The organism is Sphingomonas sp. URJC2 (assembly GCF_059803575.1).
Genome location: NZ_JAPFGX010000001.1, coordinates 170,279 through 283,186 on the forward strand (window position 1 = coordinate 170,279; position 112,908 = coordinate 283,186).

Below are 112,908 nucleotides of genomic sequence, written 5' to 3' on the forward strand. Positions count from 1 at the left end.
GCAAGCGAGGCGACCGCACGGCCATCGACCAGCCGAATGACGTCGCCCTCACGCACATCGACGCCGGGGCGGCGCAGCGGGGGTCGCAGCGACACCAGATCGTCCTCCGACCGCAGAATGCGATCGATGCGGAGGCCCTGCGCGACCGGGGTATAGCTCGCCCCGAGAAACGCCATGGCGGGGTTCTCGCTGTCGCCCGGCAGATCGCCGGCGCGCACCTGGCTGTGGAGGATGCCGAGCTGCGACGCCATCAGGCCAAGGATCGTGTTGAGTTCGGCGCGGTGGCCGATCCGCTCGAGCATCGGCTCATGTGCGGCGCGCACCGCACTCCAGTCGACCCCGCGCAACGCCGGATCATAGGCGAAGTCGCGGTGCATCCGCCAGGCATCGACGAACATCTGCCGCCATTCCGCCCTCGGATCGACGATCAGCCGCCAATCGTCGAGCCGCAACAGGAACGGCGCAGGCTTTTCCGGCATCTTCGCCTCGGCCGGAACCAGCGCCAGCACGGGCTTGGCCGGCGCACCGGTGACGACCATCGCGGTTTTGCCGTTGGCGGCCAGCGCAAAGTCGAGCGCGCCCCTGGCGAAGACCTCCTCTTTGGGATCGCTCTTGTCGATGGCGATGGCGACCACGTCGCCGGCCCCGCCCCCGCCCCCGCCGCCGTCTGCGTCGCGACGGGTGTAGAGGAACTTCTCGCTGGCCAGCAGCTGCCCGCCGACACCCGGCTTGGCAGGCACCTTGTAAAGGCGCTCGGCAAGACCGGAGAGCACGATGCTGGCGGGTTTTTGCGCCTTTTCTGCCCCGGCCTTGGCTGTGTCCTTGCCCCGCTCGCCCGTGGCTGCGGCAGCCTCGGCCTCGCGCTTCTCGCGATCCTCCTTGCTCACCGTAAGCTCATTGTCCTCGCGGAAGCGGAACCTGGCCGCGGGGTCGAGCTGGAGAGCGTAAATCTCGCCACGCTTGGGAAAGGCGACGCCCATGTTGCGGTCGCCCCACGGGCTGCCCGGCGTCGGATCGAAATTGCGGTCGGACAGGAAATACAGCCATGCCCCGTCATGCGCGAAGGCGGGCGCATAGTCGTTATACTTGCCCGATGTCGCCTTGACCCGCTCACCGGTTGCAAGGATCTGCACGTAGAGATCAGAGGTATTGCCGCCATTTGCCGGCGAGGCCTCCGCATAGGCGATCATCTTGCCATCAGGCGAGAAGACAAGGTCGCGGAACGGGCTATCGTCGCCGGTGGCGTTCTTCGCCAGCAGCGTGACGCGCCCGGTTGCGACATCGACCTTCTGGAGCCGCGCCGCCTTGTCCCAGACCACCAATGTCTTGCCATCAGGGGCCACGGCGAAGGACCAGATATGGGCGTCATACCCCTTGGTCACCGCCGTCGGTGCGCCCGTGCCGTCCGCCGGCATTGCGAAGATGTCACCGCGATCCCCCTGATCGAGGATCATGAACGCCTTGCCGCCCGCGCCCCCCAGCACGGCCTGCCGCGCGCGCGCCGCCACCGGCACAGCAAACTCGACGCGCCGCAACTGCTTGGGCGCTGCAAGCGCGACCCGCCCCCGCGCCGTGATCGCGACCGTCTCCCCCGACGGCGAAATGCGCGCCGCCTCAAGCTGCCCAAGCGGCTCGCCAAGCGCGCGGATACGGGTCTGTTCCCGATCGGTCACAAGGTCGATGGAAAGCTTGCTCAGGCGGCCGCTCGCCAACGACACGGCGTAAAGATCAGCTCCGTTCTGGAGGAAGGCGGTATCGCCGTCGATGCTCGCATGCAGCACCGGAAAGGGCAGGTCGGGCGACACCTGCCGAAGGTCGCTCCCATCCTCCGCGACCGACCATAATGCGTCCTTGCCGCTCTTGTCGGACAGGAACCAGATGCGCCCGGCTGCCGACATCGGGTGCCGGATCGGCGCACCGAAATCGGCGAGCAGGCGCACGGCCTCGGCGTCAGACCCCATCGTCCAGCGCCACAATTGCTCCATCCCGCCGCCACGATAGAGCACCGCATTGTCACGCGCGCGGGCGAACAGGCCGCGACGGGAGAAAAACAGCGTGCGGCCATCGCTGCCAAAGGTCGCATCGGTGGCCCGCCACAGCGGGACAGGTGTCGCCTCCCCGCCTTGCGGAGAGACAGTGTAGAGCACCTCGCCCTGACCGCCGCCAGCAAGCCGGGACGAGAACATCACGCGGCCATCCGGCGTCCAGCCGATCACCTGGATAAAGCCACCCTCGAAGGTGAGGCGGCGCGGCGTGCCGCCCGCCACTGGCATGACATAGACATCGCGCTCGCTGTCATAAGCGGCGCTGAATGCGACGAGCCTGCCGTCGGGAGAGACATGGGCCTCCCGCTCTTCGGCCGGATGGTTGGTGAGTCGCACGGCTGTCCCGCCTCCGCGGCCGGTCCGCCAAAGGTCGCCTTCGCTTGCAAACACCAGCACATCACCGCGCGCGCTCGGGAACTGGTAAAAGCCCTCCTCGGCGGCCACAGGCGTCACGGCGAACGCACAAACGCCTGCGATCAATCTCCCGAACAGTCTCATGATATCCCCCCTGTCGCCTCGCCCATGCTGGCCGGCATATCGCATTTCGCGCCGGCAAAGCGCCGACCGACCTTGTGCGACGGATCGTCGGGCGGCACGCGAGATACACCCGATTTTCTGTAAAGGGTCCATCCCAGCCGATGAGCGGCATGTGATCGCGTGACGCGTTGAGCCGCGCAGATCCGTCCCGGCGGCGCGGGCGGGCTGCACTCAGCCGTGATACTTTGCGTAGCTCAGATCGAAGCGGTCGGCGTTCATCACCTTGGTCCAGGCGGCGATGAAGTCGTGCACGAACTTCTCCTCATTGCCCGCCTCGGCATAGACCTCCGCCTGCGCGCGAAGCATGGAGTTTGCGCCGAACACCAGATCGGTGCGGGTCGCGCGCCATTTTTCGGCCCCCGTCGCCCGGTCGCGGCCGACATATTCCTCGTCCCCGCTGTCATCGACCGGCTGCCACACCGTGCCCATGTCGAGCAGATTGCGGAAGAAATCGGGCGTCAGCGTCCCCACCCGGTCGGTCAGCACGCCAATCGCATTGCCGTGACGGGCATGGCGGCTCACAGCCCCCAGCGCGCGCATCCCGCCGACCAGCACCGTCATTTCCGGGATCGACAGCCCCAGCAGATGCGCCCGGTCGACCAGCATCTCTTCGGTACGGACCTGCGCCTTGGTCTTCAGATAATTGCGGAAGCCATCGGCAAAAGGTTCGAGCGGCGCAAAGCTGGCGGCGTCGGTCTGCGCCGCGCTGGCATCCCCGCGCCCGCCGAGGAACGGCACGCCGACATCGAAGCCGGCGGCCTTTGCGGCCTGTTCGACCGCCGCCGACCCGGCGAGTACGATCGCATCGGCCATGCTCAGCTGCCCGCGATGCCGTTCGATGATGGCCAGCACATGCTCAAGCTCGTCGGGATCATTGACTGCCCAGCCGCGCTGCGGCTCAAGCCGCACCCGCGCGCCATTGGCGCCGCCGCGATGGTCCGAGTTGCGATAGGTCGATGCCGACGCCCAGGCCGCCTTGACCAGCGCGCTGACGGTCAGCCCGCTGCCCAGGATCGCGGCCTTGAACCGTGCGATTTCGGCGTCAGCCGGCATCGTGCCCGCCGGCACCGGATCCTGCCAGATCAGCGTTTCGGCCGGAACCTCCGGCCCGAGATAGCGGATCTTCGGACCCATATCGCGGTGGCACAGCTTGAACCACGCCCGCGCAAACGCATCGTCGAGCGCCGCCTGATCGTCGCGGAACCGCTCCGAAATCCGGCGATACTCCGGGTCGAGCTTCAGCGCCATGTCAGCGGTCGTCATGATCGTCGGCACGCGCTTCGCCGGGTCGCGCGCGTCCGGGGCAAGGTCTTCCGGGTCGGGGTTGATCGGCGTCCACTGCCATGCCCCCGCCGGGGACTGCACCAGCTCATAGTCATATTTGAACAGCAGCCGGAAATAGTCCCCGCCCCAGCGGATCGGGTTGTTCGACCAGCTGCCTTCGATCCCGGAGGTGGTGATGTGCCCAGCGGCGATCTCGTCCGCATCGACCAGCCAGCCAAAGCCCATGCGGTGCAGATCTTCGCTCTCGGGCGCGCCGGCAAAGCTGTCCGCCGGCTTTGCGCCATGCGCCTTGCCGAACGCATGGCCGCCGGCGGTGAGCGCCACGGTTTCCTCGTCGTTCATCGCCATCCGGGCAAAGGTTTCGCGCATGTCGCGCGCCATGCCTTCGGGATCATGCGGATCGCCCTGCGGCCCTTCGGGGTTGACGTAGATCAGCCCCATCTGGATCGCCGCCAGCGGATTTTCGAGCGCGCGTCCCTCGGCAGGGTGGATGCGCGTGGCGACGCCTTCATTCACCCACTGCTCTTCCGTGCCCCAATAGACGCTTTCGGGCTCGAACACGTCGGCGCGGCCGCCGCCAAAGCCGAACACCGGCCCGCCCATGCTCTCGATCGCGACATTGCCGGCCAGGATGAACAGGTCCGCCCAGCTGATGTGGCGGCCATATTTCTGCTTGATCGGCCACAACAGCCGGCGCGCCTTGTCGAGATTGCCATTGTCCGGCCAGGAATTGAGCGGCGCAAACCGCTGCTGCCCGGAATTGGCGCCGCCACGCCCGTCGCCGGTGCGGTAGGTGCCGGCCGCGTGCCACGCCATGCGGATGAAGAACGGGCCATAATGGCCGTAATCGGCCGGCCACCAAGGCTGGCTGTCGGTCATCAACGCAGCCAGATCGGCCTTGAGTGCCGGATAATCGAGCTTCGTGAACGCCTCGGCATAGTCGAACGACGCGCCATAGGGATTGGCGCTCCGGCCCTGCTCGGTCAGGATGTCGAGCTGGAGCGCCTGCGGCCACCAGTCGCGGTTGGTGCGCCCGAGCAGGCTGCGCATCTGCGCGCTGCCATGAACCGGGCAGCCGCCGCCAATCTCTCCCGTTTTCGCATCCATACCGCTTCTCCTTGCAGAGCGCATAGGTGGCCGGTCGCACCCGTGTGCGATACTCGGGAGAATAACTGATCGCGGGTGCCGCCGCCAGCAATGACCGGCCGCATGCCACGATGATGAAGCGGCTTCTCGGCGCGGGCGGGGCGGCCGGACATGGCGGCTTGACGGCTTTGCCGGGAACATCACCTAGTTACCGGACCATAATGATCGGCACTATTCTGCCCGACCGTCCATCGGCCGGTGCCAGCCCGGAACAGGAGAGGAGCATGATCGTCCTGAAACAATGGATCATGTTGGCGAACAATCTCGCCCTGCGTCAGGCCGGGGGGCTGGCGTTTGCGGCAATGTTCACGCTGGGCGCGCACACAGCGGCCCTCGCCGCCGACCGTTCCTTCGGCATCTGGAGAAACCCGCAGAACAGCGTCCATGTCCGGGCGCAGCCCTGCGGCCCGCGGATGTGCGGGATCGTGATCTGGGCCAGCGCCAAGGCCCAGGCCGATGCCCGCAAAGGCGGCACGGATCCCCTGATCGGCACCCGTCTCTTCCAGGATTTCGAACAGGAACGGGCGGGCATCTGGCGGGGCAAAGTGTTCGTGCCCGATATCGGCAAAAGCTTCTCGGGCACGATCAGCGTGATCGACGACAACACCTTGCTCGGCAAGGGCTGCCTGATCGGGCGCGTCGGATGCCGATCTCAGCAATGGACCAGGCTGGGCAACTGATCGCCTGCGCTGCCATTGCCGCCACGCAGTTGGCTGCCCTGCCCCCGCAAGCGCCGATCCCGACATGTTTCCCCTTTGCGGCGGCGGCGCGCAGCGATAAGCGGCAATCGGAACGGACAGGTGGCCGAGTGGTTTAAGGCAGCGGTCTTGAAAACCGCCGTGGGTGCAAGCCCACCGTGGGTTCGAATCCCACCCTGTCCGCCAATTGCCATTGATTTTGTTGATACTTTTTCAATAGATCGGCCTAGTTCCCACAACCGCTCCCCGATAGATCGGGCGCTAGGCGCTTAGGCTCACAATGCCGCTAAAATGGGATTGCAGATCGGGCAGGCCAAATCAGGGTAGTTTCCCGGCTGGCGCGGGTGCAGTTCGATACACACTCTACGCGACAAATCGCGGCTGGAAATGCAGGGAATCCGCGCCCTCGCGGAAATGGTAGCTTCCCCGTCAAAAATGACGGACAAAGTGCAATCGACTGAAAGCGCCGAAAAGCGCGGCATTGGAGCCGATCAATTTCCCGTCACTCCCGCATTCGCCTCGCGCGCGGCATGCGCCAAAACGAAAACGGCCCCGAAACCAAATGGTCTCGGGGCCGGAACGGACCCCCTGCTTGTTATCGCCGAGGGCCATGCCAAGTTTCCTTGGACTTAAGCCTGATGCCTTTCGGCAGCGCAGGAACGCAGCGTATATAATCCGAGAATGCTTAACCCGCAATGACGATGCCAAGCGCGCTGGCGACGGCACGTCGCAATTCGGCGACAAGCTCGGCAGAAAGTTCATGCTGCCAATATTGCCTTGTGCCGGTAACGTGGTGACGGAAGTGCGGCAAATCCAGCCGATCATATCCAACCGTCGCCACCATGTCGCACTTTGCCCATCGAGGCACGTCGCCCCACGGGTCCGGCACAGCAATCGCTAGCGCGACGTGCCACGCCTCCACGGGCGAAGGTCGAGTGACCGAAAGCGGAACCACAGTTACAAGGTCATTCCGACGCTTCAGTTTTGGCGACACTGTGACCGCAAGCCTGCGTTTGGCCATTTCCGGCGGCCGAAAACCGCCCTTGGCATAATCACAGACGACGATAGTTCCGGGTCGAGGATGATAGGGTAACGACATATTGAACGACGCCTAACGCGCTGCCGCTAATCTGCCAATCACCCTGTCTCTATTGATCGAACATGGTGCCGTTTTCCTGCACCAGCCGCGCAATCTCCCTCATGTATCGAGCGGCTGCCAAGGTGTCGCCAGATCGCCCGCCGTGCTTCCAAGCATTGCGGTTGCCCTCAGGTGCGCCGCTGCCCTTGCCGCCGTGCATCCGGCATCGCTTCGCGCCGTTGACCGCCGGTGACTGGCAAGCCGTTCCCTGCCTCGTCATGGCCAAGCATCGCGGGGCCGCTGCCAGCCGCGCCGGTTCCGGCTGCATGGGGTTGTTCGGCGGATTCTGCATTGCGGTGCGCCCCGGCGTAATGGTGGAATTGATCGGCAATAACGGCCTGCGCGCCCTCGTTCACATACACATGGCGCACGGTTTGCTCGCGCGGCTTGTGGAGCCTCGCCAGCGCCTCCAGCGTGGAACGGCAGGCAGCTTGAGCCTTGAGCGCCAGCCGCATGTATCTCTCCGCCGCGTCGGGATATTGGGCCATGTTGTTGCCTGAGCGCCGGGCCATGTCGGTAAAGAGCGCGTCCAGCGAGATCGCTTGCGATGTGAATATGCGGCTGGCCAGCGACAAATCGCCCTTCGAGGCCCGCTGAATTTCCTCCGCCAGCGCCGCGCTGCTTTCGGCAATATCGGGCTTGAGCTGGTCGCCAAACATTTGCGAGCCGAACGACATTGCCAAATTGGCATTGCGGATTTGCGGGTCCAGCGTGATCCGGGCCAGCGTCCGCCCGATGTTTTCGTCTGTCCGCTTTTCGACTTCGAGCTTGCCGGTTTCGCCCGGTGCCACCAGTCCATCGCCGGGATTGGCTTTTGCCTTTTTCGCCATTGTCAGTCCTTTGCCTTGCGCGCCTTCGCGCCGATGTTTTGAGAGTTGCCGCAACGCTTGCCGATCACGCGCCCGCCCGGTTCCAGCCGCTCCAGGCCGAATTGTGACGCGGCCTCAGGGCTTGCCCCCTTCAGGACATAGGCAAGCGCTGCCTCCAGATTGACGGCGTGGAGATCGGGATTGCCTGCCTCCAGCCCCAGCCGCCCGCCTATCGGTTTGCTGTGGATCACGCGCGCCCGGTAAGGCTGCCCGGTGATGCGGCGAAGCCAGCCCCGTTGCAGGGCCGTAATTACGGGCACGAGATCGGCAGACACGTGCGCGAGCAAGTGACAGTGCCCGCCTTTGTCATGGCCGTTGCCGGGGACGTTTTCATGCGTCCAAAGCCATGCCGTGCGGCTGCCATGCCGGGCCAGTGCCTTTGTCAGCAGATCGGTAAAGCGATAGGTCGCGTTCGCCATGCCCGCCAACGGCACTCCAGCCGCCTGCCAGTGAATCGAGATCATGCGGGTAAAGGGCAGCCCGATTTTTTCGGCATGGCGCTCAGCGGCCTTGAGATTGCCAATCTGAGCGGCTGTCAGTGCATGGCTTTCCCGATCGGCACGGTTGCGCGCGCCGCCCCTGCCGGTGCCTCCAGCGGAAAGGGCTGCCCCACCAGAGGTAACGTAACTATTCGCAAGCGCCGTGCCAGTTCGGGCAATCGGCGGATTTATGGGCGATTGCGGCTGGAGCGGTGCAATTGAAACTCCACCGAAACCGCAATCCCGGTGGAGTTTCAAAGCGCCGCCATGCCGGGCGCTATTGTGCGGCTTGGGCATGGCGGCAGCGATCATGCGGCAATCCAGACAATGGCCAGCTTGCCGGTGCTATTCGGCCTGCGCTGCCCGCTATCACGGATAAGCCCCTTGCGCCTCAGTTCGCTGGTGCGCGGCTGGATTGACCAGCGGTCCATATCGAGTCGCGCTGCCAGTTCATCGGCGGTAAGGCCGTGCGCGCCAGCATCGCGGATTGCGCCCTCTGCCATGCGCTGGAGCCGCCCCAGCTTAGGCGCAAGGGCATCGGCAGCGGCAATCGAGGTTTCCACGTTCCGGTGCCCCGGTGCGTCGGGATAGGTGCCCATTACGCGCCCCCCTCTGCCATCGGCGGCAAGCCCGCGCGGTCCAGTAGCTTCGCCAGCCAATCGGCCTGCGCTTCGCTCATGGGCGTGGAATCGACCGCAAGCTGGCCAAGGAATTGCCCGGCCTTGCGGCTGAGCCGGTGATTGCCGGCAAGCAGCGCAAGCGCGGCTGCCCGGTGATCGGAAAAGGGCCGCTCAGTCATTGCAACGGCCCTCCCCAAAGCAGAGCCGCGCCATATCCCGCGCCATCCAAGGCGACAGGCAGAAACGGAAGGAAAGCGTTTGAGCCTGCCAGTCCGATGCGGTAGAGGGGGAATGCAACCAGCGGCCAAGTTGATTGCGCGAAGCCCCGGCGATGCAACCGCCGGGGTTTTGCATATGTGCCGCCATCGCTCATGCTCCCGCCTGATAGGTCGGGAGGCTGGCCAGATAGGCTTCGAGATCGGCAAACGAGATCAACGTGCGCCGCCCGGCCTTTCGAGCGGTGATCTTGTTTTGCTGGAGCAATTCATAAAGTCGCGTGCGCGACATGCCCGTGAATTGCTGAGCTTCGGGCAAAGTGCCGTATGCTTTCATTTAGACGTGTCCCGCAAGGTCCGTGCGGGATCGCCCGAACGTTGCGGGGCAACATCTATTTGCTGAGGGGGTTGCCCCTCTAGGAAGCTATTCGCTGAAATTTTCGGGGAGAGTAGCTTCCTGCCCGGCCAGCCATTGTTTCATCGCCTCCACATGCGGCAGTTGACGCGCCGCCTCTTGCAGCACTTCGGGAAGATTTAGCCGCTCTGCGCCCGGAAACAGCTCGACATAGATACGTCGGTAAAATTCGGGCCAAGGGTGTTCGTTGCCATATTCCGCGCTCCAATTGTTCGCACGCGCTGGCGTGTCGAATGCGCTCTGGAACACTGGTGTTAGTGCCATTGCGAAGTTAACCCGCCTCTCGTAGCCTTGCCTTTTCCGCCACTTGGGCGGTTGGCCCGGCTGGGTTCCAACTTGAGACGCGGCCCGCGCAAGAATGTTAGCGATGGTTTCCAAGGGTTTGTGCATTAAGCCCAAGTAGTCGTTTTCGTAATCCGCGCCATCAGGGTTCTGCGGCCCTTCCAAGTATCGAAACACCTCCCAGAACGCTGCCGCCTCCGCTGTGTCGCCGAGGCGCGCAATGGCTTGGTGAAGTGCCTTAGCCTTCTTTGCCAAGCCGCTCAGTTGCTTGATGGCTTCGGCATTACTCTGCGGGCGATCACCCCTTGCAAAATCGGCGACATCTTGAATCGCGCGGGCTAAGCGCCGAAAATGCCATCCAGCTGCTAGCTGCAAGGTGAACCCGTCAAGGGCGCTCGCTATCCTCTCTGGCGTGATTGCCGCAATCCAAGGGTCAGTGAGATGCAGCGTGCTTACGAAGTCCTCCTTTTCGCTCATTTCTGCCCCCGAAACGGAATGATTGTCGCCGTGCGGCTGGCATCCGCCTCAGCCGTTAGGTATCTGGAGATTGCGAATCTCAGGGTTGCGTAAACCGCGCGCCGGGCAGCAGCGTAAATCGCCGTTCCGTCATTCGCGGCCTCCAGTAAAATGCTAACGGCATCGTCCAGTTCGGCCAACTCCAGCGGACTGTAAGCTGCCAATTCCAGTTCGAGGGGGGAAAGTGCTTCGTTCATGCCGCCGCTCCCCGGATTGGCGAAACCTTGGCACCAGTCGCGCCGTTGCTGGCGCAATAGGTGGCCCAATCGGCCATGAGCCGCCGCCGCTTGTCGAATAGATCACCGCGCCGGTAAGCCGCTTCGGACTTGTTGCCGATCACATGGGCCAGCGCCATTTCGCAGACTTCATGCGCATAGCCGGTGCATTCGGCTGCCCAATCGCGGAAGCCCGAACGGAAGCCGTGAACAGTGCATTCCAGCTTCATGCGGCGAAGCAGCATCGACATGGCCATTGTGGACAGCTTGCCGCCCTTGTCGGCTGGAAACAGGGTGGCCTTGCCTAGCGGTTTCAAGGCCTCCAGAATCTCGACAGCGCGCGGGGACAGGGGAATGCGATGTTCCTTGCCCGCCTTCATGCGAGACGCTGGCACGGTCCAGATTGCCTTGTCCAAATCGACTTCGGCCCAAGTCGCCCCTAGCACTTCGCTAGTGCGCGTGGCGGTCAGAATGACAAACTCCAGCGCCAGCGCCGCCATTGCCTCCCGCTCGCGCAGCTTCGCCATGAATGCCGGAATTGCCTCATACGGCATGGCCTTATGGTGCCCGCGCGTGAGCCGGGAACGGGCAGGCAGGATTTGCGCGATATGGCCGCGCCAACGGGCAGGGTTTTCGCCCTCCCGATACCCGCGCGCCTTGGCGGCATCGAGCACGGTTTCAATCCGGCCACGGATGCGGCTGGCGGTTTCGGGCTTGTCCTGCCAGATCGGTTCAAGGATTTTCAGCACATGCGCCGTGCCAATTTCGGCAACCGGCAAGTCGCCCATGACGGGATAGACGTAGCTGGCCAGCGTGTTGCGCCATTGCTGCCGGTGCTTGTCATTGCGCCAGCTTGCCTCATTCGCGGCGATATAGGCCTCTGCCACGGCCTTGAACGTCATTCCGGCAATTGCAGCCGCCTGAGCTGCCGCAAGCGCCTCTGTGGCCTCCCGCTGGCGTTCCTCCAGTGGATCAATCCCCGCCTTCACCTTGAGCCGCAAGGCATCACGGGCCGTGCGGGCATCGGCAAGGGAAATGCCGCCTTGTCCAGCCGCGCCCAATCCAATGTCGCGCGACTTGCCCTTGAGCATGAAGCGATAGACCCATGACCGCGCGCCGGTTTCTTTCACCAGCAAGTGCAGCCCGCCCCCGTCCGCGTGGCGTCCGGGCTTCGCGTTCTTGACCGCCAATGGCGTTAGGGCGTTGCTGAGCTTGCGGGGCATGGCTGGCGTCTCCGTTCCCAAATCCGTTCCCCGATAATACGCCGGATTTATGGGAACGCAACCGAATGGAACGGGACGGGAACAGAGTTGGATTGGCCGGATTATCTTCGGTTTTCTGCATTTTTCTAAATGCCAGCGGATGTATCGGGACGACAGTTTTGGGGACACCCTGTCCGCCATGATGCCACTGCGCCAACCGGCCGTAGTCCGGTGGCACTTTGTCAGGGACCAGCGCCGCCGGCCGCGACATGCGCTATTCGGCCGGGGCTTCTCTCGCGAGACAGTCAAAGTGGCCGACAAGGCAACTGGGACACGACCGGCATCGAGGGCGTGGCCGGCACGTCGCGGATCGGGGCCTTTGTCTGGCCCCGATCCGCGCGCCGTTCAGGCGAAGCCGAGGCTGACACGGCGACGCCGCACCGCCGCGCCGGCAAGGCCGAAGCCGCCGATCATCATTGCCCAGCTGGCCGGCTCAGGGACGGCTGCGAACTGATAATTGGACTGCCAGAAGCCGCCCGCACTCTGGGAACTCGAAAACCTGATCTGCCCGACCGTCGCGGTGCCGCGAAACACGTTGTCGATGGTGAAAAACACGTCGTTAGCGTTCTGGTCGATATCCTCGCCCGCGGCCGCGCCGAACACCGTCATCCGGTCGAGCGCCGTGCTGTAGCTGAGCGTGATATTGTCGACGCCCCCGCCGCTGCCCAGCGCCGGAGTGACGTTGTTCAGGGTAAAATCGGCGCTCGGGTCGAAAGCGGGCAAGCGCGCCCGGTTGAAGGTCAGCAGCCATGCGCGGAGAATGCCGCCGCTGAAAAAGATGTTCTGGTCGCTCGGCGTGCCGATGCGTGTGAAGCTGTCGGACACAGCCCCGAACGTCAGCGGATCGACATCCGCCGCCTGCGCGGGCACCGCCACAAGCGCGGCCGCAGCCGCGATCAACCCCTTGATCATATCAAACTCCCCTTTGACGCGCGGAGTGTTAATGGCCGTCAACCTTTTGTCGAGCGGGTCAACAGACAAGCCGCGTCCAGATTTGTGACCATTTCGGATCAGTTGCCGCCTGGCCGGCGCTCGGCCCGCCAGTGATCAATCGCGGCGACATGTGCCGCCAGAGCTTTCCGGTCGCCGCGCGCGCTCTGCCTGATCCCCTGTTCGACATTGGGCAGCGGGGGTAGATTCTGAACGCCGCCGCCACCCACCTGTCCGCCATCTATCGACCAGCAGCGAGAGGCGCAGATGGGCGGCCGCGCCGCACCGACTCTTTGCCGGGCCTCAGAAGTCGGCCGACAGGGACAGGTTGAGCCGCCGCGACGCAATGTATTGAAAGCCGCCCCCGCCCGTCACGTTCCAGCCAAAGACGTTGGTCAGATTGGCGATCTGCGTGCGCAACACCGTTGGGGTGCGGCCCAGCCTGAAACGATAGCGCGCGCCCAGATCGAGGGTCGCGCGCTGGGGGATGAACAGCGCGTTGTCGATCCTTGCCGCGCGCCTGCCGGTGTAGTTGATGCCCAGATCGACCGACAGGGCATCGAAGGCGGGCGGCTGATAGTCGATCCGGAGGTCGAGGGTGGTGCCCACCCGGCCGAGCGGTCTTTCGCCGAGCCGCCCCTGCTGCACCGCCTCACCGGTGACACGCGGGCGCATCAGCACCGCACCCGCCACCAGGTTCAGCCCCGCAAGCGGCCGGGCCGTCAGCGAAACCTCCGCCCCCTGATGTTTCACATCGCCCAGCACACGAAAGACATTGTCGCCGTCAAGCTCGAAATAGGGGCGCCGCACGTCGAACAGTCCCGCAATCAGCTTGACGTTTTTCGACAGCGTCCAGCGCATCCCGGCCTCGACCTGGCGGGTGCGCAGTGCCGGCAGGGTCAGATTGGCGTTCGCCGCAAAGGCCGGGGCGGTGCCGCTTTCCTCAAGCCCGCGCGTGGTGGCGGCATATACGGCCAGCCCCTCGATCGCGGTGATCGCTGCCGACGCATTCCACAGGATCGGGCTGTCTTCGTTGGCCGTCGGGACACGCCCCGGCGCGCGCACTTCCTTGCGGTAGCGGGTTTTCTGCACGCCAAGGTTGATCTCGCCCAGCCCTTGCCAGAGCATCGCATAGCCGAGCGCGCCGGTCTCCTGCCGGATTTCGTCGCGGGTCAGCGCGCCAAAGGCGACATCGGGTTCGGGCAGTGCAACGGCTGCATCGATCATGCCGGGGCCAAGGCTGCGGAAGGCGAAGCCGCCGAGATCGTCATCCACCCGCCGAAACCGCGCCGAGGCGATGAGGCGGTGGCTGCGCGGGCCTTCGGTGAAACCGCGTTCGACCAGCAGCTCGCCCGAATAGGATTGCGACACCTGATCGCGGCCCAGCAGCACCTGCCGTTCAGCGCTGCCGTCTGCCCGGGTGTTGGCGAAGAAATTCGCCCCGAATTGATCGATGGTGAAGCGCGACGAGAACAGGCCCAGCCCGATCCGCCACGGTCCGCGGTTGACCTTCGCCATGCCGCCGAAGTTTTGCGAATGGCCCGCCCAGTCGGCCCAGTCCTGCCCGAAAAAGCGATTGCGCGCGATGCGCCGCGGCAGAAACGCGCCGGCGGTGAAGATCACCGGCGTCGTCTCTTCGTCGAAATAGTCATACCGGCTGTAAAAGCCGGTCAGTTCCACGCCCTTGGCAGGCCGCCAGCGGGCAACCCCGCCATAGCGCACGAACCAGAAGTCGGCGCCATCGGGATAGACGAACTCTTCCACCCCGGCGCCGATGTTGAGATCGAGGTCGCCGGTCAGCGGCAGTGCGGCATCGACCGTGGCAAAGGCGGCAAAGAAATCGCCAAAGCCGGTGCGCGCGCTCACAACCGGCTTGTCGCCCACGCGGCGCAGGGAAAAGTCGACAATGCCGGTGGGGGCCGGGAACGGATAGCCAAGCGCGGACACGCCGACCTGGATGGTCGATCCTGCCCGCACCGCGTCGCTGAAGGCACCCTGGGAATCGAAATAAAGCCCTTCGATCCGCACATTCTGCGCGGCGAAGGCTGAAAACCCCCGGACATTGCCGCCGTTATACAGCCCGATGCTTTCATCCCCCACGCTGGTCCCGAACGCATCCGAGGCCTGCGTGATGACGTTCTCTTCAGAGCGGTTGACCAGCGCGATCGCCGGTGTCGTGGCAGAGCCTTGCGGCGTCTCCCCGTCGGGCGCGTCTTCGGCCGGCGGCGCAGGCGCTTGCGCAGCGGCGGAATGCACCGGGGCAAGATATGCCGGTGCCGCCAGCACCGCCCATGCCAGGCCATTGCGCATCGGCATCAGGCCAGTTTCAGGCGCGCAAAGCGACGGGCTGCAAGCAAGATCAGGCCGCCGGCAAGTCCGATCAGCAGCGCGATTTCAGGCCAGGGAGCACCCCGTCCGGGCGACCATGTGAAGCGCGGCATCAACGCGGCGTCCCCGCTCCGCATGATCGCGCCGCGCGCGACAAAGCCGCCGCCATAGGCGCGAAAGACGGCGAGATAGGCATTGCCCGCCGCGCGAAAGCCCTGCCCGGTCGCCGCGTCCGTCCCGGCAGACCGCTCAAGCGCGCGCCTCGCCACCAGCGCGGGAGAAACCCATGACAGGGTTTCGGCAACGCGTTGCTGCGCGGCAAGCTGCACCGCAAAGCGGCGATCGATCGGTGCGGTCGCCGCTTCGACCTTCTGCGCCACGTCCCATGTCTTGCGGATCGACGCGAGACGGCCCGCAAACGCGCCCGATGCGATTTCGGGGTGATCATTCTCATAGGCTTCGGTCGAAGCGACCTCGGCGGCACGCGCGGCAGCGATCTGTTCAAAACGCGAAGGCGGCGGATAGCTTGCCTGCACAAGGGCGGAACATGCGGCTGGGGCCACCAGCGTCAGCAGCGCCCAGAGGGCGACGAGCATGAAGGCCGCCGCCTCGGCACTGACGGCGAGGCTGTTGACCCAGGCAGCGCAGGTGGCCCAGAATATCAGGAACAGCGCCGCCACCAGCAGCCACACCCCCGCCGCCGGCCAGCGCCCCGCCACATCCGGCCCGGTTGCCAGCATCGTCAGCATCGCCGCCACGATCGGCGCCAGCACCAGCACCAGCCGCGGGATGACGCGCGCGCCGATCAGCTTGAGCGGGCTGCCCGCCTGCGCCAGGATCAGCCGCGCGACACCGCTGTCGCGGTCGGCCGCGAACAGGCCGTAGCACAGCCCGATCAGCACCAGCGGCGCCAGCACCACGACCACGAAGCCCAGGTCGATCCCGCCGCGGACCAGCAGTTCGGGGTTGTCCAGCCCGGTGCGCTGGAACAGCGTATCCCTGGTCGCCCGCATCGACACCGTCGCGGTATAGGGATCAACCGGCGCCCGTCCCGCGCTGGCATCGACCAGCACCGGCAGCGGCGCGATCAGCACCTGGCGCAGGCGATAGGGGGTGAGAATGGCCTCCTCCGGCGGCATCCCGGCATCGGCAAGCCGGTCGCGCAGCTGGGTGGTTGCTTCGTTCTGCCGCGCCTGCGCGGCGGCGCGGCCATCGACCTGGCTCTGCATCAACGCGCGCCCCGACAGGCAGGCCAATGCCAGCGCCCCCAGCAGCACTGCCAGCAGGCACAGCGCCGCGCGGTCGCGCAGGACGATCCGCAGTTCGAGCGCGATCAGCCGCAGCATGTCAGCGCTCCAATCCGGTCAGGCCGCGCGCCGCGCGCAGCGCGATCGCGAAAGCCACGATCAGCCACACCAGCAGGATCAGCGCCTCGCGCCACACCCCCGCCAGCGTTGCGCCCAGCGTGGGAGGGACAAAGCGGAAATCCTCGACCTTCGCCCAAAGCTGCGGATCGGCGACATAGTCGAAATCGGCACCTGCGCCGTTTTTGATGAGGTCGGTGTTGAGCTGCGTCACCAGCGAACGGCGGCGGCGTTCCGCCTGCTGCTGGAACGCGATCTGATGCGGCATGTCGGTGCCGCTCAGCGCCATCGAGATGTTCTGCAGTGCCGGGAGCGGGGATAACAGACCGGCCCAGCGCAGCCAGTCTCGCTGGGCTTGATACACACCGAAAAGCGCGCCGAACTTCTCGTCATGGACACGGTTGCCGAGCCGCTCGTCCTCCTCCAGCTGCAGCCCGCCGAAGCTGACCGGCAGGTCTTCGAGCCGGGTGACGCCATATTGTGCCATCACCCTCGCCTCGAATGCCTTCGCCCCGTCCGCAAACGGGCTGGGATAGGCGGCCTTGGCGGCGGCGACATCCGCCCAGAACTGCTCGCTGGTGGGTGCCGGTGCCGCATAGTCGGCCACCGCCACGGCAGCCCGCGGCGTCAGGATGATCGCGAACAGCCACAACCCCGCCAGGATCATCAGCGCCTGCCCCGATGATCGCGCGCGCAGCGACACCGCCACCGCCAAGGCCGCGACGATCGCCAGAAACACGGCATAAGCGAGAAGCCACAGGCCAAGCCGCACCGGATCGACCGGCCCCGCGCCCGCCGCGGCCACCGCGCCCACCAGGCTGATCGCGCCGCCGAGCAGCAGCGTCACCAGGCCGACCGATGCCAGCTTGGCGCGCACCAGCCGCCCGGGGCTGACCCCGCTCGCCAGCATCAGCCGCAGCGTGCCCCGCTCCCGCTCGCGCGCGACACTGCCCGCGGCGATCACGGCGACGAGCAGCGGCATCAGCGCCTGCAATACCCAGGCAAGGCTGAAATCGCCGCTGAGCAGGATCTGGGTCTGGTCGTCGATCGGTCGCGCCACGGCGGGATTGCGGTTGTGCGCCTCCATCCACACCGCGCTGCCCGCATAAGCCGCGATCCCGGGGTCCAGCACCGCCTCGGCGGTCAGCGGCCTGAACGCCCATTTGGAGAAATGCGCCGCGCTGTGCGGATTGCGTGCGCCCTGCCCCTCCCATGTGATCCGGTCTGCAGCGATGGTGGCCGCGCGGTCGGCCTCATGCGCATTGATGCGAACCCATGACGTGGCAAGCGCGGTCAGGCCCAGGGCAAGGACCAGCAGCGCCATGACGATGACCCGCCGGTCACGCCGCAGCTCGCGGAAATCCTTGGCGACGATTGCAGCGACGACGCTCATGCCGCGCGCTCGGCCATGTGGGTGAGGTAGATCGCCTCAAGCTCGCTCGCCGAAAGGCTTGCGGGATCGATCGTCGCCAGCAACTGCCCGTGGCGCATGATGCCGATCCGGGTGGCGACATCCTTGGCCCGGAATATGTCGTGAGTGGAGATGAGCAGGGCGGTGCCGCCTGCTGCGGTTTCGCGCAGCACCGCGACCAGATCATTGGCCGCTGCGGGATCCAGCCCGGACAGCGGCTCATCGAGCAGGATCGCGCGCGCCTGCTTCATCAACGCGATGGCAAGGCCGAGCTTCTGGCGCATCCCCTTGGAATATGTGCCGGCCGGTCGCTCGATCGCGCCGTCGGGGAAGCGCAGCCGCGCCAGGATCGCATCGCGTTGGCCGGGGTCGACCCGCTCGCCCGCCAGCTGGGCGAAGAAATCGAGGTTTTCCGCGCCGGTCAGGGTCGGGTAAAGGGCCACCACCTCGGCCACATAGCCAAGCTTCTTGCGGGCGGCGGCTGGATCGCGGGCAACCTCCACCCCGTCAACCCGCGCGGCGCCGGCGCAAGGCTCCAGAAAGCCGAGAAAAAGGTTGATCGTCGTCGTCTTGCCGGCACCGTTCGCGCCGAGCAGGCAGACAATCTCGCCCGCCGCGACCCGGAGGTCGAGCCGGTCGAGCGCCACTGCCTCACCGAAACGCATGGTGAGACCGGCAGCTTCGAGCACCGCCGGCTGCATCGGAACCCTCACGCCGGCTCGAGCGCGGTCTGCGCCTCGCCCCATGCCGGGAAGGGATCGTTGAGCCGCGCCCATTTGTCGGGCGTGAACGCGTCGGTCGGCAGCAGACAGGCATCGAGTGCCTTGGTGATCTCCGCCCTGTCCAGCCCGATGCCGATCAGCACAAGCTCCTGCCGCCTGTCGCCCCACACCGGGTGCCAGTGGCGACCCACGAACGCCTCGAACGTGCCATCATCAGGCCAGCGGTTCTTGGGCACCGCCGCCCACCAGCGCCCCATCCGGCTGACGCTTTTCTGGTGCCCGGCAATGGCCAGCTCGCCAAGGAAATCGGGCCGGGTGGCAAGCCAGAAATGGCCTTTCGCGCGGATGACCCGATCCAGCGCCTTGCCCGTCAGCAGGCGGTAAAAAGCCGCCGGGTGAAAGGGCTGACGCGCACGGTAGACAAAGCTCTCGACGCCATATTCTTCGCTCTCCGGGCGGTGGCTGGCATAGTCGTACAGCTCCTTTGCCCAGAGCGGATGCTGTTCGGAACGCTCTTCGTCATAAAGTCCGGTGTCGAGGATCGCATCGAGTGCGATGTTCCCGAAATCAGCCTCGATGATCCGCGCATCCGCGTTGAGGGATGCCACCACCTGCTTGACGGTCGCGAGCTTGTCGGGCGACACGGCACCCGCCTTGTTGACGATCACCACATCGGCGAACTCGATCTGCTCCACCAGCAGGCCGACAAGACTGCGATCGTCGCCCTCGCCTGCCGTCTGCCCGCGCGCAGACAGGAGATCGCGGCTCGAATAATCCGCCAGCAGGTTCAAGGCGTCGACAACCGTGACCATCGTGTCGAGCCGGGCGACATCGCCAAGGCATTCGCCCTGCTCGTCGCGGAACGAGAATGTGGCAGCAACCGGCAGCGGTTCGGAAATGCCCGTGCTTTCGATGACCAGATAGTCGAAGCGGCCCTGCCGGGCGAGTTCGCGCACTTCCTTCAGCAGGTCGTCGCGCAGCGTGCAGCAGATGCAGCCATTGGTCATCTCGACCAGCGCCTCCTCGGCACGGGACAGCGCCGCCTCTCCGCCGCGCACGAGATCCGCGTCGATATTCACTTCGCTCATGTCATTGACGATCACCGCCACCCGCTTGCCCTCGCGGTTGGCGAGGATGTGATTGAGCAGCGTGGTCTTGCCAGCCCCCAGAAATCCGGAAAGCACGGTAACGGGCAGGCGGCGGTCCGCAGTGTCGGTCATGGCAGGGTCCTGTTGGGTCGCTTGGCTTCAGCTGACCTCCCGATACGATATAATATATCTTATCTCAATGGCCATGTCTCCGGGCTGGCCCTGCCCGACAATGCGGACCGCCGTTCAATGAAAATCGCGCGAGCGCAGGATCGGGCGTGCGTCGCGGGGATGGCCCGCGCGCGGGGACGGCACAGTGCGCAGCGGCTGGGGGTGGTCGACCTCGTCGGCATGTGCGCGCGGCGTCCGCGCTTCGGTGTCGGCCAGACCGTCGATCAGCTCGCTGCGGTCGATGATCCGCGCGGCGAGCAGATGGACGATGCCTTCGCGGCTTTTCTGCACCTCGCCCGCCACCTGCATCAGCCGCGCCGCCATGACGGCGCGGCGATAGCGTTCGAAGCGGCTGGCCCACAGGATCACATTGGTGATGCCGCTTTCATCCTCCAGCGTGACGAAGATCGCATTGCCCTTGCCCGGCCGCTGACGGACCAGCACCAGCCCGGCGACCTGCATCCGCGCGCCCGAACGGGCGGCGGCGATGTCGGCGCAGCTGGCCACCCCCTCGCCGCGCAGCCGGTCGCGCAGAAACGCCAGCGGATGCGCGCCGAGCGACAGGCGCAGCGCCTGATAATCGGCGATCACCGCTTCCGGTGCGGGCATCAGCGGCAGCGCCATATCGGCCTCTGCCCCCAGATCATCGGCCCCGGCGGCGGCGAACAGCGGCAGCGCCGGCCCGGCGATCCGTCGCGCCGCCCAGAGCGCATCGCGCCGCCCGAGCCCGAGCGATCCGAACGCATCGCCATCGGCCAGCAGCCTGAGCGCAGCCGGCGGCAACCCGGCGCGGCGCGCCAGATCGCCGATCGCGCCGAAGTGCCCGCCCCCTTCGCGCGCGGCAACCAGCGCCTCGGCCCAGGCCTGGCGAAACCCGTCAAGCTGACGGAAGCCGAGGCGCAGGCCGAGATTTCCGTTGTTATCCGGTTCGAGCTTATTGTCCCAATCGCTTGAATTCACATCAAGCGGAAACACCGTCACCCCATGTTCGCGGGCGTCGCGGACGATCTGGGCAGGGGCGTAAAAGCCCATTGGCTGGGCGTTGAGCAGCGCACAGGCGAACACCGCCGGCTGGTGGCATTTGATCCATGACGACACATAGACCAGCCGGGCAAAGGACAGGGCATGGCTTTCGGGAAAGCCATAGCTGCCAAACCCCTCGATCTGGCGGAAACAGCGTTCGGCGAAATCGGGATCATAGCCCTTGGCGGTCATCCCCCGCACCATCTTGTCGCGGAACTGGTGGATGGTGCCGACATTGCGGAACGTCGCCATGGCGCGGCGCAGCTGATTGGCCTCTGACGGCGAAAATCCGGCGGCCACGATCGCCAGCTTCATCGCCTGTTCCTGGAACAGCGGCACGCCATAGGTCTGGCCGAGCACGGTGCGCAGCTCGTCCGGGTCGTGCGGCGGCGCGGGCGATGGCAGCTCGGCCTTTTCCAGCCCGGCGCGGCGGCGCAGATAGGGGTGCACCATCTCCCCCTCAATCGGGCCGGGGCGGACGATCGCCACCTGGACGGTCAGATCATACAGGCAGCGCGGCCGCAGCCGGGGCAGCATGTTGATCTGTGCCCGGCTTTCGACCTGGAACACGCCGATGCTGTCGCCGCGGCACAGCATGTCATAGACCAGCGGATCATCGGCCTTGAGATCGACCTCCAGATCATGATCGCCCAGCCCGTGGCGGCGCATCAGATCAAAGGCGCGGCGGATGCAGCTGAGCATGCCCAGCGCCAGCACATCGACCTTCATCAGCCCCAGCGCGTCGATATCGTCCTTGTCCCATTCGATGAAGCTGCGCCCGGCCATCGCCGCATTGTGGATCGGCACCAGCGCGTCGAGCCGGTCCTCGGTCAGAACAAAGCCGCCGACATGCTGCGACAGATGGCGCGGAAAGCCGAGCAGCCGGTCGACGATCCGGCGCAGCCGCGCAATCTCCGGCGCGTCAGGGTCGAACCCGGCGTCATGATAGCGTTTTTCCTCCACCCGGTCGGCAAAGCTGCCCCAGATGGTGCTGCTCAGCCGCGCGGTGATGTCGGTCGACAGGCCGAGCGCCTTGCCGACCTCGCGGATCGCGCTGCGCGGGCGGTAACGGATGACGGTCGCGGCGATGGCGGCGCGGTGGCGGCCGTAGCGGCGATAGATATACTGGATCACCTCTTCGCGCCGCTCATGCTCGAAATCCACATCGATATCGGGCGGCTCGCTGCGTTCTTCGGAGACGAAGCGGGAAAACAGCAGGTCGTGCTCGACCGGATCGACCGAAGTCACGCCCAGCAGGAAGCAGACGATCGAGTTCGCCGCCGATCCCCGCCCCTGGCACAGGATCGGCGGCTGCTGCGCGCGGGCAAAGCGCACCAGATCATGCACGGTCAGGAAATAATGGGCGTAACGCTGGCGCGCGATCAGCGTGAATTCCTCGGCCAGCATCGCCGCCACGCGCGGGGGCAGCGGATCGCCGTAACGCGCCAGCGCCGCCTGCCGCACCATATGTTCCAGCCAGCCCTGCGCGTCCCAGCCCTCGGGCACCGGCTCGTTGGGATAGCAATAGCGCAGATCGTCGAGCGAGAAGGAGATCCGGTCGATCAGGTCAAGGCCCGCCGCCAGCGCATCGGGCCGGGCGGCGAACAGCCGCGCCATCTCCGCCGGCCCGTGCAGATGCCGCTCGGCATTGGGCAGCAGCCGCCGTCCTGCCGCCATGACGGTGGTGCCCATGCGGATGCAGCTCAATATGTCATGGATCACCCGGTCCTCGGGCAGCGCATAGAGCGGATCGGCGGTCGCCAGCAGCGCCACCCCCGCCCGGCCCGCCTGTTCGCCCAGCCGCATCAGCCGCCGCCGGTCGCGGCCGCTGCGCGGCATCGTCGCGCCCAGCCACAGCCGCCCCGGCGCGGCCGCGGCAAGGCGGCGCAGCACGGCGTCATCAACCCCGTCCGCCGCCGCATCGGGCATGACGATCAGCAGCAGATCCTCGGCATCGGCGATCAGATCGGCCAGATACAGGATGCATTCGCCCTTGGCCGCGCGCAGATTGCCCAGGCTGAGCAGCCCGGTTAGCCGCCCCCAGCCGGCACGCGTCGCCGGATAGGCGATAATGTCGGGCGTCCCGTCGGCAAAGGCCAGCCGCGCGCCGACGACCAGCCGGAAATCGGGGAGCATGACGCCGTCGGCCGCCGCCCGTTCCCGCGCCTCGCGCAGCGCGACATGGGCGCGCACCACCCCTGCAACGCTGTTGCGATCGGCAATGCCCAACCCGGCACAGCCCAGCCCGATCGCCCGCGCGACCATTTCCGCCGGATGCGACGCGCCGCGCAGGAACGAGAAATTGGTCGCCGCCGCCAGTTCGGCAAAGCCCGGCGTCACGCGAACAGCCCGTGCAGGAACCAGCGCGGGGCCGGTGTCTCGCGGCCGTAAAGCCCGTGGCGGAACAGCCAGTAACGCCGCCCGCGCGCATCCTCGATCCGGAAATAGTCGCGGGTCCGCCCCTCGGCCCCGGTCAACCGCCACCATTCGGGCGCGATCCTCTCCGGCCCGTCATAGCGCACGACATCATGCACATTGCCCTTCCAGCGGAACCGGCGCGGCGGCCCTTCGGGCACCGCGGCCACCACCTCGATCGGCTGGGGCGGATCGAACAGATGCAGCGGGCGCAGCGGCGGCTCGCCGGGCGCGGGGGCCGTCCATGGCGCGGGGGCCGGGCGTTCGGCGGCGGGCAGGCTGAGCACGCCCTGTTCGGGGACATGGCTGTCGCCGGGCACCAGCCGGCGCAGCCGCGCCCGGCCATGGCGCGCGGCCAGCCGGTCGATCAGCCCGGCCAGTTCGGCCTCGCGCACCGCCCCGCCCTCCAGCGCCAGCTGGGTCGGGGCGAGCGGTTCAACACGGGGAATGTCGAGTGCCACCATGTCGAACCCGAAACCGGGATCGAGCGGATCGGCCAGCGCGTCGATGCGTTCGCGCAGCAGCCGCATGACCAGCGCCGGATCGCGGCTGGGCAGGCTGGTGTCGACCATCAGCTGGCGGACATGGCCATCGCAACGATAGCAGCGCAGCAAGAAGCAGCGCCCGCCCCGGTCGCGCGCGGCCAGCGCCGCCGCCGCCTCGGCCGCCAGCTCGCCGATCACGGTCATCAGGCTGTCGGCCAGGCCGAGCGGTTCGGCAAAGCGCCGTTCGAACCGCAGCGCCGGGGGCGGGCGACGCGGGGTGATGCGGCTGTCAGCCAGCCCGAGCAGCCGGTCGAGCCGGTCGGTCACCTCCGCCCCGAACCGTGCCGCCAGCGGCGCACGCGGCCGCCCGGCCAGATCGCCGATGGTGCGCAGCCCGGCCCGGCGCAGCGCGCGCAGCGCCTCGTCCTCCAGCTCGAGCGCAATGACCGGCAGCCGGCGCAGCGCCGCCGCCTCGTTTGCCGCAGGCACGCTCTGGAACCGGGCCAGCGCGCGCGCACCCTCGGGCGTGGCGGCAAAGGCATGGCGGACGGCAAGGCCGAACCCGGTCAGCCGCGCCTCGACCTGCCCGGCCAGCGCCGCTTCGCCGCCGAACAGATGCGCGCATCCCGTCACGTCGAGCATCAGCCCGTCGGGCGGATCGAGCGCGACCATCGGCGTGAACCGGTCAAGATCCTCGGCCAGCCGCTCGACAAGCGCCAGATCGGCCGCCGGATCATGCGGGCAGGCCACGACATCGGGCACCCGCGCCCGCGCATCGGCCAGCGCCATGCCCGCCTCCAGCCCCAAGGCGAGCGCGGCGGCATTGCAGGCCGCGATCCGGTCCGCCCCGCGCAGCTTTTCGGTCAGGACGAGCGGCTGATCAGCCGGCGCGCCGCCATGGCCCCGGGCGGATGACCGCAGCCGGTCGGTCGCCAGCAGGGGCAGGAACAGCGCCAGATAGCGCTGCGGCACGGAAACTGCCTGTGTCACGATCCCATTCCATTCGCCAATCCATGCCCGCCCGTCCGCCACGGTGGCGGGCCAGCCGCGCGGCCAGCGCCGGATGCCCGGGCGCATCGTCGATGAGCGGCCGGGACAGGGCCGGCGTCACGTCCCAGCGCGTGTGCGCGGCGCTGGGCATCGGCCGGGCGGCGATACGCAGCAGCAGCGGCGTCACCCCCGACCGCTCGGCCGCCAGCGCCAGCCTGCGGGTCGCGGTCAGGTCGAGAATGGCGGGCTGATGCCAGATTTCGATCACCACCAGCCCGACATCGCCGCAGCGCAGCGCCTCGACCGCCGCGCGCAGCACCGCCAGCGCATCGGGCATCGCCCCCAGCACCAGCCGCCCCGGATCCAGCCCGAGCGCGGCCAGCCCCGGCGCATGGAGCGCCAGCCGCCGGTCGACCGCCTCTTCGCGCAGCCAGATGAGCGGCCCGGCGGGCCGGACGAGACGGCGGGCGAGCATCGCGGCAAAGCCGGTCGCCGCCGCCGCATCCTCGGCCGCTGCCGTCAGGACTTCATGCAGCCGCCCCTGCGCCAGTCCGCCGGCCAGCGCCCGGTCGACCGCACCGTCGCCGAGCGCGCACAGCCCGTCCCGCCCCCGGCCGATCGCCGGAGCCAGAGTGACGGCCCGCCGGAAGGCGGGGTGAAGACGCACCGAATCCTGCATGGCTTCCCGCATATGTTCACTTTATGTTCCATGCGAGAACAAAGCCTGTCAAGCCCGGGGGCGCCCGGCTGAGGCGTCAGGGCCGAAACATCAGGGCCGATGCGTCAGGCCCAAGGTTTCAGGCCCCAGATTTCAGGGCTAAAGAAGCTCCGCCACCTTTTCGGCCGGACGGCACAGCGCCGCCCCCTTGGGCGTCACCACGATCGGGCGGTTGACCAGGATCGGATGGGCACACATCGCATCAAGGATCCGGGCATCCTCGACGCCCGGATCGGTCAGGCCGAGTTCGGCCGCCGGCGTCCCGCGTTCGCGCAGCAGCGCGCGCACACCACCTTCGATGCGCGCGGCCAGCGCCTCCAGCTCGGGCCGCGTCCAGCCGGTCTTCAGATATTCAACCACCTCGGGCACGTGGCCGGCGGCTTCGATCATCGCCTTCACGTTGCGCGACGTGCCGCACGCGGGATTGTGATAGATTTTGACAGGAAAGCCGCTCACCCATCTGCCTTTTCGTCGTTTTTTCTGCTCATGACCGCAAAGCTGCTATTGTCGAGCGTCAGCTCGCCGCCACAGCCGCTGCACGTGACCCGCATCTTCAGGTCATGGCCGCACGGCACATGGCTGAGCAGCAGCGGCGGGCCGCGTTCATCGGCATACCAGCGGTCGCCCCATTGCAGCAGCCCCAGGATCACCGGATAGAGATCCAGTCCCTTTTCGGTCAGCTTGTAATCGAACCGGTCCGGGTGGTTCGAATAGGGCACGGCGCGCAATATGCCCTGCGCGACCAGCCGTTCGATCCGCCCGGCGAGAATGTTGGTCGCCATCAGCGTGTCGCGCTGGATGTCGTCGAACCGGTGGATGCCGGTAAAGGCGGCGCGCACGACCAGCGTCGCCCAGCGGTCGCCGAACAATTCGATCACCGTGTCGATCAGCGTGCCGGTGCTGCGCCGCCCGGCCACGGCCTCGGTCAGCCGCCGCCGCCGCCCATAGGTCGGCGTGACCTGCGCCAGCCCCGGCCCTTCCCGCCAGCTGACCGCGCGCGGATCGATCTCCGCATCGCACGCCGCGCACACCGGTACCGGCTCGATCGACCCGCCGCAGCTGCGGTGCACCAGATCGACGCGGAAATCGCGGGCGCGCGGTTCCCAGCGATGCTGCCAGCGCAGCATCATCAGCGCGATGCCGAACAGATCGCGCCCCTTGGTCGTCAGCACATAGACATGCCGGCGCGCCGGCAGCCGCCGGATGCGGGCGAGACAGTCATTCTCGACCAGCTTTTTCAGCCGCGCGCTCACCACAGAGCGCGGCAGGCTGGTCTGTTCGACGAACAGTTCGAACCGATTCGTGCCCAGAAAGGCGCGCTCCATGATGAGCAGCACCGGCACGTCGCCCACGACCTCCAGCGCCCGCCAGATCGAGCAGGCCCGGATAGTTTCCGCCTTCATCGTCGCCGCTCGATCCTCGCTCGCTTGCCGCGCGCCAGTCCGGCCCGCGCCCGTTCATCTCGCCCCTTGGCGTCCGCCGATAGGCCGCATGGCCCGCGCCGTCAAAGACGCGCGGGCCGAATGCCCTAGAAGCGCAGGTTGAACGCCAGCGCGATGTTGCGCGGACGGTCATAAATGCCGGTATAGGCGATGCCGCCGCCGCGCGTGATCGTGGTCGACAGCGGCAGCGGCCCGGCCTGTTGCAGGATGCGCTGGTTGGTCAGGTTGCGCCCGACAAGCGCAATCTCCCAGCGGTCATCCTCGGCCGCGAGCGCGACGCGCGCGCCCAGCCGGGCAAAGGCCGATTGCCGGGTGCGCGGGTCGAGATTGGCCGAGGCGATGAAGCTGCTCGAAAAATCCATGTTGAGGTTGAACCCAAGCTTCAGCCCGTCGGCCAGGGGCTGGCGGAAATCGGCATTGGCATTGCCCGACCAGCGCGGCGACAGCGCGTTGCGCTTGCCGGTATAGTCGCAAAATCCACCGGGGCCAGGCACTTGCTGGAAGAAGCATTGACCGCTTGTGAAGTCGGTGAACTTGAAATCGAGATAGGCGACCGCCCCGCTCAGCGTCAGCCGGTCGGTCACCGCGATCCGCGCATCGGCCTCCACCCCCTGCGTCCGCGCGCCGGCGGCGTTGCGGACGTTGAAGTTCAGCGTGCCGTCGAAGATGTTGACCTGCAGATCGTCATAATCGGTGCGGTAGAGCGACAGGTTGAACGCCAGCGAGTCGGCCTTGTATTTCAGCCCCGCCTCAAGGTTGTTCGCGCGTTCGCGGTCGAACTGGAACGCCCCGGGCCGCGCCACCGTCGTCGAATCCGGCCGCGAGTTGGAGCGGATGTCGAAGCCCCCGGCCTTGGTGCCGCGCGCGAACGAGACATAGACCATCAGCGCATCGCTGACATCGAACTGCAGATTGGCCATCGGGTCGAGCCAGCTTTGCCGGAAACGGCCGGAAATCTGATGCGCCTCGATGTTGAGCGCGCGGAACGTGCCCAGCACGACCGGCAGCGCAAAACTGTTGGCCGGCCCGCGATTGATCACCAGCGTCCGCGCGCCGCTCTTGCGTTCATGGTTGAACCGCGCGCCCGCCGTCAGCCGCAGCGACCGGCCCAGTTCCAGCTCACCCTGCGCAAAGGCCGAGAACAGATCCGATTTCTGCGCATAGACGCGCGCATTGCTGGTGTCGCCAATCGCGTTGAACGGCGGACCAAAGCCCAGAAACGTCCGGTTGAACCGCACCTGATCGTCGGCGTCGAGCCGCGAATGCTGGTAATAGACGCCGGCGATATAGTCGAACTTCTCCCCGCCCGGCGAGGTCAGCCGCAGCTCCTGCGAGAACTGGGCATAATCCTCGCCCTGGGTGGTGCCGTCGAGCAGCGCCAGCTCGGTGAAATCGACATCGATCGTCTCGCGCGTGCGATAGTCGACATAGCCGGTGACCGAGGTCAGCACATGTTCCACAACATCGAACTCGGTGTTGAGAACGGCGTTCAACACCCTGTTGTCGCTGACATATCCGCCATCTGCCTTGACATAATCCTCGACCGTGTCGACGGCGAGCGGCCCGGTGAACACCGCCGCATAGGTGCCGGTGGCGCCGAACGCCTCGCGCGGCTGGCCGCGGGTGCGGAAATCGGCATATTCAAGCTTCAGGCTCGCCCGTGCCGGGCCGCCCCGGTCGAAATCCACGATCCCGCGGACAAACGCCTCGCGCACATTGGGCTCGTCGCGCTGCGTCTGGCGGTTGCGGAAAAACCCGTCCATGTGGCGGTAATAGCCAACCAGCCGCGCGCCGATGCCGTCGGCGACCGGGCCGGAAATCACCCCGGTCAGCTGCGCTTCCTGATGGTTGAACTCATACAGCCCGCTCAGCGAGGCTTCCAGCTCGGCGGTCGGCCGGCGGGTGACGATATTCACCGCCCCGGCAATCGCGTTGTTGCCGAACAGGGTCGGCTGCGGCCCGCGCAGCACCTCGATGCGCTCCAGATCGACAAGCGGCAGCCGGCTCAGCTGGTCGCGGCCGTAATAGACATTGTCGACGAACATCGCGACCGACTGTTCAAAGCCCTTATTGTCGCCCGAGGCGATGCCGCGAATGGCGATGCGGTTGGCGATCCCGGTCTGGGTGATCTTCAGATTGGGCACCGAATAGGACAGCTGCTCAAGGCTGGTCTGGCCATAGCTTTCAAGCAGCTTGCCGCTGACCGCCGAGATCGAGATCGGCACGTCCGACAGCCCTTCCGCGCGCTTCTGGGCAGTCACGATGATGTCGTCCAGCCCCTGATCGGCACTGGCCCCCTGCGCCGTCTGGGCGGCGGCCGGGGCGGTCAGCGCCGTTCCCAGCAGGCACACAAGGATCGTCTGTTTCATGGCATTCCTCCCTCGCGTCCCCCGGTTCGGCCGCAGACGCGCGGTGCCGGGCTTTTTGACTTGCATAACACGACCTAGCTTAGTTAGGTATGGTTATACAAGTCGAGATAGGGCATGATCGAAACCGGTCCCCCGCAACGCAGGACAATCCGACCCCGCAATGCCGATCCCTCCCCTTCTGCGCCATAACCTGCGATTGCCGGTGATCGCCGCGCCAATGTTCCTGGTGTCCGGCCCGGACATGGTGATCGCGGCCGCGCGCGCCGGCATCATCGGCGCGCTGCCGTCGCCCAATGCGCGGACGACGGCGATCCTTGACGACTGGCTGGCGCGGATCGCGGCCGAAATCGCCGCCAGCCCGGAGGCGGCGGGCTGGGCGGTCAATCTGGTCGTCCATCCCTCCAACGACCGACTGGCCGATGATCTTGCCTGTGTGGTCCGCCACCGGCCGCCTCTGGTCATCACCGCGCTCGGCAGCCCGGCCCGGGTGGTCGATGCCGTTCACGGCTATGGCGGCCGGGTGTTTGCCGATGTGAACTCGGTCGGCTTTGCCCGCAAGGCGGCGGCGGCCGGGGTCGACGGGCTGGTGCTGGTCGCGGCCGGGGCCGGCGGCCATACCGGCGCGATGGCCGGCTTCGCCTTTGTCGAGGAGGTGCGCCGCTTCTGGGACGGGCCGCTGGTGCTGGGCGGGGCGATCGCGACCGGCCATGCAGTGCGCGCGGCCGAGATATTGGGGGCGGACCTTGCCTATATCGGCACCGGCCTGATCGCCTGTGAAGAAAGCCTGGCCGATCCGGGCTACAAGCAGATGGTGGTCGCGGCCGGCGGGGAAGACATCGTCCTGTCCCCCGGCATCACCGGGGTGCCGGCCAACTGGCTGCGCGCCAGCCTGATCGCCGCCGGCCATGATCCGGACAATATGCCCAAGGCACGCCGCCCCGATTTCGCCGATGCGCAGGGCACGGCCAAGGCCTGGAAGAATGTCTGGTCCGCCGGCCAGGGCGTCGGCACGGTCGCCGCGGTCGAGCCGCTGGCGGCGATCATTGCCCGGATCGGACAACAATATGAGGCCGCGCTCAGGCGGCCCGCCTTCGACGTTTAGGAGAGAGCCAATGCCCGCAACCCTTGTCGACACCATCGCCGCGACGCTGGGGCCAAGCGACAATCCCTATACCAAGGGCGCGTGGCGGCCGACCTATAACGAGTGGAACGCCGTGTTCGCCAATGGCGATGCCGAGGTGATCGGCCGCATTCCCGACGATATCGACGGCGTCTATGTCCGCACCGGCGAAAACCAGATCCATGAGCCGATCGGCCGCTATCACCCGTTTGACGGCGACGGCTTCATCCATGCCATGTCGTTCAAGGGCGGCCGCGCCAGCTATCGCAGCCGCTTCGTGCGCACCAAGGGGTTCGAGGCCGAGCGCGAGGCCGGGCGGTCGCTCTGGGCCGGGCTGATGGAGCCGCCGCACCGCTCGACCCGGCCCGGCTGGGGGGCGCAGGAATGGCTGAAGGATTCCTCCTCGACCGATGTCGTCGTCCATGCCGGGCGGATCCTGTCGACCTTCTACCAGTGCGGCGAGGGCTATCGTCTCGATCCCTTCACGATGGAACAATATGGCACCGAGGCGTGGGTGCCGGTCGACGGCATTTCGGCGCATTGCAAGACCGACGAGGCGACGGGCGAGTTGCTGTTCTTCAATTACTCCAAGCACGCACCCTATATGCATTATGGTGTCGTCGGCGCGGACAACCGGCTGAAACATTATGTGCCGGTGCCGCTGCCCGGCCCGCGCCTGCCACACGACATGGCGTTCACCGCCAATTATTCGATCCTGAACGACATGCCGCTGTTCTGGGACCCGGAATTGCTCAAGCGCGGCCTGCATGTCGTCCAGTTCCATCCCGAAATGCCGACGCGCTTTGCGATCATCCCGCGCTATGGCCGGAGCGAGGACATACGCTGGTTCGAGGCCGAGCCGACCTACACGCTCCACTGGCTCAACGCCTATGAGGAAGGCGACGAGATCGTGCTCGACGGCTATTTCCAGGAAGAGCCGATGCCGCGATCCTATCCCGGCGCGCCCGAGGGGCTGGAACGGATGATGGCCTATCTCGACCAGCATCTGCTGAAGCCCAAGCTTCACCGCTGGCGCTTCAACCTCAGAACCGGGCGGACGCATGAGGAGCGGCTTGACGACCGCATTCTTGAGTTCGGCATGTTCAACCAGAAATATGCCGGGCGGAAATACCGCTATGCCTATAGCGCGATCCCCGAGCCGGGCTGGTTCCTGTTCCGCGGGCTGGTCAAGCATGACCTCGAGACCGGGGCGAGCCAGAGCTATGAATTCGGCCCCGGCCGCTTCGCCAGCGAAAGCCCGTTCGCGCCGCGCATCGGCGCGACGGCGGAGGATGACGGCTATCTGGTGTCGTTCGTCGCCGATCTGAACAGCGACACCTCCGAATGCGTGCTGATCGACGCGCGCGACATCGCCGCCGGCCCGGTCTGCCGCATCCGCCTGCCGGAACGCATCTGCGCGGGCACGCACAGCAGCTGGGCGAATGGCAGCGATATCGGCATGGGCGACAATCCGATCCTGTCGGCGCGTTCGGAGGGGACCGGCCGATGACCGTCGCCAGCCCGGAAAAACGCGCCGCCTGCCGGGCCGAGGGCTGGTGGGGCGAGGTTACGCTCGACGACCTGTTCCGTGCCAATGCCCGCACGCATCCGGCGCGGCTGGCGCTGGTCGACGCGCCCAACCGCACCGATTTCGCCTTTGGTGCGCCCCGGCGGCTGACCTATGCCGAGATGGAAGCGGAGGTGACGCGACTGGCCGCGCTGCTGACCGCAGCGGGGCTGGCGCGCGGCGATGTGCTGATGGTGCAGCTGCCCAATATCAGCGAGTTCGTGACGCTCTATTTCGCCGCCGCGACCATCGGCGTGATCGTCAGCCCGGTCGCGATCCAGTATCGCTCGCACGAGCTGCGCACGATGATCGGCATCGTCCGGCCGCGCGGTTTCGTCTGCGCCACGCAGGCCCATCATGCCGATCATGTCGGCGTCGCGCGGCCGCTGCTGCCCGCCGACTGCCGGCTGATGACCTTCGGCCCCAATCCGCCGGCCGGGGCCATCGACCTGTCGGCAGGCGGCGGCACCGGGGCCGATCCCGCCGCCGCACGCGCCGGCCGCAGCGCCGATGACATCTTCACCATCTGCTGGACATCGGGAACGACGGGCGTGCCCAAGGGCGTCCCGCGCAGCCACAATCACTGGGTGGCAATCGCCGCCGCCTGTTACGAGGCCGCGCGGCTGGAGGACGGGGCGGTGCTGCTCAACCCCTTCCCGCTCATCAACATGGCGTCGATCGGCGGCATCACCATGTGCTGGCTGAAATCGGCCGGCACGATGGTGCTGCACCATCCCTTCGACCCGCAAGTCTATCTGCGCCAGATCGCGGTGGAGCGCCCGACCTTCACCATCGCGCCGCCCGCTGTGCTCAACATGCTGCTCCAGAACGAGGCACTGCTCGCCAGCATCGACCTGTCGAGCGTCCGGGTGATCGGGTCCGGCTCCGCCCCGCTCGCCCCGGCGATGGTGCGCGGCTTTCAGGAGCGGCTGGGGATCGAGGTGGTCAACATCTTCGGGTCGAACGAGGGCGTGTCGCTGATCACCAGCGCCGCCGACGAGCCCGATCCCGAAGCGCGGGCATCGATTTTCCCGCGCCGGTCGCTGTTCGACCGGCCACATGGCGCGGGGCGCGGCCCCAATATCGAAACCCGGCTGGTGCCGCCGGGCGGCGGCACGGCCATCGAGGACGAAGGCGTGGCCGGCGAGCTGGAAATCCGCGGCCCGACCGTGTTCGAAGGCTATTGGGACGCGCCCGACCAGACCGCGCAGGCGTTCACCGCCGATGGCTGGTTCCGCACCGGCGACCTGTTCGAGATCGCCGGCGGCGGCCGCCATTACCGGTTTGTCGGCCGGTCAAAGGATCTGATCATCCGCGGCGGCGTCAACATCGCGCCCGAAGAGATCGACCAGCTGCTGGGCGGCCATCCGCTGATCGCCGAGGCCTGCGCCTTTTCCCTACCCTGCCCGGTGATGGGCGAGCGCATCGGCCTTGCCTATGTGCCGCGCGGCGATGCCGATCTGACGCTCGACGAAGTGACCGGCTTTCTGCGCGCCAAGGATATGGCGGTGTTCAAGCTGCCCGAACGGCTGGTCCGCCTGCCCGCCTTGCCGCGCAACGTCACCAACAAGGTGATGCGCAGCGAGGCCCGCGCCCAGGCGCTGGCGATGCTCGTCGAAGCGGAGACGGCGGCATGAGCCGCGAGGTCTTCATCCTCGGCGGCGCGCAGACCGATTTCGCCCGCAATGTCGCGCGCGAGGGCGGCGGCCTGTTCGAGCTGATCCGCGATGTCAGCGAAGCGGCGTTCGCCGCGACCGGCATCGCCCCCGAACAGGTCGAGACCGTGCATATCGGCAATTTCGTCGGTGAGCTGTTTGCCGGCCAGGGGCAGCTGGGCGGGTTTATGGGCCATGTCCACCCGGCGTTGGCCGGCGTGCCCGCCGCGCGGCACGAGGCTGCCTGCGCGTCGGGCAGCATCGCCGCGCTCGCCGCCTCGGCCGAGATCGAGGCCGGGCGCTACGGCCTCGCGCTGGTGCTGGGGGTGGAGCTGATGCGCAATGTCCCCGGCCGGCGCGCCGCCGAATATCTGGGGGCCGCCGCCTGGGCCGGGCAGGAGGCGCAGGACGCCACCTATGTGTGGCCGCATATCTTTTCGGGCGTGGCCGACGAATATGACCGGCGTTACGGGCTGGATCGGGCGCATTTGCAGGCGATCTCGGCCAATGCCTTTGCCAATGCCCGGCGCAACCCGCTGGCGCAGACGCGCGGCTGGACGGTGACGCCCGATCATCTGGGCGATGACGACGCGCTCAACCCGGTGATCGAGGGGCAGCTGCGCAAATCGGACTGCGGCCAGGTGACAGACGGGGCAGCGGCGATCTTCCTTGCTTCCGCCGAAGTCGCGCGCGCTTATGCCGCGCGCACCGGGCAGCGGCTGGAGGCGATCCCGCGCATCACCGGCTGGGGCCACAGCACCGCCCCCCTCGCCTTCGCGCCCAAGCTGACCGCCAGCCGCGACGGGCCGTTCGTGTTTCCGTTCGTGCGCCGCGCGATGATGGATGCGCTGGCCCGTGCCGGGCTGGCCGACATCGATCAGGTCGACGGGCTGGAGGTGCATGACTGTTTTTCGATCACCCAATATATGGCGCTCGACCATTTCGGCCTGACCCCGCCGGGGCAGAGCTGGCGCGCGATCGAGGACGGCACGACCGCGCTCGGCGGCCGGCTGCCGGTCAACCCCTCGGGCGGGCTGATCGGGCTTGGCCATCCGGTCGGCGCGACCGGCGTCAGGATGCTGCTCGATGCCGCGCGCCAGGTCAGCGGCCGGGCGGGCGACTGCCAGGTCGAGGGGGCGCGGCGGTTCGCGACCTTCAATGTCGGCGGCAGCGCGACGACATCGGTGTGCTTCGTGGTCGGCGTCTGACGTCATGACGCCGGTTTATCTGCACGATGCGGTGCGCACGCCGCGCGGCAAGGCGCGCGCCGATGGCGGGCTGGCAGCGCTCCGGCCCGGACAGCTGGTCGCCGGTCAGGTCACGGCGCTCGAGGCGCGGGGCGGTGCGGCGGTGCGCACCGCCGATGCGCTGATCCTTGGCTGTGTCGGCCAGACCGACGCGCAGGGCGGGCATATCGGCCTGATCGCCCGGCTGGTGGCGGGGCTGCCCGACACCATGCCCGCGCTCAGCCTCAACAATTACTGTGCCTCGGGCCTGAGCGCGATTGGCCAGGCCGCCGCGATGATCGCCGCCGGACAGGCAGGCCATGTGCTCGCCGGCGGGGTCGAGATGATGAGCCGGGTGCCGTTCATGGGCGACCGCGCGGCCTATTACACCGACGCCGCACTGCCGCCCGACCGGCGTTACATCCCGGTCGTGCTCGCCGCCGACCGGCTGGCCGACGGGCTGGGCATCGGGCGGGACGAGCTGGATGCCGTCGCGCTGATGTCGCAGCAGCGCGCGGCGGCGGCAGAGCACAGCCCCCGGCTCAACGCCTCGCGGATTCCGACCGCCGGTCTGGCGCGCGAGGAATGCATCCGCCCGGCAACCACCGCCGAGGCGCTTGCCGCCCTGCCCCCGGCGTTCGGCGCGTTGCAGGACGATTATGCCGCTGCGCTGGACGGCCGGCTTTTTCCGCCGCGCCACACGCTCGGCCACGCCCCGCCGGTATGCGACGGGGCGGCGCTGGCGCTGCTGAGCAGCGATGGCGGCGGCCGGCCCCGGGCGCGCATCCTTGCCTATGCCGAGGGCGCGGCCAGCCCGGCCGCCGGGCTGACCGGCGGGCTGGACGCGATGGCCCGCGCGCTCGGCCGCGCCGGGCTTGATCTGCGCGAGATCGAGCGGATCGAGTTCATGGAGGCCTTTGCCGTCACTGCCGCGCTGTTCCTGCGCGACCGGCGGGTCGATCCGGCGCGCGTCAATGTCGGCGGCGGGCATATCGCCAAGGGCCATCCGCTGGGCGCGAGCGGGGCCATTCTCGCCTCCACCATGCTCGACAGTCTCGACGAAGCCGGGGCCAGCCTTGGCATGGTGGTGACCAGCGGTGCCTCGGGGGTGGGTGCCGCGATGATCGTTGAACGGCTGCACCCCGGACCGGATGCCGATGACTGAAACACCCGCCATGCTCGCCGCGCGCCATGCGCCGCTGATCGCCGATGCCATCGCCGCGGTCGAAACCCGCCGCCACTGGAGCCCGTTTCGCGATTCGCCCAGCGCGCGCTTCCATGCCCCCGGCGCGGCGGAGGCCGGACGGGCCGCCTTTGCCGCGCGGCTCGGCCAGCGCTTCATGCTCGACCAGCCGGGCATCACCGGCTGGATCGGCGATGAAGTGTCGCCCTATACGCTTGAACCGCTCGGCATCAGCTATCCGCGCTGCGATCCGGCGGCGCTGATCGCGGCGGCCGAAGCTGCTTTGCCCGGCTGGGCCGCCACGCCGCCCGAACAGCGCGTCGCGCTGTGCGCCGAAATGGCGCTGCGCATCGATGCGGCCGGCTTCGAGATGACCCATGCGGTCATGCAGGTGACCGGGCAAAGCTATACCCAGGCGTTCAGCGGCAGCGGTCCCAATGCGCTCGACCGGGGGATCGAGGCGCTTGCCTATGCGGCCAAGGCGATACGCGACGTGACCCCGCACGCCATATGGCAGCGCCGGTTCGGGGCGGAGGATGTCGCGCTTGTCAAGCATTACCGGCTGGTGCCGCGCGGCATCGGGCTGGTCATCTGCTGCGCGTCCTTCCCGACCTGGAATGCCTATCCGGCGATGTTCGCCAGCCTTGCGACCGGCAATCCGGTGATCGTGAAGCCGCACCCGATCGCGGTGCTGCCGATGGCGATCGCGGTCGCCGAATGCCGCCGGACGCTTGCCGATTACGGCTTTGATCCGAACCTGGTCACCCTGGCCGTCGATACGCGGGCCGAGCCGGTGGCGCGGCGCTTCATCGACGATCCGGCGGTGGCGATCATCGATTTTACCGGCAGCCCGGCCTTTGGCGGCGAACTGGAACGCAGCATCACCGGCAAGCTGCTGTTCACCGAAACCGCGGGGCTGAACGCCGTGGTGCTGGCGGGGGCCGAGGACCCGGCGGCGGTGGCCCGCGCCATCGCGCGTGCCGCCTGCCTCTATTCCGCGCAGATGTGCACCAGCCCGCAGAACATCTACATCCCCGCAGGCGGGATCGCGACCCCCGCCGGGCCGATGGGGTTTGACGATGTCGCCGCCGCGCTGATCGCCGCGATTGACGAGATTGCCGATGCCCCCGCCACCGCCGCCGGCATCATGGGCGCGGTTCAGGCCGAGGCGAGCTGCGACATCGTCCGCGCGCTGGAAGCACGGGCAGACCAGATTCCGGGCGCGCGGGTGCTCAGACGGCCGCGCCCCTATGCCCATCCCGATTATCCCGCAGCACGGACGATGACCCCGCTGGTCGTCGCCGTGCCGGCCGGCAACGAGGCGCTGTACGGAGCCGAGCATTTCGGCCCGGTGCTGTTCCTGATCGCCGCCGCGGATGCCGATGCCGCGGTCGGCGAGGCGACCGCGCTCGGCCGCCGCCACGGCGCGATCTCCTCCTATCTCTACGCCACCGATCCGGCGCTGATCGAGCGGGCGGCAGACGCCTTTGCCGGCGCGGGGATGAACCTGTCGATCAACCTCACCGGGGCGATGTGGGCGAACTTTGCCGCCGCCTATAGCGATTATCACGTCACCGGGCTCAACCCGGCGGGCAATGCCTGCCTTGCCGATCTGGCCTTTGTCGCCGGGCGGTTCCGCATCGTGCAGAACCGCCGCCCCGCTCTGTCCAGGGAGATAGCCGATGCCGCATGATCCCGATGCCTTTCTTGGTGCCTGGCGTCTCGTCGCCTGGCGCATCGACTATCCGGACGGGGGCGCGACCCATCCGTTCGGGCCGGACGCGCATGGCTATATCGTCTATGCCCCCGGCGTCATGACGGCGAGCATCGCCCGCGCCGGCCGGCCGCTGTTCGGCCTTGCCAATGCGCGGGCAGCCGATGCGGCCGCCAAGGCGGGGGCGTTTGACGGCTATTTCCATTATGCCGGGCCATGGTCGGTCGATGGCGATCATGTCGTCCACCACGTCACGATGGCGCTCAACCCCGACATGGCCGGAACCGATCAGCGCCGCCTCGCGCGGTTCGACGGCCATGGCGGGCTGGTGCTGTCGGCCCCCGAGGAGATGCGCGACGGCCGCATCCGCGACCATGTGCTGGCGTGGCAGCGCGTCTGAGCGCTTCCCCGTAACCGGTGTCAGGCGACGCCGTCGATCCAGCTCTGCACGACCTCCAGTTCGGCGGTCAGACGAACAAGGCTGGCCCGCATCCCGGGCGCGATCCGGCCATAGCTCGCCTCCAGCCCCAGAAACCGCGCCGGCACCGCCGAGGCCATGGCGAGCGCCGCCTCGGGCGGCACGCCGATCAGCTGAACGGCGTTGCGCACCGCGCGGGCCATGTCGAGGTCAGACCCGGCCAGCGTCCCGGCCGCGTCCACGCACACCCCGTCCCTGACCTCGATCCGCTTGCCCTGCAGCATGAACCAGCTGTCGCCGCCCACGGTCGGCATCGCATCGGTGACGAGCATGAACGCATCCGCCCCGCGCGCGGCAATCGCGATGCGCAGCGTTGCGGGATGAACGTGGCGGCCATCGACCACGATCCCGGCGATGACGCCGGGGCTGTCGAGCACCGCGCCCACCATCCCCGGTTCACGGTTGCCGAGCGGCGACATGGCGTTGAACAAATGGGTCGCGCCGGTCATGCCCGCGGCAATCGCGGCGCGCGCCTCGTCATAACGGGCATCGCTGTGCCCGCCTGCGACCACGGCCCCGCGCGCGACCAGCGCGGCGATCAGCTCCGGCGTTGCCAGTTCGGGCGCGAGCGTGACCAGCGTGCGCCCGCCGCGCAGCAGCGTGACCAGATCGACACTGGCATGGTCGATGGGCCTGATCTTGCTCGCCAGATGGATGCCGCGCCGGGCGACGTTCAGGAACGGCCCTTCGATATGGATGCCGAGCACGCCCGGCACCCCCTCCTCGATCGCCTGATCGACCGCTGCGATCGCGCGGGCGATGACCGGCGGATCGTCGCTGATCAGCGTCGGCAGAAAGCCGGTGGTGCCGAACCGGCGATGCGCCGCGCCGATGGCGGCAATGGTGGCAGCGGTCGGCGCGTCGTTGAACAGCACGCCGCCGCCGCCATTGACCTGGGTGTCGATGAAGCCCGGCGCAAGAATGTCGCCGGCCAGATCGATGATCCGGGCGTCGGGCCAGGAATCGGGCCGCGAATCTTCGGGCAGCAGCGCGGCGATCTGCCGCCCCTCGACCAGCACCGACAGGCCGGTGCGCAGCACGCCGTCGACCAGCACCCGGCCGTTCAAGAACAGCAGCGCCATCAGACCGTCTCGGTCACTTTTTTCAGATGCGGCGGCGCATCCGGATCAAGCCCGCGCGCCACCGCCAGCTCGGCCGCCGCGCGGTAAAAGCTTTGCAGCTGAACGATGGGGGCGAGCATGGCCGGCGCGGCGATGGCGGGCAGCGCCGTCACCCCGGCGACCGCCTTGCCGACCATGAACACCGGCGCACCGCGCGCGGCAAGATCGGCCGCGAGCGCATCGATGCCGACCGCCGTTTCGTCTTCCTGGCGAAAGATCAGCACCGGAAAATCGGGGCCGATCAGCGCCATCGGCCCGTGCCGCACCTCGGCCGCGCTATAGGCCTCGGCGTGCAGCTGGCAGGTTTCCTTGAACTTCAATGCCGCTTCCTGCGCAATGCCCAGCCCGACGCCGCGGCCGAGCACGAACAGCCCGCGCGCATCGCGCAGCCGTTCGACCAGCGGCGTCCAGTCGCACGCCATCGCTGCGACCAGCAGATCGGGCAACCGGGCAAGATCCGCCCCCTCTTCCCCGGCCCAGACGCCGACCAGCTGGGCGAGGCCGGCCAGGCTGGCGATGCAGGATTTGGTGGCCGCCACGCTCAGTTCCGGCCCGGCATGCAGCGGAAACAGCCAGTCGGCACGCCCAGCCAGCGGCGAGTCGGCGACATTGACCAGCGCGGCAATCTCCGCCCCGCCATCGGCGGCCGCATCGACGGTGGCAAGCAGATCGGGGCTGGCCCCGGACTGCGAGACCGCGATGCACAAGGCCCGCCCGGCCCGTGGCGTCACGCCATAGACAGAGGCAGTCGAGGGCGCCGCCGACACCACGGGGATGCCGAGCCGGGTTTCGATCAGATATTTGGCGTAGGTGGCGGCATGATCCGAACTGCCGCGCGCGCAGGTGAGCACCAGCGGCGGCGGCGCATCGCCCAGCCGCGCCGCCAGTTCGGCGGCACGTTGGGCATTGGCGGCAAGCATCCGGGCGACGGCCACGGGCGCTTCGGCGGCCTCGGCATACATGCGGGTGGCGCTGGCGGTGCTCACAGCGCGTTCAGCTCCGCCACGAAATCATAGGCGTCGCCGCGATACCAGCTGTGCGTCATCTCGACCGCGCGGCCATCCTCCAGAAAGCCGCGCCGTTCGATGAACAGGCCCGGCGCGCCGGCCGAGACCTGAAGCAGCCCGGCCTGTTCGCGGTTGAACAGCACCGCGCGCAGCCGCTGGAGCGCGCGCACCGGCCGGTTGCCCGCCGCATCGAGCGCGGCATAGAGCGAATCGCGCACCGCATCGACATCGGCCAGACAGTCGCCGGCGATGGTCGACTGTTCGAGCGCCATCGGCGCGCCATCGGCAAAGCGGATGCGGTGGAACCGGTAGACCGGCGTGCCCGGCGACAGCCCCAGCGTAAGCGATTCATCGGGCGTCACCGCGCCGCGCGCGCGCAGCAGCCATTCGCTGCTCGGCGCGCGGCCGCGCGCAATCATGTCTTCGGAAAAGGACGTGAGCTTGGCGAACTGCTTCTCAACCCGGCCGGCGACGAACGTGCCCGCCCCCTGCCGCCGGGTCAGCAGCCCTTCGGCCACCAGCCCGTCCAGCGCCTTGCGCACGGTGATGCGGGAAACGCCGAAATCGCGCGCCAGATCGCGTTCGGGCGGCAGCGCATCCTGCGGCTTCAGCTGGCGCTGCTCGATCGCACGGCGCAGCACATCCTGCAGGCGCAGATAGAGCGGGCCGGCCGCCTCGCTTTGCCCCTCCCCGCCCTGTTTTCCTCCGCCACGCTTTTCCAGCGTGACCACATCCTGCAACAGCCCCATTTGTGGCGCCTCCCTTGCTCCGCTACCTATAACCAATATCAGACCATTGCCAGCCCAAAAATGCATTTTTCTGTCACATGGCTGCAAGAATCCCACTTGACGCTGATGCCAATGCATATAATGAACTGCTTCTGGTCCCATATTGGTAGCTTATTGGAAATGTCCAAAAGCCGCCGTCAACGGGAGGGGGAAATGATGACCAAGCACAATCACCTGTTCGGCGCGGCCAGCCTGGCGGCGATCCTGATTGCCGGCATGCCCGGCGCCGCCCTAGCCGCCCCGGATGTCTCTGCGCCCGATCCGGCCCAGACGGCCGCTGCCCAGAATGGCGACACCCAGACCGGCGATGACATCATCGTTCAGGGCTTTCGCAGCTCGATCGCCCAGTCGCTTCAGGCCAAGCGGCTGACCGACATGGTCGCCGACGTCCTGTCGGCCGAGGATATCGGCAAGTTTCCCGACAAGAATGTCGCCGAGGCGCTGCAGCGCGTGCCCGGCATCGTGATCAACCGCGAGTTTGGCGAGGGCGAGCGCGTCTCGCTGCGCGGCACCGCGCCCAACCTCACCAAGACGCTGGTCAACGGCCATGGCATCGCCACCGCCGACTGGTTCATCCTCGACCAGCTGTCGGCGACCCGCTCGTTCAACTATCTGACGCTGCCGTCGGAAATCGTCGGCAAGCTCGAAGTGTTCAAAAGCCCGCAGGCCGATATCGAGGAAGGCGGCATCGGCGGCACGATCAACGTCAACACCCGCCGCCCGCTCGATCTTGACCGCTGGACGGTCTCGGCCTCGGCACAGGCAGTCTATACCGAGCGTTCGGGCAAGGTCGATCCGCAGGCCTCGGGCATGGTCAGCTGGAAAAATGCCGACGAGACGTTCGGCATCCTGGTCGGCGCGGTCTACCAGAAGCGCCAGATCCGCCGCGACGGCGTCGAGGTGCTCGGCTATCAGGACGTAACCGTCGGCGGCCAGACTGCGCAGATCCCAGCGCTGATCGGGTCGGCGCTGTTCCAGCAGACGCGCGAGCGTTATGGCGGCAATATCGAGTTGCAGTTCAAGCCGTCCGACGATCTCGAGATCATCGCGACCGGGCTGTATTCGCGCTTCAACGCCGACAATGTGAACGCCAATTACCTTGCCTGGACGTCGAACGCGCTGGGCGGCGGCGGCACGCTCACCAACCCGACGGTCGCCAACGGCACCGTCGTGCGCGGCACCGTGACCTCGACGCCGGGCGGCCGTGCGGCCGTTTACGACGTGATCGACCGCGATGCCTTTGCCGATACCTGGTCGGGCGATCTGGACGTGACCTGGCAGGTCGGCGACACCGCGCGGCTGCACCTAAAGGGCGGCTATACCCGTGCCAAGGGCGCAACCAACTCCCAGCCCTTTTACGAGGGGGCGGCCCCCGGCGCCTTCACCTTCGACATCACCGGCCGCGTGCCGCAGGTGCGCTTTACCGGCATCGATCCCAACCGGCCGGCCGATCTGATTTTCGACTTCGCGTCACTGCACAAGATCGACAATATCGACGAAGAAACCTATTTCTACGCCGACCTCGAAAAAGACGTCGACTGGGGGCCGATCACGGCGCTCAAGTTCGGCGGCAAATATACCGACCATCTGCGCGAGGCGCGGTTCCTTGCGACCACGTTCGGCGGCTTCTTCATTCCGCTGAGCAGCCAGGGCTGCGGCGGTGCGCCCTGCACCTCGGCCAGCTTTGCCGGCGGCAGACTGCCCGATGATTTCCTCCGCAACATCGCCCTGCCCGGCACGCTCACCAGCTATTTCGCGGTCGACCGGGCAAAGCTGCGCTCGATCCTCAATGGCCAGCCGGCTTCGGTGCGCGAACGGGTGATCAACCCGCCGGAGAATTACTCGATCACCGAGCGCACCTATGGTGGCTATGTGATGGCCAAGATCGGCGGCGAGGGCGAAAAGGTGCGCGGGAACTTCGGCGTGCGCATCATCCGCACTGACCAGATTTCGCGCGGCAATCTGCTCGGTGTGCCAGCCAACACACCCGGCGCGATCGCCAATCCGTTCGGCACCTATCTGCCGGTCGAGATCGACCAGTCCTATACCGACATCCTGCCGAGCGTGAACCTGGCGTTCGATGTCAGCCCGACCGTGGTCGTCCGCGTGGCCGCCGGCCGCACGGTCACGCGCCCGGACTATACCGACATCGTCCCGCGCGTCAGCCTCAACCCCGGTGCGCTCACCGGCGACGGTGGCGACCCCAATGTCCGCCCCTATCGCGCCAATGGCGCCGATCTGAGCGTCGAATGGTATCCGGACCGCGACACCATCGTGGCGGCCGCACTCTATTACCGCGACATCCAGTCCTACATCGTCAACCGCACCGTGCAGGAACGTTTCCCGGTGCAGACCGGCACGCCCAACCTGTCGCGCTGCACGCTGATCAATGCCGGCCAGCAGCTTTACAACTGCCTGTTCGACATCAACCGGCGGTCGAACGGCGCAGGCGGCACCAACAAGGGCTTTGAACTGCAAGTGTCGCGGCCGATCTGGGGCGGCTTCGGCGCGGTGGTCAACTACACCTATTCCGACGCCCAGTCGGAAACCGGCGATCCGATCCCCGGCAACTCCAAGCATGCGCTCAACCTGACCGGCTATTACGAAAATGACCGGCTGTCGGCGCGCCTGTCCTACAATTACCGCTCGGCCTTCTTCATCAACATCGACCGCGCCTCGCCGCTCAATCAGGCGGCGACCGACACGCTCGACGCCTCGATCAGCTACAAGCTGACCGACAATGTCTCGCTGACGGCCGATGCGGTCAACCTGACCAACACCAAGATCTTCCAATATGCCGGAACCACCGACCGGTTCCGCGCCCTGTATGACAATGGCCGGATCTTCTATGCCGGGGTGCGTGTCCGCTACTGAGGCCCCCGATGCCCGGTCCCATGATCCGTCCGGTCGCCAAGGCCGTGGTCGCCGCCCTGATCGGGCTGGCGGCCCCGGCGGCGGCGGAGTCTCTCCACCTGCTGCCGCAACCGGCCCGGATGCGGGTCGATAGCGGCAGTTTTTTTGTCTCCGCCGCGACACCGCTGACCGGCGATGCCGATGCGGTGACCGCCTTTGCCGATCTCATGCAGCGCACGACCGGCATCGCGCTTGCCACGCGAATGGCGGGCGACGCCGCCGGTCCCGCAATCCGCTTCCGCCGCGATCCGGCGCTGCCGCCCGAGGCCTATCGGCTGCGGATCACGCCGCGCGGCGTGACGGTGGTGGGCGGCGACCGGGCCGGGCTGTATTACGGGGCCGTCACCTTGTGGCAGCTGGCGACCCGGCCGGGGCGCACCGGCGAAGTGCCGGCGGCGCGCGTCGACGACCGGCCGCGCTTCGGCTGGCGCGGGATGATGCTCGATTCCGCCCGCCATCCCCAATCGCCGGCCTTTATCCGCCGCTTCATAGAATGGATGGCGGTCAACAAGCTCAACCGCTTTCACTGGCATCTGGTCGACGATCAGGGCTGGCGGCTGGAAATACGCAAATATCCGCGCCTGACCGGGATCGGCGGCACCCGCCAGCCCGCGACCGCGCCGGGTGCGCCGCCCCTGCCCCCCGTCGCCGGCCATTACACGCAGGACGAGGTGCGCGAGATCGTCGCCTTCGCCGCCGCGCGGGGCGTCACCGTGGTGCCGGAGATCGAACTGCCCGGCCATGCGCTGTCGGCGCTGCGCGCCTATCCGGAACTGGGCATGGGCGTGCCGCTGCCGCCCGGCATCGAATCGCATTGGGGTGTCTTCCCCTGGCTCTACGCGCCCGATGAACGGACGATCGCCTTTCTCGAGGATGTGTTTGCCGAGGTGATCGCGCTGTTCCCGTCGCGCGAGATCCATGTCGGCGGGGACGAGGCGGTCAAGGACCAGTGGCGTGCCGATCCGCATGTGCAGCAGCGCATCCGCGACCTTGGTGTCGGCGACGAGGCCGGGCTGCAGAACTGGATGATCGGCCGCATCGGCCGGTTTCTCGCCCGCCATGGCCGCAGGCTGATCGGCTGGGACGAGATTCTGGACGCCCGCCTGCCCGGCGACGCCATCGTCATGTCCTGGCGCGGGCGCGAAGGGTCCGAACGGGCCGCCGCGCGCGGCCATGACACGATTCTGGCCGCCGCGCCGGTGCTTTATTTCGACCATCGTCAGGGCGCGGACCCGGCCGAGCCGCCGGGGCGCGGCAAGGTGCAGGATCTGGCGACTGTGCTGGCCGTGCAGCCGCTCGGCGACCGGCCGGGCGCGGCGCTGCGCCGGCATCTGCGCGGGTTGCAGGGGCAGCTGTGGACCGAACATATCCGCACCGAAGCGCGGGTGGCGTGGATGGCGTTTCCGCGCGCGATGGCGGTGGCCGAAATCGGCTGGGCGGGCGGGGCCGATTATCCGGGCTTTCTCGCGCGCCTCGCGCCCCAGCTTGCGCGCATGGCCCCGCTCGGCCTTGTTGCCGCCGACACTGCTTTACGTCCGCCCGCCGCTCCCGATGCGCCGGACCGGGTGATGAGCACCGGCCTGCGCAGCTGTTCCGCCCGGCTGCCGCTTTACCTCGAGGATGATTATCCGGCCGATGGCGCGCGGGCGCGGTTCCTGATCGACATTCTCGATCCCTGCTGGGTGTGGGTCGATGCCCCGACCAGGGGCGCGCGGGCGATTGCCGTCCATGTCGGGCAGCTGCCGTTCAACTTCCAGGTCGGGGCCGACCGTGCCACCATCCGCTTCCGCCCGCCAACCACCTCGGCCGGCGAGGTCGAGGTGCGCGCGGGCGGCTGTGATGCGGAACCGGTCGCCCGGCTGCCGCTTGAGCCCGCCACCGCCAATCCCGGCGTGACGGTGCTGACCGCGCCGCTGCCGCCGCTGCCGGATACGGCAAGCCTGTGCCTGACCTATACCGCCCATGGGCCGGACCCGCTCTGGGCGATCGAGCAAGTGAGACTGATCAAGTGACAGATTTTCTCGCCCCCGTCAGCGGTTGGCTGATGCCGCTCGACGAGGTTGCCGATCCGGTGTTTGCCAGCGGATCGATGGGGCCGGGCGTCGCCATCGACCCGCTCGACGGTCTGGTCAGCGCCCCCTGCGCCGGACGGGTTGTGGCGGTCGCCCGCACCGGCCATTCGGTGACTCTGGAGGCAGAAAACGGGGTCACCCTGCTCATCCATATCGGTCTCGACACGGTGGCGCTGGGCGGGGCGGGGTTTGCGCCGCAGGTGGCGGAGGGAGCGCAGCTTGCGGCTGGCGATCCGCTCATCCGCTTCGATCTCGACCGGGTTGCCCGCGCCGCGCGGTCGGTCGTCACCCCGATGGTCGTGATCGGCGACGGCGACCGGCTGGTGATCGACCGCCCGGGACGGCTGGTGACGGCGGGAACGCCGATCGGTCATCTGGCGCGCGGTGCCACTGCCCCGGATCCCGCGCCGGCCGAACCCGCTGGCCCGCCCGCGCAGCGTGAGCTGGTGCTGGCGATGGCGAATGGCATCCATGCGCGCCCGGCGGCGCGGATCGTCGCGTTGCTGCGCCCCTACGCGGCCGAGGTCGCGATCCTGACCGGCACGCGCCGGGCGAGCGCGCGCAGCACGGTCGCGCTGCTCACCCTGGCGGCGCGGCATGGCGACCGCCTGACCATCGAGGCGCGTGGCCCCGATGCCGAAGCGGCGGCCGACGCGCTGTGTGCGCTGATCGCCAGCGGCATGGGCGAAGCCGCCGACCATGCGCCCCCGCCGCCGCGTGGGCCGACCCCGATCCCCGGCAGCGCCGCATCGCGGCGCGCGGGGGACCTGATCCTCGGCGTCACCGCGGCGCCGGGGCTTGCCATCGGCGTCGCCGCCCGGTTCCGGCGCGCGGAACTGGCAGTTCCCGAGACCGGCGGCCCGGCACCTGCGGAACATGCAGCGCTCACCCGCGCGCGCGCCGCCGTCGCCACCCGGCTGGACGCGCCCGGACGCGGGCCGATGGCGGAGATCGCGCGCGCCCATCGCGCGCTGGTCGACGACCCCGAACTGGCCGCTGCCGCGGCCGAGTCCATCGATGCGGGGGCAAGCGCCGCCTTTGCCTGGCGGCGCGCGGTGCGCGACTGTCAGGCCGCGCTCGCTGCCACCGGCGACGCGCTGCTGATCGAGCGGATCGACGATCTTGCCGATATCGAACGGCAGGTGATCGCCGAACTGGTGTGCGCGGAAGCACCGGCTGCCCCCCTGCCCCGCGCCGCGATCCTGATCGCCGACGACCTGCTGCCCAGCGAGTTTCAGGCGCTCGACCTTGACCGGCTGGCGGGCGTCGCGCTTGCCCGGGGCGGGCCGACCGCGCATGTCGCGATCCTGGCCGCCGCCGCCGGGGTGCCGATGCTGGTCGCACTCGGCCCCGATGTGCTCGACATCGCCGAGGGGCAGCCGCTGATCCTCGATGCCGAAACCGGGCTGGACAGCGCGCCCGATCAGCTGCGGCTGGATCAGGCCGCCCAGCGGCTGGCCGCCGCGCGTGCCGCCCGGGCCGAGGCGCGGGCCGAGGCCCATCGCCCGGCGGTGACGCGCGACGGCACCCATATCGAGCTGTTCGCCAATCTGGGATCGGTGGCCGAGGCCGGGCGCGCGGTGGCAAGCGGCGCGGAAGGCTGCGGGCTGCTGCGCACCGAATTCCTGTTCCTCGACCGCGCCGATGCGCCCGGCGAGGCCGAACAGGCGCGCATCTATGGCGAGATCGCCGCCGCGCTGGCCGACCGGCCGCTGATCGTGCGCACCTTCGATATCGGCGGCGACAAGCCCGCCCCCTATCTGCCGATGGCGGCGGAGGAAAACCCCGCCCTTGGCCTGCGCGGCGTGCGGCTCAACCTTGAGCGGCAGGATCTGCTCGACACCCAGCTGCGCGCGATCCTGACCGGCGTGCCCGCGGCACAGCGGCGGATCATGGTGCCGATGGTGATCGAACCCGCCGAACTGGCAGCGGTGCGGGCGCGGCTGCGCCATGCCGAGGCGTTGCTGGGCATCGACCGCCCGACCCCTTTGGGCGTCATGGTCGAAACCCCGGCCGCCGCGCTTGGGGCCGATGCGATTGCGCGCGAGGCCGATTTCCTGTCGATCGGCAGCAACGACCTGACCCAATATGCGCTGGCCTGCGACCGGGGCAATCCGGCGACCGCCGCGCGCGTCGATGCCCTGCACCCCGCCGTGCTGCGTCTGGTCGGTCTGGCCGCTAAGGGCGCGGCCCGGCATGGCCGCTGGCTCGGCGTGTGCGGCGGCATGGCCTCCGATCCGCTGGCAACACCCTTGCTTGTCGGGCTGGGCGTGACCGAGCTGTCGGTCGCCATCGATCAGATCGCCTCAATCAAGGCGCGGGTGCGGATGCTGGACCTGCCAGGCTGCCGCGCGCTGGCGCAGGCGGCCATCGCCCTGCCCGATGCCCGCGCCGTCCGCGCCCTTGCTCAGGAGTTCGCCCGATGAGCGCCTTGCTCGCCCGCCTGCAACCGCTGGGTCGCGCACTGATGCTGCCGATCGCCGTGCTGCCCGTCGCCGGGCTGCTGCTGCGCCTCGGCCAGCCCGATCTGTTCGACCTGCCGTTCATCGCGGCGGCGGGAAATGCGATTTTTGGGCATCTCGGGCTGTTGTTCGGCATCGGCGTCGCGGTCGGGCTGGCGCGCGAAAACCATGGCGCGGCCGGGCTGGCCGGCGCGGTCGCCTATCTGGTTGCAACCGAAGGGGCCAAGGTGCTGCTCGCCGTCCCGCCGGGGATCGGGGCGGGCGCTGGCGACGATGTCCGCGCCGCGCTGACCGCCGCCTGGCGCGACGGCCAGATCGCACGGCTCAGCGTACCGGCGGGTATCGTCTCGGGGCTGATCGCCGGCCAGCTCTACAATCTTTATGCCGACATCCGCATGCCCGATTATCTGGCGTTTTTCGGCGGGCGACGGTTCGTGCCGATTGCCGCCGGGCTGGCCGGACTGGGGATCGCGCTGGTGTTCGGGCTGGGCTTTCCGCTGCTGTCGGCCGGGGTCGATACGCTCAGCCGCCGGGCAGTCGAGGCCGGGCCGGCAGGGCTGTTCGTCTATGGCGCGCTCAACCGGCTGCTGATCGTCACCGGGCTGCACCACATCCTCAACAACATCGCCTGGTTCATCCTCGGCGATTTCGGCGGTGCAACCGGCGACCTCAAACGCTTCTTCGCCGGCGATCCTGCCGCCGGCGCGTTCATGAGCGGCTTTTTCCCGGTGATGATGTTCGGCCTGCCAGCCGCGTGTTTCGCAATGTATCGTGCCGCCCACCCGGACAAGCGCCGCACGGTCGGCGGGATGCTGTTCAGCCTCGGCGCGACCAGCTTCCTGACCGGGGTGACCGAGCCGATCGAGTTCAGCTTCATGTTCCTCGCCCCCGCGCTTTATGCGCTGCACGCGGTGCTGACCGGGCTGGCAATGGCGCTGATGGATGCGCTGGGCGTGCGGCTGGGCTTCGGCTTTTCCGCCGGGCTGTTCGATTATGTGCTGGGCTTTGGCCTTGCGACCCGGCCGCTGCTGCTGCTGCCGGTCGGGGCGGCATATGCGTTCGTCTATTACGCCGCGTTCAGCTGGTGCATCCGCCGGTTCGACCTGAAGACGCCCGGCCGCGACGCTGCCGATGATGCGGTGACAGCGGACGCATCCGGCGCGGACGACGCGCTGCCGGTCGCCGCGCGCTTTGCCGCCGCGCTTGGCGGGCGGGCCAATCTCAGCATCATCGACGCCTGCACGACGCGGCTGCGGGTGCGCGTCGTCGATCCGGCCCTGGTCGATGAGGCAGCGCTCAAGCGTCTCGGCGCGCGCGGCGTGTTCCGCCCCGGCGGCGATGCGGTGCAGGTCGTGATCGGGCCGACCGCCGACCGGCTGGCAGGCGAGATCCGCCGGCTCGCCGCCTCCGCCGCGCGCCCGGCGACGCAGGATGCCCAGCCTTTGGCCGCCATCCCGCCGGCCGCCGATCCACCCGTCCGCTCGGCCATCGATGCCCATGCGCTGGCGGCATGGCTGCGTCCGCTGGGCATTGCCGCTGTTGCTGCCCGCGACACCCGGCTGGTGCTGGACAGCACCGGTCCGGCGGACCAGCTGCTCGCCCGCCCCGGAGCGATGGCGGAGCTGGGCGATCTCGGTATTCGCGGCGCGGCGGCAACGGGCGGCAGCCTGCACCTGATCGTCGGGACGGGCGCGGATGATCTGGCCGGACGGCTCACCCCGCTGATCCGGAACTGACGCACCCGGCGGGCGCGCACGCCGCGGCGTGCGCAGGGACTTTCTGGACGGCGGGGTTTTATGTCCATATGCCAGCCTGATCTGAACACGAGACTGAGACAGCCGCGCCGATGGCGATCCCGACTTATGAAGAGTTGATGCTGCCCCTCCTCCGGGAATATGGCATCGCAAACCGCCCTTTGCTGCTCAAAGAGCTTGTTTCCGTGATGGCGGCAAAGCTCGGGCTGTCCGAGGCGGAACTGGCAGAAAGAATTCCCAGCGGCAGGCAAGCACTGTTCTATAATCGCCTCCACTGGGCCAAAACCTATTTGGGAAAGGCGGGTCTGTTGAGCAGCCCGCCCCGGGGACTGGCGGAGATCACGGATCGCGGCCGATCCATGCTGCAACAGCACCCCGCACGGATCGACCGGGGCACATTGGCCCAGTTTGATGAATTTTCCGATTGGCTGGACGCGAGCGGCACCAGCACAACTCCCGGCCCCAACAGATCGACCGCGGCGCCCAAGGCGACCGCGGACGACACCCGGCTGACCCCGGAGGAACGCATCGAGGCCGCCCGCCAGGATCTGGAAAAGGCCTTGCGGGCCGAACTGCTCGAGCGGGTCCGGACGATGGCCGCTGCCGACTTTGAAGAGCTGATTGTGCAGCTGCTGTTGAAGATGGGCTATGGGTCCGGGGCCGAGGAAATGGCACAGGCGCTTGGTGGTTCAGGCGATCAGGGGATCGACGGCGTCATCCACCAAGACGCTTTGGGGCTCGACAGCGTGTATATTCAGGCCAAACGGTATAATCAGGGCAATGCAGTCGGCTCCGCCGCCATCCGCGACTTTAACGGGGCACTCGATCTGAAGCGGGCACCCAAGGGTCTGTTCGTGACCGCGTCGAGCTTTACCAGGGATGCGCGTGTTCAGGCAGAGAGCGCTACCCGCCGGATCGTGCTGATCGACGGAGACGAGCTGGCCTCGCTGATGATCCGGCACAAGGTCGGCACGCGCGTGGTGGCCTCGATCGATATCCCACAATTGGACACAGGCTTTTTCGACGCCTGAGTTACGCCGAAGACTGCACGGAAAGGCAAAGGCCAGACGAACACGTCATCGAAAATGGTCGGGGAGACAGGATTCGAACCTGCGACCCTCTGCTCCCAAAGCAGATGCGCTACCAGGCTGCGCTACTCCCCGACACGGGACCGATCAGACAGGGTCGCACGCCTCATGCGCGTTTCGCCCGCCTGTCGCAAGCGTCCGGTGGTAGGCCCGGAGGGACTCGAACCCCCAACCTAGCCGTTATGAGCGGCCAGCTCTAACCATTGAGCTACAGGCCCGGCCCGGAACTTTGCCGATAGCGGAGCCGCAGCGTGACTGGCAAGTCACGATCAGGCAGGATCAGCGCTGTTCCAGCTCGGACGCAACGGCCGCGCCTGCAACCGCCGGCAGGATCAGCACGATGCGGTCCGCCTCGATCACCAGCCGGCCGCCCGCCGCCTCGGCCAGCCCGCGCACAAGCCTGAGCGTGAAGCCGAGGCCGAGCACCGGCGCATCCGGCCAGTCGCCATCAGGGCCGTGTGCGGGATCGAGCAGCGAGCGTTCGTCGCGGCCGGCCAGCACGGCGGGGCGCGACACGCTCAGCCGGATCTGGCCGATAATGCCGGGATCGAGCCGCGCCTCGACCGTCTCACCGGCCGCGGCAAGCCCGATCATCGCGCCGGTCAGCCGCACCAGCATCCGTTCGGCCGACACGGGATCGGCGGTGATCGTCGGCAGATCGGGCGCGAGGCGGACGGCGAAACCGACCCCGCGCAGATCGGCAAGATCGCTGAGCACCGGGCCAAGGCTGGCCAGCAGCGCGCCCAGATCGAGCGGTCGCGGGGCAAGGCGCAGCGCCCGCGCCTCGATCCGCGCGGCGGTTTCCAGATCGTCGATGGTCGCCAGCAGGCTGCGCCCCTCGCCCAGGATCTCGGCCGCGAGCTGGCGGTAGCGCGCATTGACCGGGCCCATGATCTGCTGCTCGATCAGCTCGGCAAAGCCGATGATCGCGTTGAGCGGGGTGCGGATCTCATGCGCCAGCTGGCGCAGCGCTTCGCCCGGCAGGCTGGTGCCGAACAGGCCGGGAAGCTCGGCCCGTTCGTCGAGCCGGGGCCGCCGCGCGCTGCCGCGATAGCCGGAAAAGCGGCCGATCGCCGGATCGAACACCGGCACGGCGGAAATCCGCCATTCGCCGCCAATCGCCCCCTCGCCCGCCAGAGTCAGGCGCGCATCGCGGAATGACGCGCGGCGGCGGAACGCGCCCGCGGCATGGCCGTCGACGCCGTGCGCGCTGGTTTCATCGGCGGAGGCGATCGACAGGCCGATCACCGCCCCGCGCGCATCGAGGTCGCACCAGTTGATCGCCCCGTCCGCCCCGGTTTCGAACAGAAACTCGCGCGGCGGCGCAGGGACGGACATGGCGGGGGCAGCCGCGCCGCGCCCGTCGCGGAACGCGGCGATCCGCGCCACCAGCTCGGCAATCGGCGGGGACGACGCGGTTCCGGCCGAGGTCGCCAACGTCGCCTCAATGGCCGGACCGGCGTCCTCAGGCAGCGGTCCTTCGCCTGAATGTGCGACATGGCCACCCACGGCAGGATCGGGGATGTCTGCGGCCAGATCGCCGCCGGCGTCGCTACTGCCCGCTTCGGTGCTGCTCGCTTCGGGGCCGGCCATAGCCGGACCCGCGATCGAGGCATCGTTGGCAGCCACCGGACCGGGGCCGAGCATCAGATCGCTCGGGCCGAACGCATCGAGCGCGTGGCGCGCCTGCGGCCCCAGATCACGCCGGTGGCGCAGCAGCGCGCGTGCCACCGGCGACAGGCGCGGGATCATCACCGCCCAGGCATCGTCGCCCATCGCCGCCCGCGCCAGAACCGGCGCGGCGACCGAGGCGTCGTCTTCGGCAAAAAAATGCACCAGATCCGCCGGCACTGTCTCCCCGGCCAGCGCGAGTGCCGCGCCGCGGCGCGTCGCGTCCGGCACATCGCGTCGCCAGTCGCGCAGCCGCGCCAGAGCCTCGCCCCGGCGGGGCGATTCGCCGCGATCCGTCTGCGCAAGCAGATCGACCAGCTGACGCCACAGCGCCAGCCGTTCCGTTCTGCCCGGAGCCGGAAGGCCCAGGACTGTCGCCAGACGGTCGTCGAATCGCACCCTTGCACCCCTTGGCGGCCACAATGGACCGCGCGGCACAGGATAAGCCACGGAAACCGGGCGCAACAGGGGAGAAAGTGCGCCGTCACATTGTGGCACAATTGCGCTTGCTCGTAATATTCTTATAGGTAGCGCATCATTTTGGAGAACAAGCTTACATGGCCGGCCCGGTGCTCGACGAAGTGGATTATGAAATTCTTGCCGCTCTTCAAGAGGATGGCAGGATTACGAATGTCGATCTCGCCGCGCGGGTCGGCCTGACGGCCCCGCCATGCCTGCGCCGCGTCCGCAGCCTCGAGCAGCGCGGCGTGATCAAGGGCTATCATGCCCGGCTCGATCCGACCGCGCTCGGCTATGGGATCAGCGTGTTCGCGATGGTCAGCCTGCGCAGCCAGGCCGAATCGGACCTGCAGGCGTTCGAGGAACATGTGACCACCCTGCCCGAAGTGCGGGAATGCCACATGCTGAACGGCGAAATCGACTTCATCCTGAAAATCGTCTCGCCCGACCTGCAGGAATTCCAGCATTTCCTGACGACGAAGCTCACGACCGCGCCCAATGTCGCGAGCGTCAAGACATCGCTCACCATCCGCACGTCGAAGGACAGCCCCGGCGTCCCGGTTCCCGGCGGCGGGCGCATCACCGGATGACAATCACCGGGTAACAATCATCGCAGACATCAGCCCCGGCCGGGCACAGGCCCGGCCGGGGCTGATGATGATCAGGCCTGCTGATCGAGCCAGATCGCCCAGAATTTGGCGATTTCGGCGCGCTGGCCGGCGGTCACCTGGGTCAGGGCCTGGCGGGCCGCATCCTTCTGCCCGGCGCGGGCAAGCGCCATGCCGAGGCGCAGATTGGCGACATTGGCATCAACGCCGCCCTTCTGAATGGCCAGACGATACAGCTCCGCCGCCTTGGCAAAATCGCCATAGCCGAAGAACGCGTCGGCAGTGCTGAGCGCGATCTTGCCGTTGGCGGCAGTGGCCGCGCTGCGCTCGGCGGCAGGCAGCGACTTCTTGTCTTCGGGCACGCGGCCGGCCGCGAGGGTCCCGATCTCGTTGATCGCCTTGCTGGACTTGTCGAAGCTGCCCTTGGCCAGCCCTTCCTTGACGACGCCATCGGCTTCGCCCGGCAGACCGACCTTGTCGGCCAGCAGCGCATATTCGAAATAGTCGCGCTCGCCGGCCAGCGCGCCGACAGCACGCATCAGCCGCATCAGATCAAGATTGGTCTGGTCGTCCATCTTCTGGCTGTCGCCATAAATGACCAGCGCCGAACGCCAGTTTTCAGCCGTCGGGTAATCGACGATCTGCATCCGGGTCCAGCGCGCGACCTGGTCCATCATCTTGGCACCATAAGCGACGGACGCGGCGCGGCTGTACCAGTCGGCCGGGGCCTTGCGCCCGGCCGCCTTTTCAGACTTCACGGCTTCGTCGAGCACGGTCAGGCCTTCGACGGTCTGGTTGCTGCGGAAATGGCTTTCAGCCAGCAGCAGTTCGATGTCGTGGCTCGGCAGCCCCTGCGCGTTGACCGGGGCATAGCCGGCCTGACGGGCCTGGGTCAGCCGCTGGATCGCGGCGGCGAAATCCTTGTCCTGATAGGCGAACTGGCCGGCGAAAAAGGCAAAGCGGCCAATGTCCGGCGCGGCCCCCGCAGAACCGGAGCCGAGAATGTCGTTGAGCGCTTCCTTCTGCAGCGGCCGGTCGTTGGTGCCGAGGCCGATCTGCAGCTTGAACTGGCCGAGGAAGAATTTGTCGTCGGCCTCGGTGGCACCGGTCTGCGCGGCGGGCAGCGCCGCCTTGGCCGTGGCGAAATCCTTGGCCTCGATCGCCTTTTGCAGCGGGCCGGCGGCGGCGCGGAATTCCTTGCTCAGCTTCGGCGTGAACTTCGCCTCGCCGGCGGCTTCGGCCTTGCCCTTTTTCTGGGCGAACGCCGGCTGGCCGGCCATTGCCCCCATGCCGATCGCGATCGCTGCGCCCAGCGCCAGTTTCGATACCAACTTCATCATATGCTCCTCCAGACCCTGTTCGCCGGGCTTTTCCCGTCTGCTGCGGTTCGATACCGCCCAGCCGCGCAGCGAACAAGCAGCCACTTCCGGGCCTGCCGTGCCGCCGGCACCGTGAACCTTGCTTGAACCCGGGGCCAAGCTTGGCTAACCGCACGCCCACGATGATCGCGATCATTTCCCCGGCGAAAACGCTCGACTATAAAAAGCCGATCCCCGGCCTGCCGGTGACGGCCCCGCGCTATGCCGCCGATGCGGTGCAGCTGGCGGAGGCGGCGGCACGGCTGTCGCCCGAGCGGCTGTCGGCGCTGATGGGCATTTCGGACAATCTGGCGACGCTCAACGCCGAGCGGTTCCGCAACTTCGACACGTTGCCCGAGCGGCCGGCCATCTATGCCTTTGCCGGCGACGTCTATGCGGGGTTCGAGGCGCACAGCCTGGCCGAGGAAGCGGTGCTGTTCGCGCAGGATCATCTGCGCATCTTGTCGGGGCTTTACGGGCTGTTGCGCCCGCTCGACGCGATCCGGCCCTACCGGCTGGAAATGGGCACCAAATGGGCGCCCGAGCGCGGCGATCTCTATGGCTATTGGGGCGACCGGGTGGGCAATCTGCTGGCCGCCGACCTCGATGCGCAGGACGACCGGGTGGTGATCAACCTCGCCAGCCGCGAATATTGGCACGCGGTCGAGGCCGCGCCGCCGGCGGGCGCGCGGATCATCACCGTGGATTTCCGCGAGCAGGGTCCGGCGGGCCTCCGGTTCAACAGTTTCGCGACCAAGCGCGCGCGCGGCATGATGGCGCGGTTCATGTGCGAACACCGGCTGACCGAGGCCGAGGCGCTCAAGGGCTTCGACACCGACGGCTACCGGTTCGACGGCGACGGATCGACCGACACGCTGTGGCGGTTCGTGCGGACATGAGCCGCAGCGCGGTCGTCATCGGTGCGCGCGGCGGCATTGGCGGCGCGCTGGCGGCGGCGCTGGTCGAGGAAGGCCAGTTTGCAACCGTCCATGCGCTGGCGCGGCCCGACATCGACATATTGGACGAAACAAGCATCGCCGCGGCCGCCGCGCGCGTCGCCGCCGGCCCGCCGCCCGCGCTGGTGATCGTGGCGACCGGCCTGCTCCATTCGGCTGCGCGCGGGCCGGAGAAGAGCCTGAAAGAGCTGGACGCCGCCTGGCTGACCGAGGTGATCGGCGTCAATGCCGTCGGCCCGGCGCTGGTCGCCAAGCATTTCCTGCCACTGCTGCCCCGGGGCGAGCGCACGGTGTTCGCCGCGTTGTCGGCGCGGGTCGGCAGCATTTCGGACAACCGGCTGGGCGGCTGGTATGGCTATCGCGCCGGCAAGGCGGCGCTCAACCAGCTGATCCGCACGCTGTCGGTCGAGATGAAGCGGCTGAATGACCGCGCCATCGTTGTCGGCCTGCATCCGGGCACCGTCGACACCCGCCTGTCGCAGCCATTTCAGAAGAATGTCGCCCCCGGCCAGCTGTTCGACGCCGGACGTGCGGCCGTGCAGCTGCTCGACGTGATCGAGGGGCTGGGCGTCAAGGACAGCGGCAATCTGATCGCGTGGGACGGGGCGACGATCACCCCCTGACCGGGCCGGCGGGCACCGCGCCGCCAAACCGGGACAAGCCTGTGGATAAGCCTGTGGGCCGGGCGCTGCCTGCCGCCTCGGGGACCGTGCGGGGGTGGCGTTCGCCCGCCGCAGCCGCTAAGCCGGGCGACAGGTTTCACCATTTTTGAAAGCGCAACGCCTTGAGCAGCGACGACACCGTCATCGCCGAACCGTCCGATATTCGACCGATCAGCATCGTCGACGAAATGAAGTCGAGCTATCTCGACTATGCGATGTCGGTGATCGTCGCCCGCGCGCTGCCCGATGTGCGCGACGGGCTGAAGCCCGTGCACCGCCGCATCCTCTATGCCTGCCAGGAAGCGGGCTATGTCGCGGGCAAGCCGTATCGCAAGTGCAGCCGCATCGTCGGCGACGTCATGGGTAAATATCACCCGCATGGCGATGCCGCGATCTATCTGACCCTCGCGCGCATGGCGCAGGACTGGTCGATGCGGGTGACGCTGATCGACGGTCAGGGCAATTTCGGGTCGATGGACCCGGACGAGCCGGCGGCGATGCGTTACACCGAAGCACGGCTGGCCAAGGTCGCGGGCAGCCTGCTCGAGGATCTCGACAAGGACACGGTCGACTTCCAGCCTAACTACGATGCCTCGGAACGCGAGCCGCAGGTGCTGCCGGCGCGCTTCCCCAACCTGCTTGTCAACGGCGCGGGCGGCATCGCGGTCGGCATGGCGACCAACATTCCGCCGCACAATCTGGGCGAGGTCATCCGCGCCTGCCTTGCCTATATCGACAATCCGGCGATCAGCCTGGAAGAGCTGATGGCGATCGTGCCGGGGCCGGATTTCCCGACCGGGGCGATCATCCTGGGCCAATCGGGGGCGCGCGCCGCCTATCAGCAGGGGCGCGGATCGGTGATCGTCCGCTCGCGCCACGAGATCGAGGAAGGCCGGGGCGACCGGCGCTCGATCGTGCTCACCGAAATCCCCTATCAGCAGGGCAAGAATGCGCTGGTCGAGCGGATCGCCGAGGCCGCCAAGGACAAGCGGATCGAAGGCATTGCCGACATCCGCGACGAATCCAACCGCATGGGCGTGCGCATCGTCATCGACCTGAAGCGCGATGCGACGCCCGAAGTGGTGCTCAACCAGCTGTGGCGGCACACCCCCGCGCAGCAGAGCTTTGCGGCCAACATGCTCGCCATTCGCGGCGGCCGGCCCGAGCTGCTGACGCTGCGCGAGATCATCCAGAGCTTCATCCAGTTCCGCGAGGAGGTGATCACCCGCCGCTCGAAGTTCGAACTGGCCAAGGCGCGCGAGCGGGCGCATCTGTTGCTCGGCCTCGTCATCGCCGTCACCAATCTCGACGAAGTGGTGCGGATCATCCGCGGTTCGGCCAGCCCGGCCGAGGCGCGGGCGGCGCTGCTGGCGCGCGACTGGCCGGTCGCTGAAATCGCGCCCTATATCCGGCTGGTCGAAGCGATCGACCATGAGGTCGAGGGCGACACCTATCGCATGTCCGAGGCGCAGGTGCGCGCGATCCTCGATCTCCGACTGCACCGGCTGACCGCGCTCGGCCGCGACGAGATTGGCGACGAGCTGAAGCAGCTGGCCGCCAATATCGGCGAGCTGCTGGCGATCCTGGCCGACCGGGTGCGCCTCTATGCGGTGATGCGCACCGAGCTGGAGGCCGTCGCCGCCGAGTTCGCCACGCCCCGGCGCACCCAGATCGCCCCCGCTGCCGACGGCATCGAGGACGAGGATCTGATCGAGCGCGAGGACATGGTCGTCACCGTCACGCTTGGCGGCTATATCAAGCGCACGCCGCTCGATGCGTTCCGCGCCCAGAAGCGCGGCGGCAAGGGCCGGGCCGGCATGGCCACCAAGGACGAGGACGCGATCACCAACCTGTTCGTCACCTCGACGCACACGCCGGTGCTGTTCTTCTCCAATCTCGGCCGGGTGTACCGGATGAAGGTGTGGCGCCTGCCCGAAGGCGGGCCGAGCACGCGCGGGCGGCCGATGATCAACCTGCTGCCGCTGGCCGAGGGCGAGACCATCGCCACCGTGCTGCCGCTGCCCGAGGACGAGGCCGAATGGGGCCGGCTGCACGTGATGTTCGCCACCGCGCGCGGCAGCGTGCGCCGCAACAGCATGGATGCGTTCGCCAACATCCCGTCCAACGGCAAGATCGCGATGAAGTTCGAGGGCGAGGATGCCGAGGACCGGCTGATCGGGGTCGCCCTGCTCGAAGAAGGCGATGACGTGCTGCTGGCGACGCAGACCGGCAAGGCGATCCGCTTTGCCGCCGACGAGGTGCGCGAGTTCCAGAGCCGCTCGTCGACCGGGGTGCGCGGCATCACGCTCAAGTCCGGCGACGAGGTGATGTCGCTGTCGACGCTGCACCGCGTGGGGGTGGCCGATCAGGACGAGCGCGAGGATTATCTGCGCCACGCGCCGTGGAAGGGCGAAGACCCCGACCGCGCGCCGCGCCGGATGGACGATGAGCGCTATGCCGAGCTGGTCGCGCGCGAACAGTTCGTCCTCACCGTCTGCGCTAATGGCTATGGCAAGCTGTCCAGCGCCTATGAATATCGGCGCACCGGGCGCGGCGGTCAGGGCATCGTCAACATCGACAATATCGAGCGCAACGGCCCGGTGGTCGCCAGCTTCCCGGCGACGACCGCGCACCAGATCATTCTGGTGACCGATCAGGCGAAGATGATCCGCATCCCGCTCGACAGCCTGAGGGTGATCGGGCGCGGCAGCGCCGGCGTGCGGCTGTTCGACGTCGCCGCCGACGAACATGTGGTGGCCGCCGCCCGGATCGAGGAAAGCGACGGGCCGGAGGACGAGGCCGACACCGATGCGCTGCCCGCCGGATCGGACGGGGCGCTGGACGGGGCAGGCAGCGCGGCGTGAACGGCGTGAGCAGCGCCGTGTTGCCGGGCCGGATCGGCCCGGGGATGCCGGCGCTGCGCGCTGCCCTGTTGCCGGTAATCGCCGGGCTGCTGCTTACGGCCGCGCCACTGCATGCGTCCTCGCAAAGCCAGACCGAAGCGGCGCCCGCAACCGCTGACGAGATCGTCGTTTCGGCGCGATTGTCGGGCGCGCCGATCTGGACGGCGGTGCGCGACGGGCGGACTCTGGTGCTGGTCGGCGCGCTCGAACCGGTGCCCAAGGGGCTGGACTGGAATGTCGTGCCGCTCGAACAGGCGGCGGCGCGGGCAGACCGGGTGCTCTATCCGGTCAGCGCGTCATTTTCGGTGGGCGATGTGTTCCGCCTGCTGTTTCGCGGCGGCAAGATCACCGATCTGCCCAAGGGCCGGACGATTGCCGATTATCTGCCTGCGCCGCTGATGGCGCGACTCGAACGAGTGATGGCGGCGGAGAAGTCGGACGATTGGCGGCGCAAGAGCCCGGTCGTGCTCGCCTTCCGCCTGCTCGGCCGCCATGCCGGGCTGGCGCGCGGCGGGCGCTCGATCCGCGACGTGGTGGCCGATGCCGCCCGCCGCGCCGATGTGCCGGGGCGCAGCATCGGCACGGTGCGCGGCAAGGACGTGATCGACAATCTGATGGCACAGGATCCGGCCGCCTATCGCGACTGCATGGCCGCAAGCATCGCCGCCGCCGAAGCGGGGCGCGACGCCGCCGCGCACCGGGCCGAGGCGTGGCGCACGCGCGACATCCCTGCCCTGCTCGCCGACCCGCTCGACACCGCGCTCAGCCGCTGCTGGCCCTGGGCCGATCCGGCCATCGGCCCGCGGCTAAAGCGCAACTGGACGGACGCGCTCGACACCGCGCTGGCGGCACCTGGCACGACGCTGGCGGTCGCCCCAGCCCGGCTTGCGGCCGAACCGGGCGGCCTGCTCGACCGGCTGGCCGCGAATGGCTTCCGGATCGAAGGGCCGCGCTGGCGCGACTGAGAGCATTTTCAAGCCGGGTTAAATCACCGGGTGACTCGGAAAATTCGGTAAATCAAAGGCCTAGAGCGGCCGATCCGATGCAATCGGATCGGAAACCGCTCTGAGCCAGAGCCGCCGGGGCGCTCAGCCGAGCTTGCGCCCCACCCAGACCACGCGGCCGATGATATTGATGTCTTCGGCCGGGCAGTCCGGCCATGACGGATAGGCCGGATTGTCGCTGCGCACCGCTACGCGCCCTCCCACCGGGTTGAGCGCCAGCCGCTTGACCATCAGCGCATCGTCCAGCCTGAGCACATAGACGCCGTCGCGCAGGTGTTCCGCCCCGTCGCTGCGGTCGATCATGATGTCGTCGCCATCGGCCAGCGTCGGCTGCATCGAATCCCCCTGCACGCGGATGATCGACAGCCGGTCGGCGGGCGCGCGCGTCAGCCGGCGCAGCCAGGTGCGGTCGAAGCTCATCGGATAGAGCGGCTGTTCGCGGTCGACCACGGCACCGCCCCCGGCCGATGCCCCGATATCCAGCCGGGCGATCGGCAGCAGCCGCTCGGCGACCGTCGCGATCACACCGCCCGGATCGGCCGCGCCAAGCACCGTCTCGCTGACGCCGAAATAGCGGGCGAGCGTGCGGCGATCGTCGCCGTCGAGCTTGCGCGGCACGCCGCGTTTGATGAATTGCTGGATATAGGCGGCGTTGCGGCCGATCAGGCGTGAAATGCCGGCATAGTCTTCGCCACGGGAGCGGATCAGGCGGTCCAGCTCGGCACGCGGATCAATGCTGGTCATATCCTCATCTATCATAGGCATTAGCCTATACCAACAGGGTTTTGACGATCCATGCCCCAGTCGCGGGATGGCGCGCCATGCCGGGGAATCGTGCCGAGGATAGACATTACCCCCTCCCCTGTCCGCCCATCCTGTCCAGAGTCGAGCCATTCACGCTCTCGCTCCGCCGGTTGACGCTGGATCCGATGTTTCTGCCGGGTCCGTCCAGTGTGACTGCGATGTCACAATGGTGGTTAATCCCGCCATTTCATCCGCCTGAATCGCAGCCATGCGCCCGGCCCCGGCCGCCATCCCTCTATGATGTCGGTAGTTTTGACAGCGTCAGGCAGGATTTTGGAATGAAGATGACGGTTTTGTTGGCATCGGTGGCAGTCGGCTCGCTTGCAGTGCCGGTCACGGGTGCCATGGCGGCGGTCGAGGCTGTGACGGCCGCCGTTGAAGCCTCCGAAGCTGCGGAGCCGCAGGCGGGCAAGGCCGCGCCGCCGGCCGAAGTGTTTTCGACCGGCGTGGCCAAGGGCCGCGACCGTCTGGACAGCGCCACCTCGACCAGCTCGCTGCGCGCGACCGAGATCGAGAAATTCGGCGCCCGCTCGCTCGCCGAAGTGTTCCGCAACATCCCCGGCATCCGCGCCGAAGCGATCGGCGAAGGCCTTGGCAACTACACCATCCGCGGTCTGCCGCTCGCCTCGAGCGGATCGAAATGGCTGAACTTCCAGGAAGACGGCCTGCCCGTCGTCGAGTTTGGCGACATCAACCTGCTGACGCCGGATTCGCTGCTGCGCTTCGACCTCAATGTCGGCCAGATCGAAACCATCCGTGGCGGCTCGGCCTCGACCTTCGCGTCCAACTCGCCGGGCGGGGTGATCAACCTCATCTCCAAGACCGGCGATGTCGAAGGCGGCGCGCTTCAGGCCTCGACCGGCATCGACTATCAGGATTACCGCGTCGACTTCTCCTATGGCGCGCGCCTCAGCGAAACCGTGCGCTTCCATGTCGGCGGCTATTACCGCGAGGGCGAAGGCCCGCGTGACAATGGCTTCACCGCCTATCGCGGCGGCCAGATCAAGTTCAACATCACCAAGGATCTGCCGACCGGCTATATCCGGCTCTACGGCAAGTATCTGAGCGACCGCACCCCGCTCTATCAGGGCGTGCCGATCGCGGTGACCGGCACCAACGAGAACCCGAATTATTCGAACGTGCCGGGCTTCGACGCCTCGCGCGACGTGCTGCAGGGCCGCAACATCAGCAACTATGTGATCCCCAACGGCCAGAACAACCTGACCCGCTTCGACGCGCGCCAGGGCATCAACCCGACCGTCAAGTCGATCGGGCTTGAGGCGCAGTTCGATGTCGGCGACTGGACCATCACCGAGCGCTTCCGCTATTCCGACATCGGCGGCAGCGTTCAGATCGCGCTCCCGCTGGCGACGGCACCGGCCCCGCTGCTGATGGGGGCGCTCGGCGCGCCGGGCGGCCGTCTGCGCTATGCCAATGGCGACCGCGCGGGCCAGCTTGTTGCCAGCCCCGCCGCCCTCAACGGCAACGGCCTGCTGGTCAACAACATGCTCTTCAACACCCAGATGAAGAACATGGACAACATCACCAACGATCTGCGCGCCAGCCGCGTGTGGAAGGCGGGTGCCGGTGAGCTGACGACCACCGTCGGTCTCTATGCCTCGCGCCAGTCGGTGTTCAACGACTTCCTGGGTTCGAGCATCATCAACGATGTGCGCGGCGGCGGCAATGCGGCGCTGCTCGATCTGATCACCGCCGGCGGCACCCAGCTGACCCAGGGCGGCTTCTTCAACTTCAACGGCACGGTCGCGGCCAGCTTCGACGCGGACTATCAGGTCCTCGCGCCCTATGCTTCGGTCAACTACAAGGTCGGCAAATTCTCGTTCGGCGGCAGCATCCGCTTCGATCGCGGCAATGTCGAAGGCCAGGCCTTTGGCTACACCATCGGTGCCACCAACCTGCCGACCATGCCCGTCGACATCAACCGCGATGGCACCATCTCGTCTGCCGAGACCCGCACCACGCGCTTTGACTTCAACGCGCCGTCGCTGGTCGATTATAACTACAACTATGTCAGCTATTCGGCGAGCGTGAACTACCGCGCGTCGGACTCGCTGGCAGCCTTTGCCCGCTACAGCCGGGGTGGCCGTGCCGCGGCCGACCGCATCCTGCTCACCCCGGCGATCAACCCGGTCACCGGCCGGCTGGCACCGGGCGAGGACGGTTATGACGCCGTCACCCAGACCGAGCTGGGCCTGAAGTTCCGCAAGTCGAACCTCACGCTGAACCTGACCGGCTTCCTCGCCGACACCAGCGAGAGCAACCTGCAGGTGACGTCGAACGCAGCCGGCGACACCATCGCGGTGCTGCTGGCCCGCGATTACCGGGCCTATGGTCTGGAGTTTGAAGGCGCGGTGACGTTCGGCAACTTCAGCCTGACGGCGGGCGCGACCTATACCAAGGCGGAGATCAAGGCCGACGCCACCCAGCCGCAGTTCGTCGGCAACACCCCGCGCCGTCAGCCGCACCTGATCTTCCAGGCGACGCCGCAGTACAGCACCGATCTGTTCACGGTCGGCGTCAACGTGGTGGGTCATACCGACAGCTACACGCAGGACCAGAACCAGCTGCGTCTGCCGGGCTTCACCATCGTCAGCCCGTTCCTGCAGGTGCGACCGGCCGACCGGGTGACGGTGATGCTCAATGTCAACAATGTGTTCGACACCATGGGCATCGTCGAAATCTCGCAGGGCGCGCTGCCGGCCACCGGCGTCGTGACCGGGCGAACGATCAACCCGCGCACCGTCTCGGCGGCGGTCCGCTTCAACTTCTGAGGAACGCCGTTCCGGCCGGGGCACCCCGCCCCGGCCGGAACAGACATAAGCGGGCCGCCCACAAGGCGCGGCCCGCGCTTTTTTGCTTGCGACAGATGGCAGCCCTCCGAAGCAAATCGGCGGTGACGGGGCCGAAACCGGGCTCGCGGGCAAGTGCCTGCGCAGTTCGTGTCAAAATGGTCCCTTTTCCGAGAGTTGATCGCAAACTGGGCTGTTGATCGCGATGCCCGACATTGCCATGACCGCCGCCAACTCATGGGGGTGGTTCATGCGCAGCGTTTCGGTCGCGTCGGTTCTTGCAAGTCTGTTTGCCCTGTCTGCCTGCGGCGGTGGCGGCGGAGCCGGCGTCAATCCGACGCCCGCGCCTCCGGTCGCAGCACCTTCGCCCACCCCCGCGCCTGCTCCCAGCCCTGCCCCGGCGCCTAGCCCGAGCCCCGCGCCTGCGCCCAGCCCTGCGCCGGCACCTGCGCCCAGCCCCGCGCCTGCACCCAGCCCCGCACCGGCCGCGCCGCCGCTCAACAACACGTCTCTTGCCCCGATCCTGTTGTCCGACACCTTCCCGGCAGACGGGGCCAGGGTGACGGCCACCTATGCTCCGGGCAGCATCGTGGCGGCGAACAGGCCGGCTGGCTCGGTGCCATTGTCGATCGAGTATGACGCCGCGGCCCGCAGCTATGCGATCCTGTCCGGCCAGGACAGGCTTGCCACGCTCCAGACCCAGGGCGCGGGCGTGCTTGCCAGCAACCCGGTGTTCGACGTGTTCCGGGCCGTTGGCGGTCTGGTCACCAGCACATTGCGGTTGACGCGGACCGGCGAGACCAGCCGGTATGGCACCAGGTTCGTCGCTGGCGGCGTGCTGGAAAATGTCGAGCCGCTTGGCGGATCGAACCTTAACCAGGTGACGAGCTTCGTTTTCGGGCTTCGAACGCCGGATGCAGACATTCCGCGCGCCGGCAGTGCGAGCTTCAGCGTCGGCCTGCTCGGCTCCTACACCAGCTTCAACGACTTGCGGCCGATAACCGGGGGTGGCCTGCTCACCCTGGATTTCACAACCGGGCGCACGACCGGCAGCGGTACCGGCACGTTCCGGCTCGGCAGCGATCCGGATTTCTTGTCCCCCGGCTATTTCCGCTGGTCGACGAATGGCACCTTCGCGGCCGCATCGAACCGGCTGCAAGGCGATATTCAGCTTGAACTGACCCCGGGATCGCCTCTGCCTGGCTCAATCGACGGCCGGCTGTTCGGTCCGTCGGCCAGTGAACTGGGTGCGTCGTTCAGCGCCGGGTTCGGCCTGCAGATGGCTGCCGGGACATTGACCGGCACGCGGGGCACCGCCGCACCGGCCGTCGAAACGCTCGCGACGCTGACCTCGAATGTGACCCTCCAGGAATTTAGGACAACCCTGGCCGCCAACCTGTCATCGACTCCGGGACGGTTCGCGCTCCTTGGGACACAGTCGATCGCGCAAAGCAGTATCCGCATCCGTCAGATCGCCCCGGACGTCCAGGCGATCGAGATGTTTGCCAACCCGCTGACGCCGGCCACGAGGCTCGACTCGCTGTCGGACACATTGTTCGTAGCCTATCGCAACACCAATCCCGATGGTGCCCTCGTGCGAACAACGCGGCTTTACCGTTACGCCACACCAAATCCGGAACTGCAGCTGACCTATTCCACGTTCGCACTGACCGAGATGGCCAGCCCCACCAGCCTGACGGACTCTACGACGGTCTTCGGGCTCCAGACCGGGTTCGCGAATACACCGCGTACCGGCAGTGCCGTGTATGAAGGGGTGCTTCACGGCACGGCCATAGGTGCAGGCGCGGACGGCGACCGGTTCAGCCTGCGCGGCGATGCCCGGCTGGAGTTCGACTGGCCGGCACAGACGATCGGCGGCAGGCTGGCCCCGGTCGCCACCAATCTGCGGACCAATGCTGTCTCCCCGCTTGGCAGCTTTACGATCCGCAGTTCATCGTCCTCATTCTCGGCTGGGTTCCAAGCCGTGATCGGCGGGCAGCCAGGTGCTGCCGGACGTCTTCTGGGCTTTTTCTTTGGACCCAACGCCGAAGAGGCGACCGGGGTATTTTCGCTGTTCACGCCCGGTGCGGGCACCGTGCTGGCCGCGCAAGGCGCGGTTGCGACCCGGCAAACCTCGACCGGGCCGACATCGGGTCAGCCCGCCGCATCGCCGCCGCCCGGCCTGCCGCTGGCCGAACCATGGCCGACGCCGCTCAACCCCAGCCTCGACAATCTGACCGTCAGCGAGAGTTTCCTCGCCGACGCCCGCCGATCGAACCAGTTCTACCCGTTTTCCGGTACAAGCGTGTTTTCGGTCGAAGAAGGGCGGCTCACGGTCAGTTATGATGCGGCGACAGGCAGCTACACTGTGTCGTCGCCCGGCTCCGCCGCACTGCCGGCGGCGAGCGCAACCTTCATGCCGGCGGATCGTGACATCGCCGCGAGCAATGCCACAATCACGGTGTTCCGTTCAGGAAGCGGCAGCGCGCGTAACGAACTCCGCCTCAGCACATCCGGCGCGCAAAGCCTGATCGGCACGCGCCATGTCGGCGGCGGCATCTGGCGGCAGGTGGATGACCAAGGGGGCATCGAACGCAACACGCTGCACGGCTTCAGCTTTGGCTACCGCACCCCCAATGCGGATATTCCACGCACCGGAACGGCTGATTTCGCGATTGCGATCGAAGCCCTTCGCCCGGGATTTGGCGGGCTGCAATTGCTGCACGGGACGGGCCAGCTTCGCATCGACTGGGCGTCCCGGCAGATCTCCGGCTTCGGAACATCGGTTGTGCGGGGAGAGCTGGACAATGGCGCGCCCAGGACGAGGCTCGCGAGCTTTACCGTGGAAGGCATTCCAAGCTCGGTCAATCTGTTCCAGACCTCGCTCCGCATCGCCAATGAAGCGACCGCTTTCGGCCAGGCTTATCTCTACGGCCCGGGCGGCAGCGAACTGGGCGGCTCGCTCACCTTCAGCTCGGGCGGGGCTGTGTCGACGGATTTCAGCGGCTATATGATCGGCGCTCGCGGCGTTACCCCGCCTCCCCCGGAAACGCTCGCCCGGTTGCGCGACGCGGCGACCCTCGACAGCGAGGGCACTGGCATCAACTATGTCCGGGCGACCGGCAGCCCCGAAACGGTCGGCCAAGCATCGACCATCGTCGATAACGGCCAGGTGAGGCTGTTCCCCGGAACCGGCCTGACCCAGTTTTCGCAGCGCGATCTGCCCGCCCAGGCGGCAACCGAAGTCGGCCCGGCAAGCCGGGTCGCGGCGGAAAGCGATGCCCGCTTCACCACCTATCGCGTGACCGGGGCGAGTGGCGTCACCACCTGGCGCGTTTACAACAGCGGTGCCGGCAATGATCAGCTGGCGCTCAGCTATGCCAGCTTTGCCGAGATGGTGTTCGCCGGCGCTAACGGGAGCGGCGCGGACCGGTCGGTGATCTTCGGGTTCAACACGCCGCTCGACCGCATTCCGCGCACGGGAAGTGCCACCTATCAAGGGGTGCTCCACGGCACCGCAGCAGGCATTGGCACGTCGGGCCAGGACCGGTTCACGCTCGCCGGCACCGGCCGGATTGACGTTAACTGGGCTTCGTTCGGCTTTGGGGCCACACTCAATCTCAGCGCGACCAACAACAGGACCAGCGCCCGTATCGACATGGCCCCGATGATTATCGACAGCGGCTTGGTCGCAGGCAGCAACCTGTCGGCCAGTCTCGGCGGCACATATGCTGGCGATTTCCGCGGCGGGTTCTTCGGGCCGGACGCCAGCGAGGCAGCGGCGGCCCTGCGGTTCACCAGCACGCCCAATGGTGGATTGCCGGGGCTTGTCGGCCAGGCAGCCTTTGTCGGCAGGAGGCAGTAAAGCGTAATGCTGTGCTCGCTTGTGGCGGCGACGCTCGCCGCCGCCCAGGGCGTGCCGTCGCCAGCGGCACCTGCGGGGGCGCTGACCGGGCTGAACCCGGCCCAGCTGTTCGCGCTTGCGGAGCGCGCCCGCGCGACCGGGCGGATGCGCGATGCACAAGCGCTGCTCGAGGCGTTGACCGGCGATCCCGACCCCGAGATCCGTGCCGAAGCCCGGTTTCGTCTCGCCGGGCTGCTGGAGGCGGAGGGCCGGCGCGCCGAGGCGGCGACGCTGCTCCGCCGGATTCTCGATGAAAAGCCGGACGCAGCACGAGTGCGGGTCGAGCTGGCGCGGCTGTTGACGGCAATGGGGGAGACCGGCGCGGCTGGACGTGAACTGCGCCAGGCGCAAGCCGCGGGTCTGCCGCCTGACATCGCCCGGATCGTCGATCAGTTCCGCACCGCACTGCGCTCGCGCGCGCCGATCGGTGCGACCTTCGAACTCGCCATTGCGCCCGACAGCAATGTCAACCGTGCGACCGGCCGTCAGACGCTCGACACCGGGCTGTTCCCGATCGAACTCAGCCCGGACGCCCGCGCCCGCTCAGGCGTCGGTTTCGCGCCCTCGGGTCAGGTGTATCTGCGCCTTCCGCTGTCGTCGCGGCTGAGCCTGCTCCCCCGGTTCAGCGGCAGCGCGCGGCTCTATGCGGCGGACAGCTTCAACGACATCCAGGTCGAACCCGAAATCGGGCTTGAGCATCAAGGGGCCGATGGCAGCCGCATCACCCTGTCGGGCGGCCATGACTGGCGCTGGTTCGGCGGCCCGGTTTTCTCGCGCACCCGCAGCGTGACGATCGACTGGCTGCGCCCCATCGGCCGTCGCGGGCAGCTGACCGCGAGCGCGGGAGCAAACTGGGCGCGTTTTCCGCGCAATGGCGGCCAGGACGGCGCTGGTTATCAGCTGTCGGCGACCTATGAGTTCGCGGTCAGCGCACGCGCCGGGGCCGCGCTGACACTGAACGGCGCGCGGCAGGAGGCCCGGGATCCCGGATTCGCCAACTGGTCCGGCGGCCTGTCAGCGCTTTACTTTCACCAGATCGGCCGCGCGAGCCTGTTCGGTTCTGCCGCTATCCGCCGGCTGGAAGGCGACGGCCCCCTGTTCATCTTTCCTCGGCCTCGGCGCGAATGGTTCCTGCGCGGTGTGGTTGGCGGCACGTTCCGCCAGCTGAGCGTGCGTGGCTTTGCGCCCGTGATCCGCGTCGTCGCCGAACGCAACATCTCGACGGTCGGCCTGTTCGATTATCGTCGGCTGGCGGTCGAGGCCGGCCTCAGCCGTACATTCTAGTCTCAGCCCCAGATGGGCGAGCGCATGGCCGACGCCGCAATCGCCCGCGTCGTTGGCAAAGCTAAGGAAGCAAAAAATGGCAAACCTTAGTCAAGCGCCTGATATTAGGTCGTTTTTAGGTAGAGATGGCGCACCCAAGAGGATTCGAACCTCTGGCCTCTGCCTTCGGAGGGCAGCGCTCTATCCAGCTGAGCTATGGGTGCGTGGAGGGGCCGCTTAGCAGGGGTTTTCGCATGGCGCCAGCCCCTTATCGCACCAGCCTCAGCGAATGCCGGGGCGCGGCGGCGGGGTGATCGGCTGGAACGGGGCGAGTGCGCAGGCCGGGCCGGGCTGCGCGCTTGGCCCTTGCAGCACGGTGATGATGTCCTGCGCGCACAGCTGGGTGAGCGATGTCTGATAGGCAAAGCGCTGTTCAAAGCCGAGTGTCGGGCAGGATTGGGGCAGGACGGTGCGGTAGATGCGCGCGCCGCTGCCCCAGTCGATCACCCGGTCGCTCCGCACCCTGCTCTGCTTCAGATCGCTGATCGGCACGCAGTTGCGCGCCGGCCCGGCAAAGCGCGCGCCGTCGCGATAGCCCTGGCCGTCGGCGCTTGGCTGTGCCGCCGCCTCGGCTGCGGCCCGCGCGGCCGCGCGCTGATCGTCGCTCGCACAGGCGGCGAGCAACATGGCTGCGATGATGCTGATCGGGACTCGGATCGGCCTGTCCTCCTGCCTGCCGGGCGCAAGGCTGCACCGGCCGGGCGGGTTCAGGCAAGCGTCTTGGGCTTGAACCGGCACAGATCGGCGACCGGGCAGCGCCAGCATTCAGGCCGCCGCGCCTTGCAGACATAGCGGCCATGCAGGATCAGCCAGTGATGCGCGCCCAGCCGGAACGGCTTGGGCACGCGCTTTTCCAGCCCCCGTTCGACCGCCAGCACCGTCTTGCCCGGCGCCAGCCCGGTGCGGTTGCAGACGCGGAAGATATGGGTGTCGACGGCAAAGGTCTCCGCGCCAAAGGCGGTGTTCATCACCACATTGGCGGTCTTGCGCCCGACGCCCGGTAGCCGTTCCAGCGCATCACGGTCGGCCGGCACCTGCCCGCCATGCTCGCGGATCAGCGCTTCGGACAGGGCGATGACGTTCTTCGCCTTGGTGTTGAACAGGCCGATGGTGCGGATATGCGCCCGCAGCCCTTCTTCGCCCAGCGCGACCATCGCCTCGGGCGTGGTCACGGTTTCGAACAGCCGCTTCGTGGCCTTGTTGACGCCGATATCGGTCGCCTGCGCCGACAGCACGACGGCGACCAGCAGCGTGTAATCATTGACATAGGCGAGTTCGGTCTCGGGCGCGGGATTGGCCTCGGCCAGCCGCCGGAAAAACTCGAAGATCGCGGCCGCCTTCACAGGCCGAGCACATCCTTCATCGCATAACGGCCCGGCCCGCGCCCGGCGAGCCACAGTGCCGCGCGCAACGCGCCGCGCGCGAAGATCGCCCGGCTTTCGGCGCGGTGGCCAAGCTCGATCCGTTCGCCCTCGGCGGCAAGGATGACCTGATGATCGCCCGCCACCGAGCCGCCGCGGAGCACGGCAAAGCCGATATCGCCCGGCCGCCGCGCGCCCGTGCGGTCGACGACCGGGGTGAGCGCATGGCCCCGCCCGGCAGCCGCCGCATGGCCGAGCAGCAGCGCCGTGCCGCTGGGCGCATCGACCTTGTGGCGGTGATGCATCTCGAGGATCTCGATATCCCAGTCCGCCCCCAGCCGCGCCGCCGCCTGCTCGACCAGCGCGGCCAGCAGATTGACGCCAAGCGAGGTGTTGGCCGCCTGCAGCACCGCGGCGGTGCGCGCCGCGGCGTCGATCGCCGCATGTTCGTCCGGCCCCAGCCCGGTCGTGCCGATCAGCACCGGCGTGCCCATGGCCTGCGCGGCGGCCAGCGTCTCGCCCAGCGCAGCGGGCACCGAAAAATCGATGAGGACATCGGCCGCGCGGGCGAGGCCCAGCACATCGCCGCCCCGGTCCACGCCGCCTGCCAGCGCCACGCCCTGTTCCGCCGCCTCGGCGGCAATGGCCCGGCCCATGCGCCCTTCGGCCCCGATGATCCCGATCGCTGTCATGGCTGTTCCGTTCCCCCAACGGCCCGCAAAGCGCAAGCATCAAAAAGATATGTTGTGTTTACACAACGAATCATATTATATCGGCAGCATAGAAACGACATGCACAACAGACTCTCCCTTTTCCGCGCCGAAGCCGGCCTGTCGCGCAAAGATCTTGCCGCCCGGGTCGACGTCAATCCGCAGACGATCGGCTATCTCGAACGCGGCGATTACAAGCCCAGCCTTGAGCTGGCGCTGCGCATCGCGCGGGTGTTCGACGTGCCGGTAGAAGCGCTGTTCTCGCTCGACCCGTTCGAGCCGGTGGCGGAGCTGATCCGCCGGTCACAGAAAGGCTGAACCATGATCTTCTACCGCTCTCCCGCCGCTCAGGGCGGCTCGGCCATGCCGGTCGGCCGGCTGCGGCTGCTGACCGGCCTTGCGCTCGGCCTGTATCCCACTGGCGGCGTCATCCTCGCCGCAGCACCCGGCGCAGCAGTGGAAATCGCCGGGCTGGTGATGATCGCCGCCGCGATCCTGTGCGCCCTGCCCGTCTATCAAAGCTCCGCCCAGCGCATCGTCGCCGAAGAGGCCATCCGGCTCGACGAACGCGAACGCCAGCTGCGCGAACGGACCCTATCGCGCAGCTATTTCATCCTGTCGGCGCTGATGCTGCTCGGCATCGCCTATGCCGGCATCGCCAGCGACACCGGCTGGTGGACGCCGGTGGGCTATCGCGCATGGAACGTGCTGTTCTGGGGCCTGTTCCTGACCGCCACGCTGCTGCCGACCGCGCTGCTCGCCTGGTCGATGACCGATGAGGATGCGGAGGGCTGAGGCCTGCACCAGCGCGGCAATGCCCCACCCCGACCCCACGGCCCGATATATTTTCCGACCTGGAAAGATATCACTTGCCAAGTCGGAAAGTCTCGCATATCTCTTTCCATACTGGAAAGAGAGGTGGCGATATGGATCCCCATGATGCGGCAACGGCGCTGACAAGCATCAGACGCACCGAAGACAAGCTGGCCGATCGGGCAAGGTGGCCGGTTCACCGGCACGCCATGTTCGGCCTTTCAGAAGGCCTGTTGATTGCCGCATTGCCTCAGCCATCGGCAATCCGGACCGGGATGATCGCGGTGGGTGCCGTGCTGATACTGGCATGCGTCTGGGACGATCGGCGTCGTCACGGCATGTTCATTTCAGGCTGGCAGAAAGGCGCCACCAGGCCGCTGACATTCATGCTGGCCGCTTTCCTCGCGACGATGGTGTGGGCGGCGCTTCACACTGGTCGTGGTGACGGGATCCAGCCTTCTGGCATGATTATCGGGGTTGTTACCTTCGTCATTTGCACCGGTGCCAGCATTGCCTGGGAACGGATTTACCGCGCCGCGCTGCTTCGCGGGGACCGGTCATGACGATTGCCGGCTTTGACGCGACACTCCACCCGCCGGCCCGGCTTCAGATTGCGGCATTGCTCGCGCGCGTCGACGAGGCCGAGTTTGCAACCATCAGAGATATTGTTGAAGTGAGCGACTCCGTCCTGTCAAAACACCTGTCCGCGTTGGTGGAGGCTGGCCATATTCGGCTTCGCAAGGCGTCGCTGGGTGGCCGACAGAGAACCTGGGCGGCACTGACCCGGAACGGCCGTCAGGCGTTCACCGCACATATTGCCGCTCTTCAACAACTGGTTGATGATGCCCAGGCCAAGATCAGAGCTGATTAGCACAGTTTGAGGCAGGTTCGGATCACTTGGCAATCGACAGGAGCGAGGCGGGGGCGATGAATGAGGGATGCTTTGCGTGCGGAGGTATTTTCGAAGCCATGTCGGGTCCGACGCACGAATATATGCAGTCATCTCCCGGGTGCTGGCACGGCTATGGCACATTGCTGGCCCGCGAATATCAGGATCGGGGGCTGTTCGGTGCCGTTCACCGGCTGACCGTCGATGCCTATGCGCTCCAGCACCCCGGCGACCCGACCGATCGACGCGCCCGGCAATCCATATGGGTTCATTATGCGGCGCTTCATCTCGCCCTGCACGCGCGGACAGATCATGCGCGCATCGCCCCGATGATGCAAAAACTCGTCACGGCCAATCTTCCGCCGCTGCCGCCGCCGCCAGTGAAGTTTGACGTGACCCTGGCTGACGTCCTCGCGCGCGGAAAAAGCGATCATGTGGCGGCGGTGACAGCATGGGCCAACTCTGCATTCCGCGCATGGGCGGCGCTTGCCGAACCAACCGCCACGTTGCTGGAAGCCGTTCAAGATCGTTCAGACGATCGTCACTTCGCGGCCCCTCGCCCGATCCGCTAGAACGGCACCATGCACCTTAGCCAGAACATCGTCATCCTGACCGGGGCGGGCATTTCCGCCGAAAGCGGGCTGGAGACGTTTCGCGCGGTGGACGGGCTGTGGGCGTCGCACCGGATCGAGGATGTGTGCACGCCCGAGGCGCTGGCGCGCGATCCGGCGCTGGTGCACCGATTCTATGACGCCCGGCGCGCGCAGCTGGATGCGGTCAGCCCCAATGCCGCGCATCAGGCGCTGGCGCGGCTCGATGCCGGATGGACGGGGGAACTGCTGATCGTCACCCAGAATGTCGACGATTTGCACGAGCGCGCGGGCGCGGTGCGGCTGGTGCATATGCATGGCGCGCTGCGTTCGGCCTGGTGCCTGGCCTGTGACGGGCGCAGCGGCTGGCACGGGCCGATGGGGGCGGAACAGGCGGGTGACTGGCCGCCCTGCCCGGCCTGCGGCGCCCGCGCGCTCAGGCCCGACATCGTGTTTTTCGGCGAAATGCCCTATCAGATGGACCGGATCGAAGCCGCGCTGGCCGGGGCCGATCTGTTCGTTTCGATCGGCACATCGGGGGCCGTCTATCCGGCGGCGGGCTTTGTCCGTTTGGCGGTGGCGCATGGCGCGCGCACGCTCGAGCTCAATCTGGAACCGTCGGCCGGAAGCCGCCTGTTCGACGACAGCCGCTTCGGCCCGGCAACCGAGCTGGTGCCGCACTGGGTGGCGGAGCTGACCGGCGGCTGAGCGCCGGTCGGCCCGGCACGGGCGATGAGGCCCGTGCCGGACGCGCCGGTCAGAAGTTCACCCGGGCGGTGACGCCGTAATAACGGTCGGCGTCGCGCGGGATGATGTAGCGATAGCTGCCCGCCGGTCCGCCGCTCACGATCGAGGCGGCAAAGCTCTGGTCGAACAGATTGCGGACCTGGAAGGTCACGCGGTAGCGATCCTCGGGATCGACCAGCCCGGCCTGCAGGTTGACGAGCGCATAGCCGTCGATCGTCGTGCGCTCCCGCACCACCGGATCGGGCGAGAACTGCCCGAGCTGGCTCGACTGCACATTGGCCTGACCGCCGAAGAACAGATCGACCGCCCCGCCGGTGCGCCAGCGATAATCGGCACCGATCGAGCCCTTCCACTTGGGCGCGAACGCCAGTTCGGTGCCCGAGGGAATGACCTGGGTCGGCAGCGCGCCGGGCGGCAGCTGGAACCGGTCGACCTTGGCATCGGTGTAGGCAAGGCCGCCGGTGATGCTGAGGTCGCTCGCCGGACGCCAGATCAGGTCAAGCTCTGCCCCGCGCGTCGACACCGACCCGGCATTGGTGAAGCGCGTGACGATCACGCCCGCCACCAGATCGGGGTTGTTGGCCTGGAAGTTGCGGTATTTGGCATAGAAGGCCGCGAGGTTCAGCACCAGCTTGCCGCCGAACAGCGTGTTCTTCATGCCCAGTTCGAACGCGTCCGACTCTTCCGGATCGAGCGCATCAGTGCCGACCTGGGTAAGGTTGAAGAACACGTTGAACGCCGGCCCCTTATAGCCGCGCGTGTACATGCCGTAGATCATCGAATCGTCGAGCACGTCGAACTGCAGGCCGACCCGGCCCGACAGATTCTCGGCATCGGTCTTGCTGCGGAACGGGGCCGCGGGCTGGCCGACGCCGCCCGGCACGACCGGGAAGCTGGGCTGGATGCCCGGCCCGGCCAGCGTCGTGTTGCGGCTGAGGAACACGTTCAGCTGGTCAAGCGTGAAGCGCAGCCCGGCAATCGCGCGGAAGCGTTCGGTGAAGTTGAACGTCGCCTGGCCGAACAGGGCGGTCGTCTTGAACACCGACCCGAAATCGGCAACCCCGGTCGGGAAGGTGCTGGCCGGCGCGCCGGGCGCACCGCAGGCGACGAGCGGGTTGGGCGTCGGATTGCCGGCGGTGTTGCAGGCGATCACGTCGCGCTGGAAAATCCGGCGGTTTTCGGCGCGCGAATAATAGGCGCCGACGACGTAGTCGATGAACTCGCCGCCCGGCGAGGCAAGGCGCAGTTCCTGCGAGAAGGTGCTGCTGTTCTGCGGGCCGCGATCATGCAGCTGCTGCAACCCCGCGCCCTGGAAGGCGGCGGGCAGCCAGTCGCCGTCGCGGATCTCGGTGTTGCGCCAGTCGCGATAGGCGGTGATCGAGGTGACGGTCTGCGTGCCGACCTGCGCGTCGAGCTGCATCGACGCACCCCAGCCGCGTTCTTCGGTGCGGGTGATGAGGTTCTGGTTGATCTGGCGGGTTTCGTCGCCGCGCGGCGTCGGTAGCACACTGAACACCGGGTTGGTGGTCGGCAGGCCCGCGCCGGTCAGCGGCCCGGTGCCGATCACTTCGGCGCAGCAATCATCGCTGTTCTTGTAATAGTCGAAGATGAAGGTCGCCTTGACGTTCGACCAGTCGCCGCGCGCCTTGATGCGGCCGCCATAGCGTTCATAGCCGTTGACGGTGCGGTTGCGGGTCTGCGCGACATTGGTGATGTTGCCATCCCAATTGGCGTAATAGCCGGTGGCGCGGACCGCGAAATTGTCGGTGACCGGCACGTTGACGAGCATGCGGCCGCGATATTCGTCGTCCGAGAACCAGCCGGCCTCGACATAGCCCTCATAATCCTTGCCGGGCGCGCGGGTGATGATGTTGATCACGCCCGCCGAGGCGTTCTTGCCGAACAGCGTGCCCTGCGGGCCGCGCAGCACTTCGAGCCGGTCGACATCGACCAGTTCCTGAAAGGCTTCGCCCGACCGCGCGAGCACGACGCCGTCAAGCACGGTCGACACCGACGGCTCGCCGGCGATCGAGAAGGTCGAGGTGCCGACGCCGCGCAGGAACAGCGACTGGTTGAGCGTCGTGCCCGACTTCAGGAAGTTGAACGACGGGATCAGATTGACCGCGCCTTCAAGATTGACGCGCCCCTGCGCCTCCAGCGCATTGCCGCTGAGCACGGTGATCGCGACCGGCACGTCCTGCAGACGTTCGGAGCGCAGCTGTGCGGTCACGACGATATCGGCCGGCTCGGACGCGGCGGCCTGTTCGGGCGCGCCATCCTGAGCGGCGTTCTGGGCATAAGCCGGGCTGGCGGCGGCGAGCGCGATAAGGCTGGAGGTCAACCAGACAGATTTCATTGCGATTTCCCCTCGGACAGACGTCGCCGCTTTTTTTTGGCAGCGTTGTCATAAATGCTAAGCAGAAATCCTTATGGTGCGAAAGGGGATCGCGGGTCAGCAAAGCATTTGTTTGGCGGGGCGTTGCGCGGCTGCATCACCCGGGGCGGCCGGCACCGGGGCTGAACCCCGGCACCGGCCCCTATTCGCTCAGCCGGCCTGTTCGCTCAGCCGCGCAGCTCGGCCAGCTCGACGACGCGCTTTTCGCGCGCGCTCAGTTCCGCCGCCGCGCCGATCTCGACCGCGCGCAGCCCGTCCTCGGCCGACACGATCACCGGCCCCTGCCCGCGCACCGCCGCATTGAACGCCTGATGCTGATAATAGGTCGAGCCATGATGCTGCCCGGCCTTGAGCGCGGTTTCATCGACCGGCACGGTTTCGCGCGTCGCCTGTTTGGGGTTCATGAAGCCGGTGCGCGGCGAATGGACGATCACGCTTTCGGGAATCAGCACATCGAGGCGCGCCTTGTCGCCCACCGCGGTGATTTCTTCCTGATTCTCGGCCCCGTCGGCGAACATGCACAGATCAAGCATCGCACGCACGCCATTGTCGAAATCGACGACCGTGTAGCTGTTGTCGATGATGTCGGGTTTTTCCCCGCCATAAATTTCGTCCTGATGATTGACGTCCATCGCCCCCGAACAATAGACGCGGACCGCCTCGGCACGCACGATCAGCCGCATCAGATCGAAGAAATGGCAGCATTTCTCGACCATCGTGCCGCCGGTATTGCGGCTGAACCGGTTCCAGTCGCCAACCTTGGGCAGGAACGGAAACCGGTGCTCGCGGATCGACAGCATCTGCAAGCGGCCGATGCGCCCGCCATGCACCTGCTCGATGAACCGCGCGGCCGGCGGCATGAAGCGATATTCCATCGCCGTCCAGAACAGATGGTCGCGCGCCGCCGCCCGCCCCGCCACCCAGCGCGCATCGGCCACGGTGGTCGCCAGCGGCTTTTCGCACAGGATGTGGACGGGCAGGTCCATCAGCGGCTCCAGCACCGCCCGGTGCGTGTAGTTCGGCGACGCAATGATCACCGCATCGACCGTGCCCGACCGCACCATCTCCTCGCCCGACGCAAACTGCTTCGGCTCCGACCAGCCGGCAGCGGCGTCGCGCGCCCAGCCGAGCGAGGTGTCGACCGGATCGGTGATCGCGGTCAGCTCGGCGCCCGGCGTCACGCGCAGATTCTGGATGTGTTCGACGCCCATCATTCCGGTGCCGATCAATCCGTAGCGAACCCTGCTTCCCATTTCCTCTCCCTTCGTGTCATATGACAACGATGACATACCTTCCCTTCTCACCCGATCCGCGCCCGCTCGGCAAGAGCGGGATCATGGTTTCCCCGCTTGCGTGGGGGATGTGGCGCTTTGCCGGCGACGATGTCGCCGCCGCGCAGGCCAGGGTCGAAGCAGCCCTCGCCGCCGGCGTCACGCTGTTCGACACCGCCGATATCTACGGCCCCGACAATGGCGAGCCGTTCGGCGCGGCGGAAGCCCTGCTGGGCCGCGTGTTCGCGGCGTCGCCGGGCCTGCGCGACCGGATGGTGCTCGCCACCAAGGGCGGCATCGTGATCGGCACGCCTTATGATTCGAGCGCCGCCTATATCGGCGCTGCGATCGACGCGTCGCTGAAGCGTCTGGGCGTCGAGCGGGTCGAACTGTGGCAGATCCACCGCCCCGACATCCTCACCCATCCGCAGGAAGTGGCCCGCGCGCTCGAGGCCGCCCATGCCGCCGGCAAGATCATGGCGGTCGGCGTGTCCAACTTCACCCCGGCCCAGACACAGGCGCTCCAGCATTTCCTGCCGGTGCCGATTGCCGCGACCCAGCCCGAATTCTCGGCGCTCGCGCTCGATCCGCTGCGCACCGGACTGTTCGATCAGGCGATGACGATGGGGCTGACGCCGCTGGCCTGGTCGCCGCTTGGCGGCGGCCGCATCGCGACGCCCGGCAATGCCCGCGAACAGGCGGTGGCCGATCTGCTGGATGCCAAGGCGGCGGCGCACGGCGTCGGGCGCGGCGCGGCGGCGCTCAGCTGGATCATGGCCCATCCGGCGCGGCCGATCCCGATTGTCGGCACCCAGCGGGTCGAGCGGATCGCGGAGATCCCGGACGCGCTCAAGCCGCGCTGGACGCGGGCCGAATGGTATGCCGTGCTCGAAGCATCGATGGGAGAGAGACTGCCGTGAAACCCTGCGAAATCAGCTGGTTCTCAGCGCTTTGTGACGATGATTACGAGTTTCTGGGGGTTCCCGATCCCAAGCTCGCGTCGAGCTGGGAACATTGCCGCGACATCGTTCTGCAGGCCGAAAGCGGCGGCTTCGACAATATCCTGCTGCCATCGGGCTATACGCTCGGCATCGACACCACGGCCTTTGCCGCGGCGATCGCGACACTGGTCAAGCGCATCAGGCTGCTGATGGCGGTGCGCGTCGGCGAAAGCTGGCCGCCCCAGCTCGCCCGGCAGATCGCCACCATCGACCGCATTCTGGGCGGGCGGCTGACCGTCAACATCATCTCGTCGGACCTGCCGGGGGAAACGCTGCCGTCGGCGCCGCGCTATCAGCGCTGTGTCGAGGTGATGCAGATCCTGAAGACGCTGCTCAACGGCCAGCCGCTCGACCATCAGGGCGAGTTCTACAAGATCGCCATCGATCCGCCGCGCATCGGCACCGTGTCGGGCAAATGCCCGCCGCTCTATTTCGGCGGCCTGTCGCCCGATGCGCGCGATGCGGCGGCCCGGGCGGCCGATGTCTATCTGATGTGGCCGGATACCGAGGCCAATGTGCAGGCGATCATCGCCGACATGACGGCGCGGGCCGCCGCCTATGGCCGCACGCTGCGCTTTGGCTATCGCGCCCATGTCATCGTGCGTGAAAGCGAGGACGAGGCACGCGCCTATGCCCGGCGGCTGCTGTCGCGCCTCGATGCCGAAACGGGCGCGGCGATCCGGCAGAAATCGCTCGATTCGGCCTCGGTCGGCGTGACCGCGCAGGCGATGCTGCGCGAAGGCGCCGATGATGAGGGCTTTGCCGAACCGCAGCTGTGGACCGGCATCGGCCGTGCCCGCTCGGGCTGCGGCGCGGCGATTGTGGGCGATCCCGATCAGGTGCTCGCCAAGCTTGAACGCTATCGCGCGCTCGGCATCGAGGCGTTCATCCTGTCGGGCTATCCGCACGCCGCCGAGGCCGATCTGTTTGCCCGGCATGTGCTGCCACGCATCGATCACGCGCCGCTCGGCTGAGCTGACCCCACGCTGTTTCGTGAGCGGCCCGGACGCCCAGTGCGTCCGGGCCGCTTCGCATTTCGGCGCGCGCACCGCGCCTGCGCAACCGCTTGTTAAGCACCTTGGCGGCAAGATCGGGCGATAACAGCCTTGTGCGGACATAAAGATATCTTTATGTCCTGAAGCGTGGACCGGCTCATCGAAATCTTCCGCGCGCTCGGCGACCCGACGCGGCTGCGCATCTTTGCGCTGCTGCGGGCGATGGAGCTGTCGGTCGGCGAACTCGCGCAGGTGCTGGGGCAGAGCCAGCCGCGCGTGTCGCGCCATGTCCGCATCCTTGCCGATGCCGGGCTGACCGTGCGGCGGCGCGAGGGCAGCTGGGTGTTCCTTGCCCTTGCCGAGGACATTCATGTCGCCCCCCTGCTCGCGGCCATCGACCGCGCGACCGGCGAATGGGCGGATGAGGATGCCCAGCGCCTCGCCGCCGTTCGCGCCGACCGGGCGGAGGCGGCGTCGCGTTATTTCGCTGCCCGCGCTGAGGAATGGGACGCGATCCGCTCGCTCTACGCGCCCGAGGAAACCGTCGAGGCGGCGATGGCGGCGATGCTGGGCGATGCGCCGATCGGCCGGCTGGTCGATCTCGGCACCGGCACCGGCCGGATGCTCGAGCTGTTCGGCGCACGTGCGGCCAAAGCGGTGGGGATCGACCGCAGCCCGGAAATGCTCCGCCTCGCCCGCGCCAAGCTGGCGGAAACGGTACCGACCGCCGAGCTGCGCCAAGGCGATCTGACCGCGCTGCCGCTGGGCGAAGGGGTGGCCGACACCGTCATCCTGCATCAGGTGCTGCATTTCATGAGCCAGCCGGCCAGCGCCCTGGCCGAGGCCGCGCGGCTGCTCGCCCCAGGCGGGCGGATGCTGATCGTCGATTTCGCGCCGCACGACCGTGAAGAGCTGCGGGCGCGCGACGCCCATGCCCGGCTCGGCTTTTCCGATGACCAGATCGCCGGCTGGCTGGCGGCGGCGGGCCTTGCGCTCGGCCGCACCGACACGCTCGACGGCGGAGAACTGACCGTCAAACTCTGGCTGGGGCACCGCCCCGGAATGATCCAGGAGATCGCCGCATGACCCCCTCCCTCGCCCAGCTCGAAGAGGCGCGCCGCGCCCTTGATGCGCCGTTGTTCGCCGATCTTTCGGGCGATATCGGCGTGTCGTTCGAGTTTTTCCCGCCCAAGACCGAGAAGATGGACGCCCAGCTGTGGGACGCGGTGCAGACGCTCGCCCCGCTCGGCCCGCGGTTCGTGTCGGTGACCTATGGTGCCGGCGGCTCGACCCGCGAGCGCACCCATGCCACGGTTGCGCGCATCGTCCGCGAAACCTCGCTCGCCGCCGCTGCGCACCTGACCTGTGTCGAGGCGACGCGCGAGGAGATTGACGCCATCGCCCAGGAATATTGGGCGGCGGGCGTGCGCCACATCGTCGCGCTGCGCGGCGACCCGCCGGTCGCGGGCCAGGGCTTTGCCCCCCATCCCGGCGGCTATGCGAGCGCGGCCGAGCTGGTCGCGGGGCTGAAGCGGCTGCACCCGTTCGAGATTTCGGTCGCCGCCTATCCCGAGGCGCATCCCGAGGCGCGCAGCCTTGACGATGATATCGACAATCTCAAGCGCAAGATCGACGCCGGCGGCACGCGCGCGATTAGCCAGTTCTTCTTCTCGCCCGACTGTTTCTTCCGCTTCCGCGACAGGGCGGCGGCGCGCGGCGTGACGGCGGAGATCGTGCCCGGCATCCTGCCGGTGTCGAACGTCGCCCAGACGCGCCGCTTCGCCGCCCAGTGCGGGGCGACCATACCCGGCTGGATGGACCGACTGTTCGAGGGGCTGGACGATCTGCCGGCCGCGCGCCAGCTGGTGGCCGCCACCATCGCGGCAGAGCTGTGCCGGCGGCTTTATGCCGGCGGCGTGCGCGATTTCCATTTCTACACCCTCAACCGCGCCGAACTGGCTTATGCGATCTGTCATATGCTGGGGGTGCGCGGCGGCACGCAGGCGGCGGAGAAGGCGGCATGATCACGGCATCCGAGGCCGCACGGCGGCTGCGCGAGGAAGCGCGGACCCGCATTCTGCTGACCGACGGCGCGTTCGGCACGATGATCCAGTCCTATCGGCTGACCGAGGCCGATTATCGCGGCGGGCTGACGCTCGGCCATGACCAGAAGGGCAATAACGACCTGCTGGCGCTCACCTGCCCGCATGTGGTGGCGGAAATCACCGAGGCCTATCTGGCCGCCGGGTCCGACATCGTGTCGACCAACACCTTCAACGCCAACACGATCAGCCAGGCCGATTATGGTGCCGAGCATCTGGTGCGCGACATCAACCTTGCCTCGGCGCAGATCGCGCGCGACGCCGCCCGCACGGCCGAGGCGGCGGACGGGCGGCCGCGCTTCGTCGCCGGGGCGCTGGGGCCAACCAACAAGACGCTGTCGCTGTCGCCCGACGTCAATGATCCGGGCTATCGCGCCATCGGCTTTGACGAGCTGAAGCAGGTGTATCGCGAGCAGACCGATGCGCTGCTCGACGGCGGGGTGGATTTCATCCTCATTGAAACGATCTTCGACACCCTCAATGCCAAGGCCGGGATCATGGCGGTGCTCGAAGCCGGCATGGCGCGGGGCATCGAGGTGCCGCTGATGATCAGCTTCACCGTCACCGACATGTCCGGGCGCAATCTGTCGGGCCATTCGGTCGAAAGCTTCTGGGCGTCGGTGCGCCATGCCCGGCCGCTCACCATCGGGCTGAACTGTTCGTTCGGCGCGCCGCAGCTGCGCCCGCATGTCGCCGCGCTCAATCCGGTCGCCGACACGCTGATGATGGTCTATCCCAATGCCGGCCTGCCCAATGATCTGGGGCAATATGACGAGGCCCCCGAAACCACGGCCGGCTTCATCGGCGACTGGGCGAAGGAAGGGCTGATCAACATCGTCGGCGGCTGTTGCGGCACCACGCCCGACCATATCGCGCAGATGGCGCGCGCGGTCGCCGGCCATGCCCCCCGCGCCGTCCCCGCGCCGCGGCGGCAGACGATGCTGGCCGGGCTGGACCCGTTCCTGGTCCCGGCATGACCGGTCAGGCGCCGCGCTGGCGCATCCGCAGTGCCGGGGCCGACGATGCCGCCATGCTCGCGCTGATCGGCAGCGCGGCGTTTCTGGACGGCTTTGCCGGCGTGCTGCCCGGGGCGGCGATCGTCGCGCACAGCGCGCGGGCGAACAGCACGGATGCCTTCGCCGCGATGCTCGGCAGCGGCGGCCGTGCCTGGCTGGGGCTGGCCGAGCCGGGCGACGCCCCGGTCGGCTATGCGCTGCTGATGCCGCCCGACATTCCCGGCGCGGTGCCGGGCGATATCGAGCTGCGCCGCATCTACACGCTCAGCCGCTTTCACGGCACCGGCCTTGGCCCGGCGCTGATGAACGCGGCGATCGACGCTGCCACCGCCGGGGCCGCGCCGGGCGCGCGGTTGCTGCTCGGCGTTTACACCGGCAATGCCCGCGCCCGCGCTTTCTACACCCGGCACGGCTTCACGCAGATCGCCACCCGCCAGTTCGATGCCGGCGGCACGATCTGCGACGATGTCGTGCTCGCCCGCCCGCTCGACACCAACCGCTAACCGCCAAAAGCTGGACACACCAAGCCCCCATGTCTGCCACCGGACCCTCCGCCATCTTCGTCAATATCGGCGAGCGCACCAACGTCACCGGATCGGCGGCGTTCAAGAAACTGATCATGGCCGGCGACTATCCGCGCGCGGTCGAGGTCGCGCGCCAGCAGGTCGAAAACGGCGCGCAGATCATCGACGTCAACATGGATGAAGGGCTGCTCGACGCCGAACTGGCGATGACCACCTTTCTGAAGCTGATCGCCGCCGAGCCGGACATTGCCCGTGTGCCGGTGATGATCGACAGCTCGAAATGGTCGGTGATCGAGGCCGGGCTGAAATGCGTGTCGGGCAAGCCGATCGTCAACTCGATCTCGATGAAGGAAGGCGAAGCGCCGTTCCTCGATCAGGCACGGCGGATCATGGCCTATGGTGCCGCCGTCGTCGTGATGGCGTTCGACGAGGTCGGTCAGGCCGACACCTGCGCGCGCAAGGTCGAGATCTGCGAGCGTGCCTATAAGCTGCTGACCGGGATCGGCTTTCCCCCCGAAGACATCATCTTCGATCCCAATATCTTCGCGGTCGCGACCGGGATTGACGAGCATCGCCGCTACGCCATCGACTTCATCGAGGCGACGCGCGAGATCAAGGCCCGCTGCCCGCACGTCCATATCTCGGGCGGTGTCTCCAACCTGTCGTTCAGCTTTCGCGGCAACGAGCCGGTGCGCCGCGCGATGCACAGCGTGTTCCTCTACCACGCCATTCAGGCGGGGATGGACATGGGCATCGTCAATGCCGGGCAGCTCGACGTTTACGACGCCATCGACCCCGAACTGCGCGACGCGTGCGAGGATGTGATCTGGGACCGGCGCGACGATGCCACCGAAAGGCTGATCGCGCTTGCCGAGAAATATCGCGGCGGCGACGCCGTGGCCGAAAAACAGGCCGAGGAATGGCGCAGCTGGCCGGTCGCCCGGCGGCTCGAACATGCGCTGGTCAAGGGCATCGACGCCCATGTCGTCGACGACACCGAAGAGGCGCGCCAGGCCTTTGCCCGCCCCATCGAGGTGATCGAAGGCCCGCTGATGGACGGGATGAACGTCGTCGGCGACCTGTTCGGCGCGGGCAAGATGTTCCTGCCCCAGGTCGTCAAATCGGCCCGGGTGATGAAAAAGGCGGTCGCCCATCTGCTGCCCTATATCGAGGCGGAAAAGGACGCGAATGCCAAGGGCAAGGGCCGGATCGTGCTCGCCACCGTCAAGGGCGATGTCCATGACATCGGCAAGAACATCGTCGGCGTCGTGCTCCAGTGCAACGGGTTCGAGGTGATCGATCTGGGCGTGATGGTGCCCTGGACCCGCATCCTTGAAGCCGCGAACGAGAATGATGCCGACATGATCGGCCTGTCCGGGCTGATTACCCCGTCGCTCGACGAAATGGTGACGGTGGCCGAGGAAATGCAGCGCGCCGGCATGAAGATGCCGCTGCTGATCGGCGGGGCGACCACGTCCAAGGTCCATACCGCGCTGCGCATCGATCCCGCCTATCAGGGGCCGGTCATCCATGTGCTCGACGCCAGCCGCGCGGTCGGCGTCGCCTCGGCACTGGTCAGCGACACCCAGGCGGAGCCGTTCATCGGCCGCACCGCCGAGGATTATGCCGCCGTGCGCGCCGCGCGCGAGGGCAAGGGCCAGAATGAGCTGCTGCCGATCGCCGAAGCGCGCGCGCGCGGCATGACCATCGATCCCGCGCTCAAGCCGCCCGCGCCGCGCCAGCCGGGCGTGCATGTGTTCGACGACTGGTCGCTCGAGCATCTGCGCGGGTTCATCGACTGGACGCCGTTTTTCCGCGCCTGGGAACTGGCCGGCAATTTCCCGGCGATCCTTGACGACGAGATTGTCGGGGACAGCGCACGCAGCCTGTTTGCCGATGCGCAGAAGATGCTCGACACCATCATCGCCGAAAAATGGCTGACCGCGCGCGGCGTCGCGGCGCTGTGGCCGTGCGCGCGGCATGGCGACGACGTGCTCGTCTATCCCGACGGCCACCGGCCGGGGGCAGGTGCGGCCCCGCCCGAACGCGCGGTCGTGCTGCCTTTCCTGCGCCAGCAAATGGCCAAGAACACGGCCAAGCCCAATATGTGCCTCGCCGATTTCATCGACACCGCCGATGACTGGCTGGGCGGCTTCACCGTCGCCATTCACGGCATCGATCCGCATATCGCGCGGTTCAAGGCGGCGCATGACGATTATCAGGACATTCTGCTCAAGGCGCTGGCCGACCGGCTGGCCGAGGCCTTTGCCGAGGCGCTGCACAGCCATGTCCGCACGACCTTGTGGGGCTATGCGCCCGACGAGCAGCTGACCAACGAGGCGCTGATCCGCGAACAATATCGCGGCATCCGCCCGGCCCCCGGCTATCCGGCCTGCCCCGATCACAGCCTGAAGCCGATCCTGTTCGACATGCTGGGCGGCACGCCGGCCGGCGCGACGCTGACCGAGAGCTTTGCGATGCTGCCGACGGCGGCGGTGTCGGGCTTCTACTTCGGCCATCCGCAGTCGGCCTATTTCGGCGTCGCGCGGATCGGGCAGGACCAGCTGGCCGATTATGCGCCGCGGCGCGGGGTCAGCCTCGATCAGGCGCAGCGCTGGCTGCGGCCCAATCTCGACTGAACCCGGCCGGCAAACCGGCCGCCGCGCGGGGGGACGACGCGGCGGCCGGTCACGACGACCAGAAGCAGGTCAGCCGCGCAGAAAGCGCTGAAGCTCGTCCTGGCTCACGCTCTTGCTGCGGTCGGCATCGGCCTGCGCGAATGCCGCATTGGCCCAGGCGCTGACGTCCGCCACCGGCTGCTGTTCGGGTGCCTTGGCACGCAGCGCGACCATCCATTTGGTGAACTCGGCCTTGGACAGGCTGCCGCTGCGGTCGGCGTCATAGGTCGCCCATTCGGCGGCGACCGTCGCCGCGACCGGATCGGCGGCGGTGCCGGGCTGCGGATCGGTCTGCGCCGACATGCTCTGGTCAGCCGCGCCCTGGCTCGTACCGTCCGTTCCGGTCGGCATTCCCGTCGATGCGGGCGGCACGGCTGGGGTGGTCTGGGTCGTCTGGTCCGTCGGCGCCGGCGTTGCCGGGCTGGTCGCCTGGGGTGCTCCGGCGGTGGTTGCACCCTGCGCCGCGGCCGGAGCCGCGATCAGGGCCGCGCTCGCAAGCATAAGGCTTTTCAACATGATAAACTCCTGGATAGCATAAGGTTTGGCTGATCAACCGCAGACGTGAACGCCGCCCCGGTTCCAGCCGTTCCGCCCCCGGGGCATTTGCCGCCCCTGCCCGTCCCTGCTATCGCGCGGCTCGTCGTGAGTCCGTGCGACCCGCGCGACGAACCGTTCGACGCTGCCCGCAACCAGCAACCAGAGACATGCCATGATCCCCCGCTATTCCCGGCCCGAAATGGTCGCCATCTGGGCGCCCGAAACCCGTTTCCAGATCTGGTTCGAAATCGAGGCCCATGCCCTTGATGCGATGGCCGAGCTGGGCATCGTGCCGCGCGCGGCGGCGGAGAAGGTGTGGGCCGCCCATGCCGCCCAGCCGCCGTTCGACATTGCGCGCATCGACGCCATCGAGGCGGAGACCAAGCATGACGTGATCGCCTTCCTCACCCATGTCGCCGAACGCACCGGCGAGGAGGCGCGCTTCCTGCATCAGGGCATGACCAGTTCGGACGTGCTCGACACCTGCCTTGCCGTGCAGCTCAAGCGCGCGGCCGATCTGCTGATCGCCGATCTCGATGCGCTGCTGGCGGTGCTCAAGCGCCGCGCCTTCGAGCATAAGCTGACCCCGACCATCGGGCGCAGCCACGGCATCCATGCCGAGCCGGTGACATTCGGGCTGAAGCTTGCCCAGGCCTATGCCGAGTTTGCGCGCAACCGCGCCCGGCTGGTCGCGGCGCGCGACGATGTCGCCACCTGCGCGATTTCGGGCGCGGTCGGCACCTTCGCCAATATCGATCCCCGCGTCGAAGCGCATGTCGCCGACAAGATGGGGCTGACGATCGAGCCGGTATCGACCCAGGTGATCCCGCGCGACCGCCATGCGATGTTCTTTGCCACGCTGGGCGTCATCGCCTCGTCGGTCGAGCGGCTGGCGACCGAGGTGCGCCATCTGCAGCGCACCGAGGTGCTGGAGGCGGAGGAATATTTCTCGCCGGGCCAGAAAGGCTCGTCGGCGATGCCGCACAAGCGCAATCCGGTGCTGACCGAAAATCTGACCGGCCTTGCCCGCATGGTGCGCGGCTATGTCACCCCCGCGCTCGAAAATGTCGCGCTGTGGCATGAACGCGACATCAGCCATTCGTCGGTCGAGCGGATGATCGGTCCCGACGCGACGGTGACGCTCGACTTCGCGCTCGCCCGGCTGACCGGGGTGATCGACAAGCTGCTCGTCTATCCCGAGCGGATGGCGCGCAACATGAACCGCATGGGCGGCCTTATCCATTCGCAGCGCGTACTACTGGCGCTCACCCAGGCCGGGGCGTCGCGCGAGGATGCCTATCGCCTTGTCCAGCGCAACGCGATGAAGGTGTGGGAATCGGATGGCGCACTGTCGCTCGAAGAGCTGCTCAAGGCCGATCCGGACGTCACCGCCCGGCTGTCGCCCGACGAAATCGCCGCGCGGTTCGACCTGGATTATCATCTGAAGCACGTCGACACGATCTTCGCGCGCGTCTTCGGCGCGGCGTGACGCAAAAACAGCCGCCAGTGCGCCCGGCGGCTGTTTTTTATGAGCGACGCTCGCTGGTGTGTTTGTTGCGCGCCTCTCGGCGCGGGGGCGGCACCGGCCCGCACCCCCACCCGGCCTCCCAACGGCAGTATCATATGGGACGCCGGGTGGGGGTGCGGACCGGTGCCGGGTCAGCAGGCGCTTATCATTCCCCCGACCACATCGCCTTGAGCTTGTCGAAAAAGCCGTGGCTCTGCGGGCATTCCTCGCCGGTTTCGGTGGCGCGGAATTGTTCGAGCAGCTCGCGTTGCTTGGCGTTGAGCTTGGTCGGCGTCTCGACCTCGACCTGGATGACCAGATCACCCTGCCCGCGCCCGTTGAGCACCGGCATCCCTGCGCCGCGCTGACGGATCTGCTTGCCCGACTGGATGCCCGCCGGGATGCGGATCTCGTGGCGCTGCTTGTCGAGACCGGGGACGACGATCGTGCCGCCCAGCGCCGCCGTCGTGAAGCTGATCGGCGCGCGCGCGAACAGGGTCGTGCCATCGCGTTCGAAGATCGCGTGGCGGCGCACGTGCAGGAAGATGTAGAGGTCACCGCACGGTGCGCCGCGCGCGCCGCATTCGCCCTCGCCGCTCAGCCTTATGCGGGTGCCGTCATCGACGCCGGGCGGGATGTTGACCGACAGCGTCTTCTGCTTGTCCACCCGGCCTTCGCCATGACAGGTTTCGCACGGGTCGGCGATCACCTCGCCCATGCCGTGACAGGTCGGGCAGGTCCGCTCGACCACGAAGAACCCCTGTTGCGAGCGGACCTTGCCCATCCCGCCACAGGTGTTGCAGGCGCGCACGCCCGCCCCCGCCTTCGCGCCGGTGCCGGCGCAGGTGCCGCAGGCCGCCGAGACGTCGAGCGTCACGTCGGTCGTGGTGCCGTGATAGGCTTCTTCCAGCGTGATCTCGAGATCGTAGCGCAGATCGGCGCCGCGCCGCGGCTGACGGCCGCCGCGCTGCTGGCCGCCCCCGAAAATGCTCTCGAAGATATCGGCAAAGCCGTCAAAGCCCTGGCCGGGATGGAAGCCGCCACCCCCGCCGCCATTCTGGAACGCGGCCTTGCCGAACCGGTCATAGGCGGCGCGCTTCTGCGGATCCTTCAGACAGTCATAGGCTTCGCTGACCGCCTTGAATTGCGCCTCGGCGTCGCGGCAGCCGCCATTCTTGTCCGGGTGATATTTCATCGCGAGCTTGCGATAGGCGGACTTGATCGTCGCATCGTCGGCGGTGCGCTCGACGCCCAGCAGCTCGTAATAGTCGATTTCGGTGCTCATGCTGACCCCAGAGGCTGGCGACGCCCGATGCCGGCGGGCGGGGCGGCACGGGACGCATCAGGCGTCCCGCCCCTGACCCTGCCGGCCGGCATGGGCACGCATTTCACGGGACTCAGCCCTTGTTCTCGTCCACTTCGGAGAACTCGGCATCGACGACATCGTCATCGGCCTTGGTCTCAGCCGCCTCGCCGGCGGGGGCGGCCTGTTCCTTTTCGTAGATTGCCTGGCCAAGCTTCATCGCCACCTGGGCGAGCGCCTGCGCCTTTTCGGTCATCCGGTCGCCGTCACCGCTTTCAACCGCTGCCTTGGCTTCGGTGATCGCGGCTTCGATCTCGCCCTTCAGCCCGGCATCGACCTTGTCGCCATGCTCGGCCAGCTGGCGCTCGGTGGTGTGGATCAGGCTTTCGGCATTGTTCTTGGCCTCGGCGGCGGCACGGCGCTTCTTGTCCTCTTCGGCGAAGCGCTCGGCATCCTTGACCATCTGCTCGATATCGGAGTCGGACAGGCCGCCCGATGCCTGGATGCGGATCTGCTGTTCCTTGCCGGTGCCCTTGTCCTTGGCCGACACGTTGACGATGCCATTGGCATCGATGTCGAACGTCACCTCGATCTGCGGCACGCCGCGCGGAGCCGGCGGGATGCCGACCAGATCGAACTGGCCGAGCAGCTTGTTGTCCGCCGCCATTTCGCGTTCGCCCTGGAACACGCGGATCGTCACCGCCTGCTGATTGTCATCGGCAGTCGAATAGACCTGGCTCTTCTTGGTCGGGATCGTCGTGTTGCGGTCGATCATCCGGGTGAACACGCCACCCAGCGTCTCGATGCCCAGCGACAGCGGCGTCACGTCGAGCAGCAGCACGTCCTTGACGTCGCCCTGCAGCACGCCGGCCTGGATCGCCGCACCCATCGCCACCACTTCATCGGGGTTGACGCCGGTATGCGGTTCCTTGCCGAAAAAGTCCTTCACGACCTGACGGACCTTGGGCATGCGGGTCATGCCGCCGACCAGCACCACTTCGGAGATGTCGGCAGCCTTCACGCCCGCATCGGCCAGCGCCTTGCGGCACGGCTCCAGCGTGCGCTGGATGAGTTCGTCGACCATCCGCTCCAGATCGGCGCGGGTCACGGTCTTCACCAGATGCTTCGGCCCGGTGGCGTCGGCGGTGATGAACGGCAAGTTGATCTCGGTCGTCTGCGCCGACGACAGCTCGATCTTGGCGCGTTCGGCCGCTTCCTTCAGGCGCTGGAGCGCGAGGCGGTCGGCGCGCAGGTCGATGCCCTCGGCCTTTTTGAACTCGTCGGCCAGATATTCGACGATCTTGGAGTCGAAATCCTCACCGCCGAGGAAGGTGTCGCCATTGGTCGCCTTCACCTCGAATACGCCGTCGCCGATTTCGAGCACCGAAATGTCGAACGTGCCGCCGCCAAGGTCGTAAACGACGATGGTCTTGCCGTCCTGCTTTTCAAGGCCGTAGGCCAGCGCGGCCGCGGTCGGCTCGTTGATGATGCGCAGCACTTCAAGACCGGCGATCTGGCCGGCATCCTTGGTCGCCTGGCGCTGGGCGTCGTTGAAATAGGCCGGGACGGTGATCACCGCCTGGGTCACGGTCTCGCCCAGATAGGCCTCGGCGGTTTCCTTCATCTTCTGCAGCGTGAAGGCCGAGATCTGCGACGGCGAATAGTCGTTGCCGCCCGCCTGCACCCAGGCATCGCCATTGGGGCCGCGCGCGATCGCATAGGGCACCAGTTCGGTGTCGCGCTTGGTGATCGGATCGTCATAGCGGCGGCCGATCAGGCGCTTGACCGCGAAGATGGTGTTGTCGGGATTGGTCACCGCCTGCCGCTTGGCGGGCTGGCCGATCAGCCGCTCGCCATCCTTGGTGAAGGCGACGACCGACGGGGTCGTGCGCGCGCCTTCGGCGTTTTCGATGACCTTGGGTTTGCCGCCTTCCATCACGGCGACGCAGCTGTTCGTCGTGCCCAGATCGATGCCGATAACTTTAGCCATTTTACCTCTTTGCACCCCTGCGATAAAGCTGGTCGCGGCGGCCCTGATGGCCAGCCCCGACCGGACTGATGAAGCGGATATAGGCAGGCTGTTGCTTGCCGCAAGTCGCCCTGCCCCCTAGAGTCTGCACGATCATCCGGTGCACGTCCGGCAGCCGCCGCCATGCCCCGGTTCTGCCAGAGGAGATCGATCGATGTTGCGTCCTTTGCTTGGGCTTGTTGCAGCCGGCCTTGCGCTGACGACCGCCGGGTGCGCGCAGGAAGAGGCGCAGTTGCAGGTGACAGACGCCTGGGTGCGCATCTCGCCGGTCGCGTCCAACCCGTCGGCCGGCTATTTCACCGTCAAGGGCGGTGAAAAGGCCGTGCAGCTGATCGGCGTCAGCTCCCCGGTCGCGATCCGCACCGAAATGCATGAAACCATGGCCGATCATGGCAGCGGTGACGGCAACGGCCATGGCATGACGATGATGAAGCCGGTGACCAGCGTGCCGGTGCCGGCGCGCGGCAGCGTCGAATTCGCGCCGGGCGGACGCCATGCGATGTTCTGGAATATCAATCCGGGCATCGTGCCGCCGCGCACCATGCCGCTCGTCTTCACCTTTTCAGACGGCACCCAGATCGAGGTGGCAGCCCGCACCGTCGCGGTGGGCGCGCCCGCGCCCAAGTGACCGGCGGGCGCCGGGGGCGATGATCCGCGCGGCGCTGGTCCGCCGGGCGCAGACCGGCGGCAGGCCGCTGACCGGTGGCGAGGTCGATCTCGCCCGGTCGATGTTCGGCGATGCGCTGGATTATGCCCCGGTGCGCGTCCACCGGCGCTGCTGGTGGCCGCTACAGCCGCGCCGGGTGGTGATGGCCCCCGATGGCGCGATCTGGTTCCATCCCGAAAGCCCCGATTATCACGCCGATTTCAGCGCCGCACCGCGCGCGGCGCAGGGGCTGTTCATCCATGAACTGGTGCATGTCTGGCAGCACCAGACCGGGCTGTTCCTGCCCTGGCGGCGGCACCCCTTCTGCCGCTACGCCTATCGGCTGGAGCCGGGCCGGCCATTCCAGCGTTATGGCATCGAGCAGCAGGCGGAGATTGTCCGCCACGCCTTTCTGGCCGCGCGATCATGGCCCTCGGGCCTGGACGGCGAAGACGCGCTGCGCCTTGCCGCCCTGCTGCCGTTCGGCACGCGCGCGGGCTGAAGCGCTTTCGCGCAAATCCCCTAGGCGGCGGCGATGATCGGCACGAAATCCGCCGCCTTCAGGCTCGCCCCGCCAACCAGCGCGCCATCGACATCGGCCAGGCCGAGCAGCTCGGCGGCATTCGACGGCTTGACCGACCCGCCATAGAGAATCCGCACGCCCTCGGCCTCGACGCCGAGCAGCGCGCGCAGCCGCGCGCGGATGCTGGCGTGCATCGCGGCGACGTCATCGGGGGTCGGCGTGCGGCCGGTGCCAATCGCCCAGACCGGTTCATAGGCGATGACGAGCCGCTCGGCCCGCGCGCCCGCCGGCACCGATCCGGTCAGCTGCGCCGACACGACATCCTCAGCACGCCCGGCATCGCGCTCGGCCTCGGTCTCGCCGACGCACAGGATCGCGGTCATTCCGGCGGCGATCACTGCTTCGGCCTTGGCCTGCACCTCGGCATCGGTTTCGTGCTGGTCGGCGCGCCGCTCGCTATGGCCGACAATCGCCAGCTTCGCCCCGGCCTCGACCAGCATCGGGGCGGACACGCAGCCGGTGTGCGCGCCGCTCGCCCGCTGATGGCAGTCCTGCGCGCCGATGGGCAGCGCCGTGCGCGCCGCCGCCGCCGCGATCAGCGTGAAGGGCGGGCAGATGGCGACATCGACGCCGGGATGGGCAGCCGCGGCCGCCGCAATAGCGTCCAGCTCGGCCAGCGCCGCCAGATCGCCGTTCATCTTCCAATTGCCCGCAACCAGCTTGCGCCGCGCCGTCGTTCCGCTCGTCATCTGCCCTGGCTTTCCCTCAGCTCGATCTCTGGCCTGCCCGGTAGAGGATCGCGGGCAGGCCGCGCAACCATCCTCAACCGCCTGCCGCCGATGCGCGCGATGCTTGTCCCGCTGCGCGACAATGCCTAAAGCCCTTGCCCTGCACCGGGGCGCATGTCCCGGCGCGTCCGTTCGTCCTGCCCATTTCTGTTGCGGAACATCGATGCTCAACGCGCTTCGCAGTCTGTCCAAATCCAAGTTCGGCGTCGTGCTGCTTGGGCTGTTCCTTGCCGCGATTGCCGCCGGCTTCGTCCTCGCCGATATCCAGAATGTCGGTGTGCCGGGCAGCGCGACCGGCGACAATGCGGCGCGGGTCGGGCGGACGTCGATCAGCCAGGCCGATCTGCGCCAGCGCGTCCAGCGCGCCTATGAGGCGGCGCGGCGGCAGGACCCGGCGCTGACCATCCAGACCTTCGTCGCCCAGGGCGGCGTGGAGGCGGTGCTCAACCGGATGATCGACGATCTGGTGATCGAACAATTTGCGCGCGGCGCGGGCATGGGCGTCAGCCGCAAGCTCGAAGACGGGCTGATCGCGGGCGCGCAGGCGTTTCGCGGCCTCGACGGCCGGTTCGACCAGTCGCAATATGAAGCGTTCCTCGCCCGCGAGGGGCTAAGCGAAAAGCAGGTGCGGGCCGATATTGCCCGCGACCTTTATTCCAACCAGCTGATCGTGCCCGCAGCCGGCGGCACGCGCGCCCCGCTCGGCCTTGCGCTGCCCTATGCCTCGATGCTGCTCGAACAGCGGCGCGGCCAGGCGCTGTTCGTGCCGACGGCGGCGTTCGCGCCGAAGGCCCCGGCCGAGGCCGAGCTGACCGCTTATTACCGGCAGAATATCGGCCGCTACACCATCCCCGAACGCCGCGTGCTGCGCTATGCGGTGATCGAGCGCGCCGCCCTTGCCGTGCCCGCGCCCACCGATGCGGAAATCGCCAAGGCCTATGACGCCGCCAAGGCCGAATATGCGCCGCGCGAGACCCGCGATCTGAGCCAGGTGATCCTGCCGTCCGAAAGCGCGGCGCGCGATTTCGCCCGCAAGCTCGATGGCGGGGCGACGATCGATGCCGCCGCCCGGGCGATCGGGCTGGAAGCCGCGCGGCTGACCGGCCAGACCCGCCAGGCCTATGCGACCGCGAGCGCCGAAGCCGTTGCCGCGGCGGCGTTCCAGACCGCACAGGGCCGCATCGCCGCGCCCACGCGCTCGCCGCTTGGCTGGCATGTCGTGCGCGTCGATCAGATCCGCACCGTGCCGGGCAAGACGATGGCCGATGTGCGCGGCGAACTTGCCGCCGGCATCCTCAAGACCAAGAGCGAACAGGCCTTTGCCGATCTGATCGCGCGGATCGAAGAGGCGGTGTCCAACGGCGAGACGTTCGACGAGGTTGCCGCCGCGAACAAGCTGACCGGCATCACCACCCAGCCGCTGCTCGCCACCGGCCGCACCGCCGATGCCGCGCCCGACGCGCCGGTCGCGGCCGAGCTGGCCGCCGTGCTCAAGGTCGCGTTCGACAGCGAGGTGGATGATGATCCGGTGGTCGAACAGATTGCCGCCAATGACCGTGCGGTGCTGCTCAAGGTCGGCCAGATCGTGCCGCCGACGCCGCGCCCGATGGCGTCGATCCGCGACCGGCTGATCGCCGATCTCGGTCGCGATCAGGGCTTTGCCGCTGCCCGCGCCGCCGCCGAGCGGGTGCTTGCCCGGCTCAAGGCGGGCGATGATCTCGCCGCCGCCGCGCGCGCCGCCGGGGCCGCTTTGCCCGCGCCGGCCGCGATTGCCGGGCAGCGGCGCGAGCTGCTTCAGGCTGGCCGACCGGTCGATCCCCGGCTCGATGCGCTGTTCGGCCCGCGCGCGGGCGGCGCACGGCTCGCCCCTGCCGCTGACATGGCGGGCTGGTATGTCGTCCGGGTCGACCAGATCGTCCCCGGCGATGCGCGCGGCCAGCCGGCGCTGGTCCAGGCCTCGCGGGCGCAGTTCGGCCCGGTGCTCGGCCAGGAATATGCGCAGCAGTTGATCGCCGCCGCCCGCCGCGAGCTGGGCAGCGAGATCAATCAGGCGGCGGTTGCGGCGCTGAAGCGCGATCTGATCGGCCCGACGGTCCCCTGATGAGCCTCAGCGGACAAGTGAGCCCCCCGGCCAGTCCCCCGGCCGGCGCAGCCATGGGCATGCGAAGCGATGACGAGGCGGTGGCGCAGGCGCTGGCCGCCGGCCGCCCCGCCTTTGTCTGGCGGCGGCAGATTGCCGACACGCAGACGCCGGTCGGCGCGGCGCTGGCGCTGATCGAGCCGGGGCGCGGCGATTTCCTGCTCGAATCGGTCGAAGGCGGGCAGACGCGCGGTCGCCACAGCCTGATCGGCCTCGCCCCCGATCTGGTGTTCCGCGCCGTCGGCGACACCGCCGAGATCAACCGCCACTGGCTGCGTGACCGCAGCGATTTCGCGCCCGCCGGCCCGGCGATTGCGGCGCTGCGCGCGCTGGTCGGCGAATGCCGGGCCGATGTGCCGGCCGAACTGCCGCCCGCGCTTGCCTGTCTGGTCGGCTATTTCGGCTATGAGACGTTCGGGCTGATCGAAAACCTGCCCCGCCCCCCGGCCAATCCGCTGGCGCTGCCCGACATGCTGTTCGTGCGCCCGACGCTGATCCTGGTGTTCGACCGGCTGACCGACGAGCTGTTCCTGATCGCCCCGCTCTGGCCGGGTGACGGCAATGCCGATCCGGCGGCGCGGATTGCCGATGCGTGGGAACGGATCGACACCGCGGCCGCCCGGCTGGCGGCAGGGGGCGACCCGGCGGCGCGCACCGCGCCCCCGGCCATGACCGACCTGACCGTGACGCCGCATCTCGCGCCGGGCCAGTATCCGGACATGGTTGCCCGCGCGCAGGACTATATCCGCGCCGGCGATATCTTTCAGGTCGTGCTCGCGCAGCGTTTCACCGCGCCCTTCCCGCTACCGCCATTCGACCTTTACCGGGCCTTGCGGCGGATCAATCCGTCTCCCTTCCTCTATTTCCTCGACCTGCCGGGCTTTGCGCTTACCGGCAGCAGCCCTGAAATCCTTGTCCGCGCGCGCGGCGGCGAGGTGACGATCCGGCCGATCGCGGGCACAAGGCCGCGCGGGCGGACGGCGACCGAGGATGCGGAGAATCGCGACAGCCTGCTCGCCGATCCCAAGGAACGGGCCGAACATCTGATGCTGCTCGATCTTGGCCGCAACGATGTCGGCCGGGTCGCCGCGCCGGGCAGCGTGCGCGTGACCGACAGCTACACCATCGAGTTTTACAGCCACGTCATGCACATCGTGTCGAACGTGGTCGGGCGGCTGGGCGACGGGCGCGATGCACTCGATGCGCTGTTCGCGGGCTTTCCGGCCGGAACGGTGTCGGGCGCGCCCAAGGTCCGCGCGTGCGAGATTATCGCCGAGCTGGAACCGGAGACGCGCGGGGCCTATGCCGGCGGCGTCGGCTATTTCTCGGCCGACGGATCGATGGACAGCTGCATCGTGCTGCGCACCGCGGTGGTCAAGGACGGGCAGATGCATGTCCAGGCCGGGGCCGGCATCGTCGCCGACAGCGATCCCGCCGCCGAACAGCGCGAATGCGAGGCGAAGTCCGGGGCGCTGTTCGCCGCGGCGCGCGAGGCGCTTGTCCGCGCGCAGGATGCCGCGTTCGGGCAATAGCGGCGCGGGTGTGGATTCGCGCGGCCACCGCCCCTAACATGGGCACATGAGCACAGTCCGCCCGCCCCGCCGCCCCGCCGCTTTCCGCCTCCGCCGCCTGCTGGGCGCATTGCCCGGCGCGGCGATGCTTGCCGCCCTTGCCCTCAGCCAGCCGGCAGCCGCCGCCGCCCCGGCGGGCGCGCGCGAGCAGGATCTGTCGCTCAAAAACTTCCGCTTCCACACCGGGGAAATGCTGCCCGAGCTGAAGCTGCATTACACGACGTTCGGTACGCCAAAGCGCGATGCCTCGGGCGCGGTCGTCAATGCGGTGATGATCCTGCACGGCACCGGCGGGTCGGGGCATCAGTTCTTCCAGCCCCAGTTTGCCGATGCGCTGTTCGGGCCGGGCCAGCCGCTCGACACCGCGCGCTATTTCATCATCCTGCCCGACAATATCGGCCATGGGGCCTCGTCAAAGCCCAGCGACGGGCTGAAGGCGCGCTTTCCCGCCTATGACTATGCCGACATGGTCGAGGCGCAGGCCCGGCTGCTCGACCATCTGGGGGTCAGGCGCCTGAGGCTGCTGATGGGCACGTCGATGGGCTGCATGCACGGCTTTGTCTGGGGCACCACCCGGCCCGAGCGCGTGCAGGCGATGATGCCGATGGCGTGCCTGCCGGTCGAGATTGCCGGCCAGAACCGGATGTGGCGCAAGCTGGCGATCGACGCCGTGCGCGCCGACCCTGCCTATCGTAGCGGCGATTACACGACGCGGCCGCTCGCCGGGCTGCGGACGGCGGCCAGCCTGTTGCTCGTCGCCGGGCTGAACCCGGTGCAGGCGCAGGCGCAGGCCCCGACGCGCATCGCAGCAGAGGCCGCGCTCGACACCGCCTTCGCGCGCACCATAGCCGGGCGTGACGCCAACGACCTGATCTGGCAGCTCGACAGCTCGCGCACCTATAATCCGGCGGCAGGGCTTGAACGCATGACGATGCCCGTCACCTGGGTGAACTCGGCCGATGATTTCATCAACCCGCCGGGCCTTGGCATTGCCGAGACGGCGGCCCGCCGCCTGCCCGATGGCAAGTTCATCCTGATCCCGCAAAGCGCCGAGACGCGCGGCCACGGCACCCACACATGGGCGCGGTTCTGGCAGGACGAGCTGGTCGCGCTGCTCGCCCGCAGCGAAGGGCGCTGAGCATGGCCCCGACCGGCAGGAGCAGCTCCCGGATTCCGTGCGTGACGAACCGGGGGCATGGCGGCTAAAGCCCCCGGCCATGATCCTTGTCATCGACAATTATGACAGCTTCACCTGGAACCTCGTCCATTATCTGATGGAGCTGGGGGCCGAGGTCGATGTGGTGCGCAACGACGCGCTGTCGGCCGGGCAGGCGCTGTCGTCCGGCGCGCAGGCGTTCCTGATCTCCCCCGGCCCGTGCACGCCGAACGAGGCGGGCATTTCGCTCGATCTGGTCGCCGCCTGCGCCGAGGCCGGGCGGCCGCTGCTCGGCGTGTGCCTTGGCCATCAGGCGATCGGCCAGCATTTCGGCGGCAAGGTGGTGCGCGGCGGGCTGATGCACGGCAAGACCTCGCCGGTCACGCATGACGGCACTGGGCTGTTCGCCGGCCTGCCCTCGCCCTTCACCGCCACCCGCTATCATTCGCTGATCGTGCCTGAAGACACGCTGCCGCCCGAGCTGGTCGTCAATGCGCGCAGCGACGACGGGCATGTGATGGGCTTTCGCCACCGCGATCTGCCGATCCACGGCGTCCAGTTCCATCCCGAAAGCATCGCGACCGAGCATGGCCACCGGATGCTCGCCAATTTCATGCGCGCCGCCGGCCTGCCGGTCAGGGAAATCGCATGACGACGATCACCATCCTGCCCGACGCCAGCATGGCGCTGGATGCCGAGACGGCGGCGCGTGCCTTTGGCGACATTCTGGACGGCAAGCCCGCCCATGACGACATTGCCCGCTTTCTGGCCGACATGTCGCTGCGCGACGAGACGGCGGTCGAAATCGCCGCCTGTGCGCAGGCGATGCGCGCGCGGATGCTGCCGGTCGATGCGCCGGCCAACGCCATCGATGTCTGCGGCACCGGGGCCGATGCGCAGCACAGCCTGAACATCTCGACCGCCGTCGCCATCGTCGTCGCCGCCTGCGGCGTGCCGGTCGCCAAGCATGGCAATCGCGCGGCCTCGTCCAAGGCCGGGGCCGCCGACACGCTCGAAGCGCTCGGCCTCAATCTCGATGTCGCCTCGGCGACTGCCGAACGCAGCCTCAACGATCTCGGCATCGCGTTCCTGTTCGCGCAGATCCACCACCCCGCGCTCGCGCCGCTGGCGCCGATCCGCCGCGCGCTGGGGCGGCGCACGGTGTTCAACCTGGTCGGCCCGCTGTGCAATCCGGCGCGGGTGTCGCGCCAGCTGATCGGCATTGCGCGGCCCGATTTCATGCCCGTCTATGCAGATGCGGCGCGGCTCGTCGGCCTGCAATCGGTGCTGCTGGTGGCGGGCGACGAACCGCTCGACGAACTGTCGATCGCCGGGCCGAGCACGATGGTCTCGGTCGGCCTGCTCGGCGACAGCGTCCACCGGGTGATGCCGCGCGATGCCGGGCTTCAGCCGCACCCGCTGGATGCGCTCAAGGGCGATGACGCCGCCTATAACGCCGCCGCGCTGCGCCGCCTGCTGATGGGCAGCCCGGGGGCCTATCGTGATGCCGTGCTGCTCAACGCCGCGGCTGCGCTGCTGGTCGCGGGCGAGGCCGCCGATCTGAAGGATGGTGCCCGCCGCGCCGCCCATGCGATTGACGACCAGAGCGCGCTGCACCTGCTCGAACGCTGGATCGCCTATCGATGAACAAGCTTCAGGAAATCTGCGCCTTCAAGGTGACGGACACCGCCCGTCGCCGTGCGCTCAACCCCGATCTCGACGCGCTGATCGCCGCCCAGTCGCCGCCGCGCGGCTTTCGCCGCGCGCTCGATGCCGCGCCCGGTTACGGCCTGATCGCGGAGATCAAGAAGGCCAGCCCGTCCAAGGGGCTGATCCGCGCCGATTTCGATCCGCCCGCCCATGCCCGCGCCTATCAGGCGGGCGGCGCATCCTGCCTGTCGGTGCTGACCGACGAACCCTATTTCCAGGGCCGCGACGCCGATCTGGTCGCCGCGCGCGCCGCCTGCACGCTGCCGGTGCTGCGCAAGGATTTCATCGTCGATCCCTGGCAGGTGCGCGAGGCACGGGCGCTGGGCGCGGATGCGATCCTGATCATCGTTGCCGCACTGGACGACGGCCAGATGGCGGAGATCGAGGCGGCAGCGCTCGAGCTTGGCATGGATGCGCTGGTCGAGGTGCACAGCAGCGCCGAACTGGACCGCGCGCTCCGGCTCCGGTCGCGACTGATCGGGGTCAATAACCGCGATCTCAGGGACTTTTCGGTCAGTTTCGAGCGGACTTATGAACTGGTCGGGCGCGCGCCGGCCGGCTGCACCTTCGTCGCCGAAAGCGGGCTGACCAGCCGGGCCGATCTCGACGCGATGGCCGAACATGGCGTGCGCTGCTTCCTGATCGGCGAAACGCTGATGCGCGCCGATGATGTCGAGGCTGCGACCCGGGCGCTGGTCGGCTGACCATGGCGGCGGACCGCGATGCCGACGCTGCGGGGCTGACCCATCTCGACGCGGCGGGCCAGGCCCGGATGGTCGATGTGTCGGCCAAGCCCGACAGCCTGCGCGTGGCCGTCGCCAGGGGGCGCATCCTGATGTCGGCCGGAGCGGCGGCGGCGATTGCGGCCGGCACGGTGGTGAAGGGCGATGTCCTCGCCGCCGCGCGCATCGCCGGCATCATGGCCGCCAAGTGCACCGCCGATCTCATTCCGCTGTGCCACCCCGTTGCGCTGGCGAGCGTCACCATCGACCTCGATGCCGCGCCCGATGGCGTCACCGCCACCGCAACCGCCCGCACCACCGGGCCGACCGGCGTCGAGATGGAGGCGCTGACCGCCGTCTCGGTCGCTCTGCTGACGATCTACGACATGGCAAAGGCGCTCGACCGGGGGATGCGGATCGACGGCATCGGTCTGGTCGCCAAAAGCGGCGGCAGATCGGGCGACTGGCAGGCCTAGCGCAGTTTCGCGCCGGGGTGAATCACCCGCCGGCGCGGAAAATGCGGTAAATCAGAGGGCTGGGGCGGCCGATCCGATCCAAAGAGCGCCGCAGGGCGGCGAAATCGATGCGATGACGCGCCGCCCCGGCTGTGGCAGGCATGGCGAATGACCCCTTCCTCCTCCCTGTTGCCGGTCGCCGACGCGCAGGCGCGGCTGATCGCGGCGGCTCCGCTGCTCCCCCCGGTCACGCGGCCGCTTGCCGAGGCCGCCGGGCGCTGGGCGGCGCAGGACATTGCGGCGGGCGTCGATCATCCCTTTGCCGATGTCTCGGCAATGGATGGCTATGCGATCCGCCATGCCGATCTGCCGGGGCCGTGGGACGTGATCGCAACCATCCCCGCCGGGCAAATGCCTGCCGCCGCGGTCGGGCCGGGCATGGCCGCGCGGATCTTCACCGGCGCGGCCCTGCCCGACGGGGCCGACACCATCCTGATCCAGGAGGATGCGAAGCGTGACGGCGACCGGCTGGTGCTGGCCGGCGACGGGCCGGCGCGGCGGGGGGCGCATGTCCGCCCGCGTGCGATGAACTTTGCCATCGGCGACACGCTGATCCCCGCAGGGCAACGCATCACCCCTGCCCGGATCGGGCTGGCGGCGCTGGGCGGCCATGCCACGCTGCCGGTGCGCCGCCGCGCGCGCGTCGCGCTGATCTCGACCGGCGACGAGCTGGCGGCACCGGGCGCGCCGCTGCGCCCCGGCCAGATCCACGCCGCCAATGCCGCAATGCTCGCGGTGCAGCTCGCCTCCCTGCCGGTCGAGCTTCATGATTGCGGGATCATCGCCGATGATCGTGCCGCGCTCGCCCGCGCCATTGGCGATGCGGCGGCGCAGGCCGATATTCTGGTGACCATCGGCGGCGCGTCGGTCGGCGATCATGATCTGGTGCGCCCGGCGCTTGCCGATTGCGGCGCGACGCTCGATTTCTGGCGGATCGCGATGCGGCCGGGCAAGCCGCTGATGGCCGGGCAACTGGGCAGGACGATGGTGCTCGGCCTGCCCGGCAACCCGGTTTCGGCGTTTGTCACCAGCGCGCTGTTCCTGATGCCGCTGATCGCGGCGATGGGCGGGGCCGCCGCGCCGCTGCCGCCCACGCTGTCGCTGCCGGTGGGCGAGGCACTGCCCGCCACCGGCCCGCGCGCCGATTATCTGCGCGCCCGGCTGATCGACGGACAGCTTTTCCCGGTCGGGGTGCAGGACAGCGGGGTGCTGACCGGGCTTGCCGCCGCCGATGCGCTGATCGTCCGCCCCGCCAATGCCCCGGCCCTGCCTGCCGGCGCGTTCACCGATGTTCACATCATTGCTTGACGTGGCGGCAGGCGTTTCCTACATGTTCCTTGTTCGTTCCCAGCCAAGGGCGAGGCGATGCTGACGCGCAAGCAACATGAACTGCTCCTTTTCATCCATGACCGCCTGGCAAGCAGCGGCGTGTCCCCCTCGTTCGAGGAGATGAAGGAGGCGCTGGACCTCAAGTCCAAATCGGGTGTCCACCGGCTGATCGGCGCGCTTGAGGAACGGCAGTTCATCCGCCGCCTGCCCAACCGCGCCCGCGCGCTCGAGGTGCTGCGCCTGCCTGATGGTGGCGGTGCGGCGACTGAAAAGGCGCGCACGCCCAGCCCTGCTGCCGCCCCCCCGCCGGTCGCCGCGAACGAGAATGTGCTCGATATCCCGCTGCATGGCCGGATCGCGGCGGGCAGCCCGATCGAGGCGCTGGAAGGCCAGTCGAGCCTGTCGGTGCCCGCCGCGCTGCTTGGCCCGGGCGAGCATTATGCGCTTGAAGTCGCAGGCGATTCGATGGTCGAGGCCGGGATTCTCGACGGCGATTATGCACTGATCCGCCGCGTCGATACCGCGCGCGACGGGCAGATCGTCGTCGCGCTGATCGACGATGCCGAAGCGACGCTCAAATATTTCCGCCGCGAAGGCGCGATGGTGCGGCTCGATCCGGCCAATCGTGCTTATGATCCGCAGCGTTACACGCCCAACCGCGTCCGCGTGCAGGGCTGTCTGGCCGGGCTGCTGCGCCGCTATTGAGCGGCGATGGCTGAGCGGTGGCAGCTGGGCGGCAGCAGGGCGACCGCGCGATCAGGGCGCGATTTTCGAGCGCGGTTGGGACACCCGGCGACTCGGAAAATGCGGGAAATCAAACGCCTAGGGCGGCCGATCCGATGGAATCGGATCGGAAACCGCTCTAGGGGCCGGGAACGCGCCACGGGTGGCGGTCGCCCGACCGGAGCGCAGGGTCGAGCGACGGCGCGGTGCCGAGGCGAATGGCGACGCCGCCGCTCTGCGCCAACGCAGGCCGGTCGAGCTTGAGCCAGCGCGGGCGACAGGCTGCGGGCAGGCGGCGGTCGCTGACGACGATATCGGCGGCGGCGCAGGCGGCAATCAGCGGCTGAAAGGGCATCATCAGATCGGTGCGGGTGGCAAGCAGCCGCCAGGTCCGGCCGTTGCGGGTGATGGTCACCAGACAGGCATCGGGGCTGCACCGCGCATCCGGTGACAAGGCGAGGCTGGCCAGCGGCTCGTCACGCGCGACCGCATCGGCCAGCATCAGGTCGACGAAACCGCCATGGCCGGCGCGAATGCCGGCATAGTCGCCGGCCGGATCGCGCACCGCGACATGCCGGCCATCGCCGGTCACGATCAGGTCGGGCGGCGGCGTCGCGACCGCCCACAACGCGCCGCCCATCATCGCGGCCAGCCCCAGCCAGCGGTGCCGCCGGGTCCAGAGCAGCAGCCACAGCCCGCCTGCCAGCATCGTCAGCGCCGCCCCGCCGGGCATCAGCGGCAGGCGGAGGACAGCCCCGGGTGCCGCCGCCGTCAGATGCGCGAGCGCCAGCAGCAGATCGATCGCCCGGCCGGTGATCCACCAGAGCGGCGCGCCCAGCCCTGCGGTGTCGAGCGCCAGCGCCATTGCCTCGGCCGGCATGATGATGAAGGTGGTGAGCGGAATGGCGACGAGATTGGCGAGCGCGCCATAAACGCCCTGCTGGTGGAAATGATAGAGCGCGATTGGCGCAAGCACGATCTCGACCGCCAGCCCGCTCGCCAGGATCGCCACCAGCGCGCGGAGCATCGCCGCAATCACCCCCTCGTCACGCCGCGCAAACAGGCGGCGGGCCGCGGGATGATCGTGGAGCGCGACAATCGCGGTCACCGCCGCAAAGCTGAACTGGAAGCTCGCGCCGATCAGCGCTTCGGGCCATAGCGCGAGCACGACCAGCGCCCCCGCCGCCACCAGCCTCAGGGTCAACGCCTCCCGCCCCAGTGCCAGCCCGGCGAGCACCAGCAGTGCCGCGACCAGCGCGCGGACCGTCGGCACTTCGGCCCCGGTCAGCCAGGTATAGCCGGCCCCCGCCGCCGCGCCGGCCGCCGCCGCGACAAGGGGCAGTGACCAGCGCAGCGCCAGCCCGGGGCTGAGCGCCAGAACGCGCAACATGACGAACATCACCGCGCCCACCAGCGCGGTCACGTGCAGGCCGCTGACCGACAGCAGATGGGCGAGGCCTGCCCGGCGCAGCGCCTCCTGATCCTCGGCACCCACCCGCCCCTGATCGCCGGTCGCCAGCGCGACCGCGATGCCGGCGGCGCGTGCCGGCAGCGCGCCGGCGACATGGCCGCCCAGCCGGACGCGCAGCCCGGACGCCCGATCGGGCGGGGCGCGGGCCAGCCTGTCGACCGCGCCAAGCGCCCGACCAGTCGCCCCGATTCCCGCGAACCATGCCGCCCGCGCCGGATCATGCGCGCCGGGCATGGCGGGCGGCATTGGCGGGGCAAGCCGGGCGGTCAGGCGGATCCGGTCACCGGGCATCAGATCGGCCGGGGCGGCCTGCTGCCGCGCCGTCAGCCGCAGGCGCGGCGGCAGATCGGGCCGGTCCACCGGGCGCAGGACGAGGCGGACCGCCTGCCGGGGCGTCAGCTGCGCGACCGACTCGATGTCGGCGGCGAACCGGGTGATGGCCGGCCGGTCGAGCACCGGTGCGGCAACGATCAGCGCCCGGCCCCACACCAGCGCGCAGCCGAGCGCCAGCGCCAGCCCGGCCCAGATCAGGCTCTGCCCCAGCCGCCGGCCCGCCCCGAGCGCGACCCCAAGCGCCGCCACCGCCGCGCCCGCGAGGATCAGCGCCCCCCATCCCGCCGGCCCCGACAGGGCGAACCAGCCGCCAATCCCCGCCCCGAACGCGACCGGCAGCCACAAAGGCAGCTGATCGCGTTCGGCATCGAGCCAGGTTTCGATCCGGTCGAACGCGCCCCGCAATGCCGCTATCGCCCCGGAAAAGCCCGTGGTTTGTCGCGGCCAGACGGCCATGCTAGGGGCGTCGCCGGTCACCATCACGTTCTTCACAGCCTGGGAGCAACCGCGCGTGAGCGCAAGCAGCGTCGTCACCCGTTTCGCCCCGTCGCCGACGGGGTTCCTGCACATTGGCGGTGCGCGCACCGCATTGTTCAACCTGCTGTTCGCCCGTCATCATGGCGGCAAGTTCCTGCTGCGCATCGAGGATACCGACAAGGCGCGCTCGACCCAGGCGGCGATCGACGCGATCCTTGACGGGATGAGCTGGCTCGACCTGAACTGGGACGGCGATGTCGTCTACCAGTCGCAGCGCGCCGCCCGTCATGCCGAAGTGGCCGAGGCGCTGCTGGCGAGCGGCCATGCCTATCGCTGCTATGCAACCCCCGAGGAGCTGGCCGAACTGCGCGAGGCGCAGCGGGCGGCCAAGCAGCCGATGCGCTATGACGGGCGCTGGCGCGACCGCGCACCGGGGCCGGAGCAGGACGGCAAGCCCTTTGCCTTGCGCCTCAAGGCCCCGCGCGACGGCGAAACGGTGATCGAGGATCTGGTCCAGGGCCGTGTCGTCGTCCAGAACAGCGAACTGGACGACATGATCCTGCTGCGCTCCGACGGCACGCCGACCTATATGCTGGCCGTCGTTGTCGACGATCACGACATGGGCGTCACCCATGTCATCCGCGGCGACGATCATCTGAACAACGCCTTCCGCCAGCTGGGCATCATTCGCGCGATGGGCTGGCCCGAGCCGGCCTATGCCCACATCCCGCTGATTCACGGGTCCGACGGGGCGAAGCTGTCCAAGCGCCACGGCGCGCTGGGTGTCGATGCCTATCGCGACGAACTCGGCATCCTGCCCGAGGCGCTGTCTAACTATCTGCTGCGCCTCGGCTGGGGGCATGGCGATGCGGAGATTATTTCGCGGGCGCAGGCGACGGAATGGTTCGACATTGGCGGGGTCGGCCGCTCGCCGTCGCGTTTCGACCTGAAAAAGCTCGAAAATCTGAACGGCCATTATCTGCGCGAGGCCGATGATGCCCGGCTGGCCGCGCTGGCCGCACCGCGCATTGCAGCCGTTCTGGGCCGCGCGCTCAGCGACGCCGATCTGGCGCTGGTGGAGCGGGCGATGCCAGAGCTCAAACCGCGTGCGAAGAATCTCCACGAAATCACTGACGGGGCGATGTTCCTGTTCGCCGCCCGGCCGCTTGCCATGGAAGACAAGGCCGCTGCGCTGCTGGAAGGCGACGGCACCCGGCTGCTCGGCCGCGTCCATGACCAGCTGACAGCGGTGACCGACTGGTCGGCCGAGGCGCTGGACGCCGCCGTCCGCGCGGTGGCGGAAGCCGAAGGGATCGGCCTGGGCAAGGTCGCCCAGCCGCTGCGTGCGGCCTTGACCGGACGCACGACTTCGCCAGGAATTTTTGACGTGCTTGTTCTATTGGGACGCGACGAATCGCTGGCACGGCTGGCCGACCGGCTGGCAGCATGACACGCCGCGCCCGCGTGACGATTGGTTGAGGAGCAGAATGAATGACTGACATGGCGAAACTGACGCTGGGCGGAGCCGAGATCGACCTGCCGGTCCGCAAGGGCAGTGTCGGCCCGGACGTGATCGACATCCGCAAGCTCTATGGCCAGACCGGTGCCTTCACCTATGATCCGGGTTTCACCTCCACCGCCAGCTGCGAATCCGGCCTGACCTATATCGATGGCGATCAGGGCATCCTGCTGCACCGCGGCTATCCGATCGACCAGCTCGCCGAAAAGTCGAGCTTCATGGAGGTGTGCTACCTGCTCCTGAACGGCGAGCTGCCGAAGAAGGACGAGCTGGACCAGTTCGCCTATACCATCACCCGCCACACGATGCTGCATGAGCAGCTGGCGACCTTCTATCGCGGTTTCCGCCGCGATGCGCACCCGATGGCGATCATGTGCGGCGTCGTCGGCGCGCTGTCGGCCTTCTACCATGATTCGACCGACATCACCGATCCGCACCAGCGCATGGTCGCCAGCCACCGGCTGATCGCCAAGATGCCGACGATTGCGGCGATGGCGTATAAATATTCGGTCGGTCAGCCCTTCCTCTATCCGGACAACTCGCTGTCCTATTCGGGCAATTTCCTGCGCATGACCTTTGGCGTGCCGGCCGAGCCCTATCAGGTCGATCCGGTCGTCGAAGCGGCGATGGACAAGATCTTCATCCTCCATGCCGATCACGAACAGAATGCCTCGACCTCGACCGTCCGTCTGGCCGGTTCGTCGGGCGCCAATCCGTTCGCCTGCATCGCGGCGGGCATTGCCTGCCTGTGGGGTCCGGCGCATGGCGGCGCGAACGAAGCCGCGCTCAACATGCTGCGCGAAATCGGCCGCCCGGAAAAGATTCCGGAATATATCGCCCGCGCGAAGGACAAGAATGATCCGTTCCGCCTGATGGGCTTTGGCCACCGGGTCTATAAAAACTATGATCCGCGCGCCAAGGTGATGCAGAAGACCGCGAACGAGGTGCTGGAAAAGCTGGGCGTCACCGATCCGATTTTCGACGTTGCCCGCGAACTGGAACAGATCGCGCTCAAGGACGATTATTTCGTCGAGAAGAAGCTTTATCCGAACGTCGATTTCTATTCGGGCGTCATCCTGTCGGCGATCGGTTTCCCGACGTCGATGTTCACCGCGCTGTTCGCCCTCGCCCGCACCGTCGGCTGGGTCGCGCAGTGGAACGAGATGATCTCGGACCCCGAACAGAAGATCGGCCGCCCGCGCCAGCTCTATACCGGGCCGACGCAGCGTGACTATGTCCCGCTCGACCAGCGCTGACACGATGCGCCGCCGGGCGATGCCGATCCTGCTCGCGCTGGTCGGCATCGCCCCGCTTGCGGCCTGTGCCCGTCCCGGCGAAACGGCCTCGCTGCCGTCGCCGGGACCGGTGTTCGACCCGGCGGCGTTCTTCGTCGGCACCACGCAAGGCAGCGGCACGCTGACCCGCCGCTGGCACCAGCCCGAAGCGATCAGCGTGACGGGCAGTGGCGAGATGCTGGTCGATGGCACATTGGTGCTGCGCCAGCGGGTCAGCCGCCCCGGCCATCCCGACCGACGGCGGCTGTGGCGGCTGCGCCCGACCGGGATACCCGGCGAATATCGCGGCCATATGTCGGATGCGACCGACCTCGTCACCGCGCGCGTGACCGGCAGCCGGCTGACCATCGCCTATCCGATGCGCGGCGGCCTGAACGCGTTCCAGCAGATCGATCTTGCCCCTGACGGGCAAAGCGCGGTCAACCGCATGACGGTGACGCTGCGCGGACTGCGGGTGGCAACGCTCGACGAAACGATCAGGCGCACCGGCCCGGCGCGCTGACCTGTTCGGCCGCGCGCGGGTCAGCCGCCAGCTGGCAGGGCAAGCACGAACCGCGCCCCCTGCCCGAGCGCGCTGTCGACGGTCAGGTCGCCGCCCATTGCGCGGGCCAGCCGCCGGGCGATGTAAAGCCCAAGCCCGCTGCCACTGGCGTCGCTGGGCGCGATGCGGGTGAATTTCTCGAAGATCCGCTCATGCTCGGCGGGGTCGATGCCATGGCCCTGATCGGCGACGACGATGATCGCGCGCGCGCCTTCGCGTTCGGCGCGCACCCACACCATGCCGCCTTCGGGCGAATGGCGCACGGCATTGCCGATCAGATTGACGAGGATCTGGAGCGTGCGGCGATAATCGCCGCGCGCCGGCAGGCTTTCGTCCATCGCCGGCGGATCGATCCGCACGCCACGGTCGCCGGCCTGAATGCCGAGCAGGCTCGCCGCCCGCCGCGACAGGTCCGCAAGATCGATCAGATCGGCGAGCGGCTGAAAATCATGGCGTTCGACCGCCTGAAGATCGACCAGATCGTCGACGAGCGCGAGCAGATGCCGCCCCGCGCTCGCAATATCGGTCGCATAATCGGCATAATCGCGGCGGATCGGCCCGCCGGACTGCACCCCGATGCTTTCGGCACGCTCGACGATCCGGGCGAGCGGCTGGCGCAGCGCGGTGTCGAGCCGCGTGCCGAACGGATTGCCGTCGCCAAGGCCGGGTTCCGCCGCATCGCCGGCCGCCGGCACGGCATCGCCAATGGCCGGCGGCGATGCGCCAGGGACAGGTGGCGCGGCAGACGGCGTGGCAGGCGGTGTGGCGGGCTGGGCGACTGGCGATGTGGCCGGCGTGTCGACCAGAAACGCGCTGCCGCGATAGCCGGCAAAGCGGCCGCCGCCATCGATCAGCGCGAGGCCGGTCAGCCGCACCCGTTGGCCGGAGCCGCGCACTTCCGCCTCCTGCCCCTCAAACCGGGCGCGCGCGGCAATCGCCTCCAGGATCGGCAGCTCGCCATCGGCCCCGGGGATGAAATGGAACAGCCGCGTCAGCGGTGCGCCGATCATCGCCTCGCACGCCGGATCGGTGATTGAGGTGAGTTTCAGCGCCGGATCGGTTTCCCACAGCCAGTCGCCGCGCGACCGTACGAAATCGTAAACGCGGCGGCCAAAACCGTCATCGCCCGACCGGCCGGGACGCCGCGCCCAGCCGCCGACCGACAGCGCAACGCCGTCCCCTTCCGGCTTGGCCTGCACCCACAGATCGAGATCATCGGCCCCGTCGGCGGCGATCACGCAGCGCGACACGAGCACGCCCAGCCGCTGCGCCAGCCGGACCAGCGTGGCGATCTGCGGCACGGCGATGACCTGCCCGATCGCGCCGCCCGCCGCCTCCTGCAACCGGGCGAGCGCCGGATCGGCGCGCACCAGCCGCCCCTCGGCATCGATCAGCCCCTCGGCGACGCGGGTCATCGCGCCCGCCTTTCGCGGCCGATATCGGCGATGGCGGCGCGGAACGCCCGGTCGAGCCGCCAGGGCCGGATCGCCTCGCGCGCCTCGATCAAGTCGAGATCGAGATAGTCGTTGATGCGTTCTTCAAGCTTGGCTTCGCTGAGACCGTTGATCGCGGCCATCTGGAGCAGGATCGATGCCGCCACTTCGGTGCGCGCCTCGATCGCGCGCAGTGCGACCGCAAGCGCACCGATGCCCGGATCGGTCGCGATCACGAACGCCGACATGTAATCGATCCGCGCCCGCACCGCGAGGTTGGCGACGAACAGGCTGAAATAGCCGCGCCTGAACGCCTCGAACAGCGCATCGTCATCGGCCGGGCCGGCAAGCGCGACCCGCATCGCCGCCCCCTCCAGCGTCTGGCTTTCATCATGTGCCGCCAGCCGTTCGAACACCGCGCCCTGCAGGGATTCGTCGCGCGCAGCCGGATCGAGCGGCGACGCGCGATCAAGATAATCGCGCAGCGCCGCCGCCGTCCACCAGGCCAGCCGGACGAGCAGATCGGCGGGCAGGTCGCGCGCCGACAGTGTCGGCTCCCCCGCCCCGTCGCTGCGTCGGCTCTCGGCGATCAGATAGGGCATTTCCAGTTCGGGCGCGATATTGAGCGGCACCGTGCTGGCCGGTTCGGGATCGGCGGCGGCGATGCGGCGAATGCCCTCGGCGATCCGGTGTTCCTCGGCCCGGGCGAGCAGCAGCGCGACCAGATCGCGTTCGCGCAGCACCCCGGCGCGGTCGAAGATCGGCCGGGCTATGGCGATGCGCGCGACGCCGATGGCGGGGGGCGCGGCGTCGCCCAGCCTTTCGATCAGCCCCAGCCGCAAATCGCTTTCCAGATCCTCTACCAGCGCCTCGATCATCACCGAGATGGCCGAGCGCTGCCGGTCATTGGGGCGGTGGCGTTCGGGAACGAACAGATCGTTGAGCGCGGCGGACACGCGCGCATCGGCCTCGCGCGCGGCATATGCCGCCGCGGCGAGCAGGCGGGACGCACCCGCCGGCGGACCGCCATCGTCTTCGCGCGCAGTCAGGGCCATGGCAGCGGCATAGCCGGGCGAGAATGAAGACCGCGTTAAGCCTTACGGCGCTTGGCGCTTGGCGGGCGGCACCGGCGGGCATAGAGCATGACGCGATGGCGCAGTGTCGATCCCTTGCGCGCGGCGGCGGCCGCGCCCCAGCAGGCCGCCCGGCGGCAGCCCTGCTCGCCGTGCTGGCATTGCTCAGCGGCTGCGGCAGCCGTGCCGGCGATGGGCCGATCCGGGCAAGCATCATCGGCGATCCGGTGGCGCGGCCAGACCGGATCGGCCCCGCCACCGGCCGGGCCGACCGGATGCTGGCGACAATGACCGGCGCCGGGCTGGTGACGTTCGACGAAAATGGCCAGATCCGCCCGGCGCTCGCCCAGCGCTGGATCGTCACCGATGACGGGCTGAGCGCGATCTTCCGGCTCGACCGCGACGCGCGGCTGGCCGGGCGGCCGGTAAGCGCCGATCTGGTCGCGCGGCGGCTGCGCGCGGCGCTGACGCGGCAGCGGACGACGGCGCTGGGCGCGGCGCTGGCGGCGGTCGACGAAGTCGCGGTGATGACGCCCGATGTGATCGAGCTGCGGCTCAAGGTCGCACGGCCGCCTTTGCTCGATCTGCTCGCCCAGCCCGAACTGGCGATTGCCGGGGCGCTGCCGGGGGCGGACAGCGGCGGCGGCTTTGGCGGCGCGGTGCGGCGCGGCGGCTGGCTGACGCTGGC

At 68.0% G+C, this 112,908-nt stretch carries 91 protein-coding genes, 4 tRNA genes and 1 pseudogene (1 of these 96 running past the window's edge); 51 read left to right on the top strand and 45 right to left on the bottom strand.

Features of this window, described 5'->3' with window-relative positions; genetic code table 11:
• Both OPU66_RS00815 and katG read right to left on the bottom strand, forming a co-directional pair.
• Positions 1 to 2,675 carry the 5' portion of a S41 family peptidase gene (locus tag OPU66_RS00815; RefSeq protein ID WP_498551696.1) on the bottom strand. It extends 820 nt beyond the left edge of the window, so the window shows 2,675 of its 3,495 coding nt (coding positions 1–2,675); it begins with the start codon at positions 2,673 to 2,675; the stop codon falls past the left edge of the window.
• A gap of 78 nt (positions 2,676 to 2,753) precedes the next feature.
• Positions 2,754 to 4,973, bottom strand: coding sequence for a catalase/peroxidase HPI (gene katG / locus OPU66_RS00820; RefSeq protein ID WP_498551697.1), 2,220 nt, complete (start codon positions 4,971 to 4,973; stop codon positions 2,754 to 2,756).
• Between the two features lie 341 nt (positions 4,974 to 5,314).
• Between katG and OPU66_RS00825 the strand changes: the two genes are divergently transcribed.
• Positions 5,315 to 5,692 (top strand): DUF2147 domain-containing protein, encoded by a 378-nt coding sequence (locus OPU66_RS00825; RefSeq protein WP_498551698.1) that lies wholly within the window; start codon positions 5,315 to 5,317, stop codon positions 5,690 to 5,692.
• A 114-nt stretch (positions 5,693 to 5,806) separates the two neighbouring features.
• Positions 5,807 to 5,896, top strand: a tRNA-Ser gene (locus tag OPU66_RS00830).
• A gap of 499 nt (positions 5,897 to 6,395) precedes the next feature.
• Here OPU66_RS00830 and OPU66_RS00835 read toward each other — a convergent pair.
• The 22 genes from OPU66_RS00835 to OPU66_RS00940 form a co-directional block, all read right to left on the bottom strand.
• Complete coding sequence (locus OPU66_RS00835) at positions 6,396 to 6,809, bottom strand: type II toxin-antitoxin system PemK/MazF family toxin (RefSeq protein WP_498551699.1); 414 nt, start codon at positions 6,807 to 6,809, stop codon at positions 6,396 to 6,398.
• Between the two features lie 49 nt (positions 6,810 to 6,858).
• Positions 6,859 to 7,068 (bottom strand): HGGxSTG domain-containing protein, encoded by a 210-nt coding sequence (locus OPU66_RS00840; RefSeq protein WP_498551700.1) that lies wholly within the window; start codon positions 7,066 to 7,068, stop codon positions 6,859 to 6,861.
• Positions 6,977 to 7,678, bottom strand: coding sequence for a hypothetical protein (locus OPU66_RS00845; protein WP_498551701.1), 702 nt, complete (start codon positions 7,676 to 7,678; stop codon positions 6,977 to 6,979). The genes OPU66_RS00840 and OPU66_RS00845 overlap by 92 nt, the downstream gene beginning before the upstream one ends.
• 2 nt (positions 7,679 to 7,680) lie before the next feature.
• On the bottom strand, positions 7,681 to 8,508 hold the full coding sequence (locus OPU66_RS00850; RefSeq protein ID WP_498551702.1) for a hypothetical protein: 828 nt from the start codon (positions 8,506 to 8,508) through the stop codon (positions 7,681 to 7,683).
• Positions 8,505 to 8,795: a hypothetical protein gene (locus OPU66_RS00855; RefSeq protein WP_498551703.1), complete on the bottom strand. Its 291-nt coding sequence runs from the start codon at positions 8,793 to 8,795 to the stop codon at positions 8,505 to 8,507. Before OPU66_RS00855 ends, OPU66_RS00850 begins: the two co-directional genes overlap by 4 nt.
• Positions 8,795 to 8,995 (bottom strand): hypothetical protein, encoded by a 201-nt coding sequence (locus tag OPU66_RS00860; protein ID WP_498551704.1) that lies wholly within the window; start codon positions 8,993 to 8,995, stop codon positions 8,795 to 8,797. The genes OPU66_RS00855 and OPU66_RS00860 overlap by 1 nt, the downstream gene beginning before the upstream one ends.
• 190 nt (positions 8,996 to 9,185) lie before the next feature.
• The gene (locus tag OPU66_RS00865; RefSeq protein ID WP_498551705.1) at positions 9,186 to 9,368 is read right to left on the bottom strand and encodes a helix-turn-helix domain-containing protein; all 183 of its coding nucleotides are present in this window, start codon (positions 9,366 to 9,368) and stop codon (positions 9,186 to 9,188) included.
• Positions 9,369 to 9,455: 87 nt separating this feature from the next.
• Positions 9,456 to 10,205, bottom strand: a complete 750-nt coding sequence (locus OPU66_RS00870) for a hypothetical protein (RefSeq protein WP_498551706.1) — start codon at positions 10,203 to 10,205, stop codon at positions 9,456 to 9,458.
• Positions 10,202 to 10,441 (bottom strand): hypothetical protein, encoded by a 240-nt coding sequence (locus tag OPU66_RS00875; RefSeq protein WP_498551707.1) that lies wholly within the window; start codon positions 10,439 to 10,441, stop codon positions 10,202 to 10,204. The genes OPU66_RS00870 and OPU66_RS00875 overlap by 4 nt, the downstream gene beginning before the upstream one ends.
• Positions 10,438 to 11,682: a tyrosine-type recombinase/integrase gene (locus OPU66_RS00880; RefSeq protein ID WP_498551708.1), complete on the bottom strand. Its 1,245-nt coding sequence runs from the start codon at positions 11,680 to 11,682 to the stop codon at positions 10,438 to 10,440. Before OPU66_RS00880 ends, OPU66_RS00875 begins: the two co-directional genes overlap by 4 nt.
• A 384-nt stretch (positions 11,683 to 12,066) precedes the next feature.
• Positions 12,067 to 12,702, bottom strand: a complete 636-nt coding sequence (locus tag OPU66_RS00885) for a PEPxxWA-CTERM sorting domain-containing protein (RefSeq protein ID WP_498551709.1) — start codon at positions 12,700 to 12,702, stop codon at positions 12,067 to 12,069.
• A gap of 252 nt (positions 12,703 to 12,954) precedes the next feature.
• Positions 12,955 to 14,967 (bottom strand): TonB-dependent receptor, encoded by a 2,013-nt coding sequence (locus OPU66_RS00890; RefSeq protein ID WP_498551710.1) that lies wholly within the window; start codon positions 14,965 to 14,967, stop codon positions 12,955 to 12,957.
• Positions 14,967 to 16,325, bottom strand: coding sequence for a DUF3526 domain-containing protein (locus OPU66_RS00895; protein ID WP_498551711.1), 1,359 nt, complete (start codon positions 16,323 to 16,325; stop codon positions 14,967 to 14,969). The genes OPU66_RS00890 and OPU66_RS00895 overlap by 1 nt, the downstream gene beginning before the upstream one ends.
• A gap of 1 nt (position 16,326) precedes the next feature.
• Positions 16,327 to 17,736 carry a DUF3526 domain-containing protein gene (locus OPU66_RS00900; protein WP_498551712.1) on the bottom strand — a complete coding sequence of 470 codons (1,410 nt, stop codon included), beginning with the start codon at positions 17,734 to 17,736 and terminating at the stop codon, positions 16,327 to 16,329.
• Positions 17,733 to 18,419, bottom strand: a complete 687-nt coding sequence (locus OPU66_RS00905) for an ABC transporter ATP-binding protein (RefSeq protein ID WP_498551713.1) — start codon at positions 18,417 to 18,419, stop codon at positions 17,733 to 17,735. The genes OPU66_RS00900 and OPU66_RS00905 overlap by 4 nt, the downstream gene beginning before the upstream one ends.
• A gap of 44 nt (positions 18,420 to 18,463) precedes the next feature.
• Positions 18,464 to 19,696, bottom strand: coding sequence for a GTP-binding protein (locus OPU66_RS00910; RefSeq protein WP_498551714.1), 1,233 nt, complete (start codon positions 19,694 to 19,696; stop codon positions 18,464 to 18,466).
• A gap of 114 nt (positions 19,697 to 19,810) precedes the next feature.
• On the bottom strand, positions 19,811 to 23,098 hold the full coding sequence (locus tag OPU66_RS00915; protein ID WP_498551715.1) for an error-prone DNA polymerase: 3,288 nt from the start codon (positions 23,096 to 23,098) through the stop codon (positions 19,811 to 19,813).
• Positions 23,095 to 24,648: a Y-family DNA polymerase gene (locus tag OPU66_RS00920; RefSeq protein WP_498551716.1), complete on the bottom strand. Its 1,554-nt coding sequence runs from the start codon at positions 24,646 to 24,648 to the stop codon at positions 23,095 to 23,097. The genes OPU66_RS00915 and OPU66_RS00920 overlap by 4 nt, the downstream gene beginning before the upstream one ends.
• Positions 24,539 to 25,339 (bottom strand): ImuA family protein, encoded by an 801-nt coding sequence (locus OPU66_RS00925; RefSeq protein ID WP_498551717.1) that lies wholly within the window; start codon positions 25,337 to 25,339, stop codon positions 24,539 to 24,541. The genes OPU66_RS00920 and OPU66_RS00925 overlap by 110 nt, the downstream gene beginning before the upstream one ends.
• 126 nt (positions 25,340 to 25,465) lie before the next feature.
• A complete protein-coding gene (gene arsC, locus OPU66_RS00930; protein WP_498551718.1) occupies positions 25,466 to 25,822 on the bottom strand; it encodes an arsenate reductase (glutaredoxin) in 357 nt (118 codons plus the stop codon).
• Positions 25,819 to 26,769: a winged helix-turn-helix transcriptional regulator gene (locus tag OPU66_RS00935; protein ID WP_498551719.1), complete on the bottom strand. Its 951-nt coding sequence runs from the start codon at positions 26,767 to 26,769 to the stop codon at positions 25,819 to 25,821. Before OPU66_RS00935 ends, arsC begins: the two co-directional genes overlap by 4 nt.
• Before the next feature lie 125 nt (positions 26,770 to 26,894).
• Positions 26,895 to 29,177, bottom strand: a complete 2,283-nt coding sequence (locus tag OPU66_RS00940) for a TonB-dependent receptor (RefSeq protein WP_498551720.1) — start codon at positions 29,175 to 29,177, stop codon at positions 26,895 to 26,897.
• A 202-nt stretch (positions 29,178 to 29,379) separates the two neighbouring features.
• On the opposite strand from OPU66_RS00940, the gene OPU66_RS00945 reads away from it, so the two are divergent.
• From OPU66_RS00945 to OPU66_RS00975, 7 genes are read left to right on the top strand one after another with little or no spacing between them, the layout of a single operon-like run.
• Positions 29,380 to 30,279, top strand: coding sequence for an NAD(P)H-dependent flavin oxidoreductase (locus tag OPU66_RS00945; RefSeq protein WP_498551791.1), 900 nt, complete (start codon positions 29,380 to 29,382; stop codon positions 30,277 to 30,279).
• Positions 30,280 to 30,289: 10 nt separating this feature from the next.
• Positions 30,290 to 31,807, top strand: a complete 1,518-nt coding sequence (locus OPU66_RS00950; RefSeq protein WP_498551721.1) for a carotenoid oxygenase family protein — start codon at positions 30,290 to 30,292, stop codon at positions 31,805 to 31,807.
• Positions 31,804 to 33,501: a class I adenylate-forming enzyme family protein gene (locus tag OPU66_RS00955; RefSeq protein WP_498551722.1), complete on the top strand. Its 1,698-nt coding sequence runs from the start codon at positions 31,804 to 31,806 to the stop codon at positions 33,499 to 33,501. The genes OPU66_RS00950 and OPU66_RS00955 overlap by 4 nt, the downstream gene beginning before the upstream one ends.
• Complete coding sequence (locus OPU66_RS00960) at positions 33,498 to 34,727, top strand: acetyl-CoA acetyltransferase (RefSeq protein WP_498551723.1); 1,230 nt, start codon at positions 33,498 to 33,500, stop codon at positions 34,725 to 34,727. Before OPU66_RS00955 ends, OPU66_RS00960 begins: the two co-directional genes overlap by 4 nt.
• Positions 34,728 to 34,731: 4 nt before the next feature.
• Positions 34,732 to 35,910, top strand: coding sequence for an acetyl-CoA C-acyltransferase (locus OPU66_RS00965; RefSeq protein WP_498551724.1), 1,179 nt, complete (start codon positions 34,732 to 34,734; stop codon positions 35,908 to 35,910).
• Positions 35,903 to 37,621: a phenylacetic acid degradation protein PaaN gene (gene paaN / locus OPU66_RS00970; protein ID WP_498551725.1), complete on the top strand. Its 1,719-nt coding sequence runs from the start codon at positions 35,903 to 35,905 to the stop codon at positions 37,619 to 37,621. The genes OPU66_RS00965 and paaN overlap by 8 nt, the downstream gene beginning before the upstream one ends.
• Positions 37,611 to 38,042, top strand: a complete 432-nt coding sequence (locus OPU66_RS00975; RefSeq protein WP_498551726.1) for a lipocalin-like domain-containing protein — start codon at positions 37,611 to 37,613, stop codon at positions 38,040 to 38,042. The genes paaN and OPU66_RS00975 overlap by 11 nt, the downstream gene beginning before the upstream one ends.
• A gap of 20 nt (positions 38,043 to 38,062) precedes the next feature.
• Here the strand turns inward: OPU66_RS00975 and nagA are convergent, their stop codons facing one another.
• The 3 genes from nagA to OPU66_RS00990 are packed head-to-tail and all read right to left on the bottom strand — an operon-like array spanning position 38,063 to position 40,997.
• Positions 38,063 to 39,202, bottom strand: a complete 1,140-nt coding sequence (gene nagA / locus OPU66_RS00980; protein ID WP_498551727.1) for an N-acetylglucosamine-6-phosphate deacetylase — start codon at positions 39,200 to 39,202, stop codon at positions 38,063 to 38,065.
• A complete protein-coding gene (locus tag OPU66_RS00985) occupies positions 39,202 to 40,203 on the bottom strand; it encodes an SIS domain-containing protein (RefSeq protein ID WP_498551792.1) in 1,002 nt (333 codons plus the stop codon). Before OPU66_RS00985 ends, nagA begins: the two co-directional genes overlap by 1 nt.
• A 20-nt stretch (positions 40,204 to 40,223) precedes the next feature.
• On the bottom strand, positions 40,224 to 40,997 hold the full coding sequence (locus OPU66_RS00990; RefSeq protein ID WP_498551728.1) for a GntR family transcriptional regulator: 774 nt from the start codon (positions 40,995 to 40,997) through the stop codon (positions 40,224 to 40,226).
• Between the two features lie 192 nt (positions 40,998 to 41,189).
• Between OPU66_RS00990 and OPU66_RS00995 the strand changes: the two genes are divergently transcribed.
• The 5 genes from OPU66_RS00995 (at position 41,190) to OPU66_RS01015 (ending at position 51,268) form a co-directional block, all read left to right on the top strand.
• Positions 41,190 to 43,910, top strand: a complete 2,721-nt coding sequence (locus OPU66_RS00995) for a TonB-dependent receptor (protein ID WP_498551729.1) — start codon at positions 41,190 to 41,192, stop codon at positions 43,908 to 43,910.
• Positions 43,911 to 43,930: 20 nt separating this feature from the next.
• Complete coding sequence (locus OPU66_RS01000) at positions 43,931 to 45,961, top strand: beta-N-acetylhexosaminidase (RefSeq protein WP_498551730.1); 2,031 nt, start codon at positions 43,931 to 43,933, stop codon at positions 45,959 to 45,961.
• Entirely contained in the window at positions 45,958 to 48,447 is a 2,490-nt protein-coding gene (gene ptsP / locus OPU66_RS01005) for a phosphoenolpyruvate--protein phosphotransferase (protein WP_498551731.1), read from the top strand. Before OPU66_RS01000 ends, ptsP begins: the two co-directional genes overlap by 4 nt.
• Entirely contained in the window at positions 48,444 to 50,219 is a 1,776-nt protein-coding gene (gene nagE / locus OPU66_RS01010; RefSeq protein WP_498551732.1) for an N-acetylglucosamine-specific PTS transporter subunit IIBC, read from the top strand. Before ptsP ends, nagE begins: the two co-directional genes overlap by 4 nt.
• Positions 50,220 to 50,329: 110 nt before the next feature.
• Positions 50,330 to 51,268, top strand: coding sequence for a restriction endonuclease (locus tag OPU66_RS01015; RefSeq protein WP_498551733.1), 939 nt, complete (start codon positions 50,330 to 50,332; stop codon positions 51,266 to 51,268).
• Between the two features lie 55 nt (positions 51,269 to 51,323).
• Here the strand turns inward: OPU66_RS01015 and OPU66_RS01020 are convergent.
• The 3 genes from OPU66_RS01020 to OPU66_RS01030 form a co-directional block, all read right to left on the bottom strand.
• Positions 51,324 to 51,400, bottom strand: a tRNA-Pro gene (locus tag OPU66_RS01020).
• A gap of 67 nt (positions 51,401 to 51,467) precedes the next feature.
• Positions 51,468 to 51,543, bottom strand: a tRNA-Ile gene (locus OPU66_RS01025).
• A gap of 61 nt (positions 51,544 to 51,604) precedes the next feature.
• Positions 51,605 to 53,395, bottom strand: a complete 1,791-nt coding sequence (locus tag OPU66_RS01030) for a sensor histidine kinase (protein WP_498551734.1) — start codon at positions 53,393 to 53,395, stop codon at positions 51,605 to 51,607.
• Between the two features lie 158 nt (positions 53,396 to 53,553).
• Between OPU66_RS01030 and OPU66_RS01035 the strand changes: the two genes are divergently transcribed.
• Positions 53,554 to 54,045, top strand: a complete 492-nt coding sequence (locus tag OPU66_RS01035; RefSeq protein ID WP_498551735.1) for an Lrp/AsnC family transcriptional regulator — start codon at positions 53,554 to 53,556, stop codon at positions 54,043 to 54,045.
• Between the two features lie 71 nt (positions 54,046 to 54,116).
• On the opposite strand, the gene OPU66_RS01040 is transcribed toward OPU66_RS01035, so the two are convergent.
• A complete protein-coding gene (locus tag OPU66_RS01040) occupies positions 54,117 to 55,403 on the bottom strand; it encodes a tetratricopeptide repeat protein (protein WP_498551736.1) in 1,287 nt (428 codons plus the stop codon).
• A gap of 161 nt (positions 55,404 to 55,564) precedes the next feature.
• On the opposite strand from OPU66_RS01040, the gene yaaA reads away from it, so the two are divergent.
• The 4 genes from yaaA (at position 55,565) to OPU66_RS01060 (ending at position 60,907) form a co-directional block, all read left to right on the top strand.
• Positions 55,565 to 56,320 (top strand): peroxide stress protein YaaA, encoded by a 756-nt coding sequence (gene yaaA / locus OPU66_RS01045; RefSeq protein WP_498551737.1) that lies wholly within the window; start codon positions 55,565 to 55,567, stop codon positions 56,318 to 56,320.
• Positions 56,317 to 57,000, top strand: a complete 684-nt coding sequence (locus OPU66_RS01050) for an SDR family NAD(P)-dependent oxidoreductase (protein WP_498551738.1) — start codon at positions 56,317 to 56,319, stop codon at positions 56,998 to 57,000. Before yaaA ends, OPU66_RS01050 begins: the two co-directional genes overlap by 4 nt.
• Positions 57,001 to 57,161: 161 nt before the next feature.
• Complete coding sequence (gene gyrA, locus OPU66_RS01055) at positions 57,162 to 59,903, top strand: DNA gyrase subunit A (RefSeq protein ID WP_498551739.1); 2,742 nt, start codon at positions 57,162 to 57,164, stop codon at positions 59,901 to 59,903.
• Positions 59,904 to 59,908: 5 nt separating this feature from the next.
• Positions 59,909 to 60,907 carry a TraB/GumN family protein gene (locus tag OPU66_RS01060; RefSeq protein ID WP_498551740.1) on the top strand — a complete coding sequence of 333 codons (999 nt, stop codon included), beginning with the start codon at positions 59,909 to 59,911 and terminating at the stop codon, positions 60,905 to 60,907.
• Between the two features lie 123 nt (positions 60,908 to 61,030).
• On the opposite strand, the gene OPU66_RS01065 is transcribed toward OPU66_RS01060, so the two are convergent.
• Positions 61,031 to 61,690 (bottom strand): S24 family peptidase, encoded by a 660-nt coding sequence (locus OPU66_RS01065; RefSeq protein WP_498551741.1) that lies wholly within the window; start codon positions 61,688 to 61,690, stop codon positions 61,031 to 61,033.
• Positions 61,691 to 62,028: 338 nt separating this feature from the next.
• On the opposite strand from OPU66_RS01065, the gene OPU66_RS01070 reads away from it, so the two are divergent.
• The 3 genes from OPU66_RS01070 to OPU66_RS01080 all read left to right on the top strand — a co-directional run bounded on the left by OPU66_RS01070 (position 62,029) and on the right by OPU66_RS01080 (position 69,748).
• Positions 62,029 to 64,542 (top strand): TonB-dependent receptor domain-containing protein, encoded by a 2,514-nt coding sequence (locus OPU66_RS01070; protein WP_498551742.1) that lies wholly within the window; start codon positions 62,029 to 62,031, stop codon positions 64,540 to 64,542.
• Between the two features lie 577 nt (positions 64,543 to 65,119).
• Positions 65,120 to 68,425 (top strand): HupA family protein, encoded by a 3,306-nt coding sequence (locus OPU66_RS01075; protein WP_498551743.1) that lies wholly within the window; start codon positions 65,120 to 65,122, stop codon positions 68,423 to 68,425.
• Positions 68,426 to 68,431: 6 nt separating this feature from the next.
• On the top strand, positions 68,432 to 69,748 hold the full coding sequence (locus OPU66_RS01080) for a tetratricopeptide repeat protein (RefSeq protein ID WP_498551744.1): 1,317 nt from the start codon (positions 68,432 to 68,434) through the stop codon (positions 69,746 to 69,748).
• A 126-nt stretch (positions 69,749 to 69,874) separates the two neighbouring features.
• On the opposite strand, the gene OPU66_RS01085 is transcribed toward OPU66_RS01080, so the two are convergent.
• The 4 genes from OPU66_RS01085 to dapB form a co-directional block, all read right to left on the bottom strand.
• Positions 69,875 to 69,951: transfer RNA gene (locus tag OPU66_RS01085), tRNA-Arg, on the bottom strand.
• 58 nt (positions 69,952 to 70,009) lie between these two features.
• Complete coding sequence (locus OPU66_RS01090; RefSeq protein WP_498551745.1) at positions 70,010 to 70,414, bottom strand: hypothetical protein; 405 nt, start codon at positions 70,412 to 70,414, stop codon at positions 70,010 to 70,012.
• 80 nt (positions 70,415 to 70,494) lie between these two features.
• Positions 70,495 to 71,130 (bottom strand): endonuclease III, encoded by a 636-nt coding sequence (gene nth, locus OPU66_RS01095; RefSeq protein ID WP_498551746.1) that lies wholly within the window; start codon positions 71,128 to 71,130, stop codon positions 70,495 to 70,497.
• Complete coding sequence (gene dapB / locus OPU66_RS01100) at positions 71,127 to 71,840, bottom strand: 4-hydroxy-tetrahydrodipicolinate reductase (RefSeq protein WP_498551747.1); 714 nt, start codon at positions 71,838 to 71,840, stop codon at positions 71,127 to 71,129. The genes nth and dapB overlap by 4 nt, the downstream gene beginning before the upstream one ends.
• Positions 71,841 to 71,939: 99 nt before the next feature.
• On the opposite strand from dapB, the gene OPU66_RS01105 reads away from it, so the two are divergent.
• The 6 genes from OPU66_RS01105 (at position 71,940) to OPU66_RS01130 (ending at position 74,858) form a co-directional block, all read left to right on the top strand.
• On the top strand, positions 71,940 to 72,176 hold the full coding sequence (locus OPU66_RS01105) for a helix-turn-helix transcriptional regulator (protein WP_160593204.1): 237 nt from the start codon (positions 71,940 to 71,942) through the stop codon (positions 72,174 to 72,176).
• Between the two features lie 3 nt (positions 72,177 to 72,179).
• Positions 72,180 to 72,653 carry a hypothetical protein gene (locus OPU66_RS01110; protein ID WP_498551748.1) on the top strand — a complete coding sequence of 158 codons (474 nt, stop codon included), beginning with the start codon at positions 72,180 to 72,182 and terminating at the stop codon, positions 72,651 to 72,653.
• 131 nt (positions 72,654 to 72,784) lie between these two features.
• The gene (locus OPU66_RS01115; RefSeq protein ID WP_498551749.1) at positions 72,785 to 73,234 is read left to right on the top strand and encodes a hypothetical protein; all 450 of its coding nucleotides are present in this window, start codon (positions 72,785 to 72,787) and stop codon (positions 73,232 to 73,234) included.
• A complete protein-coding gene (locus OPU66_RS01120) occupies positions 73,231 to 73,542 on the top strand; it encodes a transcriptional regulator (RefSeq protein WP_498551750.1) in 312 nt (103 codons plus the stop codon). Before OPU66_RS01115 ends, OPU66_RS01120 begins: the two co-directional genes overlap by 4 nt.
• 56 nt (positions 73,543 to 73,598) lie before the next feature.
• Entirely contained in the window at positions 73,599 to 74,132 is a 534-nt protein-coding gene (locus tag OPU66_RS01125) for a DUF5946 family protein (protein WP_498551751.1), read from the top strand.
• Between the two features lie 9 nt (positions 74,133 to 74,141).
• Positions 74,142 to 74,858: an NAD-dependent deacylase gene (locus tag OPU66_RS01130; protein ID WP_498551752.1), complete on the top strand. Its 717-nt coding sequence runs from the start codon at positions 74,142 to 74,144 to the stop codon at positions 74,856 to 74,858.
• A 49-nt stretch (positions 74,859 to 74,907) separates the two neighbouring features.
• Here OPU66_RS01130 and OPU66_RS01135 read toward each other — a convergent pair whose 3' ends face one another.
• Positions 74,908 to 77,253 (bottom strand): TonB-dependent receptor, encoded by a 2,346-nt coding sequence (locus OPU66_RS01135; RefSeq protein WP_498551753.1) that lies wholly within the window; start codon positions 77,251 to 77,253, stop codon positions 74,908 to 74,910.
• Between the two features lie 206 nt (positions 77,254 to 77,459).
• On the bottom strand, positions 77,460 to 78,545 hold the full coding sequence (locus OPU66_RS01140; protein ID WP_498551754.1) for a Gfo/Idh/MocA family protein: 1,086 nt from the start codon (positions 78,543 to 78,545) through the stop codon (positions 77,460 to 77,462).
• A gap of 29 nt (positions 78,546 to 78,574) precedes the next feature.
• On the opposite strand from OPU66_RS01140, the gene OPU66_RS01145 reads away from it, so the two are divergent.
• From OPU66_RS01145 to metH, 7 genes are all read left to right on the top strand, one after another.
• Positions 78,575 to 79,483 carry an aldo/keto reductase gene (locus tag OPU66_RS01145; RefSeq protein ID WP_498551755.1) on the top strand — a complete coding sequence of 303 codons (909 nt, stop codon included), beginning with the start codon at positions 78,575 to 78,577 and terminating at the stop codon, positions 79,481 to 79,483.
• Positions 79,438 to 80,538, top strand: coding sequence for an LLM class flavin-dependent oxidoreductase (locus tag OPU66_RS01150; protein ID WP_498551756.1), 1,101 nt, complete (start codon positions 79,438 to 79,440; stop codon positions 80,536 to 80,538). The genes OPU66_RS01145 and OPU66_RS01150 overlap by 46 nt, the downstream gene beginning before the upstream one ends.
• 168 nt (positions 80,539 to 80,706) lie before the next feature.
• Positions 80,707 to 81,645 (top strand): ArsR/SmtB family transcription factor, encoded by a 939-nt coding sequence (locus tag OPU66_RS01155; protein ID WP_498551757.1) that lies wholly within the window; start codon positions 80,707 to 80,709, stop codon positions 81,643 to 81,645.
• Entirely contained in the window at positions 81,642 to 82,583 is a 942-nt protein-coding gene (metF, locus tag OPU66_RS01160) for a methylenetetrahydrofolate reductase [NAD(P)H] (protein WP_498551758.1), read from the top strand. The genes OPU66_RS01155 and metF overlap by 4 nt, the downstream gene beginning before the upstream one ends.
• On the top strand, positions 82,580 to 83,638 hold the full coding sequence (locus OPU66_RS01165) for a homocysteine S-methyltransferase family protein (protein ID WP_498551759.1): 1,059 nt from the start codon (positions 82,580 to 82,582) through the stop codon (positions 83,636 to 83,638). The genes metF and OPU66_RS01165 overlap by 4 nt, the downstream gene beginning before the upstream one ends.
• Complete coding sequence (locus OPU66_RS01170; RefSeq protein ID WP_498551760.1) at positions 83,635 to 84,180, top strand: GNAT family N-acetyltransferase; 546 nt, start codon at positions 83,635 to 83,637, stop codon at positions 84,178 to 84,180. The genes OPU66_RS01165 and OPU66_RS01170 overlap by 4 nt, the downstream gene beginning before the upstream one ends.
• A 29-nt stretch (positions 84,181 to 84,209) precedes the next feature.
• Positions 84,210 to 86,840 carry a methionine synthase gene (gene metH, locus OPU66_RS01175; RefSeq protein WP_498551761.1) on the top strand — a complete coding sequence of 877 codons (2,631 nt, stop codon included), beginning with the start codon at positions 84,210 to 84,212 and terminating at the stop codon, positions 86,838 to 86,840.
• 69 nt (positions 86,841 to 86,909) lie between these two features.
• On the opposite strand, the gene OPU66_RS01180 is transcribed toward metH, so the two are convergent.
• Positions 86,910 to 87,395, bottom strand: coding sequence for an EF-hand domain-containing protein (locus OPU66_RS01180; RefSeq protein ID WP_498551762.1), 486 nt, complete (start codon positions 87,393 to 87,395; stop codon positions 86,910 to 86,912).
• A gap of 193 nt (positions 87,396 to 87,588) precedes the next feature.
• Here OPU66_RS01180 and purB point away from each other — a divergent pair, with 193 nt between their 5' ends.
• Positions 87,589 to 88,905 carry an adenylosuccinate lyase gene (gene purB, locus OPU66_RS01185; protein ID WP_498551763.1) on the top strand — a complete coding sequence of 439 codons (1,317 nt, stop codon included), beginning with the start codon at positions 87,589 to 87,591 and terminating at the stop codon, positions 88,903 to 88,905.
• Positions 88,906 to 89,089: 184 nt separating this feature from the next.
• Here the strand turns inward: purB and dnaJ are convergent, their stop codons facing one another.
• Together dnaJ and dnaK are read right to left on the bottom strand one after the other, a co-directional pair.
• Positions 89,090 to 90,208, bottom strand: a complete 1,119-nt coding sequence (dnaJ, locus tag OPU66_RS01190; protein WP_498551764.1) for a molecular chaperone DnaJ — start codon at positions 90,206 to 90,208, stop codon at positions 89,090 to 89,092.
• Between the two features lie 112 nt (positions 90,209 to 90,320).
• The gene (gene dnaK, locus OPU66_RS01195; protein ID WP_498551765.1) at positions 90,321 to 92,216 is read right to left on the bottom strand and encodes a molecular chaperone DnaK; all 1,896 of its coding nucleotides are present in this window, start codon (positions 92,214 to 92,216) and stop codon (positions 90,321 to 90,323) included.
• 193 nt (positions 92,217 to 92,409) lie between these two features.
• On the opposite strand from dnaK, the gene OPU66_RS01200 reads away from it, so the two are divergent.
• Together OPU66_RS01200 and OPU66_RS01205 are read left to right on the top strand one after the other, a co-directional pair.
• Complete coding sequence (locus OPU66_RS01200; RefSeq protein ID WP_498551766.1) at positions 92,410 to 92,883, top strand: copper chaperone PCu(A)C; 474 nt, start codon at positions 92,410 to 92,412, stop codon at positions 92,881 to 92,883.
• A 19-nt stretch (positions 92,884 to 92,902) separates the two neighbouring features.
• Positions 92,903 to 93,403 (top strand): vgr related protein, encoded by a 501-nt coding sequence (locus tag OPU66_RS01205; protein ID WP_498551767.1) that lies wholly within the window; start codon positions 92,903 to 92,905, stop codon positions 93,401 to 93,403.
• 20 nt (positions 93,404 to 93,423) lie between these two features.
• Here OPU66_RS01205 and tpiA read toward each other — a convergent pair whose 3' ends face one another.
• Complete coding sequence (gene tpiA, locus OPU66_RS01210) at positions 93,424 to 94,173, bottom strand: triose-phosphate isomerase (RefSeq protein ID WP_498551768.1); 750 nt, start codon at positions 94,171 to 94,173, stop codon at positions 93,424 to 93,426.
• 202 nt (positions 94,174 to 94,375) lie between these two features.
• Here tpiA and OPU66_RS01215 point away from each other — a divergent pair, with 202 nt between their 5' ends.
• The 9 genes from OPU66_RS01215 to lexA all read left to right on the top strand — a co-directional run bounded on the left by OPU66_RS01215 (position 94,376) and on the right by lexA (position 104,060).
• Positions 94,376 to 96,313: a peptidylprolyl isomerase gene (locus tag OPU66_RS01215; RefSeq protein WP_498551769.1), complete on the top strand. Its 1,938-nt coding sequence runs from the start codon at positions 94,376 to 94,378 to the stop codon at positions 96,311 to 96,313.
• A 53-nt stretch (positions 96,314 to 96,366) separates the two neighbouring features.
• Entirely contained in the window at positions 96,367 to 97,884 is a 1,518-nt protein-coding gene (locus tag OPU66_RS01220) for an anthranilate synthase component I family protein (RefSeq protein WP_498551770.1), read from the top strand.
• Positions 97,885 to 98,008: 124 nt separating this feature from the next.
• Positions 98,009 to 99,061, top strand: coding sequence for an alpha/beta fold hydrolase (locus OPU66_RS01225; protein ID WP_498551793.1), 1,053 nt, complete (start codon positions 98,009 to 98,011; stop codon positions 99,059 to 99,061).
• 79 nt (positions 99,062 to 99,140) lie between these two features.
• Positions 99,141 to 99,731 carry an anthranilate synthase component II gene (locus tag OPU66_RS01230; RefSeq protein WP_498551771.1) on the top strand — a complete coding sequence of 197 codons (591 nt, stop codon included), beginning with the start codon at positions 99,141 to 99,143 and terminating at the stop codon, positions 99,729 to 99,731.
• Positions 99,728 to 100,726 (top strand): anthranilate phosphoribosyltransferase, encoded by a 999-nt coding sequence (trpD, locus tag OPU66_RS01235; protein WP_498551772.1) that lies wholly within the window; start codon positions 99,728 to 99,730, stop codon positions 100,724 to 100,726. The genes OPU66_RS01230 and trpD overlap by 4 nt, the downstream gene beginning before the upstream one ends.
• Positions 100,723 to 101,493 carry an indole-3-glycerol phosphate synthase TrpC gene (gene trpC / locus OPU66_RS01240; RefSeq protein WP_498551773.1) on the top strand — a complete coding sequence of 257 codons (771 nt, stop codon included), beginning with the start codon at positions 100,723 to 100,725 and terminating at the stop codon, positions 101,491 to 101,493. The genes trpD and trpC overlap by 4 nt, the downstream gene beginning before the upstream one ends.
• Positions 101,494 to 101,495: 2 nt before the next feature.
• Positions 101,496 to 101,987 carry a cyclic pyranopterin monophosphate synthase MoaC gene (gene moaC / locus OPU66_RS01245; RefSeq protein WP_498551774.1) on the top strand — a complete coding sequence of 164 codons (492 nt, stop codon included), beginning with the start codon at positions 101,496 to 101,498 and terminating at the stop codon, positions 101,985 to 101,987.
• A gap of 147 nt (positions 101,988 to 102,134) precedes the next feature.
• Positions 102,135 to 103,334, top strand: a complete 1,200-nt coding sequence (locus tag OPU66_RS01250) for a molybdopterin molybdotransferase MoeA (protein WP_498551775.1) — start codon at positions 102,135 to 102,137, stop codon at positions 103,332 to 103,334.
• Positions 103,335 to 103,391: 57 nt separating this feature from the next.
• Positions 103,392 to 104,060, top strand: coding sequence for a transcriptional repressor LexA (lexA, locus tag OPU66_RS01255; RefSeq protein ID WP_498551776.1), 669 nt, complete (start codon positions 103,392 to 103,394; stop codon positions 104,058 to 104,060).
• Between the two features lie 157 nt (positions 104,061 to 104,217).
• Here lexA and OPU66_RS01260 read toward each other — a convergent pair whose 3' ends face one another.
• Entirely contained in the window at positions 104,218 to 106,374 is a 2,157-nt protein-coding gene (locus OPU66_RS01260) for a ComEC/Rec2 family competence protein (RefSeq protein ID WP_498551777.1), read from the bottom strand.
• On the opposite strand from OPU66_RS01260, the gene gltX reads away from it, so the two are divergent.
• The 3 genes from gltX to OPU66_RS01275 are packed head-to-tail and all read left to right on the top strand — an operon-like array spanning position 106,337 to position 109,675.
• A complete protein-coding gene (gene gltX / locus OPU66_RS01265; RefSeq protein ID WP_498551778.1) occupies positions 106,337 to 107,809 on the top strand; it encodes a glutamate--tRNA ligase in 1,473 nt (490 codons plus the stop codon). The genes OPU66_RS01260 and gltX overlap by 38 nt on opposite strands.
• A gap of 41 nt (positions 107,810 to 107,850) precedes the next feature.
• Positions 107,851 to 109,134: a citrate synthase gene (locus tag OPU66_RS01270; RefSeq protein ID WP_498551779.1), complete on the top strand. Its 1,284-nt coding sequence runs from the start codon at positions 107,851 to 107,853 to the stop codon at positions 109,132 to 109,134.
• Positions 109,106 to 109,675 carry a DUF3833 family protein gene (locus OPU66_RS01275; protein WP_498551780.1) on the top strand — a complete coding sequence of 190 codons (570 nt, stop codon included), beginning with the start codon at positions 109,106 to 109,108 and terminating at the stop codon, positions 109,673 to 109,675. Before OPU66_RS01270 ends, OPU66_RS01275 begins: the two co-directional genes overlap by 29 nt.
• A 20-nt stretch (positions 109,676 to 109,695) precedes the next feature.
• Here the strand turns inward: OPU66_RS01275 and OPU66_RS01280 are convergent, their stop codons facing one another.
• Together OPU66_RS01280 and OPU66_RS01285 are read right to left on the bottom strand one after the other, a co-directional pair.
• Positions 109,696 to 111,129, bottom strand: a complete 1,434-nt coding sequence (locus OPU66_RS01280) for a sensor histidine kinase (RefSeq protein WP_498551781.1) — start codon at positions 111,127 to 111,129, stop codon at positions 109,696 to 109,698.
• Positions 111,126 to 112,202, bottom strand: coding sequence for a DUF2336 domain-containing protein (locus tag OPU66_RS01285; protein ID WP_498551782.1), 1,077 nt, complete (start codon positions 112,200 to 112,202; stop codon positions 111,126 to 111,128). The genes OPU66_RS01280 and OPU66_RS01285 overlap by 4 nt, the downstream gene beginning before the upstream one ends.
• Positions 112,203 to 112,225: 23 nt before the next feature.
• Here OPU66_RS01285 and OPU66_RS01290 point away from each other — a divergent pair.
• Positions 112,226 to 112,908: pseudogene (locus tag OPU66_RS01290) on the top strand (hypothetical protein); the annotation flags it as partial.

Coding starts and splice junctions, on each gene's coding strand:
- nagE (WP_498551732.1), top strand. CDS start 48,444: ATGAGCGCCTTGCTCGCCCGCCTGCAACCGCTGGGTCGCGCACTGATG.
- OPU66_RS00835 (WP_498551699.1), bottom strand. CDS start 6,809: ATGTCGTTACCCTATCATCCTCGACCCGGAACTATCGTCGTCTGTGAT.
- OPU66_RS01165 (WP_498551759.1), top strand. CDS start 82,580: ATGATCACGGCATCCGAGGCCGCACGGCGGCTGCGCGAGGAAGCGCGG.
- tpiA (WP_498551768.1), bottom strand. CDS start 94,173: ATGACGAGCGGAACGACGGCGCGGCGCAAGCTGGTTGCGGGCAATTGG.
- OPU66_RS01270 (WP_498551779.1), top strand. CDS start 107,851: ATGACTGACATGGCGAAACTGACGCTGGGCGGAGCCGAGATCGACCTG.
- OPU66_RS01145 (WP_498551755.1), top strand. CDS start 78,575: ATGACATACCTTCCCTTCTCACCCGATCCGCGCCCGCTCGGCAAGAGC.
- OPU66_RS01140 (WP_498551754.1), bottom strand. CDS start 78,545: ATGGGAAGCAGGGTTCGCTACGGATTGATCGGCACCGGAATGATGGGC.
- OPU66_RS00895 (WP_498551711.1), bottom strand. CDS start 16,325: ATGCTGCGGCTGATCGCGCTCGAACTGCGGATCGTCCTGCGCGACCGC.
- OPU66_RS00965 (WP_498551724.1), top strand. CDS start 34,732: ATGACGCCGGTTTATCTGCACGATGCGGTGCGCACGCCGCGCGGCAAG.
- OPU66_RS01070 (WP_498551742.1), top strand. CDS start 62,029: ATGAAGATGACGGTTTTGTTGGCATCGGTGGCAGTCGGCTCGCTTGCA.
- OPU66_RS01015 (WP_498551733.1), top strand. CDS start 50,330: ATGGCGATCCCGACTTATGAAGAGTTGATGCTGCCCCTCCTCCGGGAA.
- OPU66_RS01035 (WP_498551735.1), top strand. CDS start 53,554: ATGGCCGGCCCGGTGCTCGACGAAGTGGATTATGAAATTCTTGCCGCT.
- OPU66_RS01130 (WP_498551752.1), top strand. CDS start 74,142: ATGCACCTTAGCCAGAACATCGTCATCCTGACCGGGGCGGGCATTTCC.
- moaC (WP_498551774.1), top strand. CDS start 101,496: ATGGCGGCGGACCGCGATGCCGACGCTGCGGGGCTGACCCATCTCGAC.
- OPU66_RS00990 (WP_498551728.1), bottom strand. CDS start 40,997: ATGGGGCTGTTGCAGGATGTGGTCACGCTGGAAAAGCGTGGCGGAGGA.
- OPU66_RS00870 (WP_498551706.1), bottom strand. CDS start 10,205: ATGAGCGAAAAGGAGGACTTCGTAAGCACGCTGCATCTCACTGACCCT.
- OPU66_RS01220 (WP_498551770.1), top strand. CDS start 96,367: ATGGGCATGCGAAGCGATGACGAGGCGGTGGCGCAGGCGCTGGCCGCC.
- OPU66_RS01230 (WP_498551771.1), top strand. CDS start 99,141: ATGATCCTTGTCATCGACAATTATGACAGCTTCACCTGGAACCTCGTC.
- OPU66_RS00875 (WP_498551707.1), bottom strand. CDS start 10,441: ATGAACGAAGCACTTTCCCCCCTCGAACTGGAATTGGCAGCTTACAGT.
- OPU66_RS01150 (WP_498551756.1), top strand. CDS start 79,438: ATGGTATGCCGTGCTCGAAGCATCGATGGGAGAGAGACTGCCGTGAAA.
- OPU66_RS00955 (WP_498551722.1), top strand. CDS start 31,804: ATGACCGTCGCCAGCCCGGAAAAACGCGCCGCCTGCCGGGCCGAGGGC.
- OPU66_RS01110 (WP_498551748.1), top strand. CDS start 72,180: ATGATCTTCTACCGCTCTCCCGCCGCTCAGGGCGGCTCGGCCATGCCG.
- OPU66_RS00850 (WP_498551702.1), bottom strand. CDS start 8,508: ATGATCGCTGCCGCCATGCCCAAGCCGCACAATAGCGCCCGGCATGGC.
- OPU66_RS00880 (WP_498551708.1), bottom strand. CDS start 11,682: ATGCCCCGCAAGCTCAGCAACGCCCTAACGCCATTGGCGGTCAAGAAC.
- OPU66_RS01285 (WP_498551782.1), bottom strand. CDS start 112,202: ATGGCCCTGACTGCGCGCGAAGACGATGGCGGTCCGCCGGCGGGTGCG.
- metF (WP_498551758.1), top strand. CDS start 81,642: ATGACCCCCTCCCTCGCCCAGCTCGAAGAGGCGCGCCGCGCCCTTGAT.
- nagA (WP_498551727.1), bottom strand. CDS start 39,202: ATGGCGCTGCTGTTCTTGAACGGCCGGGTGCTGGTCGACGGCGTGCTG.
- OPU66_RS00935 (WP_498551719.1), bottom strand. CDS start 26,769: ATGAAGGCGGAAACTATCCGGGCCTGCTCGATCTGGCGGGCGCTGGAG.
- OPU66_RS00960 (WP_498551723.1), top strand. CDS start 33,498: ATGAGCCGCGAGGTCTTCATCCTCGGCGGCGCGCAGACCGATTTCGCC.
- OPU66_RS01200 (WP_498551766.1), top strand. CDS start 92,410: ATGTTGCGTCCTTTGCTTGGGCTTGTTGCAGCCGGCCTTGCGCTGACG.
- OPU66_RS00925 (WP_498551717.1), bottom strand. CDS start 25,339: ATGCGGGAAGCCATGCAGGATTCGGTGCGTCTTCACCCCGCCTTCCGG.
- OPU66_RS00890 (WP_498551710.1), bottom strand. CDS start 14,967: ATGCCGATGCGCAATGGCCTGGCATGGGCGGTGCTGGCGGCACCGGCA.
- dnaJ (WP_498551764.1), bottom strand. CDS start 90,208: ATGAGCACCGAAATCGACTATTACGAGCTGCTGGGCGTCGAGCGCACC.
- OPU66_RS01125 (WP_498551751.1), top strand. CDS start 73,599: ATGAATGAGGGATGCTTTGCGTGCGGAGGTATTTTCGAAGCCATGTCG.
- OPU66_RS00950 (WP_498551721.1), top strand. CDS start 30,290: ATGCCCGCAACCCTTGTCGACACCATCGCCGCGACGCTGGGGCCAAGC.
- OPU66_RS01180 (WP_498551762.1), bottom strand. CDS start 87,395: ATGTTGAAAAGCCTTATGCTTGCGAGCGCGGCCCTGATCGCGGCTCCG.
- OPU66_RS01135 (WP_498551753.1), bottom strand. CDS start 77,253: ATGAAATCTGTCTGGTTGACCTCCAGCCTTATCGCGCTCGCCGCCGCC.
- OPU66_RS00910 (WP_498551714.1), bottom strand. CDS start 19,696: ATGACCGACACTGCGGACCGCCGCCTGCCCGTTACCGTGCTTTCCGGA.
- OPU66_RS01080 (WP_498551744.1), top strand. CDS start 68,432: ATGCTGTGCTCGCTTGTGGCGGCGACGCTCGCCGCCGCCCAGGGCGTG.
- OPU66_RS01250 (WP_498551775.1), top strand. CDS start 102,135: ATGACCCCTTCCTCCTCCCTGTTGCCGGTCGCCGACGCGCAGGCGCGG.
- dnaK (WP_498551765.1), bottom strand. CDS start 92,216: ATGGCTAAAGTTATCGGCATCGATCTGGGCACGACGAACAGCTGCGTC.
- OPU66_RS00985 (WP_498551792.1), bottom strand. CDS start 40,203: ATGTATGCCGAGGCCGCCGAAGCGCCCGTGGCCGTCGCCCGGATGCTT.
- yaaA (WP_498551737.1), top strand. CDS start 55,565: ATGATCGCGATCATTTCCCCGGCGAAAACGCTCGACTATAAAAAGCCG.
- OPU66_RS01280 (WP_498551781.1), bottom strand. CDS start 111,129: ATGACCCGCGTCGCCGAGGGGCTGATCGATGCCGAGGGGCGGCTGGTG.
- lexA (WP_498551776.1), top strand. CDS start 103,392: ATGCTGACGCGCAAGCAACATGAACTGCTCCTTTTCATCCATGACCGC.
- purB (WP_498551763.1), top strand. CDS start 87,589: ATGATCCCCCGCTATTCCCGGCCCGAAATGGTCGCCATCTGGGCGCCC.
- OPU66_RS00995 (WP_498551729.1), top strand. CDS start 41,190: ATGATGACCAAGCACAATCACCTGTTCGGCGCGGCCAGCCTGGCGGCG.
- gltX (WP_498551778.1), top strand. CDS start 106,337: ATGCTAGGGGCGTCGCCGGTCACCATCACGTTCTTCACAGCCTGGGAG.
- metH (WP_498551761.1), top strand. CDS start 84,210: ATGTCTGCCACCGGACCCTCCGCCATCTTCGTCAATATCGGCGAGCGC.
- OPU66_RS00905 (WP_498551713.1), bottom strand. CDS start 18,419: ATGCGTTTCGGTGAGGCAGTGGCGCTCGACCGGCTCGACCTCCGGGTC.
- OPU66_RS01205 (WP_498551767.1), top strand. CDS start 92,903: ATGATCCGCGCGGCGCTGGTCCGCCGGGCGCAGACCGGCGGCAGGCCG.
- OPU66_RS01050 (WP_498551738.1), top strand. CDS start 56,317: ATGAGCCGCAGCGCGGTCGTCATCGGTGCGCGCGGCGGCATTGGCGGC.
- OPU66_RS00845 (WP_498551701.1), bottom strand. CDS start 7,678: ATGGCGAAAAAGGCAAAAGCCAATCCCGGCGATGGACTGGTGGCACCG.
- paaN (WP_498551725.1), top strand. CDS start 35,903: ATGACTGAAACACCCGCCATGCTCGCCGCGCGCCATGCGCCGCTGATC.
- OPU66_RS01215 (WP_498551769.1), top strand. CDS start 94,376: ATGCTCAACGCGCTTCGCAGTCTGTCCAAATCCAAGTTCGGCGTCGTG.
- OPU66_RS01065 (WP_498551741.1), bottom strand. CDS start 61,690: ATGACCAGCATTGATCCGCGTGCCGAGCTGGACCGCCTGATCCGCTCC.
- OPU66_RS00940 (WP_498551720.1), bottom strand. CDS start 29,177: ATGAAACAGACGATCCTTGTGTGCCTGCTGGGAACGGCGCTGACCGCC.
- trpD (WP_498551772.1), top strand. CDS start 99,728: ATGACGACGATCACCATCCTGCCCGACGCCAGCATGGCGCTGGATGCC.
- OPU66_RS01115 (WP_498551749.1), top strand. CDS start 72,785: ATGGATCCCCATGATGCGGCAACGGCGCTGACAAGCATCAGACGCACC.
- trpC (WP_498551773.1), top strand. CDS start 100,723: ATGAACAAGCTTCAGGAAATCTGCGCCTTCAAGGTGACGGACACCGCC.
- OPU66_RS00855 (WP_498551703.1), bottom strand. CDS start 8,795: ATGGGCACCTATCCCGACGCACCGGGGCACCGGAACGTGGAAACCTCG.
- OPU66_RS01105 (WP_160593204.1), top strand. CDS start 71,940: ATGCACAACAGACTCTCCCTTTTCCGCGCCGAAGCCGGCCTGTCGCGC.
- OPU66_RS01040 (WP_498551736.1), bottom strand. CDS start 55,403: ATGATGAAGTTGGTATCGAAACTGGCGCTGGGCGCAGCGATCGCGATC.
- OPU66_RS00840 (WP_498551700.1), bottom strand. CDS start 7,068: ATGACGAGGCAGGGAACGGCTTGCCAGTCACCGGCGGTCAACGGCGCG.
- OPU66_RS00860 (WP_498551704.1), bottom strand. CDS start 8,995: ATGACTGAGCGGCCCTTTTCCGATCACCGGGCAGCCGCGCTTGCGCTG.
- OPU66_RS00825 (WP_498551698.1), top strand. CDS start 5,315: ATGTTCACGCTGGGCGCGCACACAGCGGCCCTCGCCGCCGACCGTTCC.
- OPU66_RS00865 (WP_498551705.1), bottom strand. CDS start 9,368: ATGAAAGCATACGGCACTTTGCCCGAAGCTCAGCAATTCACGGGCATG.
- OPU66_RS00900 (WP_498551712.1), bottom strand. CDS start 17,736: ATGAGCGTCGTCGCTGCAATCGTCGCCAAGGATTTCCGCGAGCTGCGG.
- OPU66_RS00975 (WP_498551726.1), top strand. CDS start 37,611: ATGCCGCATGATCCCGATGCCTTTCTTGGTGCCTGGCGTCTCGTCGCC.
- OPU66_RS01090 (WP_498551745.1), bottom strand. CDS start 70,414: ATGTTGCTCGCCGCCTGTGCGAGCGACGATCAGCGCGCGGCCGCGCGG.
- OPU66_RS01000 (WP_498551730.1), top strand. CDS start 43,931: ATGATCCGTCCGGTCGCCAAGGCCGTGGTCGCCGCCCTGATCGGGCTG.
- dapB (WP_498551747.1), bottom strand. CDS start 71,840: ATGACAGCGATCGGGATCATCGGGGCCGAAGGGCGCATGGGCCGGGCC.
- OPU66_RS01120 (WP_498551750.1), top strand. CDS start 73,231: ATGACGATTGCCGGCTTTGACGCGACACTCCACCCGCCGGCCCGGCTT.
- katG (WP_498551697.1), bottom strand. CDS start 4,973: ATGGATGCGAAAACGGGAGAGATTGGCGGCGGCTGCCCGGTTCATGGC.
- OPU66_RS01225 (WP_498551793.1), top strand. CDS start 98,009: ATGCTTGCCGCCCTTGCCCTCAGCCAGCCGGCAGCCGCCGCCGCCCCG.
- OPU66_RS01170 (WP_498551760.1), top strand. CDS start 83,635: ATGACCGGTCAGGCGCCGCGCTGGCGCATCCGCAGTGCCGGGGCCGAC.